Below are 115,343 nucleotides of genomic sequence, written 5' to 3'. Positions count from 1 at the left end.
TTCCCCGGCCTTCACTAACTCTGTCAGCTGGCCATCCAATCGTTCATCCGCTTCTTTTCCTATCCCTGTGAACTTTACAGGTCTGTCAAATACGCCTAGAATCAGGCATTCGTCAATCAAATCTATATTTAAGGAATTTTTTACTGTGAACATTTGCTACCCCTCCATTCTATTACATTCATTATAACGAAATCTTCAAAAATTTTCGAATAATGCCCGCAAAATTAATAATAACAAGGGATATTGTTTAGAATGGGTGACTTTAGAGTAATAGTATAAGAAAGATCATATTTATACTTATACCGGCAGGGAATCGACAGGACTGAATGGAACTAATAATAAGGTCCTTATTCCGAGCAGGATGTATTAACCCATATATGGATTTCATCTTTACTTTTAACTAGAAAGAAGGCTGATACTCTTGGAATTATTACTCAACTTCCCTTTAATCGCAGCATTGATTGCCATTTTCTTTGCTCAATTCATTAAAGTGCCCATCCACTTCATAGCATTTCGAAAAGTGAACTGGTCACTCATTAACTCCACAGGCGGTATGCCAAGCTCCCACTCTGCGGCCGTGTCAGCCCTAACCGTAGCGGTAGGGATCGAAACCGGAATGGATTCCCCTGTATTTGCCGTTGCCGCGATCTTTGCAGTCATCACGATGTTCGATGCGACAGGAGTGAGACGGCAGGCAGGAGAACAGGCAGCCGTCTTGAACCAGCTCGTTACCGACTTCAATACCTTTGTCGAGCAAGCAAAGAACTGGCAGAAAAAAGCAGATAAACAGAAACAGCAACAATTAAAGGAACTGTTGGGCCATAAGCCAATCGAGGTATTTTTCGGAGCCTTGACCGGAGTATTCATTGCACTGGCACTTCACTTTTTCATCTTTCAAGGGTAGGTGTTCAATTTGAAAATAATCTCTCTTTGCCCCAGCAATACGGAACTATGCACATATCTAGGAATTGAAGATCAGCTGATCGCCATCGATGACTACTCAGATTGGCCTGAAACCATACAGCACCTTCCTAAGGTGGGGCCCGACTTATCGATCGATATCGATCATGTAGAATCACTAAAACCCGATTTGGTGCTGGCTTCACTGAGTGTACCGGGCATGGAAAAAAACATCGGGGGGCTAAAAGAACGGAACATCCCCCATATCATCTTCAATCCGCAATCACTTGAGGATATCGCAAAAGACTTACTGACCTTGGGCGAGGCAATCGATCTAAAGGAAAAAGCAGAGGAACAAGCTGCCAAATTCCGTGATGCCATCCTTCAATATAAAAACATCGCCGACAAAATCGAATCAAAGCCGTCCCTATATTGGGAATGGTGGCCTAATCCCATATTCAGCCCCGGAGGAGTTAATTGGTTATCCGAGATCAGCACGCTTGCGGGAGGATATAACCTTTTCGAAGATGTCGACATGGCAAGCATTCAAGTCACTTCCGAAGAGGTCCAAAAAAGGGATCCCGACCATATTTGCTTAGCTTGGGTCGGTGTCCCTTTACGAAAAGTAAACCCGGCGCTTGTCAAGAAACGGAAAGGGTGGACTGATATGAAGGCCGTCCGGAATAACAATATTCACATCATGGAAGAACCTTTATTTTGCCGGCCTTCCCCGCGTTTACTGGATGGGCTGTCCAAATTGGCAAAGACTCTGCACCCTGAAGCCTACAAAAGCATGGCCTGAGGGCGTCCCAAATGAAACAGAAAAGGCTGCCTCAATTAAGGCAGCCTTTCACTTTCCTTTTTGCCCATCATTAAAAAGCAAAAGAAGCTACATTTTCATTCAATGTTTTCTCAGCGATTTTCGGCTTGAATACCTGCTTGATCTTGGTTTCATTCAACTTGCTTAACTGTTCTTCAGATAACTCGCCGTTCCCTTTTTGGACAACATATACTTCAAGGGTTTTCTTTCCCCAGTTCTCGTACACATCTTGTACCGTTTCGTAGTATAGATCCAGGTGATTCCCTTTGATTGCACCGCCCTTGTCTGCAACAACCCCATATCCATAGCCCGGAATCCAAAGGATGGTTCCTAGAGGGAAAACGGCAAGATCGGCGGCAATGGTGGAAAACAGATCCCGTTTCACCTTCACCCCTGAATAAGTGATGCCATAGGATGGGCTTTTCGGGTACTTCCCGGTTGATTCGTACCCTGCTGTATATCCTGTAGCCAAAACTTCATGCTTCGGGTATTTCGAGAGCTCGATTGCCTCCGCTATCGTCGTCGGACCATTGCTCGTGGATGCCGATGCCATCAGCGTTGCCACTTGACCTCCACTATGGATCGCTTTATATTCGAGACCAAGCATTCGATGTCGTCTCATTGCCTCTTCAAAAGGGTGATCTTCAGGCACCGCCCCAAAAACATGATTTACGGTCGATTCGATGGCCAAGATAAATAATATGATAATAGCAACCCTTAAAAATAATGCCTTTACAATCTTCATATGTATCAATTCCACTCCTCTCACAAGGATATTTGTTCCCTTTACGGAGTGAAAGTATTCATAAAGCATGAAAAGAACCAATTTTCCTTACAAAAAAGGCTCTTTTCGTAAAGATTGTTGTTTTTAAAACGAAACTATTTAAGGTTGATTGGAGCGGAAGTGTGAGACTCCTGCGGGAGCAGCGGGACAGGTGAGACCCCACAGGCATTTACGCCGAGGAGGCTCACCGCCCGCCCCGCGGAAAGCGAGCATCTGGAGGGGAAATCAACCACACCGCACTACTTGGTAAATAGCAACAAAGTATGTGAAAACAGCCTACAAAAAAAGAACCGTCCAACATGACGGCCCTTCCCATTATCAAAACATTTGATATCCTTTATTCCTTAGAATCCTTATGACCACACCAGCTAAAACCGCGCCAAGCAGGCCGCTTGATAAAATAATGATGTCTGCCGTATGCAGGGATGTAAGGTTCGTTCCAAGATTAGAAAAAGATATTCCCGGATTTCTAAAATATTCTATTAGCTTTGTTTCATTGACAATGATGATGAAGACGATTGGAAATAAGAAGACCATGATCCACGAAGAACGAAAGAGCATATTCAGCAAAAAACCAATTCCGAAAAACAATATGAAAAATAAGAGTATTGAGATAATTAAAACAGGCAATGGCATGTTATTCTTGACCCTCCTTAAAAGCGACACCTTTAGTTTACTGAAAAAATAATTGCTGCGTCAACGACTTATGCCAAATAATACCGAAGAAAAGATAATTACCCAAATCACATGAATAATTTATATGATGTATATCCAAATTGATCTCCCGGGTTCAACCCGTCAAGCATCGTCTGCATCCTTTCCTTTTTAAAAGCTAAAAGCTGTTCCAATAGTAACGATTGCTTCCCCTCATCCATGAGCAAATCAGGGTCATAAAATTTAGCTTCATATAATTCATCCAATTGAGCGGATACTTCATAACTGAGCGGTTTAAGTAAAAATATCAACATATTATCACTTATATCCCCTTTGATGATTCCGCTTCTCACTCCTACAATGCCTTCGATTTCTGTATGAATACCCGTCTCCTCCAGCACTTCCCTTACGACAGCTTCATCGACGGTTTCATCATTTTTGACAAAACCTGCCGGAAGTGACCATTGCCCTTTCAATCCGCCATACCTTTTGTTCACGACCAGCCACTCACCTTTATCAGATATCACAAGGCCGGACACTGCCAGCCAAACATTTTTGCATCGTTCCATCAAAACCCACATCCCCTACATTCATTATAATTAGATAAGATGAAAGATAACTTCCTTGTTTAAGCTTCGTCACCCCCATTATAATCCACAAAAAAAAATTGCAAACTCCGTTATGACACAATCAACAATGGATGGAATGCCAATGAAAAAGCCATTCAGGGACAATCCCCAAATGGCCATTCTTGATCTATCGAAAAAATTAAAGGACGTTGAATTTACCTTTTTTAGCAACGAGTGAGGCTCCGCCAATCATTAACAATGCTCTGTTATCAACCATTTTCTTCATGAATGATGCAGTCTTACCTGTAACTTTCTTGCCGAATACAACACCAATCGCATTGTCTTCACCGAGTGAACATACCGTTCCTTTGTTTTCGAAAGTGAACGTTTCCAGGTCGCTTTCGTTACGAACCAATTTAGTCAGGTTCTTCGCAATGACCTCACCTTGCTGCATCGCTATTTGTGCAGTAGGTGGATATGGGCGGTTAATTTCCTCGTTGATGATCAAAGCGCAATCCCCTACGATGAAAATATCGTCATGACCCGGTGCCCGCATGTCAAGGTTCACTTTAATACGTCCGCGCATAGCTTCAAAACCGGAAGCCTCTATCACGGAGTTTCCACGTACGCCAGCTGCCCATACAACGGTTCCCGCTTTGATTTCTTCCACTTCATCTTCGCCTTTTGCCACGATGATGCCTTCAGGAGTCGCCCCCTTGATCGGTGTACCGATTTTGAATTCCACACCTTTTTTCTCTAGGTAAGATACTGCATAATCCACCAATTCCGGATCGAAACCAGGGAGGACGGCTGGGGCTGCCTCCACACAGTACATACGGACCTTTTGGAAATCGATGTCGTATTCTTTACAAAGTTCAGGGACACGGTTAGCCAATTCGCCAAGGAATTCGATACCCGTGAATCCTGCTCCTCCAACAACGATCGTCAAGCGGTCTTCATTCTTCTCGACCTCAGTACTGTACGTAGCGAATTGCAATTGGATATGGTCACGGATTTTACGTGCCGTGTTCACGTTAGAAATAGAGAAAGCATATTCTTTCAGCCCTTGGATTCCGAATGTTTCCGATTCAGGTCCAAGACCAATCACTAAGTAATCATAAGAAATTTCGCCGTTTTCAAGGATGACTTTTTTGTTCTCTGTTTTCACTTCCAAAACAGAATCCTGGATGAATTTAACTTTGCTGTTAATGACACTTTTGATTGGATAGCGCACACGATCATGATGAAGCGTTCCAGCGGATGCTTCATGCAGCCATGTTGTTTCATAGTGGTAATCATTTTTGTTAACTAATACGATTTCTGCTTCATTTTGACCTAATGCCTTCTGTAAGCGAGTAACAGTCATCAATCCACCATAACCTGCTCCTAAAACAACGATTGTTGGCTTTTTCAAAAGTATTCTTCCACCTTTACGATATTTTCTTGTGATGCTTTCCATAACTAAAATATATTGTCTATCTTATTAATTTCCATTATAAAAAGCACTCTTATTCATTTGTGACGTATTTCACGTAACACTTCATAAATGTCATAAAAAATTCATAAAAATTTTACCAAATGATGTCTAAGTAAATATTAGTCTTTTTCCTTACCTTTTTCAAGTAACAAACCGAACTTTTTCGGGTTAAGATAAAGTCGAAAAACGTTATTTTTCACCCGGTTGCGAACCATATTTATACGATATGCTTACCATTGGCAAAGGGTAATTTCACCCAACTCCGAAAGCGGATACAGAACATTCATCATGAAACCGCACATATATAGTCAAAACTTTCCCACTTTTCTAACTTTCCCCGTTTTTTAAAAGATCATCTATGTTAAAATAAGAGAATAAATTTCAGCAAACCTAGTAAATCGGAGGGATAACGTTGGAAGTTAATGAAAAAGTTTATGATATTACAATCATTGGCGGTGGCCCAGTTGGATTATTCACTGCATTTTATGGAGGAATGAGACAGGCATCCGTAAAAATCATCGAGAGCCTCCCACAATTAGGCGGACAATTGTCAGCCCTTTATCCTGAGAAATACATCTATGATATCGCTGGTTTCCCCAAAGTGCGCGCTCAGGAGCTAGTGAATAATTTGAAAGAACAAATGGCAAAGTTCGAACAGGATGTTGTCCTGGAGCAAGCCGTTCAAGATGTGGAAAAGCAAGCCGATGGAGTTTTCAAATTAACGACTGATAAAGAGATCCATTACTCCAAAACGATTATCATCACAGCTGGAAATGGGGCTTTCCAACCCCGACGCATCGAAATTGAAGATGCAAAAAAATACGAAAACGGCAACCTTCACTATTTCATCGACGACCTCAACCATTTTGCAGGCAAAAAAGTGGTGGTCTTCGGAGGCGGGGATTCAGCAGTGGACTGGGCCCTAATGCTGGAGCCGATCGCCGAGAAAGTGAGCATCATACACAGAAGAGATAAATTCCGTGCCCACGAACATAGTGTAGAAACACTTAAAAATTCAAAAGTTGAAATAAAGACTCCATACATACCTTCAGAGTTGATTGGTACAGACGGACGTATCCATACAATTGTCATCAAGGATACAAATGGTGAAGATACAGAGACCATGGAGGTAGATGCAGTCATCGTCAATTACGGCTTCGTTTCCTCTCTTGGTCCCATTAAGGAATGGGGACTTGATATCCAGAAGAACAGCATTTTGGTGAATTCCAGAATGGAAACGAATATCCCGGGAATTTATGCAGCAGGTGATATTGCAACATATGATGGCAAAGTAAAATTAATTGCCAGTGGTTTTGGTGAGGCACCCACTGCCGTCAATCATGCCAAACAATATATTGACCCAAAAGCAAAAGTTCAGCCGATGCACAGTTCTTCCATGTTTTAACTATATTAGGCAAAAACCGGCTTTCATGGCCGGTTTTTTTGTTGTCCCCAATTCAATGATTGTGGATAAGTTTTTCCAATCAGTTATCCACAGTGCTTACCCTTGTCATTCTAAGGGTAAAGAGTGGAAGGAGCCATGAAAGGGGAATGCATCCATGAATATTTTAATTGCAGGGGCCAACGGAACGACCGGAAAGCGGATCATTGGGGAATGAATTATCAAAAAAACCGCAAATGACCGTATACGGAATGATCAGGAAAGATGAACGGGCTCAAACGATAAAAGAACTCGGCGGGCATCCAATCCTTGCAGATTTAGAGGGAAATGTGGATAAAGCAGTGGATAACATGGAAGCCATCATTTTTGCCGCCGAATCTGGACCCAAAACAGGGCCGGATAAAACGACAGCTGTGGATAAGAATGGAGCCATTAAACTGGTTGCTGCCAAAAAGAAGGGTTTCGAACGTTTTGTCATGTTAAGCTCTGTCGGTTCTGATCATCCGGAACAAGCCTAAGCAGGAAGGCGCCATTATCTTGAAGTAAAGCATGATGCCGATGAACATTTAAAAGCAAGCGGGCTGACATATACGATTGTCCGGCCGGTTGCTTTGGCAAATGAACAAGCGATCGGAAAAATCTTTGCGGATGAGAAAGTGGATCATACAAATAAGTCCATTCCAAGGGCCGATGTCGCCGCCGTTTTTGCCCAATCTGTCACAGAGGAAAAAACATTCAATAAAACATTCGAGATTTTCAGCGGCACCCTCCCAATCAAGGAGGCCCTGAACAATATTTAAGAGGCAAATAAGCATGAAAAAGGGGCACTTATTAAAGTGCCCCTTTTTTCAATGTATTGGAGTTACTTAGCAGTTCTCCGGCGTACCGGCGTTTTTTGCCGTTTTGAAGGAAGACCCGCAACCGCATGAAGCGATGGCATTTGGGTTTTCGATCGTAAAGCCTCCACCCATCATCGTTTGTTTATAATCAATTACCGTTCCATTCAATATATCTGCATCCTCGGCATTAACAAGGATCTTAATTTCAAACTGTTCCAGCTGGCTATCTTTTTCCCCGGGCTCTTGTTCAAAGCCCATTCCATAGGATAATCCACTGCAGCCTCCGCCTTTAACGGCCACTCTTAAAAAGGAACCCTCTTCACCATTATGTTTCATCATTTCTTTTATCTGAAAAGCGGCAGCTTCCGTTATTTGAACAACTTCACTCACAATAAATCCCTCCTTCTTCTGATATGTGAGATAGAACCATTTCTCTTTATAGTATATACCAAAGAAATTCCCACGCTCAATTTTCCAGCTTGAAAAAATTCATATTCCCCCACCTATTTTACCAACAAAAATTAGTCTATAATAATAGGTATAGGTATAATGAACCAATCTGTTGGACCCGATCCTAAATTACAATAAGGGGGTAATTTCTATCGAAAGTATACATCCTCTATATGACAAAAGCATGGAATGCCTTTTATGCAAACAAAAATCGACCACTAAAAAGGTACGGTCACGTTTTGTAAAAGTTACTAAATATGACACGGACTTTTGTCCCATTCATACTGATTCAGCCGTCAACTCACTTTACTATAATATTTTTGTTTGCCCTCACTGCGGCTTTTCTTATTCCGAGGATTTCTCCCGGTACTTCCCCCCCACTACAATGGAAATCATTTTGGAAAAAGTCAGCTCCCAGTGGGTCCCCCATCATTTTAGCAAGGAAAGATCCATTAAAGACGCGATCAATACATACAAGCTGGCTATTTATTGCGGAGCTTTAAAAAAGGAAAAACATATAATCCTTGCTGGAATCTGTTTACGGATAGCCTGGTTATATAGGATCAACCAAACCAAAGAACAGGAGGAAAGATTTTTGAAGTTCGCCCTAAAGGAATATGAAGCATCCTATTCAAAAGGGGACTTCAGCGGCACCCAGGTATCGGAAGCCAGAATCCTATATCTCGCTGGCGAAATCTCAAGAAGGATAGGGAATGAACAGGCAGCCATCAAGTATTTTTCATTAGTGTTCGAAAGACAAAAAAATGCCCGGGAAGCCTCCATCATCCAGATGGCCAGGGACCGCTTCCAGGAACTTAAACTGACCCAGGAAACAACCAACCCTTTGCTGCAGCATTGATAATAAAAAGGGCTGTTCCTTCCAGGAACAGCCCTTTTATCCGCCATTGATGATTAAAACATTTCAAATTCATCAATGTACTTATATATTTTATCTACCAATTCATCCGTTGTGTCACCAAAAACCACTTCACCGTTTACAAGCGCATATAAGTTACTGGAGCATCTGCCGCAATATCCCAGACAACCATATTCTATGATATCCAAATTCGGATCCCGCTCCAATCTCTCTAGAGCCTCCTGAGCCCCGCTGGCTAGATTGCTTACACAAAATTCAATAATCGGATACATTGTTTCACCTCACAGTTACTAACAAACCATCTTATTACTTTTCCCACTTACAGTCAATATTTACGCATAAAAAATCAGCCGATTTCAAGATATCGGTTGTGATTTCCTTTTATATTCGTTATACTTTTGTCGGGGTACGTAAAAAAAAGAAATTTATCTAATTTTTTATTCTTACTACAAATTGGGGTATATATATTTAATTAAACTTTTAAGGGGACCATTTGGGGGAATCCTATAGTTAAGTGCTAATCAAATTTTTCAAGAGATCAAATAAAGGGGAAAATCATATGAAGAATCTAGTCATACTTGGTGGCGGGTATGGTGGTATGCGCATGTTGCAAAGATTGCTGCCTAATCAGCTTCCTGAAAATGTGAGCATCACGCTTATCGACCGTAATCCTTATCACTGCTTAAAAACGGAATATTATGCTTTAGCAGCAGGTACCATTCCAGATCAACACATCCGTGTTGCATTTCCTGAACATCCTCGCTTGAAGAACGTATACGGAGAAGTACTTTCCATCGATATGGAAAATAAACAGGTCATTATAGAGAATCAAGATCCTGTCGTTTATGATGATTTAGTCATTGGCCTTGGCTGCGAAGATAAATACCACGATATTCCTGGTGCAGACATACACACTTACAGTATCCAAACAATCGATAAATCACGCCGCACATATTCAGCTTTGAATAATTTAGGTGCCGGTGCAACCGTTTCTATCGTTGGCGGCGGACTGAGCGGTGTTGAGCTTGCAAGTGAATTAATTGAAAGCCGTTCAGATTTAAACGTTAAGCTATTTGACCGTGGACCGCATATTCTATCTGCTTTCCCAGAAAGATTAAGTACTTTTGTCGAATCATGGTTCGATAAACATACAATCGAAATTGTCCATCATTCAAATATTACGAAAGTTGAACCAAACCTTCTTTATAATGGCGACGAAGCCGTTCAAAGCGACGTCATCGTATGGACAGCTGGAATTCAGCCAAGTAAGATCATCCGCGAAATGGATATTGAAAAAGACCGTCAAGGAAGAGCCGTTCTGACTCCTCAGCATTTCCTTCCTAATGATGACAGCATCTTTGTAGTCGGCGACTGCGCGAGCCTTCCTCATGCACCTAGTGCTCAATTAGCGGAGTCCCAAGCTGAGCAAATCGTCCAAGTTCTTGTGAAGAAATGGGCAAATGAACCGCTTCCAGAAAGCTTCCCTACAATGAAATTAAAAGGAACATTAGGTTCACTTGGGAAAAAACAAGGTTTTGGTCTAGTTGCAAATCGCCCAATCACCGGCAGAGTGGCACGACTAATGAAATCAGGCATTCTCTGGATGTATAAATACCATAACGGTTGATACCAACCCATTACTGTTACATTTCATAAACTGGCCCAATGAGCTGCATGCAGCTCATTCATGGGTCAGTTTTTCTTATTTCTTCCATTATATATCACACTTGTGCTGAGTACCCATATTTTTCCATAGTTTCCACAACTTTTTTGAGCCGGACATTTCCTTCTGCAATGATTTCACCTTCGATGAGGACCAGTGGATAAAATAAATCTTCCTCGATCATCTTCGCGGCAAAGCTCTTTTGCTTCAACGTTTCTGGGGGGTTATACATATCTATATAGGATATTTTGAACTTCTGTTCAGGAAACTTTCTCGTTAAAGCGGCTTCAAGCCACTCGCAGGTATCTTTTGAAGAGGGGAGATTCACACAACTCGCGCAAATTTGCTCCGCTCCATACACTTCTATCTCAATTTCTTTCATTACCATACTCTTCCTCCTTCATTTTAATATATTTACTTCATCTTGAATACATTTTAGAACCATTCACCTGTTTCCATCTTACCAGAATAATATAGATTATATTTCCGCAAAGTTACAGTTGGATTTTTTATTACCTTCGCATTATAATATGATTAGGAAAGGAGTCGATTGCAATGTCCGACCAACAAACAATGGAAGTCCAAGTTCAAGAGGTTCTAGATAAGCTTCGTCCGTTTCTTCTTCGTGATGGCGGTGACTGTGAACTAGTTGACGTAGAAGATGGAATTGTAAAATTACGATTACTAGGAGCATGCGGAAGCTGTCCAAGTTCGACCATTACGCTAAAAGCTGGGATTGAGCGTGCCCTTCTTGAAGAAGTTCCTGGTGTAGTGGAAGTTGAACAAGTTTTCTAATAGCCCTTTAAAATAACATGCAGCGTATGGATGAAGGATCACTTCTTCTATAAACGTAAGCAGGCCGGAATCTTTTCCGAGCTGTAATAAAAATAAAGCTGACTCGGCTTTTGCCTTATCAAATGAATTGATACGGCTTGACACGGGTCAGCTTTTTTATATGGACGGCAAATGAACATGGCTCACGATTTCAAAAATTTCAATTCCTTTTTTTCCTGTTCTGAAAGGATTGCCGTATAACTTCCATCATTATCGATTTCCAATTCTTTCACAAGGAATTCCGGAAATCTTTCCTTCAATCCACTGAGCAAACCTTCACTTCTTTCTGGAGATGCCAAGCATAAAACAGTTGGTCCTGCTCCGCTTAGTGCCGCACCAAATCCGCCTTCATTCAGGACAACTTCTTCTATAAGCTCTAAATGAGGGACCAACTCCGCTCTATATGGTTGATGGAAACGATCACTTTGCATCATTTCACCAACAAGTTTCCAATCTTTCGATAGTACTCCTGCAAGCATTACATTTGCGGCTGCACTCCCGCTTATCGCATCTTTATAGGAAAGCGAATTCGGAAGGACATTTCTTGAATCCTCAGTTAGCAATTCAAAATTGGGAATGACAGCGATCACCTTGACTCCCTCAATCGGAAACGACACGACATCCGTTTTTTCCTCCGTATGAAGGCCCACAACCAATCCACCATACACAGATGCCCCCGCATTATCGGGATGCCCCTCAAAGAGGGAAGCATGCCTATTCTTCTCCTCATCGGATAAATGAAGCTCACCAACGATGTTCGCCAATTCAATACCCGCCACAATGGCAGAGGCACTGCTTCCAAGACCCCGCGCCAGTGGAATTTCGCTAGAGACGAAAAGCCGGCATGGGGATAGTTCCTTTCCATAGGACGCCGCCGTTTCCTTGGCAATTTGGACGATATAATTACGATCATCCCTTGGAAAAACAGACATTTCCTCTGAAAGCGGGACGACTTCCCAATGATCTGATGAAGATCCGTGTATTTCCAAGTAAAGTCCTAGCGCCAAACCGATGGAATCGAATCCTGGCCCTAAGTTGGCCGTACTTGCTGGTACACGGATCAAAAACATCTCTGATTCTGCACTCATGCCTGTTTCACGCCCTGCAGATGTTCTAAAATGACTTCTTCATCCATTGGCAGCAATGTCGGCTGAATCGTACTTGTATTGACTGCCACATTCGGATCCTTCAATCCATTTCCAGTCAATACAGCAACAATCTTACTTCCTTTTTTGATTTCACCGCTTTTTAATTGTTTATAGATACCTGCAATGGAAGCACATGATGCCGGCTCTGCAAATACCCCTTCTTTTTTAGCAAGGAAATGATAGGCTTCCAGAATTTCCTCGTCTGAGACCTCATCAATTTTGCCTTTGGATTCATTTGCCGCTTCCACAGCAAACTTCCAACTTGCAGGATTTCCAATACGGATGGCAGTTGCAATCGTTTCTGGATTTTCAATAATGCTATCCCGGACAATTGCAGCCGCTCCTTCAGCTTCGAACCCTCTCATTTCAGGAAGGCCCGTTTGTTTCGATTCGTTATATTCTTTAAAGCCTTTCCAGTAAGCAGTTATATTTCCTGCATTCCCGACTGGCAGCGCCAAAATATCCGGTGCGGTGCCGAGAGCATCACAAATTTCGAAAGCCGCTGTCTTCTGCCCTTCAATCCGGTATGGGTTGACCGAATTCACAAGAGTTATCGGTGAGCTCTCACTAAGTGAACGGACGATTTTTAAAGCCTGGTCGAAGTTCCCTTCGATCGAGATGATTTCCGCTCCATACATAACGGCTTGGGCAAGCTTGCCCATGGCGATTTTACCTTCAGGGATGACGACGATACAGCGCAGGTTGGCACGGGCAGCATAAGCTGCTGCTGCCGCTGATGTATTCCCTGTGGAAGCACAGATGATCGTGTCGCTGCCCTCTTCTATCGCTTTGGCAACGGCCATGACCATTCCTCGGTCTTTAAATGACCCCGTTGGATTTGCCCCTTCATATTTTACATGTAAGTCGATTCCCCACTCTTCGGATAATCGATTCAGTCTGATTAATGGTGTATTACCCTCCAAAAGGGTAAGTGCAGGCGTGTTTTCATTAACGGGTAAGAAATCTTTATACGTGCTTATAAGTCCTTGCCAGCTCATTTGATGTCCTCTCCTTCAACTCTGTATGTGCTTTTCACTTCTCTTACCATATTATAATCATGTAATTTCTGTATTATTTGCTCAAATGCAGCCTTTGTCGCAGTATGCGTAACTAATACGATTTCGGAAGATTCCTTTTCATCCAGAGGCAATTGAAGGATTTTATCGAATCCTACCCCATGCTCGGCAAACAAATTCGTGATTTTGGCTAAAACGCCAACTTCATCCTGAACATGTAACCGAATGAAGAATTTAGCGAAAATTTCAGTGGAATCTTTTAATTGTTTCGGAAACTGAGGTGAAACGGCACTGCGGCCATTTACGCCCAGCCTCATATTCTTGATGACCGTCACCATATCCGAAACGACTGCAGTCGCAGTGGGAAGACTGCCAGCCCCCGGTCCGTAGAACATCGTTTCCCCTACGGCTTCCCCATAAACATATACAGCATTATACTCATTATTTACCGATGCTAAAGGATGTGCTTCCGGAAGAAGTGCAGGCTGGACACTTACTTCGACCCTATCCCCTGCCCTTGAAGCAACGCCGATCAATTTCATTGTATAACCAAGCTTCTTGCTATATCTCAAATCCTCTTCGGATATCTCGGTAATGCCCTGTACCTCAACATCATTCAAGCCAATGTTCATTGAAAACCCGAGTGTTGATAGGATTGCCATTTTACGGGCCGCATCCAATCCGCCTACATCGGCTGTCGGATCTGCTTCAGCAAATCCCAGCTCCTGGGCTTCCTTCAATACGTCATCATAAGCTCTGCCTTCCTTGCTCATTTTCGTTAAAATGAAGTTTGTCGTTCCATTGACGATTCCCATCATTTTCGTGATGCGGTCAGAGGATAACCCATCGACAAGACCGCGTAAAATCGGAATTCCACCGGCAACACTTGCTTCATAGAATAAATCACATTGATTCTCGGTGGCCAATTCCAGCAGTTCCGGTCCATATAAAGCCATTAAGTCTTTATTGGCCGTAACGATATGCTTTTTATTTTTTATCGCTTCCATCAGATAACCGCGTGTTTCTTCGATTCCACCCATCACTTCTATTACAACATCAATCTCGGGATTCGAAAGGATATCCTCAGGATTGTCAGTTAACATTCCTTTATCGACCGCGACAAGCCGCTCTTTCGTCATGTCATTCACTAGTATCTTCTTAATGGATATGGAACAGCCCACTTGATGCATGAGCTTGTCCTGATGGCTTTCAATGATTTGTACGACTCCTGATCCGACTGTACCTAACCCCAATAAACCGATCGAGATGGCTTTCATATTTTGGTTCCCCCTTAAAACTGTTTACCTGAAGAAAACATTTGTATTTGTATAGTAGACATTATAAGTTTAATTCATATAATTATCAATAGTTAGAAAAGATGGATGCACGAACTTTTTTCGTCCATCCCTTGAACGAGTAGGAACGGGTAAAGTTAATTTTTTTATGGGAAAACCATTATGGTTTATTACTTAACGCTCTTCAATGAATCATTTGTACCCATTACAATATGTGGCTTTTGCACGGGATCCATCCATTTCAGTAAACTGAGGACATTCTTTTCGGCTGTGGCTGTACATCCCGCCGTCGGCTTTGTACCCCCTCTCCAAATATGGAGAAAGATTGCACTGCCTTTTCCTTTTATGATGGGATTCGTATTATAATTGATGACCGCTCCATACCTATAGAGTTCATGATTCATCCTTTCAAAAGACTTCCATTTAACTGCAGGATTTCCCTTGTAGGTTTTCCACTTGTTATAATCCTTGGATGTCTGATCATCAATCCAGTAGTCATATTTGGTCGTTTTCTTATAACTCATTTTCATTCCGGCCGGCTTCGTTTCGCTTCCAAAGGCCGTACCAAAGGAATAAATTCCTGCCGGGGATTTCCCATCACCCTCTTTTTTGCTCTTCGTGAAACCGTTCTTCCCAATGACACCCTCCATCTTCTTCAATGCCCGGCGCCATTCCCCTTGTTTCTTCTCATAAGTTTGGATCGTGACCTTCGTATCACTCATGGATTTACCTGTCGCCGATACAACTTGGTTAACGCCTTTTCTCGTATCGAATTTCTTCAGAAGAGCTTTTTCATCGGTACTGAAAACCTCTTTTACATCTGCCATATTGATATATGCGGTCTTTTTTGAGTGACAGATCTTATACCAGTTTCCAGTTCTCCCGCTTGCCGATAATTCTTTATTTTTCTTATAAGTTTTTAATGTTTTACTGGCAGCCGACGCCTTTTCTTTCACATCCGCTTCAGACTTCATGACAATCTTGAATTGAGTCGCTTCGCAACTTGTTTTCGTTTCAGCTTTCGCAAGATTCGCCGTTTGGATGATTAAAAGGGCTATAAGGGCGGCCATCATCAATCTTTGCATGATCCCATCCTTCCGTAGTGATCAAATATCTAATTATTCTAAAAAATCTTGTTATCATCATAACATAGTAAGTAAGGATGAATCATATTTCTTTCCCGTTTTTATCTAAATCCAGTCAATTTTAGGCAAATCATATTGCTTGGCAGGGACCTCTGCCAATTCATAAAAATGTTTGAGGAAGGACTCATATTGTTGGGAGGATTTCGTGATCGAAAATATTTTATCCTCCAATTCATTCGACCTTGATTCCGTCGTTTTTGAAAAATACTCTTCCACCGTTTCAAAATAATGAATGGGAAACAGCATCCTCGAATATAACAACCGGGCTGAAAAACTGGAGAAGGGTTCTATGGACTGATATTCGTGAAAGAAATGGCCAATGCCCCGCTGATGGGTATGCACATTTTGAAAATAATGTTCCCTCACCCATTCCGCGACATCCCTGGTTCCGTGGTCGAATACCCAATCGAACGGATTTTTCATCCACTTATTGCTTTTCCAGGTATCATGTAAAAAACGTTCATAACATACCGTTCCGCTATCGACAATTTGCGGGGTATCATCAATTTCCGTGTCGACTAAATATTGAATCGCATTTTCACCCAGGACCATATAATAGGGAAAGGTTTCTATAAATAATTTTTCAAACTGGTTATCAGGATGGGCGTTGAGCTTATCCCGCCAAATCTTTTCTAACTGATCGATCCTTTGTTCCCAGAGTTCTTTCCATTTACCGATCCTTGAACATGTTCGAATCGTTTCATTAATCGTTCTCCCACGCTGATGGAATCTTGCCAGACGTCTTCCTGGGTTGAAGTTTTTCGGACCTTCCAATGCCTGATTGGCAAGAAGGATGAATAATTGTTCATCCGCTTCCGAAACATAACTTCCATGATTGGCAAGGACAAAGGCGGATACATGTCGATCACCTTGTGAAATCAGATGTTGAGACATTTTATACCGTTCCACCAATTCCTCCTGCTCCATATTTTCAATGGGAACGATACTGTACACCATATTTCCTGAACGGAAGCTTGGAAACCTGATATTGGCTTCTTCAAGCTCCACCCGAATACCATAATTATTAAAAATGATTTCTTCTATCATGGAATGGCCCCCTTCATCAAATGGATATAATAGAAATATTGGACATCATATACTTATATATATGTGGAATAACCCGTTTTCTGAATGATTATCGAAACCTTATTAGAAATTCCAATCCAAACATCCTCCATAGGTTTTCAGTTTAATCAAATCAAACTACCTGCATTAGAACTATCCCTTTAAAATATAGAGAAATGGGTGATGAAATGGCTAATATTGAACAATCAATGTCTGAAAAAACGGCTCGAAAATGGCTAATTGAACGAGGAGTGAAATTGGAGGATATCGCTGAGCTTGTCATGTATTTACAATCTAGCTACCATGAAAATCTCCAAATGTCCGATTGCCTTCACAATGTCGAACGGGTCCTTTCAAAACGCGAGGTCCAAAATGCCATCCTTACCGGCATACAGTTGGATATCCTAGCTGAGAAAAAACTGCTTGAGGAGCCTCTGCTGAGCATCATTGAAATAGATGAAGGCCTATATGGGGTCGATGAAATATTGGCTTTTTCAATTGTGAATGTTTATGGATCCATCGGCTTTACCAATTATGGTTTCATCGATAAACAAAAGCCGGGGATCTTAAAATATTTAAACGATAAAAGCACAGGTAAGGTGAACACCTTTTTAGATGATATCGTTGGGGCAATTGCAGCTGCCGCTTCAAGCCGGCTTGCCCATAGAACCGAAAATGCGGAATAGTAAACCAATGAGATTCACGACATGAAAAAACCAGGGCTGCATTCGCAGGCCTGGTTTTTTTCATTCGAAGCGCCATAAGTCAAGGGTGTCCACCACATGCGTAGGCTGCTCCTTATATTGCATCAAGCGTTCTTTTGTCGTTACGCCAGTATGTACAAGCAGTGTATCGATCCCTGCATTAATGCCAGCAAGGATATCCGTATCATAGTTATCTCCAACCATGATTGTCTCTTCTTTAGGCACCCCTAATACTCTTAGGGCTTGTTCCACTATGACGGATTCAGGTTTTCCAATGAAAATCGGCTGTACCTGGGTCGAAACGGAAACAACGGAGGTCAAGGAACCATTCCCAGGCAAAAGGCCTTTCTCGGTAGGAATGGCAATATCACCATTGGTCGAAATGAAAACAGCACCATTTCTTACAGCAAGACAGGCTTTTGACAACTTTTCATAATTGATGCCGCGGTCGATGCCCATAACCAGAAAATCCGGATGCTCTTCCACAAGCTTCATTCCTTTTTCCTTAAGAGCCTCGATGATGCCTTCTTCACCCACCACATAGACCGATGCACCTTTCTTTTGTTCAGCTATGTAATTGGCAGTCGCCATGCTTGTCGTAAAAACCTGGTCATCTTCCGTCGATATGCCGATGCTCCTCAATTTATCCGCTACCTGTGCCGGAGTCCGGGATGAATTATTGGTGACGAATAAATAAGGGATATCCCTTTTCCTTAAGTCATTAATAAACCCTGCCGCTTCCGCAATTTGTTCTGTTCCGCGATACATCGTGCCATCTAAGTCAATTAAATATCCTTTATACGACTTCATTTGAATTCGCCTTCCTAACGCTGCTAGTTTTTAAAAGCTGAAACAGGTCCCAATTCATTTGTTAAATAGTTCCTTACCAAATCGGGGAATTGCTTGAATGCCTCGATATTTTCCGAAAATACGGCATGCAGTTCTTTGTGATCCACTTCAATGAAGTCTTGAACCAGCATTTTCCTTAATGGCAAAACCTTTTTGAATTGTATCGCTTTTTCTTCCGAAATCACTTTCTCATCTTGAAGGATATCGATAATATCTTCGTAACTTCCTGGATCACGCATAATGAAACCATCAATTACCGCATTTCCTACATCCAACACGGAATCGATGGAAGTTTGTATAAGCCTTTCAGCGATAAGTTCCGAAAGGTCTCCATCCCAATTATCATGCCCCTCAAAAAGTCCAAGCTGCTTTTCAAGAAAACCTAATATTTGTTCAATCTTTTGGCGGTCTACAAAGTACATTTTTTCCAGATCCTTTCTGATCTAAGATGATATAGGGAATCATTGGTTGTATGAGCGGCATAGTTAAAACCCTTTACCGAACCAACCTTATTCCTTGATAATACCATAGCTTCTCCCTTACTCTCAATTCCTTCAACCACAACCATTTTACCATCCCATTACTAACAGAAGCGGCAGCTTCCACATTGCCTTCCCGACTGGAGTGCATTTGGCAGACGTACATTCCACGATCCCATTTATATTCTTGCCATTTTCATTTAATCGATGAATGCCATTATTGCTGGAGGTCCCCAACAGGAGCAGCGAAGCTCTTCAGATGGAAGCCCCGAAAAATGTCTGTTCCCCTATTGAAGTCACTTTGTTATGATGGAAATACAAATGTGAAGATACGAAGGGAATGATACTATGGAAGATCGTTTTTATTTATACAATGACGTCGTTGATTCAAAAACCCGGTTCATAAGCTTCATGGGAGAGGAGTCAAGATTCGATCTGGCCATAACGGCAACCGATCGTTTCTATGGAAAGAAGCTTGTTTTAAATATGCAGAGTAACCGCTTCGCGATTATTGGGCCTGATGATTTAGAAGAGGAAGGCTATCTTGAGCATGCCTTTCAATTGTCAGAAGCTGAAGCCGAAGAACTACGTCACTTTTTAATGGAAATCGTCTAAGTGCTGAAGTTTTTTAACTTAAACGGGAAACCTACTGAATGTAAGATCGATTACATGAGGGGGGATTATCTTGGACAAAGAAGAATACCACGATTTTTCCAATGTCGAAAAACAGAGGGATTATTTAATTCCTGAAGAATTTCCCGAAGGACCTTTTGGATCACCCATAGCAAAAGATGCACCAGTTCAGAATAAAAACACCCCGTGGCAGGAAGGGCAACGATATCAAAGTGCCTTTAATTATGAAAATAAATCGTTACACGAGGGTATACCTCGACAATATCCTGGTGCTCATCCGACACATGATGATTCAGAAAAAGATGAACAGCCTCCATATAAAGGATATGGCAACTCTTAACATGGAAGGCCAGAGTGAATTCTGGCCTTTTTATTTCTTTATTTTCTTCACGACGAAATAAGGACAGCCAAAATTGCAGTATTCATATAAATATTCACTAAGTGTGCTTATTTTCGTATCAAAGGTCGCTTTCTGATTGGAATCATCAAAAAATCCACGCAGCCTCAATTGCCCGTAACCCCAATCCCCCACTATATAATCATACTTCGTTAAAATCTCACTGTATCTGGCTTTAAACGCTTCTTCGTTATAGCCTTCCCTTTCATCCTCAATTATTTCATAGGTCATGTTATTGATGTTAATCATTGTTTTCACCTCTCATATATACATTCCTTCTTAAATTATAACTGATTCCCCATCAATTACTAAGCGAAAAATAGAGAAATATGTTCATCCTAAAGTTATGGGGGTGTTATTGATGAAAAAAACAATAATAACGATAGGTTTAAGCTCGATTATTGCACTAACCGGATGTGCTGATAAAGAAGAAGACCAGGGGCTCGGTGCAAAAAACAATGCCGGTAACCCAACAAACGTAAATAATCCAACTCAATATTATGATGAGGATTATCGTAATAATGACAACAAAAGTGATGATTTCGGTTTTACCCGCACCAATAGTGCAACCATTGACGGCCGTAACATTTCCAACAAAGCTGCTTCCATTGACCGTGAACAACTTTCTGATGTCATTTCTAAACTGAGCGTTCAGATTCCAAATGTCAATGATGCCGCCACCCTCGTTACTGATGAGGAAGTTCTTGTCGTTTATGATACCAATAACAAGGATCGGACGGAAACCGCAGACCAAGTTAAACGTACTGCCATGTCCGTCGTGCCTCGCTACTATCATGTCTACGTCAGTGATGATTATCAAAACCTTGCCCAAGATGTCGAGAATTTCGCTACAGTGAAATCCGGCAGCAGGGGGATTGACTATACGATCGAACAAACCATCAAAAGAATGCTGAAGTCGCCTCAAGGATACAAAATGAGTGACGAAGAAAATGAAAACGGGGAAATGGTTAACGATAAAAGAGATCATCATGATAACATCCATCAAAAAATGGATAACCGTTGAATACAAAAGGACCGAATTTTTTCGGTCCTTTATTTCACTCTATTTCAATAATTCTTCACCTTTGTTTTGCTTATGTTTCGCCGCAGCATTAACCTGTTCATCCGCATGGTAGGATGAACGGACAAGCGGACCGGATTCACAATGGCTGAAGCCTTTTTCCAATGCACGTTCCTTCAGTTCAGCAAATTCCTCAGGCGTGTAGTACTTCAGCACCTTTAAATGCTTTTTAGTCGGCTGCAAATACTGGCCGATCGTCATGATATCCACATTATTGGCCCTCAGGTCATCCATGGTCTCGAGGATTTCCTCCCGCGTTTCACCCAGACCTACCATTAAACTGGACTTTGTCGGTATTTCCGGATACAGTTCCTTGGCTCTTCTTAAAAGCTCCAATGAACGTTCGTACTTGGCCTGAGCCCGTACACGATCGGATAAACTTCTGACAGTCTCTATATTATGGTTCAGGATATCCGGTTTAGCATCCATCAAAGTCTTGATATTTTCAAACACCCCGCCCATATCAGACGGTAATACTTCAATTGATGTAAATGGATTTTTCCGACGGATGGCACGGACCGTTTCAGCGAAAACTTCAGCGCCCCCATCCTTTAAATCATCACGGGCAACAGCTGTAATGACGACATGCTTTAAATTCATCAAAACAACGGAATCGGCAACACGCTCCGGTTCAGCCCAGTCCAGTTCATTCGGACGTCCAGTCGTCACAGCACAAAAACGGCAAGCCCTTGTACAGATTTCACCTAGAATCATGAAAGTAGCCGTCCTTCTTACTGCCCAGCATTCGTGAATATTCGGACATTTTGCCTCTTCACAGACAGTATGAAGATTTTTCTCGCGCATCATATTTTTTAAACCAAGGTAATTTTCGTTAGTATTAAGCTTTATTTTCAACCAATCTGGTTTTCGAAGAATTTCTTTATTTGTAGAAGACATGAAAAATGCCACTCCATTCTATAGAAATTAACACACCCTACTTTAACAATAAAAAAGCATTAATACAAGTTATAGTTGGTTTCCCATTATTTATTTTTCATGTTTATTGCCAAATCAGCAAAACTATAAAAGATGGATGGACTGATGTCTTTTAATAACGGAGAATATCATGAAAGGAGCCTGCCCCGTTGAAAAAATTATTCCTTCTTACGATAACTTGTTTGTTTATTTTGGCACCAGGCCAAGGCGCTAATGCTGCGGATGCCCCTGATGCTTATGCAGGGAGAATGGCGCTATATAAAAATATGGAGGCTACCCTCCAAATCCCGTGGTATTACCTTGCTGGAGCTGATCAATATGAGCACAGCCTAAGGGCTGCACGAAGGGATTTAGAGCCGGCAAAGGGTTTAATAGGCATCCACATCGAGCCTTCAAAGTGGAGCGGGGCTCTCAATCCTGACTTAAACGATGTTAACCCGCTCACGATCACATTTTTTGATGGGTTGGGCCAGGATGGCAATGGTGATGGCAAAGCAGATATCACTAATGATACCGATCGATTGTATGCTTTTTCGAAGCATCTCCAATCGTATGGTGCAGATGAAGATAATATCCGGATCGGCTTGTGGGATTATTATAAACGGGATAAAGCCGTCAGCATCATTATCGGCAATGCCGAGATTTATAAGAAATATGGCCGGTTGGATCTACATGAAAAGGCCTTCCCGGTTCCAGTACGGACTCATTATACGTACTTGAATACATGGGGAAGCGCCCGCGGATGGGGCGGAAGGAGAATCCATGAGGGCACTGATATTTTTGCGGATTATAGCCTTCCGGTTCGTTCCACGAGCTACGGAATCATTGAAATGAAAGGCTGGAATAAATTCGGCGGTTGGAGAATTGGGATACGGGATCTAAATAATACCTATCATTACTTTGCCCATTTAAGCGGCTTCGCCAAAGGGTTGAAAGTCGGACAAATCGTCGAGCCCGGACAAGTCATCGGGGGTGTCGGCAGTACAGGTTACGGTCCTCCAGGAACTTCCGGGAAGTTCCCTCCTCATCTTCATTACGGAATGTACAAAGACAACGGAATCACAGAATGGAGCTTCGACCCCTACCCTTATTTAAGATTGTGGGAAAGGAAAGATCTGGCCAAAAAGCAAAAGTGAGCGGCGTGAATTTTACGCTGCTTTTTTTTGATTCGAACATAAACCCCTGAACTTGATGCATAGTTATTAGTAAAGGGGGCTAAAGCGTGTTCCGAAAAAGATTTCGAACGAAGAAATTCCGAAAAAAGGGGCCTCTTCCCACCCGAAAAGTATTTCTCTATTCATTTATCCTGTTCATCATATCAAGCATCATGACTCTTTGGTACGTGGACAAATCAATCGAACCCGTAATCATGAGTGTAGCCGAATATGAAATAAAACGGATTGCAACGGAAACGATTCATGAATCGGTTGATGAGAATATAGCCAAGGTTGATATGAACAAAATCATCACCAACAACAAGGGTGGTGATGACTCCAGTTCTTCCTATAGCTTCAATCCGGTCATATATAGTGAATTGCGGGCTAACATTACGAAGGATATTCAAAAGAAGCTTGGCATCAAACAGGGAAACCCTTTTAAAACAGGTTCAGCCAAAATAAATGATGAACAATATAAAAGTGTTGTCTATTATATACCATTGGGTGTCGTAACCGGGAATAACCTCCTTTCCAATTACGGACCTGAGATCCCAGTGAAAATGTCGGTCATCGGGAATGTTGAATCGGATTTGAGGACAAAACTGACAAACGCAGGCATCAATAATGTCTATTATGAATTGATTGTGGACTTTGATGTCAATATTCAAATCGTCATCCCCTCTTTCACAAAAGAGACCAAGGTGAGTCAGGAAGTGACAGTCGGAAGTCTGCTGATCGAAGGTGATGTTCCAAGTTATTTCAGTAACGGAAACGGTTCGGTTGCACCTGCCATCATGAAGGAAAACAAGGAATGAAAAAACCAGCTTATCCTTGAGGTTAGGCTGGTTCTTGTATATTGAGACATTTCATGATAAGCAAATGCAGGTTTTTATTCCAGTCCACTTCATAGGGCTCTTTAATCTGCTCGCCATCTTCTTCAAGTATCCTTATCATGGGGCGGTCTCCTATCCCTTTATATTGAGCGGATACTACCCCTTTCCTCCCAACATTCAATTCTACGGATAGACCATTGGGATAAATGGCAATGCCCTGCGGAAAGCCTCGATGATCGTATTGTCGAACTTTTTCCCGACCCCGGCATAAAGGACTTCCAATCCCTGATGCGGCAGCATGGCCTTACGGTAAACCCGATTGGAAGTAACGGCATCAAACACATCGGCAACGGCAATGATCTTGCCAAAATAATGGATTTCATCCCCTTTTATCCCACGGGGATATCCAGATCCGTCTAACCTTTCATGATGCTGATAGGCACAATTCGCAACTAAAAGTGAAACGGTATGAACATTTTTGATTAGATGAAATCCGTAATCGGCATGTTTTCGGATTTGTTCAAACTCCTTTTCCGTCAGCTTACCGGGTTTACGGAGGATTTCCAAAGGCACGAGCATTTTGCCGACATCATGTAAAATCGCTCCTAGCCCAAGAATTTCGAGATTCTTATTATTGATATTCAATTCCATCCCGATCGCCAAGGTATATAATGTCACATTGAAAGAATGTGTGAAGATATAGTCATCGTATGTATAAACGTCGGCCAATAAAGTCATTAGCTCTTTATTCCTTTTCAGCTCGCCCATGATGTTCCGTACTATTTGGGTGAACTTCACGTTAGCCTGCTCTATCTTGAATGATCCATCAAGGCTCATTTTGTTTTTCATGTCCAGGAAAGTGGTTTCAATCGTATTAATGGCTTCTCTTCTAAGTTTCCCGGAAACTGGGGGCTTTGGAATAATGTCATCCGTCCTGGAATCCTGAATGTAAACAAAGGGAATATTAAGGGACACCAGTCGATTGATCATTTTCTGCGTTAATGTAAGACCCTCGCACAATAGGACATGATTCCGCTCATTATAGATGTTTTTACCGAGCCTTGCTCCAGGGCTTAGGGACTTTGTAATAGCTAGCCTCATACTTGTACTCCGTTTTCCCATTCAATATTTGTAAATCAAGCCGATTATTTCCTTTATAAGGATTATCGGAAAATATTTTGATAAATGAACCTTTTTGAACAAATTTATTGAAAAAATATCAGCATTTTCTTTGATAAAAAAGTAAGGCCCCCTCTGGTAGAAAGAAAGCCCACCTTTTCAAATCATTTTGATTAATGCCTCTTTACCAATCATTCCTGGATGTATGCCCTTTTCCACAGCCTCCCAGGTAACTGATTCAAGCGGCGCTTCCAATAACTCTTCAATCGATTTGACTCCTGTGGCTCTCCCTGCAAGGATTTTACGATCTCTCAATTTATCGTTCAGCAGTCCAACATCTAACGCACCGCACATTATATACCCTTTTTCGGACGCGACAGCAAGTAAGTTCGTTTTGGGCAGTCGGACAGAAATGGCTAGGAATGTATGATTATCAAGAATTATTGGGATCATGTTAATCAATTGGTTTCGCCCCTTTCTTCCCCATACTTTATGATAAAAAGGGCAAAACCGTGATTTCGCGTCAGGCGTTCGTGTATATTTTTTTCAGCTTCCATAAAAGGATATCCCGTAAGAATTCCGGCAGTAAGTATTCCTTGCGATTGGAGCGCTGGATACTTGGAAAGAAGTGCCCGAACGTGAACATATCAGGTATTGCCAGTTTATAGGACTTATCCGTCTGCAGTTTCTCTCCTTTTATAAGTATTCCTTTTACGATTCCATTCTCCATTTCGTTAAATTCAATTTGATCATAATGCATGGCTCCCATGATTTTTCCACGGAAACCGAAACCTTTCACCTGAATATGAGGCCACTCCTGATTTCTCGATTGCATTAAGATTTCCTTTAATTCATTCCCATTAACTTCAACGACGCAGGGATTGATGGGATGTGGGCAGATTCTGTGAACATCGCCTTTTGTGACAGGTCCCTTCGGAAGCCCTTCGAGCAGAAGACCTGCATTCAAAAAGGAACAATCCGCCTGACTCCACTCCCTTAGGGCCTCCCCAAGGATTTCCGTCAAAGGACTTCTTTTGAACCAATCATTATCCAGTGCCTGCGGTAAGTCCACTTCAACCTGTTTTAGCGTTTCCCCTCCGGCCTGGTATATCTCTTCAATCCATGACCGTTCATTCTCCAATTCCAAAAAGTCATTGGTATCATAAAGAATGGCACTCTTCTGGCTAATTTTCTTTTCCTGATTGACGATCATTTCCACCTGTCCAACAAAGAAACCATATTTCCCTGCACCGCAAAGGAGTGTATCATTGATCAATTTACCTTGGTGGAGGATATGGTGGGTATGCGCGCCAAGTATGATATCAATCTCCGGAAAGTCCTCTGCCATCCTCTCATCATCATGGATGCCCAGGTGGGAAAGGATGATGATTACATCCGCCTCTGTTTTGACCCTTTCGAGCTGTGCCTTTAACTCGACGAATGGTTCTTTTATTTCCCAGCCCATTGCAGAATAAAACTTTTGAAAAAATGCGGTCAAACCTATCATCGCGATTTTGGTCCCTTTTACCGTTGTATGTATCCAATATGGCAGCGCCCATTCAGGCCTTTCATTATCATCGTAATAAATATTGGCTGCCAAGACCTTGAACCTTGCATGATCATATAAGGAGTCCAACGCTTCATGAGGTAAAGTGATCCCTTCATTATTGCCGATGGTCACATATTGGTAGCCCGCTTCATTCAGCAGTTCAATATTTCCTTTACCCAACGTACCTTCTGTATATGGATGCCAGCGGTCTACATGATCTCCTATATCCAGTATGATCGCTTCTTCTCCCGTTTCTTGATGAAGTTGTCTTCTTTCTTTAAGAAACTTATCAATACGAGGCCAATTCTCAAAATGACTATGGAGATCATTGGTGTGATATAAATGAATGATTTCTGACATCATTTCTCCTCCTCGTTTATCCTGTAATACCTTGGTATATAAGACGTAAGCCAATGATTATCAGCACTATTTTCAACATATTTTCCAGCGACGCACTCTTTAGGCGCGTATTTATGAATGCGCCCAATTTAGCACCGAACCACGCACCCGGAATCAAGGCAAAAGCATATGGCCAATTTACATTTCCAAGGGAAATATGCGTAATCGAATTAGTGATGGAAGATAGAAATACCATGAACATCGAAGTCGCTACAGCCATATGCGGAGGGAAAAAGAAAAGAAGCATCATGACAGGAACCATTAAGGCACCGCCGCCAATTCCAAATAACCCGGAGCTGAATCCCACGACAAAAGAAATCAATACAGCTAACAGGGGGTGATAGCCATAGGAAAATGAATGTCCATTTTCTGTTTTATACGTTTTCACTATTTTCCCTTTCCCAGGCTTGAAAAGCATGGGCTTCAAACGATTTTTCACTAATAACACGATAGCCATGAAAACCATGAAAATTCCAAAGTACAATGAAAAAGCTTCGGCGTTAAGGTTTTTATTCACATAGGCCCCCATTATTCCACCAGGTGCACTGCCAATAAAAAAGATTAAGCCGGCCTTATAATCCACCACCTTATGTTTTAAATAAGCTAAAGTGGAAGATAGGCCGGTAAAAATCATGATTACGGTTGAAACACCTACGGCGACCTGTGGAGACAGCTCATCGATAATATTTGTAGATGTACCTAAATATAAAAGGGAAGGCACAATGATTATGCCGCCGCCCAGACCGACAAGTGCGCCGACTGATCCCGCTAATAATCCAATACCCACTAATACTAACCATATCATGAAGAAATCCGCCTTTATCTGTTTGTGAGGATATTACCTCTACTATCTTGTCACATCATTATTAATTATATAATTCCTCTTAAAACAAACCAAGCTGCTTAGGAGCCAGCCCTTCATATTCTATACCAAGCAACTCAATCATTTGTTTGGCATTATCAGCGGCATCCCCGCCTGAGTTATTATTGAACAGGACATATAACTCCTTGGATTCCTTTTCCAATATCCTGATTTTCTCCACCCACTCTGTCAATTCCTGATGATTATATCGATATAAGTACCTGACCTCACGCCAATTATCCCCCGAAGCAGACCTTTGCCAACCATGCAGGTTACGGCCATGAAAGCGTACCAGGGTTTTATCTTTATCGGTAGCATGCAGAACGACAGGAATGGATCCCTCTCCAGCCTGCGGCTCATCGCATACAGTATGGATCCAGCCTTCTTTTTCGATAAAGTCCAGAGTTTGCTGGACTACGTTAGGCCTGTACCAGCTTTGATTCCGGAACTCTATGGCAACTGGGATATCGCCCATTTCAGCTTTGCACCATCGCAGGTAATTCACATTTTCGCGTTTACAATCAAACCATGGCGGAAATTGAAATAAGACCATAGCGAGCTTGCCGGACTTCTGATATGCTTCCAGTGAGTCACAAAACGCCTTGAACATTTCCTTTTTACTTTCAAATGGGATTTCCCCACGCTGATGCCCTGTCATCCCTTGATAGGCTTTAACGACAAACTTGAATGATGCTGGCGTCTCGGTTACCCACTTTTCACTATTTCTCATTGGCTGGACTGCATAGAATGAGGCATCCACCTCCACAACGGGAAAATGGGCCCCGTACTCTTTGAGTTTATCACGTTGGGACACACCGCCATGATATAAACTATCATGATCACCCCAACCGGTCACACCAACATAAATCATCTGCATCATCACTCCTTCGGGACAGGACCATTTCCTGACTTCTTCTTTTATTTTTTACCCTTATTGAGCCATATCTAATCTTTGGTATAAGGGTGCCGAATATCAAAACAAAAAGCCTGCCAGTATAGACCCGGCAGGCTTTTGTATGAATGGTATCTAAATCGCCTTACAGGCAGGCCAGTCGGTCATTATCCGATGGAGCCTTCCATTTCGAACTTGATCAGACGGTTCATTTCGACCGCATATTCCATTGGAAGTTCTTTTGTAAATGGTTCGATGAAGCCCATTACGATCATTTCCGTTGCTTCTTGCTCAGAAATTCCGCGGCTCATCAAGTAGAACAATTGCTCTTCAGATACTTTGGAAACCTTCGCTTCGTGTTCAAGGGAAATGTTATCATTCAAGATTTCATTGTAAGGGATCGTATCAGATGTAGACTGATTATCCATGATTAATGTATCACATTCAATGTTGGAACGAGCTCCATCCGCTTTACGTCCGAAATGAACGATACCACGGTATGTTACTTTACCGCCCTGTTTAGAAATTGATTTTGATACAATAGTTGAAGATGTATTTGGCGCTAGGTGAATCATTTTCGCTCCAGCGTCTTGGTGTTGGCCTTTGCCGGCAATGGCAATCGATAATGTCATACCGCGAGCGCCTTCACCTTTTAAGATGACAGCAGGATATTTCATTGTCAATTTGGAACCGATGTTACCATCAATCCATTCCATTGTTGCGTTAGCGTCACAAACCGCACGTTTCGTAACCAGGTTAAACACGTTGTTTGCCCAGTTTTGGATCGTCGTGTAACGGCAGTAAGCATCTTTCTTGATGACGATTTCAACTACCGCACTATGAAGGGAATTAGTTGTATAAACAGGAGCTGTACAACCTTCTACATAGTGAACGGATGCGCCTTCATCAACAATGATTAGCGTACGTTCGAATTGCCCCATGTTTTCAGAGTTTATCCGGAAATAAGCTTGAAGCGGAGTATCCACTTTAACGCCTTTCGGTACATAGATGAATGATCCACCTGACCAAACTGCCGAGTTCAATGCAGAGAATTTATTGTCAGTAGGCGGGATCGTTTTTCCAAAATGCTCACGGAAGATATCTTCATTTTCACGAAGTGCTGAGTCCGTATCTTTAAACACGATACCCAAGTCTTCCAATTCTTCTTTCATGCTATGGTAAACCACTTCAGATTCATATTGGGCAGATACACCGGCAAGGTATTTTTGTTCGGCTTCAGGAATTCCCAATTTATCAAAAGTCTGTTTGATTTCATCAGGAACTTCATCCCAAGACTTCTCTGATTTCTCTGATGGCTTAACATAGTATGTGATTTCATCAAAGTTCAAGCTCTGCATGTCGCCGCCCCACTGAGGCATTGGCATGTTGTAAAAATGCTCCAATGATTTCAAACGGAAATCAAGCATCCATTGCGGTTCATCCTTCATTCGAGAAATTTCTTCCACGATTTCTTTTGTCAGACCACGCTTTGAACGGAAGATGGAAACATCTTTATCCGCAAAGCCATATTTATAATCGCCGATTTCAGGCATTTTCTTTGCCATAGCTCGTATTCCTCCATTTCAAATGGCTGAATTACAACAGCTCATTTTAATTTAATTATTCCTTCAATCCCTTTTCCATGGCTTTCCAAGCTAGGGTAGCACACTTGATTCGGGCAGGAAATTTAGAAACACCTTGAAGGGCTTCAATATCCCCAAGGTCCATCTCATCGTCGTATTCTTTTCCCTGAATCATTAAGGAAAAAGTCTCCGACATCGCTAGAGCAGTATCAACGTCTTTGCCCTTAATGGCTTGCGTCATCATGGAAGCCGAACTCATGGATATCGAACAACCATCACCATCGAATTTAACATCGCTGACCTTGCCATCTTCAATCTTCATCGTTAAACGAATCCGATCGCCGCAAGTTGGATTATTCATATCGATTGTCATGCTTCCATCTTCTAGCATGCCCTTATTACGCGGTTTCTTATAGTGATCCATAATGACTTGACGGTAAAGTGTATCTAGGTTATCAAAAGACATTACTGAAATACTCCTTCGTTTTAACAAGCCCGGACACAAGCTTATCAATATCTTCTTCCGTGTTATATAGATAGAAACTTGCTCTTGCTGTCGCTGATACGTCAAGCCATTTCATTAATGGCTGTGCGCAATGATGACCGGCACGGACAGCAATTCCATCTGCATCAAGAACGGTAGCGACATCATGTGGATGTACGTCATTAATATTAAAGGTAATTACACCCGCACGCTTTTCTGCATCTTTAGGACCGTAAATGGTCAGCCCTTCAACTGCTGACATTTTCTCCATTGCATAAGCGGCGAGCTTATGTTCATGCCGTTCAATATTATCCAAGCCGATTTCTTCCAAGAAATCAATTGCAGCCCCCATGCCGATGGCGCCGGCAATGATTGGGGTACCGCCTTCGAATTTCCACGGGAGTTCTTTCCATGTAGACTCATACAAACCTACAAAATCAATCATCTCTCCGCCGAATTCGATCGGTTCCATTTTTTCAAGCAAATCTTTCTTGCCATATAATGCGCCGATGCCTGTTGGACCGACCATTTTATGACCTGAGAAAGCAAAGAAATCACAATCCAAATCACGGACATCCACTTTTAGATGCGGCGTGCTTTGTGCCCCGTCGACTACCATTACAGCATTGTGATCATGGGCAATTTTGGCGATTTCCTTCACAGGATTGATAACGCCAAGTACATTCGAAACCTGCATGATGGACACGATTTTCGTTGCTTCCGTAATTGTAGCCCTTACATCGTCAATGGAAATCGTGCCGTCCTCCTGAAGCGGAATATACTTCAATACAGCGCCTTTTTCTTTGGCAAGCTGCTGCCACGGAATGATATTACTGTGATGCTCCATGTAAGAGATGACGATTTCGTCACCCTCTTTAATATTTGCACCACCGTAACTTCTTGCTACAGTATTTAAAGCAGTCGTTGTGCCTCTGGTAAAGATGATTTCTTCTGTAGAAGAAGCATTAATGAATTTACGTACCTTTTCACGTGCACCTTCATACGCATCCGTAGCTTTTGTTCCTAGTGTATGCACCCCGCGGTGAACATTCGAGTTGTATCCGCGGTAATATTGCTCAATCGCTTCAATCACTGCAGCCGGTTTTTGAGAGGTTGCAGCACTATCTAAATAAACTAATGGCTGACCATTGACTTCTTGATCTAATATTGGAAAAAGCTTACGAATTTCGTATGGGTTCATTACTGTACTTTCCTTTCAATGACCGCTACTAATTGTTTTTTGACTCCCTCAATTGGAAGTTCGTTAACAACAGGGGCCAAGAATCCGTGAATGACAAGTCTTTCTGCTTCTTTCTTTGTAATACCACGGCTCATTAAATAATACAGTTGAAGCGGGTCGACACGGCCGACGGAAGCGGCGTGACCAGCCGTTACATCATCTTCATCAATCAGGAGGATCGGGTTGGCGTCTCCGCGTGCTTTCTCACTTAACATCAAAACTCGTGACTCTTGTTCGGCATTGGCCTTTGTAGCACCATACTCTATTTTCCCAATTCCATTAAAGATGGAGGATGCTGCGTCTTTCATGACACCATGCTTAAGGATATAACCCTCAGAGCGTTTGCCATAATGAATGATGGCTGTCGTGAAGTTCTGTTTTTGTTCCCCGCGTCCGACTACAACGGTTTTTGTATCACCGTGAGAGCCATCGCCCATTAGATATGTTGTATTATCCGAAATCGTATTTCCGTCGTTCATCAGGCCAAGCGCCCACTCAATACGCGCGTCACGTCCTGCCACTCCACGGCGGTTAACATATGTCGTGAAACCTTTTGAAAGGGTATCGACCGCACCGTATTCGACTTTGGCATTCGCATTTGCAAACACTTCAGTTACGATGTTGGCAACCCCTTCGTTGGAATCAACGGTTGAGAAATAGTTCTCTACATATGTGACAGAGCTATTATCTTCAGCTACGATCAAGACATGGTTGAAAAGTGTAGTATCTGGATTATCCAATAGGAATACCGATTGAATCGGCTCTTTGATTTCTACATTTTTCGGAACATAAAGGAATGCTCCCCCATTAACCAATGCAGCATGAAGTGCCGTTAAACGATGTTCATCTATTTTAACGCCGTCTTTCATGAAATATTTTTGCACGAGCTCAGCATGGTCACGAGCCGCTGATAAAATATCCGTAAAAATGACGCCTTGCTCTTTCACATTTGCTGACAGATTGATATGTGCCGGCGTATTATTGCGTTGAATGTATAAGTTTTCATTTTCTTCAACGATGGATTTAATTTCTTCCGGAAGCTCCTCTAAAGAGGTAAAAGCTTCACTCTCAACCGTATGAGTTTGGAAAGAAGTAAAATTCCATTTATCGATTTTCGTTTTATCCGGCTTTGGCATCGGGAGCTTTTCTAATTCAGAAAACGCTTGAATCCGAAGCTCGGATAGCCAAGCTGGATCATTATTTTTAGTTGAATAGGAGCTTATATCCTCTTGTTCAAACGGTAATTTCGTTTCTGTAGTCATTGCAAATCCTCCTACTTACGCTTCTTCGCCAACAGTTTCGTCTTCAATGCCCAATTCTTGTTTAATCCAGTCATAACCTTCCGCTTCCAAGCGGGCAGCAAGTTCAGGACCGCCTGATTTCACGACACGACCTTGCATCATTACATGTACAAAATCAGGAGTGATATAATTTAATAGACGTTGGTAGTGAGTGATGATCAAGCATCCAAAGTCTTCTCCGCGCATTTCGTTGATTCCTTTTGAAACGACTTTAAGTGCATCGATATCTAGACCTGAATCAATCTCATCCAAGATTGCAATTTTAGGTTGGATCATCATTAATTGAAGAATCTCGTTGCGCTTTTTCTCTCCGCCTGAGAAACCTTCATTCAAATAGCGTTGCGCCATATCTTCATCCATTTCAAGGAATTCCATTTTTTGGTCCATTTGACGGATGAATTTCATCAATGAAATTTCGTCGCCTTCTTCACGGCGTGCGTTAATGGAAGAACGTAAGAAGTCTGCATTTGTAACACCGCTGATTTCACTTGGATATTGCATAGCTAGGAATAGACCGACACGAGCGCGCTCGTCTACTTCCATTTCCAATACATCTTCACCATCGAATGTGATGCTTCCGCTAGTTACTTCATATTTAGGGTGACCCATGATCGCTGATGATAAAGTGGATTTACCAGTTCCATTTGGTCCCATGATCGCATGGATTTCTCCACCTTTAACTTCAAGGTTTACCCCTTTTAAAATCTCTTTGCCTTCAATTGATACGTGAAGATCTTTAACCGTTAATGTAGAAGCTGACATAATAATACCTCCGTGAACTAATTCCAATTTTATTACCAGAAAGTAAAGATTACTTTCATTAATTTACGTAAAAGCATTCTCACTTTATTCTCATTCCAATTTTATAACAAATCCAATTTGGAATCAACTAAATAGATAGGGGTTTCCACTTCGGCCATATTAAAAACCTGCCCCTATTCTTACAATACTAACAGATATGGCCTGTTTACTGCATATTCATACTTATTTTAGCTTTTGTTAAAATTATCTTATTATTCGGCAAATCCTTGTCCTTATTATTATATGTTCAAAGAATTCGATTGCAAGGTATGAACGTTCCGCTTTAAAAAGAAAAAAATCGGACTGTCAGGTATTATGTAAGTTCATCCAATAAGGAAACCCCTTATTTTATGGACCACTTTCCATTTTACCTCTACAGACCGATCTTTTAAAGAACTCTTTTATATGCTTAGCCGTGAATTTTGCGTTGTAGGTCCTGGACCATTTTGTTGCACTTTACATGTTCCCTATCCCGTTCTTTCTCAACCTCGATACGGAGGTCTAAGTTTCTACTGTACTCACTGTAGCCAATCCCATGTGAAGACTGCATCGCCTTTTCCATTTCGCTTGTTACATTTAAATCCAGAGTATTGATAGTGAACCATCCTTTCAAATTTACGTATCATTTCATTATCTTCATTATCTCTATACCCTTTACTTTTTCTGTTAAACATGAAACGAATTAAATTAGGCCGCAGGCTGTAAACAAACTGGATGATTAATGAGTTTGTCTACAGTTTTTTAGGTTTTTAGGTTTTCAAAATTTGAACGTTACTTTCCACTTCAGGCACTCGGTTTCCGGGGGCGGTCCGCCCTCGGCGCTTTTCCCGCAGGAGTCTCGTACCCTCCGTTCCAATCCACTAAGACTAAACAATCAGATATAATCACTTTCACCTAAGGTTTCCATGATAAAGTGCCTCACTTCTCCATGTTTGGAAGCTGAACGAACAAACCAGCTTGCCTATTCATTTATGCGGCAGCAGACCGTAACGGATTTGTGTTGGGACGATAGTAATACCCGGAAATACTCATGATACTCGTTTTCTTAAGAGCCTTTGGTTGAACAAATGATTAAGAAAGTTGGAAAACCTGAAGCTGTTGACACAGATGCAACTAACAAAACACCAGCTTTACTCTATAAACGTCCTCGAACAAAAGAAAGATTCTTCCGCAACCATGGCTATGTGGAATATGAGCGTTTAGGTTGTTATCTCTGCCCATCGGCACTCAACAACAAATAAAGAGGGCTATCGAGAGTACAAACGCTTTAACTGCTTCAAATCCAATAAAAAATCAAAAAGGTTTCGGAATGAGACCATTCCGAAACCTTTTTCCCTTACAAAACTGTGGCCTGAATTAAATCAGGTCGCCATTCTTGAATTATTTATCCGCCGGTACAACTGCACCTTTGTATTCTTTAAGAATGAAATCTTGGATGTCTTTAGAATGCAATACTTCTACAAGCGCTTTTATCGCTTCTTTATTTTCGTCACCTTTGTTTACGGCAATGACATTCACATATGGTGATTCCGAATCTTCAATCGCAATCGAATCTTCAAGCGGATTCAAACCGGCGTCAATTGCATAGTTGGAATTGATCAAGACTGCATCGCCTTCGCCGCTCTCATAAATTTTAGGAAGCAGGGCCGCTTCATAATCGGCATCGAATTTAAGGTTTTTCTTATTTTCAACGATGTCTTTAGTTGTAGCCGTCGTTTTATCGATGCCTTCTTTCAAAGTGATCAGGCCATTCTTTTCCAAAAGGGATAAAGCGCGTCCATGATCAGCAACAGAGCTGCTCATAATAATTGTTGCGCCTTCCGGAAGTTTATCAATGCTTTTATATTTTTGTGAATATAGAGCAATCGGCTCGATATGGATTCCGCCAGCATTGACGAAATCATATCCATTTTCTTTAATTTGCGACTCTAAGTAAGGAATGTGCTGAAAGTAGTTAGCATCCAATTCCTTATCATTCAACGCCTTATTCGGTAAAACATAGTCCTGGAACGTTTCGATTTCCAATTCGATTCCTTTTTCTTTAAGAAGCGGCTTAGCTTCCTCAAGGATTTCAGCATGCGGAACATTGGATGCCCCTACAACTATTTTCTTCGATTCTTTTTCCGTATTGCTGCCGCTTTTATCCTTTTCACTTCCACAAGCAGCCAAAGCGATGGATAACACTAAAATTAATGCAAATCCTAAAAACTTTTTCATCCTATTCATCTCCCTTTATCTTTTGTCCAATTTAGATGTAATCACATCTCCAATAATTTGAATTATGAAGACGATAATTAGAATAACGATCGTCGCTACAAGCGTAACGTCATTTTGATTTCTTTGATAACCCTCCAAATAGGCTAGATTACCAAGCCCGCCTGCACCGATGACCCCGGCCATTGCGGTATATCCAACCAATGCAATCGATGTTACCGTAATCCCGGAAATAATGGCAGGCATCGACTCTGGAAGCAGGACCTTCCAAATGATCGTGCTCGTTTTTGCCCCCATCGATTTAGCGGCTTCAATTACACCTTTATCGATTTCACGAAGGCCGATTTCAACCATACGCGCATAAAATGGGGCCGCACCGATAATAAGTGCGGGCAGTGCAGCGTTCTGTCCGATCATGGAACCGACAAGCGCTTTAGTGAAAGGAATGAGCAGCACGATCAAAATAAGAAATGGAATGGAACGGAATATATTGACGACAGCACTCATGATCCCGTTGACAGCCCGGTTTTCCCACATATTACCCTTCCCTGTCAGGAAAAGGATCAATCCTAATATTATGCCTATAAAAAAGGTTGCCACTACAGAGACGCTTGTCATGTAAAGCGTTTCCCTCGTAGCTTCAATAATGTCTTCCCAATCAACATTCGGCAATAATTCTTCAAGCATGAGTAATCACCTCCACGCCTACCTGCTGTGCTTTAATGAATTCGATTGCGCGGAGCATTTCATCCTCTTTGCCATCTAAATGGATAAACAATGTTCCATATGAACCGCTTCTTGTTTGGGATATCTTACCTTGAACGATATTGACATCCAACTCGAAGTTACGTACAAGCTTGGTGATCAATGGGCTTTCTGCATGATCGCCTACAAAGGTCAATTGAATCACTTTGCCTGCAGGATAGCGTTCGAGCAAATGGTCCATCGTTTCTTTCGTTTCTTCTGGTTCCGTTACCTGTTGCACGAAACGCTTCGTCATTTGTTCTTTAGGATTCTTGAAAACATCCAGGACAGGTCCCTGTTCAACAACTTGCCCGCTTTCCATCACGGCGACGCGATGGCAGATTTTACGAATCACATGCATTTCATGTGTTATCAAGACGATCGTCAATCCCAGGCGCTGATTGATGTCAACAAGCAATTCCAGTATGGAGTCGGTAGTCTGCGGATCCAAGGCAGAAGTCGCTTCATCACAAAGCAGCACTTTAGGGTCATTTGCCAGAGCCCTGGCAATTCCCACCCTTTGCTTTTGCCCCCCGCTTAATTGTGAAGGATAGGCCTTTTCCCTGCCTTCCAGTCCGACTAACTTGATCAATTCGTTCACACGCTTGGTTCGTTCAGTTTTAGAAACTCCTGCAATTTCCAATGGGAAAGAAATATTTTCCTGAACGGTCCTTGACCATAATAGATTGAAATGTTGGAAAATCATGCTGATTTCTTGACGGGCCTTACGGAGCTGAGCCCCTTTAATTTTTGAAATTTCCTTCTCAGCCACCACAACGGATCCCTCTGTCGGTGTTTCCAATCCATTGAGCATTCTGATCAAAGTACTTTTCCCCGCTCCACTGTAACCGATGATACCGAAAATCTCGCCTTTATTTATTTCAACATTCACATTATTTACAGCCTTGATCGTCTCACTGTTTCCTTTTCCTGTTCGGAAAAGCTTACTGACTTTCGTCAATGTAATCATTAATCCTCACCTCTTTTATCCAATAAAACCTATGAACTTAGTTGATTTCTCTACATTATTAGTCTGTTTCTCATATCATGCAAAGGTTTTCCCCATAAAAATAGAAAAAACCTTTCTGCATGAGCAGAAAGGCAGGTGAAGAAACAGGCCTTCCTCTCATCTTCCAAAGTGATTAAACTTTGTGTGAATTGGCACCTTTCCAAGGAAATCTCCTTGTCGGTTGCCGGGTTTCATCGGGCACATCCCTCCACCTCTCTTGATAAGAGCTAATATATAGAATATTTGTACAACATTAAGTTCTTTAGTATGGTGAAATTTTATCATAGATAAAAAAGGAGCGCAATGTATATTATTTCTAGTACAACAATGAACAGGAACTTTGCTTAAACCGTCTTGGAAGTCAAGGAGACGATATTCGTCGCCTTTTCAATTGCCTGCTCCAAATCTTCTATTAAATCCTCTACATTTTCAATCCCAATGGATAAACGGACTTGGTCGGCACGCACACCCGCTTTTGCAAGACCTGCCTCATTCAATTGTTGATGGGTCGTACTGGCTGGGTGGATGATCAAGCTCTTCGCATCCCCTACATTCGCCACATGGGACCATAATTCCACCGAATTGATAAGTTTTGCCCCAGCTTCGCGATTACCTTGTATCCCAAATGTGACGACAGATCCAGCTCCCTTTGGCAAATATTTATCCGCAAGGGCTTTATCGGGATGATCCTCATCACCGGGATGTGAAACCCAAGTCACGGCAGGATGGTTTTTTAAATATTTAATGACAGACTTGGTGTTTGATAGATGCTCTTTCATCCTAACATGGAGCGTTTCAAGTCCAAGCGTAAACTGGAATGCACTTTGGGCACTTAGCGCAGGGCCCAAATCACGGAGTAACTGGACTCGGGCTTTCGTTATGAATGCGGCAGGTCCAACTGCCTCGGCGTATACCAGATTGTCGTAACTTGGGTCAGGCTCCGTGAAGCCAGGGTAGTTTGGCGAGTTCCAATCGAATTCCCCTCCATCCACGATGACACCGCCTAGCGTCGTTCCATTTCCAAGAAGCCATTTTGTAGCGGAATGGATGACGATATCCGCTCCAAAATCAATTGGTCTGCAAAGATACGGTGTCGCGAAGGTATTATCAATGATTAAAGGTATGCCGGCTTCATGGGCGATTTCCGCTACCGCTTCAATATCAAGCACCCTCAAACTTGGATTTCCGATCGTTTCAGCAAAAATGGCTTTAGTTCTTGGCGTAATCGCCCTTTTGAAATTTTCAGGGTCATCTGGAGAAACGAATTTCACTTTTATCCCATATTTAGGAAGAGTATTTTCAAAAAGGTTATACGTACCGCCATATAAGGTAGAGGCTGAAACAATCTCATCCCCTGAAGCGGCAATATTCAGGATTGAAAGTGAGATGGCCGCCATCCCGCTTGCCGTTGCCAATCCGCCGATACCGCCTTCCAGTAAGGCCATTCTTTCCTCAAAAACGCTGACCGTGGGATTATGAAGCCGTGTATATATATATCCATTCTCCTTTAGGCCAAATAAATTCGCTGCATGGTCGGTGTCTTTGAACAAGTATGCATTGCTTTGGTAGATAGGAACTGCACGGGCACCTGTTTCATCAGCTTGCAGACCGCCATGAACACTCAATGTTTCGAAACGCAACTTTTTCCCTGACATATTAATTCTCCTCTTTTTTATGGATTTAATTGGAATTTTATGAAATCTGGCCTTTTATAAACAAAAAAACCACTTCAATAAGAAGAGGTTTCAAGAACACACCTCATCTACCAGAGCCAACACTCTGCTGGAATTAGCACCGTATATAAAATTTATACCGGTTGCCGGGCTTCGTCGGGCCAGTCCCTCCGCCACTCTTGATAAGAACTATTAAATTCTGCCGTTACTTTACTTAATTCAAAATATAGCATTTTAGAATAAATCAGTCAATGAATTGTTAGAATATTCTTTGTTTATTTTCAACTTGCATTCAAATGTACGCAACAAAGAAACCAACCACGGATCTGATTGGTTTCCTAGCTGATTTCCTTAAGCAATCCGTACAAATAAGGAACGGATTGAAAGGCATATATTTTTTTGTGCAGCTGTCCTTCTTTGAAAAGCAATAAGCAAGGAACACTTTCGATTTCATATGATTCGGCAATTGCTTGGACATAGTTCATATTCATTTTGCCTGCCTTCAATTCCGGGAAAAGCTCCAAGGCTATCGTCAGCATCTTGGATGCCACCTGACAGGTGCCGCATAAAGGCGTATATAAATATAAGCAAAAGGTTTCCCCACTTTCAACAGCAAGCTTACACTCTTCTTCTTTCCATTCCTGCATCAATTAGTCGTTCACCCTTTGACTTAAAAATTTCATTTTCACATTCATATTGGCAGATAGGAGCACAGTTGCGATATGATGTTCGGGTGAGCTTTCCACTTCTTTGTACATTTTATTGATATACAGGTGGTTCGCTTCCGGCATTTCCCTTCGGAACTGCTTCCGCAGCTTTTCTCCTGATTCATCTGCGTCAAAAAGGAGATAAACATCACGGTCCATCAATTCTTCCACTAATTCATCCAGCTTAGTTAATGATATGGTCCCATTCGTACATCTTATTTCCACATCTTCATTTAAAACGGAGGCAACTTTTCTTCTATCGGAACTGCCTTCTACTATGATCACTTTTTCGAATTCGCCCCACTCCATGTCATCACTCCATCTCACGAATTATGTGCGCAACTCACCCACTGTACAAAATGAAAAAGAGAGCAGGCCTTTTCAGTCCCCCCTCTCCTTCTTATTAACCGTTGATTAAACTCTCATACTCTTCAGCGCTCATCAAGTTTTCAATATCACTGCCATTAGATGGTTCAAGCACGACCATCCATGCCTTTTCATAAGGAGACTCATTTACATATTCAGGGTTGTCACTTAAATCTTCGTTTACTTCAACAACCTTGCCACTGATAGGTGCATAAAGCTCAGAAACGGTCTTAACGGATTCAACACTTCCAAATGGTTCGTTCGCTTTCAATTCATCGCCGATTTCCGGAAGCTCAACGAATACGATGTCCCCAAGCTCGGACTGTGCGAATGCCGTAATTCCAATGCGCACTGTTCCATCTTCCGTTTTGACCCATTCATGTTCTTTAGTGTAACGAAGTTCTTTTGGTGTTGTCATAATTAACCCTCCATATGTACATCTTATTTTATCTATTACATTATAAGGTAGATTGTTTGTTTAAGTAAGGAATTAACCAAATATTTTGTGAAATTTCAGTTCCAAACCTGTTCGAATTGCTCTTCTTTGAAACCTACCGTCACTTTGGTGCCATCCGTAACAATCGGCCTTTTCAGAAGCATGCCATCTGTGGACAATATATCAAGCATCTCTGCTTCAGAAGCTTCTTTCAGCTTATCCTTTAAGCCCAGCTCCCGATATTTTTGACCGCTAGTATTGAAAAACTTCTTCAACTCCAAATTGCTGTTTTTATATAGCTGTTCTATTTCAGTTCGCGAAGGGGGATTATCCGCTATATGGATCGCTTCATATTGCAGTTCATGATTATCCAGCCACTTCTTCGCATTACGGCATGTACCGCATTTTGGGTACCAATATAATGTTAAGCCCATCATTTCACCACCTATCAATAGAATACCCGTTTTTACCACGCAATACAACGAAATGTCTTTTGAATTTCCAATCCGATTTCATCAATTGAAATAAAGGGAATGCCATTGCGGGCATTCCCTTTACGGATTCTGGCTCATTGCTTAAAGAGCATACTTTTCCGCTTCGATTACCTTGACGGAAGCTTCGCGTTTTTTCGCAATGACATTGATCGGAGTGTGTCTAGTCAGCTTGCGGAGCGAGGAAAGCATGATGCGAAGAGTATCCCCTGTTTCCACCGCAATTAACGTTTCCTTTGCATGCTGTTCTATTTCATTGAAAGCTTCCTGAACGAAGATTTCAGTGTAAAGCACTTTTTGTTTGTTCTTCTCCAGACCTGTAGTTGCAATTGCCTTTTCCGTACGCAATACTACGGATTCAGCTGCATAGGCAAGGGATGCGATATCAGCAATGTTGGAGAGGATTTCTTGTTCTTGATCAAGACTTTTTCCGTATTTCTGTGCCGCAAGCCCAGCTGCCAAAATACCGATTTTCTTAGCGTTCCTAACAAGCATTTTTTCTTGTGCCAGTGGCTCATCGCCAGGTTCTTCCGGCATCATCATCATTAATTCCTCTTGCAGGCCTTGAGCTTTTTGAAGTAGCGGCAACTCCCCTTTAAGCGCTTTCTTCAAGAAAGTTCCCGGGACAAGCAATCTATTGATTTCATTCGTACCTTCAAAGATCCGGTTAATACGGGAGTCGCGATATGCTTTTTCAATTTCATACTCCTGCATGAAACCATAACCGCCATGAAGCTGTACGCCTTCGTCCGTAACGTAATCCAATACTTCGGAAGCAAAGAATTTATTCAATGAACATTCAATCGCATATTCAGCGATTGCAGCCGCCATTGATTTCCCATCTTTCACTTGCTCATCCGTCAATTTGCTTTGTCTTTGATCATAAAGGCCAACGGTACGATATACAGAGCTTTCTGCTGCATAAATCTTAGCTGCCATTGTTGCAAGTTTTTCTTTCGTCAAGTTAAAATCGGAAATTTTCGTTTTGAATTGTTGACGTTGATTCGTATAAGCAGCTGTAATCTCAAGGGCGCGTTTGGATCCGCCAACAGCACCGACGCCTAATTTATAGCGGCCGATATTCAAGATATTGAAAGCGATGACATGCCCTTTTCCGGCTACACCCAAAAGGTTTTCGACTGGTACATGAACATCTTCGAGGATTAAAGTACGTGTGGATGAGCTTTTGATCCCCATTTTCTTCTCTTCAGCCCCAGTTGATACGCCTTTATAATCACGCTCAACAATGAAAGCTGAGAATTGTTCACCGTCGATTTTCGCGTATACACAGAATACATCTGCAAAACCTGCATTTGTAATCCATTGTTTTTCACCATTTAAAATATAGTGCGTTCCTTCTGCATTCAGTTTCGCTGTCGTTTTTGCTCCCAATGCATCTGAACCTGAGCTTGGTTCCGTTAAGGCATACGCAGCAATCTTCTCACCCGTTGCAAGTAACGGAAGGTATTTTTTCTTTTGGTCTTCATTCCCGAATAATACGATCGGCAAAGATCCGATACCTACATGTGCACCATGCGTAATTCCGAAGCCGCCTGCAAGTGCCATTTTTTCCGTAATCAATGCCGAACTGATTTTATCAAGGCCCAATCCGCTATATTCCTCAGGAACATCAGCACCAAGTAAACCGATTTCACCTGCATGCTTCAGTAATTTAACGGAACGGTCAAACTCATGGTTTTCTAAATGTTCAACCTGCGGCAGAATTTCATTCACTACGAATTCCTCGGAAGTTTTGGCGATCATTTTATGCTCATCAGAATAATCTTCCGGAGTAAACACTTGATCATACGTAATATCTTCTATTAAAAAGGCTCCGCCTTTAATGAGGTTATCTGTAGTTTGATTGGACATGTTATTTCCTCCTATGTGTTTAAGATAGTAAACCCGCCGGAAGCATGTCAGCTTCCGGAAGGGGTGGGATTACGCCATTAATTCAAATACTCCGGCAGCACCCATTCCGCCGCCGATACACATTGTCACGACTCCGAACTGTTGGTTTCTGCGCTTCATTTCATGAAGCAGGCTTAATGTCAATTTTGCTCCCGAACATCCTAGTGGATGGCCTAAGGCGATGGCTCCGCCATTTACATTGACAATCTCTTCATTCAATCCGAGCTCACGAATGATTTGGATGGATTGGGAGGCAAAGGCTTCATTCAATTCAAATAAACCAATATCTGATAACTCAAGACCTGCTAGCTTCAAAGCTTTAGGTATGGCTGCAATCGGCCCGATGCCCATAATTTCAGGCGGTACTCCAGCTACAGCAAAGGAACGGAACTTACCCATCGGTTTCATCCCTAATGAAGAAGCCTTTTCCCCGTCCATGACCATGACCGCGGCTGCACCATCACTCGTCTGTGATGAATTCCCTGCTGTTACGGATCCTGTAACGGAGAATGCAGGTCTTAGTTTTCTTAGCACTTCGGCAGTCGTGCCTGGACGAACGCCCTCATCCTGTGTAAAAGTAAATGATTTTTCCTTTAACTTAAGATCTGGTCCCACTGAACGAAGGGTTACGTCAACCGGTACGATCTCATCGGAAAACTTTCCTTCTGCAATGGCCTTAGCCGCCTTTTGATGACTTCTAACAGAAAATGCATCTTGATCGTCACGGGAAATGCCGTATTTTTTTGCAACGGCTTCAGCAGTGTGACCCATACCCATATAATATTCCGGTGCAGTTTCCGCAAGTCTCGCGTTCGGACGTGTTACATGGCCCATCATTGGCAAAAGGCTCATGGATTCCGCCCCGCCTGCAATGACTGTATCACTTTGGCCGAGCATGATCCTTTCCGCTCCATATGCGATACTTTGCAGCCCGCTTGAACAGTAACGATTAATCGTTATGGCCGGTACTGTATAAGGCAACCCTGCCAATGCTCCAATGTTACGAGCCATGTTCAATCCTTGCTCCGCTTCAGGCATTGCACAACCGATAATCAGGTCATCTATTGTGCCTTCATAATTCCCGGCACGCTTTAACGTTTCCTTTACGACAAGAGCCCCTAAATCATCAGGACGTACACTAGCAAGAGAACCTTTTTTCGCTCTTCCTACCGGAGTCCTAGCTCCAGCTACTATTACCGCTTCTTTCATGAGGATCCCCCTTACTCATTTTTAAGCTATCGATCTATTGATCTCGTTTTGGCCATATCTTCATCTATTCATCAATTACGGAGTGGTTTACCTTTAACGAGCATGTGCTGCATCCTTGCCTGGGATTTCGGAGTCGAAATCAGTTTTAGGAATGCCTGTTTTTCTAGGTTCAAGATATACTGTTCATCTACTTCCGTGCCAAATGGGAGTTTTCCTCCTGCCAGGACGTATGCAAGCTCTTTGGCTATGACAAGGTCATGTTCTGATAAGAATCCTGAAAGGCGCATGGATTCCGCCCCTAATAGAAGTGCGGCATATCCAGTTTCACCTACGACAGGGATCTTTGTGCGGGCTGGAGCGGTATAGCCTTGTTCATGCATGGAAAGTACCGCCTGTTTCGCATCATATAGCTGATGATCCGCATTCACGCTTATTCCATCAGCTGAATTGAGGAAATTATTCCCTCTCGCTTCCTCGGCGGAGGTCGAAACTTTTGCCATGGCGACCGTTTCAAATACTTGGTTGGCCACTTTTTGTAAGTCGAAATCTACACCCTTCGGCATATTCCTCAACGTCTTCACATAAAGTTCCTTAGTCCCGCCCCCGCCTGGGATCAAACCTACACCAGGTTCCACTAGTCCCATATACGTTTCAGTCGTTGCCTGGATGCGCGCTGCCGGAAGGGACACTTCAGCCCCCCCGCCAAGTGTCATATTAAACGGGGCAACCACTACAGGAACTGCACTGTACTTAATTTTAAGCATCGCCTGTTGGAATTGGCTGATGACCATATCGAGTTCAAAAATATTGTCATCCTGCGCTTCCATCAGCATCATTGCAATATTAGCGCCGACACAGAAATTCTTTCCTTGGTTTCCGATGACCAGTCCTTTAAAATTCGCTTCCGCTTCGTCGACCGCCGCATTGATCATTTGAATGATATCCAGACCGATTGCATTATTCGGTGAAGTGAATTCAAGCAGAGCCACTCCATCGCCGATATCAATCAAGCTTGCACCACTGTTTTTCTTGATTACGCCTTTTTGCTTCTTGATCGCTTTAAGATTGATCACTTTAGGATTTTCGACAAGTTCTTTATATTCACCATTATCATAATAGTGAACCATGCCATTTTCTTCTTTATAGAAAGACGTGATGCCTTTAGCTAGCATATCCTTCACCCATTGCGGAACAGTGATGCCTTCCGCTTCCATTCGGGCTACCGATTTTTCTACACCTATCGCATCCCAGGTTTCAAAAGGTCCTGTGGACCATCCGAAGCCCCATTTCATCGCTTGATCGATCGCCACGATGTCGTCCGCGATGTCTCCAAGCAACTGGGCAGAATACACTAACGCCGGATTCAGGACATTCCAAAGTAATTGGCCGGCACGGTCTTCGCTATAAACAAGCGCTTTCATTTTATTTTCCAAGCCCTTGGCCTGTTTAGCCATTTCGATGGATGGCGTTTTTAATCGTTTTCGTGCAGCATATTCAAGGGTTTCGGGATCCAGTTCAAGGATTTCCTTGCCTTTTTTCAAGAAGAATCCTTGGCCTGACTTGCTTCCAAGCCACCCATTCTTAAGCATCTCATTCATGAACTCAGGTATCTTGAAAACCTCTTTTTCTTCTCCATCCACCTGGTCATAAACGTTTCTGGCAACATGGGCAAAGGTATCCAATCCAACTACATCAAGTGTCCGGAATGTCGCGCTAGTTGCCCTTCCAATCAACGGACCTGTAACCGAATCGACCTCACCGACACTGTATCCGCCTTTTTGCATTTCCCGCAGAGTGACCAATAAACCATAAGTTCCAATGCGGTTTGCGATGAAGTTAGGGGTATCCTTGGCTTCGACAACACCTTTTCCAAGTACATCTTCGCCGAAGCGTTTCATATATTCGAGCACTTCTGTTGAAGTTGCCTTAGTAGGAATGATTTCCAACAATTTAAGATAACGCGGCGGATTGAAGAAATGAGTTCCCAGGAAGTGCTTTTGAAAGTCCTCCGAACGGCCTTCTGCCATAGCTTCGATTGAAATTCCGGATGTATTCGATGAAACGATGCTTCCCGGTTTACGATGCTGATCAACCTGGGCGAACACACTTTGCTTAACCTCAAGCTTCTCAACGACCACTTCGATGATCCAATCGACATCCTTTAAACGACTTATATCATCTTCCAGGTTTCCTGCCTCGATCAACGCAATGTTTCCCTTAGCCGAAAGCGGAGCTGGTTTCTGTTTTAAAAGTTTCGTAATCGCAGTTTGGCTGATACGGTTACGCACTTGTTTATTCTCTAATGTCAGTCCCTTTTTCTTTTCATCCTCAGTGAGTTCACGAGGTACAATATCCAATAATAAAGTCGGAATGCCGATGTTAGCAAGGTGTGCAGCAATCCCTGATCCCATAACTCCTGACCCTAGAACAGCAGCCTTTCGTATTTGTCGAACCAAGTTTATATCCCCCTTACACATTTTATTGAATGAATGCTCATTCATTTTTAATTCAAAAAAATTTTGAATATTTTTTCTTATTACTAATATAGAATATATTTGGAAATTCCGCAATGATTAAACAGGAAAAAAATTTTTTTCTCCGCGTTCTTTCGGTTATTTATCCTCCGTTCAGTAAAAAATAACCGGGCAGGAGGTGACTTATATAATGAAGCGTAAAGATAATCCTTCTAAAGCAGCCGTAAGCGCAGCAAGCGTCAAAGGCAATGCCGGTCCTGGCGCCGAACGTCAACATGGAATCAATAAAGTGAACAGCCAGAACAATCAGTTCAAAAGATAATCCTTCTTAATCTGAGCAGCCGTCCCTTTTCCGGGGCGGCTCTCGCTTCCTATTTCTTGAATAGGCCTTTTAAAACGAAAGCAATATTGGCCGGCCTCTCCGCAAGGCGGCGCATGAAATATCCATACCAATCCGTACCATAAGGAACATATACCCTTACCTTATATCCTTCTTTAGCAAGTTCAAACTGCTTTTCAGTACGGATGCCGTATAACATTTGAAATTCAAACGAATCCCGCGGAATGCCCTGATCTTTGACCAATTCCCTCGTATAATCAATGATTTTATCATCATGTGTGGCAACGGCTGTGTAATTTCCATTTTGCATATGCATCTTGATGATTTTCTTGAAATTCTCATCCACATCTTTTTTTTCGGGAAAAGCCACTTCCCTTGGTTCTTTATAAGCCCCTTTAACAAGTCTTAGATTTGGATGGTATGCATCCAGCTCCTCAATATCCCTCTCAGTCCGATACAGATAAGCTTGGATGACAGTCCCCAATTCATTATATTCAGGCTTAAGGTTTTTGAATACATCCAAAGTCGGCTGACAGCGCGGAAAATCTTCCATATCAAGCGTCACGAAAACACGATGGGCTTTAGCTTCATCCAAGATCCTCCGCATGTTATTCATTACGACTTGTTCGGACACATCCAAGCCCATCGAGGTCAGCTTCAGGGATAACTGTGAATCCAGTTCATTAGTGCCAATCATCCGGATAGCTTCGATGCACTCATCGGCCATCTTCCCTGCTTCTTGTTCATCTTCAATGAATTCACCTAAATAATCAATGGTGACAGCAAGCCCTTTCCGGTTAAGATCAGCAATCACATCACATACCATATCCAAAGATTCTCCTGCCACGAAACGAGATGCACCAAACCGCAGCCCGTATTTTTTCGCTGCCTTTGTCATAGCTTTATTCTTTGATAAAAAAAGGAATAGATTTTTCAGGATTCTTTCCATCTGCATTCCCCTCCAAATCATTTTGGAAAATAGATGCACAAGATTATTTTACCATTTAATTCATTTTTCAGATATTTAGAAGCAAGAATAAAAAAATTTCATGAAGGGAAAATTAAGCTCGTTTAAAAGAACACTTAAGGAGGTAGAATGATGGAACAGCAAAATTCGTTTAATAGCCAACAGCAGCCGACCGGCTTTATGAAACAGCCGCCGGAAATGGTTTCGGTGAAAGATAGCTTATACTTAACCGATATGCTTGCATGGAATCTGAATGCGGTTAAAAAAGCACATTTTTTTGCCACACAATGTAAGGACCCGCAAATCATTGATGCGTTAAATCGGTGCGGACTGATGCATCAACGCCATTACGATACCATTTTGAAACACTTGAACCCAAACCAAAATCAGGGTCAACAACAATATCAATAAAGGAGGGTTCTTGATGCCCAATGAAAACAAAGTCCAAAATCCTGAATCTCCCGTGGCAAAGACACCGCAAATGAATGACCGGGATTTTATAAATGATATGCTTTCAACTGAAAAGTACTTTTGTAACTCCCTTTCCGTTGCCCTGCATGAAATGAGTAACCAAGCACTATTCCAAGACATTTTCTCCATTTCCAAAGAAAATCAGGAGATGCAGCGTGAACTCTATAACCTTATGTTCGAAAAAGGCTGGTATAGTTTAGAAAAGGCGCAAGCAACTAGCTTAGGCCAATCGTATCAACAATTTTCCGGTTATAAAAATCAATTCCCATCTGGAACGAACATTCAATAAGCAAACATTCAGGGGGGGATTCCACTCCTTTTGTTTTTTTGCTACAAATAAAGCCGGCCCATCGGGGGCCGGCTTTTATTTAGATATCCGTTGAAAACATATACTTCTTATAGTGATACCGAATGCTGAATATTAATCCCATGGCCATCATGTTCCCCATTAGCGAGCTTCCTCCATAACTGACAAATGGAAGCGGAATCCCCGTTATCGGCAAAAGGCCTACAGTCATGCCGATATTTTGAAAAACGTGGAACGTCAACATGCTGATAACGCCAACACAGATATATGTATAGAAGTTATTTTTCGTGTCCATTCCTGTTTTTGTTATATGGTAAATCAATAGGAAAAACAAGGAGATAATGATGCTTGATCCGATGAAGCCGAATTCTTCACCGATGATGCTGAAAATGAAATCCGAATGACTCTCAGGCAAATACACTTCCCTTGAACCGATTCCCTTGCCTGTGGTCTGGCCGGAGCCGATGGCCAGTAACGATTTGGTTAAGTGATACCCTTCGGAGCTGGCATAATTATATGGATCCAGCCAAGAATAAATACGGCCGAATTGATAGGATTTCACCCCTAGGTATTTTTCCAGGATTTCCGGCTTCCAAAGTACAAAGTACAGGACCGCTGAAGCGACTACAATTCCTCCCGAAACGATCGGCAGCAGGATCTTCCATGATACCCCTGATATGAAAATCATTCCGAGCATGATTGACATGATGACAAGCGAGGTGCCCAAATCCGGCTGTTGCATGATTAACAATAAAGGGGCACCAGTCACAAGACCGATTTTAATCAGCAGCCAGATATCCGTTTGAATCGTTTTCAGCGTGTTTTTGAGATGATGGTTTGAGATGACATTCGCCAAAGCCAGGATCAGGAAAACCTTCATGAATTCCGATGGCTGAATCGAACCGATTCCCGGAATGATGAACCAACTTTTCGCACCATTCCGGACAGGAACGATGCTATCCGGCATAATGATCAGCAAAAAAAGCAAAAATAATCCGAAGCCATAGGCGTACCAAGAAATTTTTTTCAACTGATCCGAATCAAGGGTGATGAACCCTAATACGATTCCGATTCCTACTATATACCAAAAAATTTGTTTTATTAAGAAGTTTTCAGCGTACTGTCCAGTCGTTTGGGCACTATAGATTGCCAGGCAACTTCCAACGCATAATAACAGCAATATTGTAACCAAAGAAAAATCTATTCGTGACGAAAATTTATTTTGTTCTTCCATACTTAACTCTCCCTTAAAAAGGCTCCTGCGATACATCTATAAATACACTTATTCATTATACTTTAAACAAATAAAATCACAACTATATAGAAGGATAGTTTACAGGCTTCATGGAATCATTTCCATGAAGCCTGTAGGCGGGGGAGCTATGCATGTGATTCCTTTGATTTTCTCCGTTTCAGCAATAGGCTGACCAATCCATGGCTTGGGGAGAAGAGAAAGGCCAATCCGAATAATATGGCGGCCGAACCCACCATGCAGCCTGATATCGAGGCATCCAAAATGGTGGCTGAATAGTAGCCGATGATGGAACTTAGCACCCCGACCCCGATACTGACCAATATCATGAGGCTTAAACGGTCTGACAGCAGATATGCCGTTGCCGCAGGTATGATGAGCATTCCAACCACTAAAATGGAACCTACACTATCAAAAGAAGCTACAGTCGTCAGTGAAATGAGGCTCATCAATAAGTAATGAAAGAACAGTACAGGAATTCCCATTGCAGCCGCAAGTGATGGATCAAAAGATACGAGTTTAAACTGTTTGAAGAAAAGGAAGATCAGTATAAGGTTCAGGATAAAACAACTGCCGACTATCCAAACAGCTTTTGGTCCAGCTTCGATTCCCGCGATTGTCATCGTGTTCCATGGAGTATAGGCTATTTCGCCATAAAGGACATGCTCCAGGTCAAAATCTATTTGTTGCGTGTACAAGCTCACGAGCACGATCCCCGTTGCAAAAAGGGAGGTGAATACAATCCCGATAGCTGCGTCGGATTGAACGCCAGACGATTGGAAAAGCTGGATCAAGAATACGGTAAGCAAGCCGAGCACAGCCGCCCCGATCAGCATTGGAACCGAATCACGGGTTCCGGTCATTAAAAATGCCAATACGATTCCCGGCAAAACGGAATGGCTGATTGCATCCCCAATCAACGTCATTTTCCTGACTATCAAAAAACACCCTAATACACTGCAAGAACCCGCCACTAATGCTCCGACTAAGATAATCCAAAAATCATTCATGATGAGTGGCTCCCTTTCCTTCTATCCTGTTCGAGAGAATATTTCTTTTTCGTCGATACCCTTCTCCATACAGATGAAAGCACTCCGCGTTTAGGTGCAAAAAGCATGGAAAAGAAAAACCATACCGTCGCGGATAAGACAATTAACGGTCCTGTTGGCAAATCATTGACCGATGTACTGATCAACGTTCCAGACACGCCGCTCAACATTCCGAATATGCCAGACAGGATGACCATGATATGCAGGCGCTCCGTCCAATACCTCGCAGATACCGCAGGCGTGATCAGTAAAGATGCCATCAATACGACTCCTACAGCCTGGATGCCGATCACTACAGCTGCCACGATCAGCATCATGATGAAATAATCCAGAAAAACAACCGGCAATCCCATCCCCTTAGCAAACCCAGGGTCAAAGGACAGTAATTTGAATTCTTTAAAAAATACGGTACAAGTGAAAATGAGAATAAAGGAAACCGTCATCATCATATATACATCGGACATCACCATTGACGCCGTCTGCCCGAATAAAAAGGTATCCAACCCACTCTGGTTTCCATACTCGCTCTGCTGGATTTGCGTAAGCATGACAATTCCAAAGCCAAAGAAAGAAGATAAGACGATTCCCAAGGCCGCATCCTGCTTGATCTTACTGTATCTCGTAAGCACACTGATCAAGAAGACAGCCACTAAGCCAGCCAGGGCAGCACCTACCAGAAAGTAGGAAGTCGATTTCACCCCAGTTAACATAAAGGCGACACAGATACCGGGTAACGCTGCATGTGCGAGCGTGTCGCCAAGCAAAGATTGCTTTCTGAGGTAGGCAAAGCTGCCGATGACCCCGCTGCTTAATCCGAGGAACATCGTGCCGAGCAATATCCACCTTGTATTTGGATCAGTGATAATGTCCATTATGTTCATCGTGTACACCTCATTTTAATAAAAGGCCGGACTTTGTGTCTGATAGTATCGCTAAGCGGCCTCCATATGTTGCCTGTAAGTATTCGGGAATGAACACTTCCTCTGTCGGACCTATTTTCATCACCTTCTTATTCAATAACATCGTCCAGTCGAAATATTCCTTCACGGTGGATAGGTCATGGTGCACAACCAGAACGGTTTTGCCTTTTTCCTTCAATTCCATCAGCAATTGTATGATCGCTTTCTCTGTTGCGGCATCCACCCCTACGAACGGTTCATCCATAAAATAAATATCCGCTTCCTGTGCCAATGCACGGGCCAGGAATATCCGTTGCTGCTGTCCACCTGATAGCTGGCTGATCTGGCGGTTAGCGTATTCAGCCATCCCCACCTTTTCCAGGCACTCCATCCCCTTCTGCCTTTCGGACTTCCCTGGTCGCCTCAGCCATCCGAGATGACCATATCTGCCCATCATCACGACATCAAGTGCGTTGGTCGGAAAATCCCAATCCACCGACTCCCGCTGTGGGACATAGCCGATACTCTTCCTCATCGTTTTATAAGTAGAGCCCTTTATTGTGATTTGCCCCGATATTTTTGGGATCAATTCGAGTATTCCCTTTATCAAAGTGGACTTCCCTGCTCCATTTGGGCCTATGATACCGATTAAATTCCCTTCCGGCACCTCAAATGAGACATCTTCGACAACCGGTTTCTTATGATAAGCAATCGTTAAATTCTCGACCTTCAAAGCTGCTTGATTCATAGTTTCCCCCCCTTATTTCAAAGCATGGACGATGGTGTCGGTATTATGACGGACCATTCCGATATATGTTCCTTCTTCCGTCCCTCTTTCACCCATGGCATCCGAGAACAATTCACCGCCGATTTCCACTTTGTGGCCCTGCTTACCTGCTCCTTGGATGACAGCCTCGATAGCCTTCCTCGGTACACTTGACTCAATGAAAATCGCTTTTATTTTGTTCTCCACAAGATAATTCCGCATATCCGTCACATCTTTTGATCCATATTCCGATAATGTATTGATCCCTTGGAGCCCTCTTACGTCCAGGCCATATGACTGCCCGTAGTATCCAAAAGCATCATGTGCTGTAACGAGCACCCGCTGGTCTTCTGGCACTTTATTAATTTCCTCCTGGACATATTTATCAAGTTCCTCCAATTGCAGAACATACTCCTCATAATTTTCACGATACTCTGCTTCATTGTCCGGGTCCTTGGCAATCAATTCTTTCTTAACTGCCTCCGCCGCAACGATCCAAAGCTTTACATCAAACCATACGTGGGGATCATGCTCCGTTGCACTCACTTTTCTAAGTTGGTTCTCCTTAAAGTCTTCCGTTACGGCAATCGTCGGTTTATCCTTGCTCATCATTTCAAATATATCCGCCATTTTCCCTTCAAGATGCAATCCGTTATAAAAAATCATATCAGCCGAATCCAGTGTCTTCACATCACCCTGCGTCGCTTTATATAGATGGGGGTCGACTCCCGGTCCCATTAAACTTGTGACCTCGACATTTTTACCGCCGATATTCTCAACCAAATCCCCAATCATTCCCGTTGTTGTAACGACATTCAGCTTGCCATTATCCCTTTCGGCCGTATCATTGCCGCACCCCGTTAAAATCAGCAATGCAGCAAGCACGCCTCCAATAGATTTTAGAAAACCCATCCATATTCCCTCCCTTTTTCATCTTTCTAAAATAGTTTGCCATGCGCAAAACTAAGTGTAAATTTTTTTACATTGTCGTAAATGCTAAAAAGTTTCCTCTACACAACTTATTTTATACTATACACAAATATACAAAAAAAGTGCAACTATTTTTAAACATTTCAAAAAGGCGGATGACTAATACACACAGCAAAAACTGTCAGGAAGCTCCACTAGGGAGCTCCCTGACAGTCAATCATTCCGAATGATGAAGTTATATTTATATTGTGGAGTTTTTATGGTGAATATAAACCTAGGGGAGCTATTTAGGGACGACGTGAAATTCACGAGTAAACGCGGTTTCCACGCATAATGCCGCGGAATTCGGGCTTTGACACTTATTTTTCCTGTTTCAAGGAAATTGCCAAGTACGCAAATCCCAATTCGATTCCGCAAAGCACAAACAGGGTGATTAAAGTTTGGAACATCATGATTTCCTCCTCCTCTAAGACTTAAACAAATCTTAAAGGATGAAACCAATACCAGAACAAGACCTTATTTGAAGAAATCTTCAGCAGCCCCACACTGTTCCCTTGCCCTGAAATGGGTTTCATACTGTACAATATAAAAAAAGAAAAAACGGTGATACCATGACAAATATTAAAGAAATAGCTCAATGTGCTGGTGTATCTGTCTCAACAGTGTCTCGTGTATTGAATGATCATCCATATGTAAGCCCCGATAAAAGAAAGAGCGTCTTAGAAGCGATCGATCGTTTGAATTATACGAGAAACATCAACGCCATTCATCTTTCAAAAGGCAAAACCAATCTTATCGGCATTATCATCCCCTTCAACAATCACCCATATTACGGGGCAATCGTTAACGGAATCACTAAACAGGCAAATGCAATTGGCTGTCATATCGTCATCTTTCAAACAAATTATGATAGAGAGAAAGAGATCCAGGCTTTTAATATGCTGCAAATGAAGCAGCTCGATGGCATTATCGTTTGTTCAAGGATTTCGGAAATGAAAATCCTCTTGGATTATCAAAAATACGGACCGATTATTTTATGTGAAGATACAGCCCAAGCTGAATTCTCATCCATCAGCATTGATCATTATGCCGCTTTTTCCTGTGCCCTTGAGTACGTGATTGCTAAAGGATATAAGAAAATCGGATACAGCCTCGGCCGTAAAAAGAGCAGAAATAGTTCCCATCGTACAAAGGCCTTTAACGATATCATGAGTAAACATCAACTGATAAACAATAAAGAATGGCTATTTGAAGGCAGTTATCATATCAAAGACGGTGAACAATTGTTTCAGGAATGGAATTCGATGATGGATAAACCTGATGCCATCATCATCACGAATGATGACACGGCGGCGGGCTTCATTCTTACCGCTAAGAAATCGGGTATAAGGGTACCGGAAGATGTGGCCATTCTCGGCTTCAATAATGATAGCCTTGGCGAAATACTCGACATCACGACCATCTCCTTACCGCTGGAATGGATTGGGAAAATGGCAGTGGACCTATTTGAGAATCCTGAAGAGGTCAAACATGTAAAACTGGACTACGCACTAATAAAAAGGAAAACCGTTTAGTCAAGAGGATGCTTTATTTTAGTACTTGAATTCTTCCTTACTGCCATCACTCATAACTAGGAAAAAATAACCACGTAAAATAATCATTGCGATATCCCAGAAGTTATTTTATAATTTTGATATAGTAAAGTTTACTCAATTACTAGCAATCTATTAGCGATTGCATGAATTTCATGAGTATAATCGTCCGACGTCACCCACAAGCTGACGCCAACGATTTTAGAAAATTGAATACTTCCTCATTTACCGATGAGTTAGAGGCTGCAGCTTATAAAAGTAAAACGGACGAGATTCTGGAAAATTAAAGACTCCGTTTGAAAGGATAAGTTGCCGAAGTTAGGGTATATTCCATGTATATTCTTGCTGGCGGTGTAACCGAATAGGAACACCACTGTCACGTTTTTTCACAAAGCGTGGGGAGCTATCTTCGGAAGGATAAACGGGTTTATTATAAACAGCCGTCGATCTTTTTCGACTGCTGTTTTTTATTTTTCGTTCCCTTCCAATAAAAAGGAGTGTAACATCAATTGTCAAATTCACAATCAGCATCAAGCCCTACTGAACTGAAAAGGAGCCTGAAAGCGCGTCATTTAATGATGATTTCATTAGGTGGAACGATTGGAACAGGTTTATTTTTAGCAAGTGGCGGTGCCATTCATTCAGCCGGTCCCGGCGGTGCCTTGGTGGCATACGCGATCATCGGCATCATGGTTTATTACTTAATGACAAGTCTTGCAGAAATGGCAGCGTTCATGCCAGTGGCCGGTTCGTTCCGTGTCTATGCATCCAAATTCGTCGATCCGTCTTTCGGTTTTGCGATTGGTTGGAACTACTGGTATAACTGGGCAATCACCATTGCCGCTGAATTGGCAGCCGTTGTCTTAATTATGAAGTTCTGGTTCCCTGATAGCCCTTCAATTATCTGGAGTGCCATTGCGTTAATCACTATGTTTCTTATCAATTACATGTCAGTTAAAGGTTTCGGGGAAACAGAATTCTGGTTTGCCATGATCAAGGTCGTGACAGTCGTCATTTTCTTGATCACGGGTGTTCTGATCATTCTCGGAATCATGGGTGGGAAAGACCCAATTGGTTTTTCCAATTTCACAATGGGCGAAGGTCCCTTTAACGGAGGGTTCTTCACGATTCTAGGTGTATTCATGGCTGCCGGCTTTTCATTCCAAGGTACGGAATTGCTTGGAGTGACCGCTGGTGAAAGTGAGGATCCAGAAAAAAATATCCCAAAAGCGATCAGATCCGTTTTCTGGCGTATCATCTTATTCTATATCTTAGCCATTTTTGTAATTGGCATGATCATTCCGTTTACCGATTCACGTTTATTGAGTGAAGATGTTGCCGTAAGTCCATTCACGCTTGTATTTGAACGGGCCGGCCTTGCATTTGCCGCATCCATCATGAACGCGATCATTTTATCATCCGTACTCTCTGCCGGTAACTCTGGCATGTACGCTTCAACCCGTATGCTATGGGACTTGGCACGTGATGGGAAAGCACCGAAGTTCTTAGGTAAGTTAGATAAAAGAGGAGTACCCGTGAATGCACTTATCGTGACTTCTTTAGTTGGCTGCGTTGCATTCTTAGCTTCGTTTTTCGGTGATGGCGTCGTTTATATCTGGTTATTGAACGCTTCAGGCATGGCAGGATTCGTCACCTGGGTAGGGATTGCAATTGCCCATTATCGGTTCCGCAAAGCTTACGCTGCTCAAGGCCTTGATATGAATGCTTTACCATTCCGGGCAAAAGGCTTCCCATTCGGGCCTATATTCGCACTTGTCCTTTGTATTATCATTATCATCGGACAAGGCTATCAAGCTTTCAGCAGCGATGGGATCGATTGGAATTCAATGTTCGTTTCCTACATTGGCTTGATCCTATTTTTCGTCCTATGGTTCGGCTATAAAATTAAACATAAAACGAAAATCATTCCGCTAGAGGAATGTGACCTTAAATCAAAATAATACGCAAAGGACCTGTTCTTCCCTAAATGGAGAAGGACAGGTCCTTTTTTCATTTCAAATGATAAACACGGCATTCATATGGTTGCAGGGGTTTGCTGGAGATTCCTTCTTCCTCCTGATCATAATTGCCGATCAGCTTTGTGGCAGCATATGCATGCAGCTCTTCAGGCAAAGTATAGGGAGCCTGCTCTTCTTTAAAGTTACATAGCACCAACAGCTTTTCTTCTTCCAACGATCTCGTGTAGGCAAATATTCGTTCATCATCCGGCAACAGCAGTTCAAAACGGCCATAAACGACGATTTCATGTTCCTTGCGTAATTGGATAAGCTTTTTATAAAAATGAAAAATGGAATTCGAATCATTGTAGGCCTTTTCTGCATTAATCTCGGGAAAATTGGGATTAACCTTAATCCAAGGAGTCCCTTTCGTGAATCCGGCGTTCCGGGAGTCATTCCACTGAATCGGTGTCCTCGCATTATCCCGGCTGCGGGCGTGGATGGCTGACATCATCCGCTCTTTTGACCAGCCATGAGAATTGACGAGTTCGTCATAAGAATTCAATGTTTCGATATCCCGGTATTCATCGATGCCCTCAAATGCAACATTGGTCATGCCAAGCTCTTCCCCTTGATATATATAAGGTGTACCTTGAAGCATATGAAGACAAGCGGCAAGCATCTTTGCGCTTTCAATACGATACTTTCCATCATTACCAAACCTTGAGACAACCCGGGGCTGATCATGGTTGTTCCAGTATAAACTGTTCCAGCCATCCCCCTCCAAACCAGTCTGCCACTTGGAGAGAATTCGCTTTAAATCGGTTAGCTTCCATTTATCGTTACTCCATTTCCCTTCTGGTCCCTTCCCCAAATCCATATGTTCGAATTGAAAGACCATATGTAGCTCACCACGACCTTTACCTGTGAACAATTGTGCTTCCTCCGGTGTGACGCCTGGCATCTCCCCAACCGTAATCACGTCATGTCCAGAAAGTGCCCGTTGATTGATTTCCTGCAAAAACTCATGTATGCGCGGGCCATTCAGGAAAAAGGGGCTTCCATCACCATACTGCTTCTCATGATGAACGGCTCCATCTGAATAGCTTTGATCTTTTGAAAGGAAGTTGATGACATCCATCCGGAAGCCATCGACACCCTTATCCAGCCACCAAGTCATAATGCTGTAGATTTCTTCACGGAGCTTAGGGTTCTCCCAGTTTAAATCCGGTTGTTTCCTGCTGAATAAATGTAAATAATATTCATCGGTTCCTTCATCATATTGCCATGCTGAACCTTTAAAAATGGACTCCCAATTATTTGGCTCTTTCCCATTCCTGCCAGGTTTCCAAATATAATAATCACGTTTCGGATTATCTCTTGAGGATCGGGATTCCTCGAACCACGGATGTTCATCTGAAGAATGGTTGACCACGAGGTCCATCATGATTTTCATTCCACGCTCATGAACTGCCTTCAACAACCTATCGAAATCAGACATGGTCCCGAATTCAGTCATGATTGATTTATAATCACTGATATCGTACCCATTGTCATCATTGGGAGATTGATAAACTGGGGATAGCCATATCACGTTCACACCCAACTCTTGTAAATAATCGAGCTTCATCAAGATCCCGTTTATATCCCCTATCCCATCGCCATCACTATCCATAAAACTCCTTGGATACACTTGATACACGACTGCCTCTTTCCACCATGCTTTGTCCATGCTTTTCCCCCTCTTTAGCGCATTGACACAATCATTACACCAATACCCTATTATAAAGGGGGAAACTCCAGAATATTCTATTTTTATTCAGCTATTCCCGTTTGAATCATTTCAATATCCAGATCGACCTCGATTGGAATATCGGGATATGCCTCCTCCCAATGTTTTTGGTCGAAATTTCTTGTTTTACTTTTAGCATGATCACCGAGTGCAATCGGATCTATATTGTTCTCCTGAAACATGGTTACCATCTCATTTAATTTTTTACCAATGACATGCTCGGCCCTGGCCTCTATTTTATTCAGGTCGACCGCTTTGCCCAAGTCATAGCCCTGGACCTCTAGCAGACTCGCTTTTAATTTCACATCAATCCTGACCTTGGGGTCTTGATTGGCATTCGAAATATGATAATGGACACGTGACTCCACGTTATTGATATCGGTAAAGTCATTTTCCTTCCACTTAATCTCATAACTCCCAAGCTTAAAGTTTTCACTAAGGACTTTATATAAAAAGCCGTCTTCATAAGGGATATATTTACCTATATAACGATCCTTTTTAAACAAAGCGATCCCCCTTACCCGTATTTGGTCTCCTGCAGTTTCCAATAAGGGCAAGACCGGATCGATTCCTTTACCATGGCACGCATATAAATACCTGTGAAGATCCACATCAGGCAAATTGGTCCTTATATTCTGTTCGATCAGCTCTTTCACTTGAACCCCTGGAGTTTTAATCAACTTTGGCTCCATTTTAACTACATCCTCCGCTTTGCCATGAACGACCGCTAAATACAAATCCCTTCCCACCATTGGGTCACGCCTATATGTATCGACATAATCATTCAACCCATTACTTGCCAATCCTTCACCATATAGAATGACTGTCAGTCTCCCGCCGACAATCGGGTATGGTGTTTTTGCATTTTCTTGCTGGCGGGCCGCCTTTATATCATGGGAGTTCGCTTCATATACTTCTTTACCCAGATCTGCTTCCTCCCCAGGCTGAGGAACGCTGACAACGACCGTACCTTTGATTTTTTTGCCTTCGGCATCATCATAACCTACGACTTCAGCAATTAATATATCTTCTAATATTTGCTTTTCCACGCCGCACGCCGCCACCAAAAAGCTCGCTAATGTTATCAAGAGAAGTTTGATTTTCATGATTTATGCCCCCTAACTTTATAGACGATCGACTGCCATATGAATAAGAGAGGAAGATATAAATAAACGATATAAAAACCAATTTGCGAACTGATCGTGTTAAACTTATCGATTCTATAGCGGTTATCCAAAAAAATGCAGGAAACTAAGATGGTAATCAGAATGAGAACCACCATCTTTTTCTGTCTGAATCCGAATACTCTTTTCGCTGTCCTGCTTGCTGCCCAAACCCCTATGCAAACATTCGGCAGCACCATGAACAGCCAAACGGAAATCCCTATGTATTCGAACCTTTCAATGAATGGAAGGTCTACAATTTTCCATAACGTCAAAGTTGCCCAAATTACATCTTTCAGCTGATCTTGATGATAGTAGGCCAACGAAACAATTATGGATACTAAATATATCACCATAGTAAACAACGCCCCTAAGTGGGCCCATTTTTGAGATTTTTCACGATTTTTAATGAAAGGATAATAAATGAGGAGTAATTCAAAACCAAGGTAATTCAGGGTCATTTTCTTACAGGCCTTCATGATGTCCAAAAAGGAATGATCAAGAAACGGACCCAAATTTTCAAAGTGGGCATACTTCAATGGAAAATAATTCAAAAGGAATAATGGCGATCCGATAATAAGCCCGATTATGCAAAAACCGGTAATGACCCTGAAACCTCCCTCCACAAAGTTATACACAAGAATAAGAATGATGGTTATTAGCATCAGGACATTGACACCAGGGAACATCCAAACCTGAATGACTTCTAAATAAGTCCTGATAAGAATGATGGAAATCATTATAAAGTAGAGGATGAATAAAATATTGAAAGCATTTCCGACCCATTTGCCAAACAAATCCTTATGGATGGCAACCAAATCAAGTGTCTGGGGGCCCCTGCCTAAAAGCTTGAAACACATCCAAAGCAGAACATTTATGATCAACCCTGATATCAGGACCGCTATCCATGCGTCTTGGCCAGCCTCTTTCGCTATGATCCGTTCAAACCCCAATATCCCTACTCCTATCTGCATGCCTGGCATGAGGAAAAAAACAAAAAATGGAGATATTAGTTTAGTTTCATTTGGTTTGACTTCCATGCCATCTCACCGCTTTCTACACCTTATTCATCAATATCATTATGGGAGTTTCGCATTTTTGCCTCCTTCCTTATCCTTAGTGAATTTTCCGTCCGCAGAAATTGCGGGCGTTTTTTCTGCTTTGAAAAAGGGAGGCGAATCAGACTATCTTTAAAGTCATGAATTCTTAACGGGTAAAGCGGGTCTAAATAAGGACTGCCAAGCGAAGTCAATTTCAATAAATGACTTAATATGAATGCACTGCATAAAGCTATTCCAAACAGCCCGTATAACTGGGCTGCAATTAGAAAAGGAAAGCGGATAAGGCGAATCGTATTGCTGATTTGGTAAATCGGCACTGTAAATGAAGCCAAGGCAGCCAAAGCGACAAGCATCAGCAAGACATTACTGACAAATCCCGCTTCCACAGCGGCTGTACCGATGACTATACCGCCGACAATGCCGATGGTAGAGCCAACCTTAGCAGGCAGCCTGACCGCCGCTTCCCTCAGCAATTCGATCGTCCCTTCCAGCACAATCGCTTCCAAGATTGGCGGAAAAGGAATCACTCCCCTGGATGATATTAAGATTGGCAGCAAATCCGTTGGAATCACTTGATAATGATAGGTTAAAACGGCCACATACAGAGGGGAAGACAAAACGGAAAACAGCACGGCGAAAAGCCGAATCAAACGGAATGAAGTACCGAGATTCCAAATTTGAAAATAATCTTCAAATGATGAGAAGAATGAGATGATGGTATTGGGACCAACCAATGCATGAGGAGATCCATCCAGCATGATGCCTATTTTCCCTTCCGATAATACACTGGCCAGATGATCAGGCCGCTCCGTATCAATCAGTTGCGGAAACATCGAATTCCGATTATCCGTGATCATCTGGCTTACAAACGATATATCGACGATCGTATCATATTCTATATCTTCTATTCTCTGTATGACTGTCTTAATGATCTGTTGATTTACCACCCCATCTATGTAGAGTACCGCTATCCTTGTTTGCGAGATGCTCCCGACCCTAAATTCCTTGGACTGCAAATCAGGGGTGGGCAACCGGTTGCGAATCAGATTCAAATTCGAATCAAGCGATTCAACAAAGGCCTCCTTGGACCCAACGACAGTATACTCCGACTCGGGTGTGGAAATTTGCCTTTTCACACTGTGAACACATGGAATGAGCAAACACATTTCATCATCTTGCTTGTATTGAATCATGATCGATCCTGCCAAAACCAACCTTTGAATGTCTTTTAGATCAGCCGTCAATTTCATATCTTCCATCGGAATATCGCCTTTTAGTTGCTTAAGGACCTTCTTTGGTTGATTCGACATGACTGCCAATACTTGTTCATGGAGCTGTTGTGCACTAACCAGTGAATTGAAGTAGGAGATGATATAGCCATCGTCATTCGGGAATTGGAAGGTAAGAAAATCATTAGATGCTTTAAACTTTTTAAGGAGTTCCTTAAAATCCTTGGAAGTAACCTGGAAGGATACTGGATCCATTTCCCTCCTGCCCTTAAATAACCTCACCATCCCACCCCCATTACAAAATTTTTAGTTCATTCGATTATTGTAACCACCCTATTTAAAGTTAGTCATGATCCACAGATATCTTTAAAATAGGAAAAGACCTATCCGGAATCCACCGGATAAGTCTTTACATCTTAATTCTTTGATGATTACCTATTACCTCGGACTTGGAAAAATCCGTGTTACAAGTTCACGGAACTCTTCAGCAAATCCTTCAACGGGTTTTCCATTCTCGATATCATTCGCATACCCTTCCATTCTTTGAACAAAGTCCGGATTTGCCGACACATAAACTTGGTCTACAGATGGATCGGCTTCCCTTACTGTATCAGCAACCCTTTCTTTAAGGTCATTCGAGATATCCTTTTCCCCGCCGTCTTTTAATACTGCCCCTACATAGGCATTATTTTCAGTCACGATGACATTTGCATTATTAACTTCCTTCAAGGTTTCAACTCGATTTGAGATATCCTCGGAGACCCTCATACCGTTTATGCCATTATCATTATTAACATTATTAACATTTTGCCTTGTGTCGTTTACATTCATCGGATTATCTAAATTATCCTGATGAGTACGATTCAGGCCAAGATTTTCATTGGCACCTTCGTTATCATTAGTTGCACAACCTGTAATCACTAAAACCATCATCAAACTTGATACTATCGCTTTATAGTTCATATTCTTCACTCCTCAAAAATCATTTAACATTACTATTTGCGAGGAGTGGGTAGATTATTCAGAAGAAGTGACCTTCAAGCCGATAATTCCAACCAAAATAAAACCGACGAATACCAATCGCATCGCATCCTTAGGCTCGTTAAATACGATGATGCCTACCAGAATGTTACTGCACTAGTAATTTAGTGAATCTGAAATTCTTTTTCCTTCAATTTTTAAAATGGCCCAGGCTGTTTCTTTTCCCTTAACAAAGCTCTTTGAAACATTATTGTGAAACAAGATTATTCGGGTGGTGACAGTGGCACTCTATTTATAAAGCTTTACCTGAAGAACCAAATAAGCGTATTTTACCAATAACCGTTTCTTTCACCGCTTCACGACCAAGACTTACATATTTGCTAGCATCGTATACTTCAGGATCTTGATTTAATATGTCTCTAACAGTTTTTGTAAACGCAAGATGATTATCTGCATTCACATTAATTTTTGCAGTTCCTAACGAAATAGATTTTTTTATTTGTTCAGTAGGAAGGCCTGAAGCACCGTGTAAAACTAAGGGTATACCAATTGTTTGACTAATCTCTTTCATTTCTTCAAAACCTAGTTTTGGTTCTCCTTTGTAAGGGCCATGAACAGATCCAAGTGCTGGAGCTAAAAGGTCAATACCAGTGAGTTTAACTAACATCTCACAATCCTTTGGATCTGCATAGATAGAACCTTCTGAGATTACATCATCTTCTTTCCCACCTTACTTCCTACCTCAGCTTCAACCGATACTCCACGTTCATGAGCGTATTCAACTACCTGCTCGGTTAACTTCACATTTTCTGCAAATGTTAAACGGGATGCGTCTATCATAACCGAAGTAAACCCAGCATCAATGTATTTTTATTTGACATAACATGCAGAACAACTAATAACCAGACTTAATATCATGGAAATAACTACTAAAAAAACCATTCTTACTACTATACCTTGTTTCTATTCATTCTTAATTCAGCTTAGCTAAAATTTCTCTAATAAAAGCTGGCTCATCATTCGGAGTCCTTGAAGTAATTATGTTTTGACTTACGACAACTTCTTCATCAAGGTATTTTGCTCCACTATTTATTACGTCATCACGAATACCTTTATAACATGTAATTTCTTTACCGTTAAGGATATCCGCACTTATCATGACTTGTGGGCCGTGACAGATTCCAGCTATCACTTTCGATTTATTATGCAGACCCTTAACGAAATCAACTGTATCCTGATTAACTCTTAAATCTTCTGGTGCACTGCCACCAGGTATTATAACAGCATCAAAGTCATTTGCGTCAGCTTCACCAGCTGCTAATTCAGTTTGATAAGAGACTGTATTTTTCTTCCCTTTGTATACAACACCTCTTGCATTACCGATAATTACAGTTTCATGACCCGCTTTCTTAATTTCTTCATAAGGGTTTTTCATTTCGGAATCCTCGAAATCTGATGCTAGTAGAAAAGCTACTTTTGCCATTTTTATAACCTCCAAGAGATAAAATTCCAAAAAAAGAAAGCCTCTACCCTATATATATTAGTAGAAGCTTTATATGAACCTTTAGACTGAACTCTCTTTTTATAATTAAACTTCCCCGCTAACATTCGTTAGATGCAGGAAAAATTCATAAGCCTCATTATCTGAGTATCCTTCATGCACGACTTTAGCAACAGCTTGAATCATTTCTTCTGGATATGCCGATTGGAAAATATTCCTACCCATATCAACTCCTGCAGCGCCACCTTGAATGGAGTTATATGCTAAAGCTAGTGCATCTTTCTCATGAATTTTTTTACCGCCAGCAACTACTAGTGGTACTGGACAAGCTGCAGCTACTTTTTCAAAATCATCACAATAATATGTTTTAACAATTTGAACTCCAAATTCAGCTAGCATTCTTGTAGCCAATAAGAAAAATTGAGGAGTCCGTTCCATGTCCTTTCCAACAGCTACAACACCCATTGTAGGAATAGAATATTTTGAACCTAGGTTAATCGCTTTATTTAATTCTTCGATTGTTTCTTTTTGTCCATCAGCACCAATAAAAGTTTGAATAGCTATTGCGCTTGCATTCATCTTAATTGCATCATCTATATCTACAACCATGGATTCGTGACTTAAATCATCTTGCAAAATGCTCGAACCTGATGATGCTCTTAAAGCAATTGATTTATTAAATGTCGGTGGTACACTACTTCTGATTGCACCTCTAGTTCCCATCAGACAATCAGCATAATTTGCTAACTTAGGAATTAGAATATCTAATCTTTCTAGCCCAGATGTTGGTCCCATGAAGTAACCATGATCAAATGCTAGCATTACTGTTTTCCCAGTTACTGGGTTGAAAATTCTTGATAATCTATCCTTCATTCCCCAATCATAATTAGCAGCACCCTTTACATGAAAATTACCATTATTAGCAAATTCTATCTCACTCGAAAAGTCTTTCGCCGCTTTGTTTCCTATATTATCCGCCATTCTGATCTCCCTTTCTTTACTATACTCTAATAATAATTATTAAAAATCGTAGTCGTTTGTATTTTCTTTCGTGAATACTATTCTTTCAGGCAATATGATGATACCAGAGTCTTCTGCTTCGTAATCATAGCCTTGAACTGTGTTAGGCTCTACTTTTACTTCTCCAAGCTCAGGGACATCAATAGTACCTCCAACTTTTAATTCATTTCCTTGTGCTAAATGATACGCAATATAAACGGCAAGTGCACCTTGATCTTTAACATCCCATAAACCATGATTTTCAATTATTTCATTTTCAATATATTGTCTCATTGAATTAGGAGAAGCAAATCCAGTAATAACCACATCTTCCTTGTTTAAACCTTTATTTTGTGCTGCCTGTGCCATAGCAGGAAGAGCAGTTGAATCAGGACAGATGATTACATCAATATCAGGATAGGTATCTAAGATACTTTCTCCCTTTTGTAGAGATACCTGTTCGTTTCCTTCCCCGAATTGCTTTGTTACAATTTCCCAATTTGGATATTTTTCAGCAATATACTTTTCAGCATAATCAACCCATGAATTTTGGTCTGGAACAGTTGGACTTGAGTAGAACCAAGCAACTTGTTGTGGCTCATCAGGATTTTCAAGTTGTTCTGCAGCCATGTCAACAAGCATAGCACCCAAAATGTCAGGTGTTCCTTGATTTATATAGGCTGATCTATATTTTGGATCAACATCTGAATCCCAAGTGACAACTTTAATTCCAGCATCTAATGCTTTTTGTAATGCTTGATTTAATCCATCTGAAGAAACAGACGAAATAGCTATTGCATCAGCACCACTATTAACTGCACTATTAATAATTTGCACTTGATTTGCAACTGTTCCTTCAGGGGCACCATCATACTTAACATTAAAACCAATTTTTTCAGCCATTTCCTGTGCACCGTCATTCCCAGATTCAAAGAAAGCATTCCCTGTCATTTTTGGGATGAAGACTACTTCAATATCGCTCGCATCTTTTTCTCCCTTTTCTCCATCAGTACTGCTTCCAGCATCCTCGCTATTACAAGCTGCTAATAACATTGCTGAAATTGCCAGACCAGTGAATACTTTGAAAAATTTTGATTTACGCATTCAGATTACCTCCTCTATCTTTCTTAAAATTCAGTAACCTTCTAACATTCAACTTAAATTTTTGACCTCCCATAAATGCTACTGAAATAATCAAGAGCATCCCTGTTGCTAGTCCTATATATTGTGTTTGGACCCCTCCCATTTGCAATCCTAGTTTTAAGAAACCAATGATTATGCTTGCAAGTGCAGTCCCGACAACACCCCCTTTACCACCTGTTATTAATGTTCCCCCTAATACAACAGCAGTTAAGATTGGCATTAAATATTCAGTGCCAAAATCTGCTCTAGAACTACCCAAATATGAAGTTAAAATAATCCCTGCTATGCCTGCACTTAGCCCTGATAATATATATGTACTAGTAATTATTTTCCTCGTATTGATTCCAGAGTACTCTGCAGAATTTTGGTTAATTCCAGTTAAATAAATGTATCTTCCATATCGCGTCCAATGAAGTAGCACGTAAGCAATTAACAGCATGACAACAAAAATGATAACCGAATGCGGGACGACCCATAATTTACCATTCGTTAGGTTGATAAACCTTTGTGAAAATCCGGAAATCCCTTCATAAGTACTTGCTCCAGACATTCCAACCAAAACTAAAGCAATACCGCTATATAAAAGCATCCCTCCAAGCGTTATGACCATCGCTTGAACCCTTGCATAAGCAATTAGAACGCCATTCAGTAAACCACATAATCCACCAGCTAATACTGCAAGAAGAGCTGCACCCCACATATTCATTCCGTAAACTTGAGACAGAATACCCGTTACCACAGATGTTAATCCGATAATGGATCCACCAGATATATCGATACCTCCAGTAATGATGACAAAAGTAACGAAGAAGGCAATGATTGCGATCCCTACAAAATCGTTAAAGCTATTTAATAGAATTTTCATATTCCAAAATCTCGGGTTAATCAGACCAAAGATCATGATTTCTGCAAGTAAAGTAGTCAATAAGACTAAGTTCCATTTGGGTATTTTTTTTAACATCCTAATCTCACACCTCCTCCTTGTAGTTTAGAATCCTTGCATTTAATCTAACCTTTCTTGTTCTATTGTTAGCTCGGCGTGCAATTAGGACATCAGCAACAACAATGATAATTAATAAGGAACCTGAAATAGCGGAATTCCAGAATGCAGGGACCTTCAAGAATACTAAAGCAGAGTTGATGGAACTCATGATAATCGCTCCAATTGATGCCCCTATAACGGACCCAATACCTCCGCTTAAGGATACTCCCCCAAGAACTGCTGCAGCGATTACAATCATTTCGATCCCCAATCCAGCAGTAGTTGAAATAAAGCCAATTTGGCTGGCAAATATTAGCCCAGCAATGGAAGCTGAAACACCGGAAATGACAAAAGCAATAACTTTGTATCGATTAACAGGTATTCCAATTAATACGGCACCATCCTCATTATCACCAATCGCAGCGAAGTACCTTCCTTTTTTACTATTAGATAAGTAAAAGTGAGCGAGAATAACTGCTAAAATGATAATGATCGTCAATACATTTATTCCGAACACATTCATCTGTGAAATGTGTTTGAAGTTGCCTGGAAGATTCTCAACCCACTTTCCATTTGTAAAAATCACGTGGGTTACCCTGACAATTTCAAGCATACCAAGGGTCATAATAAATGAAGAGATTTTTAATTTAGTCACTCCTAATCCATTGATTAATCCAATAACAGCACCTATTGTGATCGCTATTATTACAGCCAGGAAAATACCCCCACCATCTCTAAGAACAACTCCACTAACTGAAGCACTTAGACCTAATACTGCACCGATAGAGATATCGATTTCGCCAGTCAATAAAACAAATGTCATCCCTACTGCAAGCACGATATAAAGCAAACTATTCTTTGCCGCATTGTGTATGTTTCCTGAAGAAATAAAATCAGAGTTAACTAAACCTACAATCGCAAACAGCAAAACTAAGAATACTAGCGTTCTAAATTCTCGATGCTTTGTCATACTTTTGACTTTAGACATGTCTTTCACTTCCTTCTATAAGTGCCAAAAGCCGCGCTCATCACATTAGTTGCATTTATCTCATCAAATCCTAAACAAACATTACAGGTTCCCCGATAAATGGCATATATTCGGTCACTAATTCTTTCAATTTCCTCCAAATCTGATGAAATGAGTAATATGGAGTATCCCTGTTCTTTTAATTGAGTAATGATGGAATAAATATCACTTCTGGCAGCTGCGTCAATTCCTCTTGTTGGTTCATCCATGATGATGATTTGTGGATTTGTTGATAAAATTCTTGCTATAACAACCTTTTGCTGATTTCCTCCAGATAAGGATTTAACCTCTTCATCCTGGCTGCTGATTTTAATACTCAATTTGTTAACATACTCATCCGTAATATCTTTTTCAAATTTTTTATCAATGAAAAATCGGCGTTTTTTTATTACTTGTGCTGTAACATTACTACTTATAGAACTTATAGAAAAAATCCCGTTCAAAAATCTGTCTTCAGGTATATAAGCTAAACCGTTTTCAATTGTTTCACTAGCAGATAAATCTGTGATATCTTTTCCATTCAAGTAGATTTTTCCGCTTTGGACTTTATTCATTCCATAAATGGCCTCTGCAATCTCTGTTCTTCCAGCTCCAACAAGACCAGCTAGACCCACTACTTCTCCCTTATATACATCAAAGCTAATATCTTTGAAGCCGTCCCCACCTAATTTTTGTACCTTAAGAATGGGTTCTTCCTTACTTCGATCCAGAAATTCCTTTTTAAATGTTTCGTTTCCACACCGTTCGCTATCCAAAGGTAATAATCCCTTGATTAACATTTCCTTTGTAAAATCATTTATCTTTCCTTTAAGAGTCACTTTTCCATCTCGCAATATAACAGCATGTGTTGAAATTCGAAAAACTTCATCTAATCTATGAGTTATATAAAATATTCCTACACCAGAGGATTTTAATTGTTCGATTAACTTAAACAAAGACTCCGTTTCAGCAAACGTTAATGAAGAAGTTGGTTCATCCAATATGAGAACCTTCGCATCTCTTAGGAGTCCCTTAATAATCTCCACTTGCTGCTGCTCTGCTATTGATAAGGAAATGGCAAATCTATTTAAATCTAGATTCCAACCTAATTGTTCAATTAACCTTCTTGCTTGCTCTCTTACTTCAACTTTATTCTTACTAAATCCAATCGTTAGATTTTGCTCGACAGTCATATTTGGAAATAGCAACGGTTCTTGTGGAACCAAATAAATTCCTTTACTATGGGCGATCGAAGGATTAAAATGAACGACCTTTTCCCCATTAATTTCTATACTTCCTTCATCCGCTTTATAAACTCCAGTAAGGATCTTCATCAACGTACTCTTTCCAGCTCCATTACCACCTATAATCGAAATCACTTCTGACTCGCTGATTTCTAGAGAAACACCCTTTAACACTTTATTTTGATTAAATGACTTCTGGATATTTTCAAATTTCACTAGCTGTCTTAATACTTCCATAAAAGACCCTCCATACTTTCTCAAAATATGTCTATGTATGTAGTTTAAACAACTCTGGTTTGTAACCGCTTTCTCAAGGATACTTCAGTATAATTTAATACATTTTATTAAGTAAGCATCACTTTATTCACATTTTAACTATTTTGATCATTCAGGAAATACGATTAATTTTTTTAGTGATAATAAATTTCAAAACTGAATATTCATAAAAACGGCTTAAAATATACGTTTATTCTTATTCTCCCGCTATGACAAAATCGTTAACAATTTATATTTATCTTGTTATTATTTTTAATTTTTTCAAAACAAATATTTATAGATGAATATTTTGTTTAAATCCAAATAATGATAAAAGAGTGATGAAAAATGACATATGAGAATGACTTAATCGTAAAAATTGCTTGGCAGTATTATATTGAAGGATTGACTCAAAATGAAATCTCTAAATCTCTAAACCTATCTAGAACGAAGGTGATTAAATACCTCGAAAAAGCCAAAACAAACAATGTTATACAATTCAAAATTAACTTAGAAGAATTGGATAATCTGACGATCCAAAATAAGATTAAAGAAAAATACAATTTGAAGGATATTTATATTGTCCCAACCTCCCATGACAATACAGTTGACAGTCTTACAATTGCTGCTGCCCAATACATTGAAGATCGAATTACAAGCGACACAATGATAAGTATAGGTTACGGAGAAGCAGTATCGAAAACCCTGGGACACTTACAAATATCAACTAAATATAAAATTACTTTTGTATCTTTGTCTGGCGGCGTAAAGTTCTACATGCCCACAGCAATAGATACAAGATCCGATTACTATACGAATCCAAATTATAATCACTACATTGTTCCCACTCCCCTACTCGTATCTTCAAAAGATATTGCAGATCATTTGCTAGAGGAAAAACCGGTAAAAAAAATATTAGAAATGATTCCTTATTCGAATATTACTGTAATAGGAATTGGTGCTCTTAATGATCGTGCGACTTTAGTTAAAGAAGGATACCTAAATGCGAATGATTTTGAAATTTTAAAAACAAAGGGCGCTGTTGGCGATTTACTAAGCCAGTTTTACGACATAAATGGTCATGTTCTAGATTTAGATTTTCATAAAAAGCTGATTAGTACTGAAATTGATGCATTAAAATCACTTAATCATGTTGTGGCAGTTGCAGGAGGCCTTGATAAAAAGGATGCAATAATAGGTGCACTTAAGGGGGGATACATAGATGTACTAATTACTGATGAATTGGTAGCTCAAAGTTTGGTTTAGGGAGAACTTAAATGATTCAGTAAATCATTGAAAGGAAGGTAATTATGGAAAAATACCTAATGGCTATAGATGCTGGAACCGGCAGTGTTAGAGTAATCTTATTTAATACATTAGGCCAGGAATTGTGTGTCGCTCAATCTGAATGGACGCATAAAGAGGATAAGAGATATCCAGGATCAATGGATTTTGATATTAATCAAAATATCAAAATCATTACTGAACTAATAAAGGAAACCATTACAAAAAGCAAAGTAGCTCCAAAAGATATTATCTCTATATCAACCACAAGTATGAGAGAAGCGATTGTCTTATATGACGAAGAAGGAAAAGAATTATGGGCTTGTGCAAACGTAGATTCGCGGTCAAATGATGAAGTTTATAATCTTTATAGCATAAGCGATTCAATAGAATTTGATCTTTATAAGGTATCAGGTCAAACATTTTCCCTAGGAGCTATTCCAAGGATCCTTTGGATAAAAAATAATCTGCCTGAGACTTATAAAAAAATGAAGTATGTCACCATGCTCAATGACTGGATTACCTATCGTTTATCGGATGTCATTTCAGTAGAACCTTCAAACGGCTGTACAACCGGGCTATTTGATATTAAAGAAAGAGTTTGGGACTCTGAATTAGCCAACAAAGTAAATCTTAGGGAGGACATTTTTCCAATTGTTCATGAAAGTGGAACAGTTATTGGAAATGTCACCAAAAAAATGGCAACGCTTACAGGTTTAAGTCCAGAAACTTTAGTTGTTGCGGGTGGTGGAGATGCCCAGTTAGGATGCATTGGTGTTGGAGTTGTCAACGAAGGAGGTGCAGCCGTTTTTGGGGGGAGTTTTTGGCAATACGAATATACCACGAATCATGTTGAAATCGATGACGAATGTAGAGTAAGAATTAATTGCCATGCTGTACCCGATACTTGGCAGTATGAAGCAATTGCATTCTTCCCCGGTTTAGTAATGAGATGGTATAGAGATTGTTTCTGTGAGCTTGAAAGGTATCTTCAAAATGAAACAGGAGAAAGTATTTATTCACAAATGGAAAAACGAGCACGTAACATACCAGCTGGCAGCTACGGTATGCTATGTACATTTTCCAATATAATGAACTATAAGTCTTGGAAACATGCAGCCCCAAGCTTTATCAATTACAAACTGGACTCAGAGAAATTTAATAAAGCAAGCTTTTACAGATCTATTATGGAAAATGCCGCCTTTGTAACAAAAGGAAATATTGAATTGGTTAATGAAATAACAAATACATCTCCTGAGTCCATTATTTTTGCCGGTGGTGCATCAAAAAGCGATTTATGGTGTCAAATTGTTTCCGATGTACTTAACAAACCATTAAGAGTCCCAGTAGTTAGAGAATCAACTGCTCTTGGTGCTGCTATTTGTGCCGGAGTAGGTGCCAAAGTTTATGACGATTTCCATGATGCGATTTTAAAAGTAATTAAATTCGAAAAAACGTATTATCCAAATCACGAGAATAACGTAGTTTATGAAGATCTATATAAAAAGTGGAAAGATATTTACAAAAAACAACTAGAATTAGCAGACAACGATTTAACAGAACATATGTGGATAGCACCTGGATTAAAATAAAGGCTGTTTCGCATACTTTGTTAAATGATATTTACACGATGATCAAGGGTTGATTTCCGTTGCAGGTACTCGCTTTCCGCGGGCGGTCTCAGGAGCCTCCTCAGTGCTTTGCACTTTCGGGGTTCCTCAACACGCTTCTCCTACAGGAGTCTCACATATCCGTTACAATCAACATCAGCTCGAATTTGTTACTTGCAAAAACAACAAACTCTACGAAAAGAGCCAAAATAAATGATATGGAGTGATTACAATGACAATTGTTAACGAGAATGAAAGAGAATATAGATTTGGAGATAGCGGTCCAAAATATCTTTTAAAAGGACCAAGAATGAATTTTGGAATTGTTGTTTTAAAGCCCGGACAAGATTTCCCTGCCCATTATCATAATATCATGGAAGAAAACTTCTTTATCCTCGAAGGAGAATTAGAAATACATATTGAAAATGAAGTTTTCACATGTAAAAAGGGAGATTTTATCCATGTTGAACCAAAAAAAGTTCATTATTTAATAAATAAAGGGAATACGGACTTTAAAGCTGCCTTTATGCTTTCTCCTTACCAAGAAAAAGATAAAGTTGAAGTAGATTATAAACCAACTGTTTAACTTTTTGAAGTGGTCAAATGTGCGGGGAAAATGATCTTTCGAAGTCCATCATCACTACTTATGTATAAATGAATAAGGTTATAAAGAATAACTGACACTTAAGTGATTGCTCGTTTCAAGAGAACGTGGCGAAAGATTAATTTCCTCTTTTTTTCAAATGTCTAAACTAACACAAATATTGGTTTGGCTATTTTTTTCATAATTTCAAGAATATTCTGTCGGGCTTCTTTTTTGTATTTTCCATGTCCTCTTTTAACCATGCGGCTTGAGCTTTCATGGAGTCACTGCCAAATTCGGGATTCAACATAGCGAAGTGTATATCCCCATAGTCGAACGAATATACCCATTCCCTCTCGCCTTCAGGGCCAATTTCGGGATTCTCAAAAAATGATTTAAAATGATTTTCCCCTTCGCCATACACATCATGATTTCCAAGAACCCTATGCATTGCGTGTTTGCAGACAATCCTTCGATGGCATCTAAGAACATTTCCCATTGTTCCATTTTAGTGCCATCATCGACAATATCCCCTGAATGAAGCAGGAATCTTGCTTTAGGATATTTGTTACTGATTGTTCAAAAATAGTTCCATATAATTCATTTCCTGCTTGATCTGCAGCTTGAGAATCGGTTGTGAAAAGGAACGTAAACGGTTTGCTATTCCTAGGGTCTGTTGTGAATGTATAGGCTTCAGACCAACCGGCTGAACCTTCCTACACGGTAAGTATAGGATGTATTCGGGGTTAATCCTTCCATGATGGCTTCATGAATTCTCATTTCACCTGCCCCAAGAGCCCCTATTCCGGTCCAAATTGCATACGCTGTTCCCATTGGCAGGGTTTTTATCGCCGAGGACAAAAAATAAAAACTAATAACCATGCCAGCGATCGTTATGACAGAAGGTAATAATTTCGTAAAACCCTCGGTATACTTTAAACTTGTCGCCCATACCACTTCAAATAATCCTGCAATCACCAAATGAATCCAAGCCATCTTTTCCCCTCCAATTACAGAAGCCCGGGAGGTCATAAATCATAACCTCCCGGGCTTTTTTCCCTCCGTGTACGCAGATTCCTGCGCGTTTCTCTTGGACCATTCCGGTAACGTTCAACCGAGGAACCCTAGAAACATATTATTTCCATACTATATCATGTTCATTTCAGGATCGGTCAAACAGTTATGCATCGCTTCTGTTTCTATGCTTCCACTTGTCACCTTTTATTGTAAACCAAATATTTTTAAAGGGTTCAGGTATTTCTTTAGCCGCCTCAACCGTATATTGTACGGCCTCTTTTTTATACTGAACATCATCAGTGATTTCTTGCTGTGTCATGGCGAGTTGGTCCGTTTCCGATTTAATCTGGTCCGTTTTTGCCTGGAGGCGTGTAACGGTTTCAGTCACATTTTCAATTGTCGGTTTGGAATCCTTAAATGTTTTAAAAGCAAAAAACGCTAAATAAATAATCGATCCGATAAAGAGGGCAAGACTAATATATACAATGACCACCTAGATTCCTCCTTTTATTTTACCTTTACTATACCCGTAATAATTGAGCAGAAAACGAATCCCCATGTATTTTCTTTTATGCCTGGTCATATTATTGAAAGTAAAAGGAGGAATGAAAATGAATCAAATGCCTCTGCTTAAAGCCTGTATTAAAGCTGGAATCCACTTCATTAGACATATGACCATACAGCAGGCTGCCACTATTGCAGGAATCATTTTTTTAATCATTCATCCAGAAGTTTTCAGCCCCCTTTGGCTTACATTGGCAACATCCGTCTTGATTCTGCTCCTGCTTTGAAGATCGTTATTGACCTCCCGCACACTGGCTGAGTAATATGGATTTCTTCGCTGACATCCCCATCCAGATCAGGAAAACACCAAAGATATGCAACATCAAACTGCCATGGAGACCCTACCATTAATTTTGCTAGGACTGCTCCTATGCAGGTATTTCAACCTCTTCATAACGAAGATCTATAAAGTTTAATCAATCGATTGATTAAAACGGAATTTGATTTGAACCCCCTTGTGACACTGAACTTCCCTCCCCCTTCAGATATTGATTACACTACATTTACCATTTTATCAAACGGAAAACTATTAGAAAATTGCAAAATTTGTGTATAATTAGGCTATATTCATTAACTCTTAAGGAGGAATCATAGTCATGGATAATCTTATTCAACAGTTCAGGAATTTGCCCACCACGGCGATTTCAGATGCAATGGAAGGTTTGAGTAATCTGGATTCGGCAATAAAACCCTTAAAGGAAGAATTTCGTATGGCCGGACGAGCTTTGACCGTACAGATTCCCGTCGGTGATAATTCAGCCGTGTTAAAAGCAATCGGCGAAGCCAAGCCTGGGGATATAATAGTCGTTGACAGCAAGGGGGATACATACCGGGCTATAGCAGGAGACTTTGTTGTCGGCATGATGCAGACCATGGAAATTGGCGGCCTCGTAGTCGATGGGGTCATTCGCGATCTTGAAGCCATTAAAGAATTGAATTTTCCTGTGTTCAGCAAAGGGACTACTGTTGCCGCTAGCGGCAAGGCAGGTGTAGGCGAAACCAATGTGCCCATTTCCTGTGGAGGTGTCACCGTATTTCCAGGGGACATCATCATAGGGGACATGGATGGAGTCGTGGCCGTGCCGCAAGCCAAGGGTGAAGAAATCCTGGTCAAAGCAAAAGATAAAATCCTGAAAGACGAACAACGTGCTGAAAAATATGCAGGGAAGCCTGATGAAATCAGAAAGTATATTGCCATGATGACCAATAAAGGATGACACATATAAAAAACAGGCAGGAAGCGATGGCTTCCTGCCTGTACTTTCATTAGCCTTATTTATCGTTCTTATCTTCCTCAGAACCTTCTTCATCATATGTGTAATCATAATCAGCAGGATCAATCGGTTTAAAGCCATTTGGAGTATAGAAACGGAGTAAGTCGCCGTTCACTACTTGGTCGGATAAATTGAGCATCGTTTCAGCTCTCGTTTTATAATTGAGGATGTCATCATTTTCCTCGACCAATTCTCCTGTTTTAGTATCGTAGTATTTCCCTTTAATGGAAGTGACATCCGGTGTTACAAAATCACCATTCCTGAAAGGTACCACTTCATTATGATCTTTTGACAATAAATCGGAACCGAATTGTACATAATCTTTAGATTCAATTCCTAACAGATGCAATAAAGTCGGGAGAAGGTCAATCTGTCCTCCGTATTGGTGCATTTCCCCGCCTTCAACACCTGGAACATGAATCAATAATGGTACACGTTGCAATTGGGCATTCTCAAATGCGCCAACATCCTTGCCAAGAACTTTTGACATGGCTTCTTTATGGTTTTCGGAAATACCATAGTGATCACCATACATAACGATTACCGAGTTATCATATAGACCGGATTCCTTCAGATAATCGAAAAACTCTTTAAGCGCCTCATCGGCATAGCGTGCAGTTTGGAAGTAACTATCAACGGAAGCATCGCCTGTCGTATGCTTACCGATTGTTGCTTTTTCCTGGTCCATTGAATATGGGAAATGATGGGATACCGTTATGAATTTTGTATAGAAAGGCTGTTTAAGCGTTTCTAACATCGGAATCGATTCCTTAAAGAAAGGCTTATCCATCAACCCATAACTTAGTACTTCCTCTTTATTTTCCATATTATAATGGTTTGCATCGAAGAACTGATTAAAACCAAGAGACTTATACATATTATCCCGGTTCCAGAAAGATTTGTAATTACCATGGAACACAGCAGATGTGTATCCTTGTTGTCCTAAAATAGCTGGTGCTGCTTGATACGTATTTTGGGAACGGTTTGTGAATGCTGCCCCCTGTGGTAAACCGAACAGGGAATTTTCAAGCATGAATTCGGCATCCGCTGTTTTACCTTGGCCTACTTGATGGAAGAAATTATCAAAGTGCATGAAATCTGACTTATCTGCTGCAAGTGAGTTCAAAAATGGAGTTACTTCTTCCCCATTCAACTTATAATCGATAAGGAAATTCTGCATCGATTCCAAATGCAGGTAAATGACATTCTTGCCTTTGGCTGCACCAAAATACTTAGGATTCGGTTCAGCGCTTGTTGCCTTCGTATAGTTGACGACTTCGGCGATATCCGTGCTGTTTGCAGTCGCACGCTGAGCGTATGTTTTAGTATTCTGAACGGCATCATAAACCGTATAGTTGAACATGCCCAAGTATTTGACGATATAGTTCCGGTCGAATGTTCTTGATAATAATTGCGGGCGATCCTTTTCAGCAAGTCCCAAATTGATGGCGAAAATTGCTAATCCCGCAAGGTAGACCATTCCAACTGTACGGCGTTTGACTTTGAAGTCTTCCACTTTAAAGTCTTTGAATCTGTACAACACGATCAAAAGAACCGTATCAAGGAAATAAAATACATCATGGCCTTTAAATAATTCTAAAATACTCGGTCCCAAATCCCCGGCATTTTGCACTTGCGTCAAGGTTGGCAATGTAATGAAATCGGTAAATGACCGGTAGTATACAATATTGAAGAATAACCATAAGGACATCAATAGGTTCAACCTGATGATCCATTTAAACGATTTTTTGCCTCTAGCCAATAGTGCCAAGGCAAAGAATAAAATGGCTGAACTAATCGGATTTATGAACAGTAAGAACTGTTGCAGGCCATTTTCAAGACCTAAGTTAAATTCAATTCGATATCCAATATAAGTTTTTATCCAAAACAAGACTACCGCAATAAAGAAAAAGCCTAGTATGTTATCTGCAAATAAATGCCGGCTTTTTTTAAGAAAATTATTCATGCTTTCACCTCTATTAATCTAGTGGTTTATTTATATAAATTTTTACAAACTTACAAAAGACGGAAAATCGGAAACCTTATAATAGCATTCTTTCACTTGGATAGTCAAGATTGTGAAAAACCACCTTTTGTCACATCCATAACTCTTATATCCAGAACACTTCTTTAGCTTATGAACAAGCCTTCGAAAAAATAACAGAGTTTCGCCCGTCTCGAATGTTCAGCGCACCTATAACAAATATATAGGAACTCCATGTCTTATTCCAATAAATATTACCGTAATTTTTGGGTGTGACTGCAGATGACAGTCACTAAATATTTTCACGTCCTTCAGGCTTTTACCATTATAAACGACTCTTTATAAAAAAACCAGTGCATTACAAAATATGTAAAAATATAAATCTTCAATTATTGAAAGCTATGGATATATCCAGGATTTTTTTCCCGATAATTCGACAGTTGAAAATGGATTGCCGGTTACATGGATGCTTTTCTCAACCGACTTCGAAACCCCGTATCAGTAAAAGTTTTACCCGTTCATTATTACGTCCTGCCGCACTTGAATTCCATAAAATAACAAATGGATTACGCGTAGTATCGACATCATTCCCCTCCGGCTTTTTTGATCAGCTTTTTTCAAATAATTTTTCCTGAAAATTAATGAACCCCGAATTCTTCCCTACAATTTGAAGTGAAGATCATATTATTTTTATCATCCATAAAAGATTCAATTTACCAAATTTAACATAAATTACGATTTCAAAATCCCTCCTGGAACCGGAAAGGATGAAAAAGACTTTATAATAGGAAGAAACTGAATTTTTTCATTTTGGCTGAAGAGCCATATTTCTACGATTGCAGCCTATATAAGCCATAGCAGCGGCAACAGGTGGAATATAGATCTTGTCCTTTCCCATTCCCTTAATTGGATTGTGGGCGCCTTATTATAAGCTTACCTGTGTTTTGCAGGAGTTCTTCCGTCCCCTTTGTTAGTATATTTGTTTCATCCAGCTTTATTATAAAAATAAAAAAATCCTGCCACTCGATCGAGGACAGGATTTTCATTAATCATATTTATATTACTTAATGCCTTCTGATACTTCTTTAACCATAGCGTCAACAGATTCTAAACCGCCGCCTGATAAGTACCAGTAGTTAGGGTCTAGATAAATGATGTTACCTTCTTTAAATGCCTTTGTATTTTTTACAATGTCATTTTCAATCGTTTCTTTCGCTGCAGCTCCATCACCAGCAACCGCATCTCTATCTACAACGAATAGGTAGTCAGGATTTTTTTCAGCAATGTATTCGAAAGAAATACTTTGACCATGTGTCGATACTTCCAATTTATCATCTGCTGCAGGTACTCCGAAAACATCATGGATGATTCCAAATCTTGAATCTGGTCCGTAAGCACTTACTTTTCCGCCGCTGGCAAGAACGATTAAACCAGTTTTATCAGTTGGAGCTTTTTCTTTCAAAGCATTAATGTTTTCTTCTACACTTGCCAATTCTTTAGCTGCTTCGTCTTTTTTATCGAAGATTTTACCCAAAAGTGTTACGTTTTCTTCAAAGGATTCCATATACTTTGTTGTATCTACACCCACAAAAACAGTAGGGGCAATTTTGCTTAATTCTTTATATGCCTCAGATTGACGGCCAGAAATAAGGATTAAGTCAGGAGCAATTTCGTTGATTTTTTCGAAGTCAGGCTCTTTTAATCCACCGGCATTTTCAGTTGTACCTTCATATTTAGAAAGGTATTCTGGAAGACCATCATGTGGAACAGCTGCTACTTCGACACCCAATTTATCAAGAGTATCGAGAGTACCCATATCGAATACAACGACTTTTTCAGGGTTTGTTTTCACTTTCGTTTCGCCTAGTTGGTGCTTAACCGTAATTTCTTCGCTTTTAGCACTTTCTTTTTTCGCGCTTGATTCTTCTTTTTCCTTATCTGATCCACAAGCTACAGCCACTACAGCCAGCATTGCAACCAAAAGCAGTAAGGATAATTTCTTAATCATTATGGTCACCTCGAAAAAATTTTTTTATTTAAAATTACATATTGAATCCTCACCATCACAGAGTTCATCTCAACACTTTCCCTGCCAGATGAACAGGAGGCGGCTAAAGTCTTGGGCGCCCGCCAACTCTTAACTGCCTAAGAGCGTAGTAGGTGATTCCTGGACGGTTACGAATACTGAAGTAATTTAAAACCAAATGGAATTGTCTTATGTGAAGTACACACAGATCTTATTGTCATTGATACTTTGGATTTCAATATCCATATCATAAATTTCTTTTAATACATTGGAATTGATGACTTGTTCGGTAGGACCATTATGAACAACCTTGCCATCCTTCAATGCGACAATATAGTCGGAATAACAGGAAGCAAAATTAATGTCATGAATGACGATAATGACCGTTTTCCCCAATTCATCAGCCAATCTCCTCAATACCTTCATGATTTGGACGGAATGCTTCATATCAAGATTGTTCAGGGGTTCATCAAGAAGTACATACTCCGTGTTTTGGGCAATAACCATGGCAATGAAGGCCCGCTGTTGCTGGCCGCCGCTAAGCTGGTCAAGAAACTTATCTTGCATATCAGCAAGTTCCATATATTCAATCGCTTCATCGACGTATTTCCAATCCTCTTTAGTCAGCTTTCCTTGTGAATAAGGAAAACGGCCAAAGGCGACGAGTTCACGAATCGTTAAACGGATATTGATGTGGTTAGCCTGCTTTAAGATGGCAATCTTTTTCGCAAGTTCATTGCTATTGAATTTCCCCATATCCTTACCCTCGATCAGGACTTCTCCTGAATCCCGGGTAATGAGACGGCTGATCATCGAAAGGACGGTACTTTTCCCCGCTCCATTGGGACCGATGAAGGATGTGATTTTCCCTTTCATTATTTCAATGGAAACATCCTCGACAACCGTTTTATTATTATATTTTTTGAATAAATTTTTCACTTCTACCATGATTTATTCTCCTTTAATAGAAGATAGATGAAATAGACACCGCCGACAAAGTTGATGATGACACTTAAGGTCGTGGAGAACGTAAAGATCCTCTCTACAATGAATTGGCCGCCGACCAAGGCAATCACACTGATCAGCATTGCACCCGGGATGATATGTTTATGCTGATAGGACTTAATGAATTGATAAGCCACATTTGCAACAAGCAATCCGAGGAACGTGATCGGACCGATCAGGGCAGTCGAAATGGAGATTAAAACCGTCACGACGATTAAAACCCGCTTCGTGACAAAATCATAATCCACACCCAAGTTTATGGCTTGGTCCCTCCCAAGGGACATGACATCCAAATACTTCAAAAATCTCATGAAATATATCATTGCTGCTATCATGAGGATAATAGCTAACGTTAACAGGTCCGTATTGACATTATTGAAGCTGGCGAACATTTTATTTTGAATGATTTGAAATTCATTCGGGTCAATCAATACCTGCATGAATGAAGACATGCTGCCGAATAAGGTTCCGAAGATGATACCGATCAGCAATAGGAAGTAAATATTGCGGTTTTCCTTGAACATGAACTTGAACAGCAGGCTTGCAAAAATAAGCATGGCCGCAAGTGTAATCAGGAAATTGAGATTTTTATTCATGATCATGATATGCGTTGAACCGAAGATGAAGATCACTCCCGTTTGGATCAGCATATACATGGAGTCCAACCCTAAAATGCTTGGTGTCAGGATTTTATTATTCGTGACCGTCTGGAAAATCACTGTTGAAAAAGCTATTGCACAACCAACCACGATGATGGCGATGATTTTTATAACCCTTCTCGGCAGTGCATAATCCCAATTCGGGCCAAGGTCCCAAAAGATATAACCTGCCGTTAAAGCTGCTGCAACAACAGCCAATATAATGATCCTACTTTTATTATTCATATGCCTTTCTCCTCATTATCAAATAGATAAATACGGCGCTTCCTATCACACCAACCACGAGTCCGATCGGGATTTCAAATGGATATATGAGGATCCTGCCCAGAATATCGCAGATCAATAGGAATACTGCCCCTAGCAATGCTGTATGAGAAAGACTCTTTTTCAAATTGTCACCAAGGTAAAGGGATACAATATTTGGTACGATCAATCCTATGAAAGGAATCGTTCCCACCGTTAACAAAACGACAGTGGAGGATAATGCCACGATGATCAATCCAAAATTGACTATAAGCTTATAATTGAGTCCTAGATTGATAGCAAACTCCTCACCCATCCCTGCCACAGTGAATTTATTGGCAAAGAAGTATGCGAGAATGACCAGAGGGATACTTACATATATAAGTTCGTACCTTCCCGACATGATCATCGAGAAATCACCATTCATCCATGTGTTGAGGCTTTGAATCAAATCATATTTATAGGCAAAGAAAGTCGAGATGGATCCTACGATATTACCAAACATCAAACCAACCAATGGAATGAAAATCGTATCCTTATATTTCACTTGATCAAGAATTTTCATGAACAAGAACGTACCTGCCAAAGCGAATATGAAAGCGAATGCCATTTTCTCAATAAGTGCTGCCGATGGAAAAATGATAATGGCAAGAAGAAGTCCCAGCCTTGCAGAGTCCATGGTACCGGCAGTCGTCGGGGATACAAATTTATTGCGGCTCAATTGCTGCATGATCAGCCCGCTTATACTCATCACAATACCGGCAATGACTATGGTCACCATTCTGGGGAAACGGCTTTGCAGCATGATTTGCACTTTATCATCACTTAGATTCAATAAATCCAGGGGGGTAATATCTTTTACACCAATGAATAATGACGTAAATGATAAAACAATCAACGCCATGACTAAATATCTTATCTTCATCTACATTTCCTACTCTTCCTATCTCACTTTAATACAGCGAAAATATTTTTAATTAAGTATATTTTAATAAAGACTATCGCAAAGTCATCTATTGAAATGGGACTCATGAGTTTGCAATAGTTACAAGGTTCTTCCATTCATGATAATGAGATTCATTATCATCCATTCTTATTCTATCATTTCTTGGACATGTGTCAATATACAAGGGAATTGCTTTGATATTCTCCCGATAGTCAAATTGTAATGAATTTGGATGAACCAATCATGCATTTCGTTACAGGAAGTGATAAAATCAAAATAACAAATATTTACTCTTCCAATGAAAGAAGCGATATGATGAAAAATTTGTTATCCAAAGTGTTCTCAAAAAAGGCGAAAATCCAGATTGAATTTTGCCAAAATAATCTTGACCGCTTCCTTAATGAACAAACAGTTGCCGATTATGGTAAGTTCTTAGCGAATCCAAGGATTCAATATAAGGAATATGAATGTTTGAGTGAGTGTACGCTTTGTAAGAAAACCCCCTATGCGAGAGTGAACGGCCAGATGATGAGTGGCGAAGATTCACAGGATCTTTTAAATAAGTTACATGATGAATTGAAATGATACGGGCCAAGCAAATTGCTTGATCCGTATCATTTTGACTTTCCACCTGTAATTATACAGAATACAGGTCATGAACATCTATTAAAAGGAATGGCGGATTGAGCTAGTCGTTACTTCCTGTTTTTCAATATTTCATACGTTTTCACTGTATAAATGGCTTAAAATATGAGAATTCATGAAAAAGATAGACAGGAGGACTTTCATGAAAAAAATCATTCCTGCCATCGTATCAGTCGTAACACTAGCATTGGATTGCTTGGCGATTCAATGCAATAAATAACATTATTTAATTGTCACTTTGGTAATTTCACTTTTCAATATTGCTTATTTACAGAAAAAACACGCATTTCAGCGTGTTTAAGTATTCTTATCCTTTTCTTTACATTCCAAAACGGCGATTACAAACACCCCAAAGCTAATCTTCAAAGATTATTCTTTCTTTTTTTATTGGCTCTTTTCGTAAAGATTGTTGTTTTTAAAACGAAACTATTTAAGGTTGATTGGAGCGGAAGTGTGAGACTCCTGCGGGAGCAGCGGGACAGGTGAGAACCCACAGGCGTTTACGCCGAGGAGGCTCACCGCCCGCCCCGCGGAAAGCGAGCATCTGGAAGGGAAATCAACCACACCGCACTACTTGGTAAATAGCAACAAAGTATGTGAAAACAGCCTTTTTATTTTAATAATTGTTGAGGAATTTCTAATTTACCAATATCATGAAGAGCTCCTAAAATAAAAAGAAATTCTTGATTTTCAATTCCCAAATAACGTCCGAAACCTCATAAATCATTCCCCATCCTAAATGAATGGCAAGTTGTCATTTTACAGTGTTTATATAAATTACATATTAATGCTTGTGTAGTTTCTATCATTTCCCTACTCTCCTTATTAATATTCTAAATATGAAGTAGATGGACCTCATAACCTAGTTGTGAATAATTGAATGTTATTTAATAAATGTTATTAAGTAATGCATCAATTCTATTTATCACTTTTTACGAATACCTCTTCGATATCCAGGCAATATATCTTTTTTGAAACCAAATAAATTAAACTTGGGACATATCTATTTGCAGAAGAAGTAAAATAGAACTAATCCAAAAATCCAACTGTTTATGGGATAGCACTAACAAGACCTCAAAAAAATATCTACATATACAGTAGAGAAGTTTTGGTTAAGTTTCTGCTATTCTGATTTAATACTTAAATGCAATATACTCCAACATAGTTAAAACCTCTAAAAAAATAGATAAGATACAGGGGTATTTGGAAATAAGACTACTTACATTGCTATTATAAACAAGAAAATACCTACAGTATTTCTTTATTGAAGCTTACAACTTCATATTATATATATTTTGAAAGATAGTTTACTGTCCTAAATCAATTGTCCTCTTATGTACTTTTGTCCGATTAGTCTTATGCTAATTGAAAAAGGTGTTTCACCCCACCCCCTTCAGCTGTAACTACTACAAATCTTTCTGGCTGTTCCTAAGCAAACAAGTATGATCTCAAAACTTTTGTTTTATAGCCCTGTTCAACATTCTGGATAAGGTATCGAATTACCCTTTTCAAAAAACGAGGCTATTTACATGTATTCACAATACGAATGGCATTTTCATAGAGAAAACTCAAAAACAACTTCAACAAATTCCCGTTTACAAAAACAGCCCAATATATTTATTTAGAATAGAGTATATGCCGTTTATCGAGACTTTGAGCCTTTTTGATTATTTTATGCCAAACCCCTTTTCATAACTTCCAATAGTGTTTCCTCCTCTTGAAATATAACTTTTTTGAAACAATAATTTCATTCTTCTCATTGATCATATTAAGTTTCATTTTAATAAATCAATTATGCTTCTTAATCCCTCTTTACAAAAGTAATTATCCTTCTAGCGTTAAATTTACATCATCCGACAAATTACAACAGTCTTTAGTCATTCCAATTACATGTTTATAGCATTGAGTTTCTTACATGAACCCTCACAACCCATTTTTGAAATTAGGTCTAACGATTTATTTTATAGAATGTAATTAACACATGACATACCTTTTATATTACAAACTACTCATTTCTCTCATTTCTTTATTGAACATAAATGGACTGCAGGGAGGGAAAAGCAACGGGAAAAAAGAGGAATTCTCAGTAGAATTTGTAACAGCGTTTAATCGGCGCACTGGATTTTTCATCCAAATTCAAGGCGTGGTCATGAGCATCATATATTAAAAATTAAAAAGGGGAAATACAAAATGAGTTTCAAAAAAGTTTTAATTAAAGGATTAATGCCCTCAGCAGCATTACTGTTATTCGCGACACCTACATTCGCAGCAATCGATCCCAATGCAGTGACAGGAAGTACAGATGGCCTTGGAGCAACTTCTCATGGTCATATTACGATAACACCAGGAGATGGCACTACAGGACCAACTGATCCAATTTTCCCAAGTGAACCAGGTGGTGAAACAGGTAACGAAGGTTCATTAACGATTGATAATGTTTCACCTTTAGAATTTGATACCCACCAATTGGCGAGTGGTGCCGTAGAATATACAACTACATCCATAGATCCTAACGTACAAGTAACGGATAAGCGTGGTACAGGTGTAGGTTGGGCTTTGCAAGTTGCAACATCACCATTTACGGATCAAACAGATGGCACTAAAATTTTGAAAGGTGCAATTGTAACATTACCAATCGGGACTACCGAGACAAATCCTGGAAACGTTTCTCCTGCACCTGAACTAAGGGAAGTACAATTAGGTACGGATAGTGGAACAACTAATCCCCAAATCCTTATGAAAGCTGATGTGAACACAGGATTAGGGACTTGGGTAGATAAACTTGATCCAAGCAGCATTAAAATTTCTGTTCCATCAGGAAACTTAGCAGGAGATTATGTATCGACTTTAACTTGGAGTCTAGTGGACGCTCCACAATAATAAATAAACGAAATAGGAGATTAGAAAAATGAAAGTATTTAGTTTATCAGCAGTAGGCGGCATTATTTTGGCCGGAACACTTCTTTCAACAAGTTCAATAGAGGCGGCTGTCGTAAATAACGCAACTTCTAATAATCATATTGGCTTTATTGCAGATGAGGGGCCAACTAATCCATTAGATCCTACAAATCCGGACAATCCTAATCCACCAAGTCCAATTGATCCTGAAGATCCAGGAAATGTGGGTACTGGAAATACTGGGGCTTTAACTCTGGACCATGCCTCAAATATCCAATTTGGAACACAAAAAATCATGAGTGGAAACACGACTTATAATGCTAAAAATAAAGATCCCTTTGTACAAGTTTCAGATAAACGTGGAACGGGCGAAGGATGGTCTTTGACAGCAAAGGCTTCAGAATTTAAAAGCGATACTGGAGAAGTCTTAACAGGAGCTATTTTATCATTCAAAAATGGACAAGTAAAATCACAAACCAGTAATGTTTCCACACCACCGACTGCTAATGATGTTGTATTTGATAATACAGATTCAAAAGTATTCATGTTAGCTGAAGTAGATGCGGGTCGAGGAACATGGCTTGATGTTTTTTCAGGTACCGAAGGCGATAATAGTAACGTAAAATTAAATGTTTTGGCGGGATCGGCTGATGCTCAAAACTACACAGCTACTATGACATGGGAATTATCTGACGCACCGAAATAAATTCAAATTAAAAAACTTGGCTTAATTAATTATTTTAGCCAAGTTTTTTTTGAAAAATGACATCATGTAATTAGAGATGTGAGGGATAGAAAAAATGAAAAATATGTTATCTATTATGGTTTTAATATTATCGATTGGATTAGGAATTGTTTCGAATAATGAAGTGGCCTTTGCCGGTACTATGGAGTATTCAGTCAAAGCCAATATTCCCAAAAACCAAATTAATGAAAAGCTCACCTATTTTGATTTGAAGATGGCTCCAGGTTCAAAACAAACGATATCTTTATCCGTTAAAAACACTTCTAGTGAAGAAAAAAAGATAATGATCGAACCCAATACAGCTATTACCAATCAAAATGGAGTGATTGACTATAGCAAATCCGGACAAAAAAAAGACAGCTCATTAAAGTATGCTTTTTCTGACCTGATATCTCCAAGGCAAGAAATTGTAATAAAAGGAAACGAAACAAAAAAAGTGCCCTTTACTATTCAAATGCCCAAAGAGTCATTTGATGGAATTATTTTGGGTGGATTCTATGTTCACGAAATAAATAAAGAGGACAAAAAGAAAGAAAATAATAAAGTTCAAATCAAAAATGAATTTTCATATGTAATTGGCGTGAAATTAACGGGAACGGATGAAGTTGTTAAGCCGAAACTAAAGTTAAATAAAGTTCAAGCAGGGTTGATGAACTATCGTACGGTTGTTACTGCGAATTTGCAAAATACCGAAGCTGTCATAATAAATAACTTGGATGTATATGCGCGTATTACGAAGGAAGGAAAAAAAGAGAAGCTCCACTCAACGAAGAAAAGTAAGTTATCCATGGCACCGAATTCTAATTTTGATTTTCCTATTACCTGGGATAATCAAAAGTTGGAACCAGGTAAATATCATTTATATTTAACAATTACAGACGGTAATCAAACCTGGAAATTTGATAAAATGTTTGAAATTAAAGGCGCAGATGCAAAAGCGATAAATAAAGCAGCAGTTGAAGTTGAAAAAGATTATACATTCCTTTTCATTGGACTTGCTGTGTTTATTTTAACATTGATCATCATTATCATTATTTTACTGAAAAAGAAAAAAAGAGGGGAAGACAATGGAGAAGAATAACAGGAAATTTCCTCGTGTTACCCTTTCCTTGATGTTAATAATGGGGTTAATTCTGCCAAGTTCCGGCTGGTTGGCCCCTGTGCATGTTAAAGCTGCGAATGAAAACAATCCACCATCTAAAATTGATTTGACTGGTATATTCATTGCTCCCACTACCGGTGGTTCAAATAGTTCCGTTATAGGAGGTAATATCGTTCAAATAACCCCTAATACTCCGAATCAAAAGGGTGGTATCTGGTCGACTGAAGCTAATAAAATGGACTTAACAAAAGATTTTAATGCGTCAATGTATATCTATTTCGGGAATCAAGGAGCTAACGCAGCAGATGGTATGGCCTTTGTTATGCATAATGACTCAAGAGGCACAAATGCCTTATCTCCTCACAGTGGTTCAGGTCTTGGAGTTTATGCTGGGCAGAAACATGGGTCATCCAAAACGGATGGCATTCAAAAAAGCTTTGCTGTTGAGTTTGATACCTATATTAACAATAATCGATTCGATGGTTATTTTGATACAAATACAACCAAAGGGACCCATGTTGCTTGGAGCTACCCAGGATTAGCTGAAACTTATATCGATTACTTCACACTTTTTGAGTATAGAAGAACGATGAAACACAATAACATTGATGGTCCATCTAGTAGTGTTCAATATCCTGGCAATTTATCAAATGATACCTGGCGTAAATTCACCATTAATTGGAATGCAACTACATCAACACTTACGTATCAATTAGAAGGTTTAGATCCTGTTTCTGTCCCAATAAATATACAAAATATCTTTGGTGGAGATCAAGTCTATTGGGGCTTTACTGGTTCAACAGGATCTAGATATCAGAATAATCGTGTTGCATTTGACGAAGTACCGGGGCTAGTAAATGCAGAAGTGAAAGAAACAATAACAAGAAAGGATGGTACTGTTGTTGACGGTGGTGCTCTGGCTAAAACGGGTGAGGAATTAACCTATACGATAAATGCGAAGTATCTTTCCGGCAAACAAGATTGGACCAATATTATAGTGAAGACTGTTTTAAATGATCATGTTTCCTATGTTCCTGGCTCAATGACAATATCAGCAGGAGACGGCTCAAGAGAATTGGATGATAGTTTTTGGACGGGACAATCTTTAGCAGCTAGTATTCCTAATATGAATACTAATAGGAACGATGTGACCATTTCCTTTAAAGCGAAAGTTAATCAAGTAAAGGTAAATACGCAAGTTACTGAGTCAGTTAAATTTGAGGGGAGTAACTATATAACGAATACGAAGCCAGTAGATTATGTCATTCAAGCTAACAATGCACCTGAAGTGACCATAAATGAAGAAGGTCCTATTCATTTAGCTGTTGGTGAAGATTATCAAGCAAAAGGAACTTGGATGGATTCTGATGATTCCACAAATACCTTATCTTATGACTTAGATGGCGAGTTACTGAAATCCGAAGTACTAGACAATGGAGGTTCTACTGAACCGGTAGATTGGAGCTATCCTATAACGTCAGATCAGTTAAAATTAGGAGAAAATAACTTTCATGTCATAGCAAGAGATAATGGAGGAGCTTATTCAGATGCTACAATAAAAATCATTGTTGAAAGTCCCCCAGCCATTTCGTTAACGGATGCTAATCGGGAAATTCCCGTTGATTTTGGCACTGAGTATACAATTAGTGGCAGTTGGAACGATCTTGATAGTAATCTAGTCGATTTATATTATGCAGTGGATAGTAATACTCCTGTAAAATTTGCTTCTAATGTTTCAAATTCAACTAACAAAGGTGAAGACATTGACTATCAACACAGTATTCCGGCAGATCAATTGTCTTTAGGCATGCATCAAGTTACAGTCTATGTTGTAGATGATACGGGTCGAAAGTCAAATATTGAAGTAGTGACCGTCAATGTCACGGGAAAATTAAGTTTCATGAGTGTAACTGAAAATGTTAGTTTTGAAAATATGCAAATACCAAATCAACCGACCTATTCAAAAAGAAATAATGATTGGGACATCCTTGTGAAGGATACCCGTGGAGTGGGAAGTTCATGGCGTCTCACAGCAACATTAACGGATGAATTCTCTGATAGTCAAGGGCATTTTTTGAGAGATGCATTAAAGTTTGTTAATGAGGATGGAATTGAAACAACAATGGCCCTTGGAGTTGAGACGAATGTTTATGAAATGATTACACAAGATGAACAAAACGTGTCCATTAACTGGGAATCAGATAAAGGTATACTGTTAAAAATTGATCCTTTTGTTTATATAGGCGATTATACCGGGAAAATTAATTGGCATCTAATTGATGCTCCATAAATATATAAATGAAAAGGTTTCATCAATTACTATCTTAGGACAATTCGCAGGTAGAAATCCTGAGTTTAAACACTTGCTTCATTTCATTGTTACGAATAGGTTTAATAAACGATTTAATAATATAGAAAATTAGATTGTTAGGAGAAGCTGACCAAATGACTACCACAATTGCTATTATAGACGATCATCAACTTTTCCGAGAAGGGGTTAAACGAATCCTTGAACTTGAAAAATCTTTTCAAGTTATTGCCGAAGGTGTAGATGGTAACGAAGTAGCTTCTATTGAAAAAGCATATAAGCCAGACGTTTTCATAATCGATATCAGTATGCCACAAATGAATGGAATCGAAGCAACACGCAGGCTAATCGAAAATAACCCCAATGCAAAAGTAATGATCTTATCCATAAGTGAAGATGAAAATTATGTAACCGAAGCACTTCAAAGCGGTGCAATAGGTTATCTGCTTAAAGAGATGAGCGCAAGTGAACTTATAGATGCTGTGCATTTTGTTGCGGAGGGTGGTTCTTATTTACATTCAAAGGTAATCAACAATATACTAAATGAATATCGAAAATTAGCTGGAAAACACTTAAGAGAAGATGAAGCTTTTGAGCAATCTCTAAAGCTTTGTCGCCCTCTCCACCTGTTAACAAATCGCGAATGTGAAGTCCTCCAATTGCTTACAGATGGAAAAAACAATTCCCAGATCGGTGAAGTACTTTTCATCAGTGAAAAGACAGTAAGAAGTCATGTCTGCAGAATACTCCAAAAAATAAAAGTAAATGACCGCACTCAAGCAGTTATCCATGCGATTAAAAATAACTGGGTCAAAATTTAATAATAGATCAGGACTTTTAAATACGAAAGTTAATGGTTGAAAGAAAGTAACAATCACCTGCCTACCCTTTAACAGGTCACAAAAAAGATAAAATCCGTTTTACGCACTTACTTTATGTAAGTGCTTTTTGGTTCATATTCAGTCATAATCACAATCTTCTTAAAAGTTGGGGATTATTCATACTTAAAGTTATTAATGAGAAAGAAAAATACTTTAAAGCGAGACAATAATTTCCGATTCTAAGGATAATATCTCAAGAAAGAAAAGGTGCTATTAAAAAACGGGACTTAGTTACTCTCAATAATAGAATCGATGTAAATATTCTAAGTTAAGAATGGAAATAAAGTGAGAATTCTTTTGTAGTCTTAGGTTTAGGTTTAGGATAGAATATAACCGATTACGAGATAGGTGATAATATGAATCGATTTTATAAACGTTATTCAGACTTGATTTTTCATTTACTTAATAATAACAAATGGATTAGTATAGCTGAATTATCCGATAAAACAGAATATTCAAGAAGTACTATTTGGCGTGATTTAGAAATCCTGGAGTCTATTTTCCCTGACGGATGGATATTAAAAAAAAATGAAAACCTTGGAGTTCGTCTAATTAAACCTGAAAATGGTACATTAGAAAGTTTATTAACACAAATAAGAGAAAAGAATTCCTATTTACACACATTAAAGTTAATTCTTTTGAACGATGGTGTTGATATTCCCCAGATATCCCAAGCGGTTTATATTAGTCGTTCCACTGCATACCGTCACCTTGAAAAATTACAAGAAGTTGTTAATGAGGCAGGTGTTACATTAACTGCAAGCCCCTTTAAAGTCATGGGGGATGAAAAAAAGATTAGAAGATTTATCATGCAATATTTGGACTTTATGTCAGTTGGAACTAATACCATTAAAGATGATTCAATCGATACGATAAAATTTCAAACAGATTTATTACAGCTGTTTTCAAAATATTCAATGTCTTGCAGAACAGGTGCCTTACAGCGATTAACAATGATTTTATCTATATCAAACTTTCGTGTCTCCATGGGGCATTATATCTCATTTCCTAAAAATCTTTTAAATAATTACGAGGGTAGTAAATATTTTGAGCTCTCGAAAGAATTGGTAAACTATATGGCCAAATGCCCATCAAGAGATATTCAACTGCAAGAAATCCTCTTCTTTGCTATTTATATCATGAGTGAGGAACGACCATTAAATAGATCAAAATACATTAATTATATTAAAAAAAGAATGAGGAGTAAAAAAGGTTTTCCGTTGGATATATTTTTAAAATGTCTTTCTAAATATGTTGGTTTTAATCTATCACAAGATGATATTTTTTTATTTCATTTATCCCAAACATTCAAAAGGATACAAGTTGAAACTGAATTTGAAACGGAAAGTTCAGGAAATTCAATGTTGCAGTTCCTTCCATATTTTGAAACAAATCCAATTTTTCAAGTAATTGAGGAAATGGCAATTGAAAGTTTTTCTTCAGTGCCTTTAACGATTAAGAAACTTGATGTTTTAGAGATATTTTCACTTCTGCAGTCTGTCGTTCTTCGAAAATGGAATCAACATAAAATACAGGTTGCGTTAATGTGTAGAACTTATAACGAAAAAGATTATATTAGGGAAGTTTTAAAATATCACTACGGTAATAAAGTGGCTATCTCAACATTGGATCCATCCAGTATTGATTTGCTCTTCAAATATGAGGAGTTTGATTTGCTCATTTCTACCGATGTTGGTGATCATACAAATATGCTAATTGAGCATATCCCTACCATTCAAGTATCGTGCTTTCCCACTCCTTCAGAATTAATAAATATTAAAAATTTTATAGAACAGCATTTTTATGGAAATTTAGGTATAGAACCGGAAATGATCTATCCATTTGGTATTAATGATCGTCCTTGTTAATGAACATGAGAACTAGAAGAAGATCAGTATATTTGGTAGCAATACCAACCCGAATTCCTCGCATAGTTCGGGTTGGGTGATTTAAAACATACCCTCTTTGATCAAACCCTACAACTTTCCAAAATGAACCCTACTGATATCGGACACTTAGGCCGTGATCTATGCCTGTTCCATTTATTCACTACTTCTTTCGGAGATGTCTTGTTCTCGAAATATTGCCAAAATAATTCTGGGTTTGATGCCTTTAAAGGCGCATTCCTTTCTGACCAAAAAGCGGGGATACCCCTCTTTCATTTCATCTCCAATAATATCCTTCCATATGAAAGAATACTATATTAAAAGGCATATACGTATCAGTGTATCTAAAATGCGAAATCATGATGAAAAGTAACAAAATACGGCACAATTTATATTTAACTGTACATTATCAACAAGAGCTAGGCTTAGGTGAATTCATTTTTCTGTACCTTTGAGGAAGTACTACCATGTCAATAAAACCTTAAAGGATAAGAATAGCCTAAAGGCTATAATTCTAATAAAAAGGATAACATTTAAAGAACCCAGTCTATAAAACTATGATGACTACCCTAGAATTGCATCTCAAAATCTAATTCAAAGCATACACACTGCTCTCATGATTAAACAGCATCCTTTTAGGAGGTACAATTTGCTGCTCTTCCTCAAAAAATGGAACGATTTTATTAAGGACAATACGGGCTGCCTGAGCGAACCATTTCTTATTTTGCTTATTAAGAAGCTCCGCATAACCAACCACAAAAATCCAGCTTTCATTGCCAAAGCGTTTTCAGTTCCCCCCCTCCTTTTCATGTGGGACGATGCGCCTGACATGATTTCTTGAATGCAACGACAAGTTTTGAATATACATATAAACGGAAATGTGTTTTTAGAGGAGGAAAGTCATTGAACCAACATGTACAATTGGAAATCAATCGCCTTGTTCATCGCTTGAAACAAGACCAATCCGCTGATGGTTCGTGGAATTATCCCTTTGACACCGGGATAACGACAGATGCCTATATGATCATATTATTGAAAATTTTAGATATGGAAGATACTCCACTTATAGAGGCTTTGGTAAAAAGAATCGAAAGCAAGCAGACTGAAAACGGGTCATGGAAACTTTTCCAAGACGAGAAGGACGGCAATGTTACGGTTACGATCGAGGCTTACTATGGCCTTCTTTTTAGCGGACTCCGCAATAAGAATCATCCCCATATGAGGAAAGCCAAACAATTCATTCTTTCCAAGGGTGGCATCAAACAGGCCAAACTGTTAACGAAAATGATGCTTACTGTCACCGGACAATATCAATGGCCGCGCCTATTCCCCATTCCTCTCGAAGTGGTCTTACTGCCCCCGACCTTTTTCGTCAGCATTTATGATCTTTCCGTATATGGGAGGGTCAACATGATTCCATTGCTATTGCTTGGCCATAAAAGGTTTCAGATCAAGACCCCGGACACGCCAAGTTTAAAAGATTTATTTCAAACAAGGGAGGACAGTTCCGAAGAGCAAGTGTGGGAAGAGTACCGTACCGAAGAATATCGTTCTTTCTTCTCCAAACTTCAAACAGGCGTCAAAACCTTGATTGGTTATCCGGATTATTTGCATTCCTTGGCCTTGGATTCAACGAAAAGGTTCATGCTCGACAGGCTGGAACCAGACGGGACACTGTACAATTATTTCGGCTCTACCTTTTTCATGATCTTTGCCCTCCTTTCAATTGGATATTCGAAAAGGGATCCAGTGATTCTTAAAGCCATTGCCGGTCTGAAGGGGATGGCCTGTTCCATTGAGGGACACACACATATCCAATTCACGACGCCCCATGTTTGGAATACCTCATTAATAAGCTACGCCCTTCAAGAAGCGGGCATCCCTTTCAATGACCCAACCGTCAAGGCTGCCAATCAGTACTTACTGTCACGTCAGCATTATATGTATGGAGACTGGCTGATCCATAATCCTGACACAATTCCTGGCGGCTGGGGGTTCTCGGATTTAAATACCATGAATCCGGATGTCGATGATACGACCGCCTCACTGCGGGCGCTGGCTAAGCAATTGCAAGCAAAACCGGATAATCGGGACAGCTGGCAGCGCGGTGTCTCCTTCACGATTTCCATGCAAAATGATGATGGCGGATTTCCAGCCTTCGAACGGAATAACGACCATAAATGGCTGCACCTTCTTCCTATAGAGGGTTCAAAATATCTCCTGACTGACCCTTCTACTGCTGATCTGACAGGAAGAACGCTGGAATTTCTGGGGAACTATACAAATATGAAGAAGCCGGAAGAAGTCAGTAAAAGAGCGGTGAATTGGCTATTGGAAGACCAGAAGCGTGATGGCTCCTGGTATGGGCGCTGGGGCATCTGTTATCTATATGGCACATGGGCTGCACTGACCGGCATGAAGGCAGCAGGGCATGCCACTGGACATCCATCCATCCAAAAAGCCTTAACTTGGTTGAAGAAAATTCAAAATGAAGATGGCGGCTGGGGTGAATCTTGTTACAGTGATATCAAGCAACGATATATCCCCCTCGGAGAAAGTACACTGACACATACAGCTTGGGCTGTGGATGCTTTGATAACGGCATCCGAAAAGCCGACAGCCCAAATCGAAAAAGGCATTGCCTATCTCATCCGTGCAGGTCAACAAGAAAGCTGGACCAATGATTATCCTGCAGGCCAGGGAATGGCAGATTTTTTGTATATCCATTATCATGGCTATCGCTATATTTATCCCCTTTTAGCATTGAGTCATTACAATAAAAAATTCCTGAAGGCTTAATCGCCAGTATTTTTTATCATATAAAGGTGAATATGTGGATTACCTGTGGAAAAGTAGTGAATAACACCGAAAAGTTATCCACAATCCGAGGTTATCCACATTCATGTATCCGTAAAAGTGCTAAATACAAGAAATTCCCCGTTATATTGGTTGATTAATTCATTTCGGATATGTAAGAATGACTTGTTTTATACAGGCTTTGTGGATAGTTTGGGGATGATCACTATTATGTGAAAACTTTATCCAGTTTATCACTATAGAATTCTATGGCCTTAGCATAAGATTGTATTTCTCGATCGTTAGAGGTTTCGGCAATTATCTTCAATAGAGATTCCATTGCAAGATCATGTTGGCCCAAATTATAAAATGCCATGGCCCTGAATACTAATAAAGCCTTATCCTCAGGAAACTTCGCCAGCCCAGATTCCAATGTCTTTCTTGATTTTTCATATTCCCCTATGGTGCGATATGTGCTCCCCAACCCTAGGTAGGCCCCTTTTTCATCCTCCTCCGGCAAACCTAATATGAGTGCCGCTTCATAATAGGGCACCGCCTTTACCTCAAGTCCAAGAATATCCAAACTCCAGGCACACTGATACTGTATGACTGCATCGCCGGGATTTTGCTTTGCAAGATCCATCAATAATCGAGTGGATTTTTCGAATTCTTTCTTTCCCCTTAATGATAGTGCCAATTCCAAATTTCCCATTGCATTTCCCCCATTGAATAAGATTCCTTTTGCCCCTATTCGCGATTCCTCTTTTTAATTCCTTCTTAATCATTTATATCTTTAAGCAACATCTCCAAACACTACTGCTGGCAGGAACTAATATGCTGTTACTGGAGGTGGTTTGATGGGTGGAATTTCAATTAGTTTATGCATGATTGTAAAGGATGAATGTGAGGAATCTTCACTTCCCAACTGTCTTGGGAATTAAAAAAGGATCTGCCACTTGGCAAATCCTTTCATATACTTCAGTTCAAAATCATTCATATATCACAGATTACTATCGATATGACATATTGATTAATCATCCAACTGGTTTTTCAATACTTTTCCCGTGGTGGCATCCACCACTACATCATATTCCTTTTGTCCTTGTTTTATTTCCAGCTCGTACACAAGGGTGCCATTCTCTGAATCCAGCTCCACATCCGTCACTTGACCATCCACCGCTTTCAAGGCAATTTTTTCAGCTTGATCACTGCTTACTTTTGCAGTTTCCACAGCTTGTTGTGTGCTCATATCCTCATCGTCACCGTCTTCCATCTCCTGAGAAAGAATCTCCCCTTTTTCAGCATCAACGTCAACGTCTTGATAGCCTTCTTTCGTTTTTACGGTCATTTCATAAGTCATCGGCTGGTCCCAATCCTTTTCAAATTGAATAACTTCCCCGCCTAGTTTTTCTGAAATCATTTTGACAGCCTCATCTTCGGATAGGTTACCCTTATTGACTGCATATACCGCCGTTCCAGCAGCACCGCCGAAAAGCAATACGGAAGCTATGGATACTGTCATGATTACCTTTTTCCTTTGAATGATACCTTCTTTAATCGTACTCCACTGTTTTTTCATGAATGAATTCCTCCTTTAAGTTGTTACCTTAATAATAAGCACCCTTCATGAAATGAACATGAGCGTTAGATTAGAATTTGATGAGAAAGAGTAAGAGTCGCCAACGTTCCCTCACCCACTTCGCTTTGAATCTCCAATTTACCGTTGAATGACTCGACAAGCGTTCGGGCGATGGATAGCCCGAGTCCATTGCCTCCCGTTTTCCTAGCCCTCGATGCATCGACGCGATAAAAACGGTCAAATACATGTGGGAGATGTTCTGGTGATATCCCTGCGCCATGATCTTTCACACCGATGAGAATCTCATCGCCTTGCCGCTTTATCATGATTTGTATACTTGATTCACTGTATTTCATTGCATTGTCCAATAGGATGACGATCACCTGTTCAAGCTTACTGGAAATGGTCATTGCATATATTTCCTTAAACTCTGATTCTATCGTTATTTCACGATTTCCCGTCCTTCTGAATGTTTGGGCAATCCCTTCACAAAACGAAATGAGTTCTATTTTCCCTTCCACATCTTCTGAAGGTTCCATTTGGGAAGCTGCCTGCAAAAGATGTTCCGTCAGCTTTTTCATCCGGACGGCTTCATGATGGATTGCCTCCACTGCCTCTTCCTGAATCGCCTCATCCTTCATTCCCCAGCGTTTCAATAGGGAGGAATAGCTTTCGATGACCGTAATCGGTGTTTTCAATTCATGTGAAGCATCTGAAAGGAATTGCTGCTGTTGGTTATAATTCCGCTCCAGCCTTTCCATCATCCTGTTGAATGCCGCTCCCATCACCTGCAGCTCGTCCTTTGATTGATCCGATAGCGGTATCCGTTTGAATTCCCCGCTTTTCTCAATATCCTTCATCGTTCCGCTCATGATCGATATCGGTTTGAGGATCAGGTTGGACAGCCACTTACCGGCAAGAATGGATAACAGAATGACAAAAAGGGATGCACCGCCCAAAACGAGGGCAAGCGTCGATAAATTATCAAGGAGGGTATCCTGAGGCTGTGTGACCTCGATCATCCCTAGCTTCTTCCCTTCATCAGGATAAGGATAACGGTAGGTCAATACATATTCACCGTCAGCTTTGGCAAAATCATATCCTTTCTCGTTAATGGCTTTAAACGCAAGCCCCTTAAGGTCCTCTTCATCCGTAAATGATTTTACCAGCCTTCCATCAGTGTCGAATATCCGCACCATTCCATCGTCCGGGATATACGGCTCCATTAAATCGGAATCACCGGAAATCAAATCTTTCGTCACGATATTTTCTTCGATTAATGAAGCTTGATCTTCAAGCAGGTCCCGTTCCCTCTCTAACGATATCCAAAGGAAGGCGATTAAAACGATGATACTCAACAATATAAGCATGACGCTTAAAAAAAGACTGGAATACCATTGGATTTTCGTCCGAATCTTCATGCTGGCTCCTTCAAGCTGTAACCTACACCGCGGTAAGTATGGATGAGCTGCAGCTCAAAGGGATAATCTATCTTTTTGCGCAAATAACGGATATACACATCAACCACATTCGTATCACCTGCAAAGTCATAACCCCATACATGTGTCAGGATTTGCTCCCTTGATAGTACTTGATTTTTATTTTGCAAAAGATAAACCAGCAAATCGAACTCGCGGGAAGTCAGCTCAATCCTTTTGCCTTGCCTGTGAATGTCCCTAGTACCAAGGTTCAACTTCAGATCATGGATCTTTAGTTCATCCACTTCCCCTTCTGATTGGCTCTCCCGTACATTGGTACGGAAACAAGCACGGATCCGTGCCAGCAGCTCTTCAATTTCAAACGGTTTCGTTACATAATCGTTCGCACCATGGTCCAGGCCATTCACCTTGTCTGGCACAGCATCTCTAGCGGTCAGAAGGATGACCGGTGTCGATACATTCTTTTTCCGATAACGCCTAAGTACTTCTATGCCATTCAACTCGGGCAGCATCACATCCAATAAGATTAAATCCCACTCTTCGGCTTCTGCCCTTTCCAGACCTGTCTTTCCGGTAAAAGCCGATTCAGTCTGATAACCCTCATGATTAAGTTCCAGCTGGAGAACCCTCGCAATTTTTTCTTCATCTTCTATTATTAAAATTCTTTTATTCATGATCATCACCACCTACCCCTTAGTGTACTGAAGAAATATGAAAATATCATGAGAAATTGACCCCTCCGTTTAAAAATCCCAAGAAATAATGAATTAAATTTCTGTGCTTTTAAAAGGTCAAAAAAAAACGGATGTGTAAAGTTCATGCCGGACTCATACAGAGATGCCCTTTATCTAAATAATGGTTAACCATAATAAAAAGACTATGGAATATTTCCATAGTCACAGTTTGTCGACAAAATGGGGGTTGGAACGTTCTCACCCCGAATAACTGGCTTGCCGGGACCATACTGCCGCTTGCTTTAATGCGGCTTGGCAGACAGTCGGCGAAAAGGGAGCGGATTTTTGATAACAGCCAGAACGTTGATTTCCTCTCCAGGCACTCGCTTTCCGCGGGCGGTCCGGGAGCCTCCTCGGCGCTCTTTGCGCCTGCTGGTTCTCCCTTGGACACGCTTTTTCCGCAGGAGTCTCATACCTTCCGTTCCAATCAACTGGATTGTTTTTTTAAAAAACTGTAGGCTGGCTCATCCCTAACTTTGATTAAGAAATGGTTACACTTTGGGTTTTTCATTGTTTAATGAAACCTCATTTGATGAAGAAATTTGTGACACTCATGCCGGTCCAATATTTTTTATAATGATCCAGTTCATTCACCGTTCCAATGCTGGCCAATGAATTCATCGCGTCCCGATTTCGCACGGTCCGCTTTATAATCATCTTTGTTTTTTTTATGATAGCCTTGATGATATTCTTCGGCAGGATAAAAGGTTTGGGCCGGAAGGATTTCCGTTACGATCGGTTTCTGGAACTTCCCGCTGGCTGCCACCTTTTCTTTCGCTTCAAGGGCCAGTTTCTCTTGAGCTTCATCATGATAGAAGATGGCCGTCCGATATTGGCTTCCTCTGTCATGGAATTGACCGCCATCGTCGGTTGGATCGATTTGTTGCCAATATAGTTCCAGCAATCTTTCATAAGGAAATAACTGAGGATCGAAAGTGATTTCAACGACTTCATAATGCCCCGTAGTTCCCGTCTTCACTCCCTCGTAAGTCGGGTTTTCAACATGTCCTCCCGTATAACCGGATACGATTCCCCCAATCCCCGGTTGTTCTTCAAATGGTGTCACCATGCACCAGAAACAGCCTCCAGCAAATGTAGCCTTTTGCATAATGGTCATCCCCTTCCTACTATGTAATAAAAATTAATATACCATATTACAATCGTGACGCTGTGCTTTTTTGATTTGCGAAGCGGCCAGGATTTACATTTTGATCAATCCTTTGACCAGCCCTTTTCCTTGAATCTTACAATCGCTTCAACGCGGTTGCTTACATCCAATTTATCAAGGATGACTGATATATAATTACGGACCGTTCCATTGGACAGGTAAAGCTGGCTTGCGATTTCCTTTGTGGTCTTACCATCTGCGATCAATTTGAGCACTTGGCACTCTCGTTCAGTCAAAGGGTTTTCTTCTTCGAAAGCCATATCCACCAGCTCAGGAGCATAAATGCGCCGCCCATCCATGATGACACGGATCGAGTTCGCCAGTTCCTCACTGGGGCTATCCTTCAGAAGATATCCGCCTACCTCGGCCTTTCTTGCTCTTTCAAAATACCCAGGACGTGCAAAGGTGGTCAAAATGATGACTTTGCATTGGTGGCCCTGATCCTTGATCTCCTCCGCTACATCGAGCCCGGTTTTAACTGGCATTTCAATATCGGTTATGCAGATATCCGGCTTTAATTGATTGACGAGATTCATTGCTTCTTCCCCATTGCTCGCTTTTCCTACAACTTCCATGTCACTTTCCAAATCAAGGATGGAACCTAGCGCGCCAAGCAGCATCCGTTGATCTTCGGCAATTACGATTCGAATCAAGTTAATCCCACCTATCCATTATTTTTTATAGCATTCGGAACCCTTATATAAAGTGTCGTTCCATCTGTTGATTTAATATCCAGGCTGCCATTAACGAATTCGAGCCTTTCTTTCATACCTTGAAGCCCATTGCCTTTAATATACTCTGATCTATGCGAAAGACCCACTCCATTATCCTGTACGGTGATCGTCACTCCTGTTTGTAATTCTTCGATGACGATATTACAGCAGTCGGCACCGCTATGTTTGACGATATTGGTCACGGCTTCCTTCAAGCACATGCTCAAAACCGTTTCAACAAGCAATGGGGTATCTTGCAATTCCGTGGTGCCTTCCAATTTGAATTCTATCTCTGCCGCTTTCAATATTTGCTTGACCCGGATGATTTCATCGCTTAGCTTGGCCCCACGCATTTCCGACACCATTTCACGTACTTCCTTGAGTGCCGTCCTCGCCGTTTGACGGATATCCTTGATTTCCTTCTTGGCCATCTCCGGATTCAAATCGATCAATTTCCCTGTAAGGTCACTTTTCAAGCCAATCAAAGACAGCTTTTGGCCAAGTGTATCATGTAAGTCACGGGCAATCCGCTGACGTTCTTCCATTTTACCAAGTTCTGATATTCTTTTATGAGCGTCCTCCAATTGTTCTTCCAGCATGCCCCGTTTGTTCCGATTATACGTGTTGAAAGGAAGAAGGATCACGCCTACCACACAAATGAGCATAAAGGGAAATTGAGAAAAGAAGGTAGGGTCTTTCATGATGAAGCCAATATTGACAGACACGATGGTAGCCAATAGCTGGATCGAATATAAGACGAAAAAGCCAACCTTATTTTGAACATTCCCAATAAAGAATGCTAAAAAAAGTGAAAAGTAAATGTAGCTGAAAAATATGGTCATCGATATGGATATGATTATTTGTATCGCCGTCCATACGTATACGGGCCATCCCTTCGAAACGAATGAGAGACCATATGATATGAAAAACAAAATGATCATGACGATTCCAAAGACTATCTCCAACATCGAAGAGGATTTGAAGATGAAATAAAAAGGAAGGATACAAAAAATGATCCAGACATAAGGGCTCAGCCCTGTGTTTTTCGGAAAGATATGATACCAACTTTGCATGGCGCCGCCTCTATTTCTTTTTATCCTAGTATATACTAAGGAGTTTCATCAAAAAACCATCCAATGGGAATTGACTGTTTTTTTGGTGAACCTTTTATTTTTTTGAAGACTTGTACATTCATTTTTTATTTGTTTTTGAACTTGGAATAAGATGATGTTCGTGGTGAGAACCAGTCGTTCGATCAAACACATTAAAAAAGATCCGCCACTTGGCGAACCCATTATGTCTTGATGGCATAAACCCGTTCAGGACGTCCTACTGTGCCATATGTTAAATCGGCATCAATTTTTTCCTCTGACATCAAGTGCTCCAGATACCGCCTTGCCGTTGTCCTGCTCACCCCGATTTCCTTCGCCACTATTTCTGCAGTTAACCCCGGGGAGGATTTCCCCAACACAACCATCACCTTCTCCAAAGTCATCCGATCGATTCCTTTTGGCAGTGAAGTTTGTTCCCTCTCTTTTTCTTTCATTTCCTTTCGCAAAAGCTTATCCACCTGTTGCTGCGTTACGGGGAAATTGCCCTTTTCCAATTCAGACAGTTTAATGTGATACTCTTGATATCGGCGTAAGGACTGCTTGAAACGTTCAAATGCTACAGGCTTGATTATATAATCAAATATGCCGATCTTGATGGCTTCCTGGACTTTTTCGATTTCTTTAGCCGCCGTTATCATGATGACATCCATTTGTTTGCTTTGCTGCTTGATTTCTTTCAGGATATCGAGCCCATTCATATCCGGAAAATACATATCGAGCAGCAATAGATCCGGCTGAATGATTTCAATGAAGCTTTTAGCCTCGTCATAGCTTGACGCGATTCCGATCGTTTGAAATCCCTCAAGCTTTTCGATGAATAGCTTTTGTATCTCGGCAATCCGCAGGTCATCTTCGACGATCAGAACTTCTATATCGCGATTGGCCATCATTTAATCCCCCTCTGTTTTTTGGTATAGCTACGGTAAAGATCGTATATTCCCCTTCTTTCGTCGTAAAAGTGATATACCCCCCTAATCCATCAATTGCTTCCTGAACAAGGCTCAAGCCTATACCTGAATTGGTTTGATGGCTTTTCGTCGTAAAACCGTTCCGGAAAATCAGTTCGGTAACATCTGAGTTCATCCCTTTTCCATTATCTTCAACCTCTATGATCAACTCTTTACCCAAGTCCGTGACGAACAACGATACCCTTTTTTCCTCCCTCTCGTTTTCCCGTACAGCTTCGAAGGCATTATTGATGAGATTGCCGATGATCGTCACTAATAAATCCCGATCTATTTCGGACGGAATATCTTTAAAGCTGCTTTCTCTATCGATGGTAAAGTCAATTTTCAGCTCGCTTGCTAAACTTACCTTCCCTAAGATGAACCCGGCAATAACCGGATCAGGTACTTCCTTCATCAGAAAGTGAATGAAGCCTTGGGTGACATCGACTTCCTTCGATATGAACTCCATTGCTTCTTTATATGAACCGAGTTGAATCAAGCCTAGCAGTGTATAAAGCCGATTGGAATATTCATGCGTCTGGGCCCTCAGTCCTTCTGCATACGCCTTTACATGTGACAGTTCTTGAAGGAGATTGGATAGTTCCGATTTATTTCTCAAACTTGCAACTGCACCGATGATTTCACCCTGTCGATTCAAGATGGGGATCCGGCTTGCCAAAAAAACTTCACCGTCAATCATGAATTCCTGGTCATATTCGGCCCGCGCCGTGCTTACTACATCAAGCAAATGTGTATGCGTTATGACTTCTTCGATTTTTTGCCCGCGAAGTTTGACATCTTTAGGGATATGAAGGATTTTATGCGCCGTTTCATTGACGACCGTGATTTTCCCATGAACATCAATGGCAATGATGCCTTCATGAATGGATTCCAAAATGGCCTGCTTCTCTTGAAACATCCAGGCGATCTCTTTCGGCTCCAGACCCAATATCGCTTTTTTTATATTGAATGAAATGAAAAAGGCTACCAACAAACCGCCGATTAATATAAAAGAGATGATCAAGACGATTTTTCTTTGTATACTGGACACTTCTTTTTCAATATCATCCTGTAGGTAGCCAACTGAGACGACACCAATGACCTTTTCATTGGCGATTATCGGGGATTTCCCCCTTATGGAAGGTCCCAATGTGCCAGTGGACTCCGTGATGATGGATTTCCCATCCCAAACCTCGGCGTTATCTCCCCCAACCATTTTCTTTCCGATCAAGCCGGGATCTGGATGGGACAGCCGTGTTTCGTTCTCATCACCTATTACTATGAATTCCGCATCGATCTGCCTGCGAATTCTTTCCGCGATGGGCTGGATGATTACAGAAGGATTATCCGTTCGAAAAGCTTGTTTAATTTCAGGCAGCAAAGAAATGGTCTGGGCAACCGACAATGCTTTTTCCCCTGTTTCCTGCTTCAGATTATTTTCCAGGATATTTATGAAAATAACTTCAAAGATTCCACCCATTAAGATGATTAACGTACAAATGCCGAGCATCAACTTGGTGTGTAAACGCATTCAATCACCTCTACTTACATCATATAAAAAATAACCCCTTTAAAAAAGGGGTTATTTCACAACATTCAGAAAATATCGATTAACCTTCAATATTGATGACAACATCCTTCCCTCTCTTCTTAAGTAAAACCGGAATGAGCAGCCATAATGCCGTTACGATCAGGAATGTCAGCGAAAGAGGCCGAGTGAAAAACAAACTGTAATCCCCATCGGATATCGTCAGTGCCCTGCGCATATTGTTTTCTATCATCGGTCCTAAAACCAGTCCTAATACCAACGGGGCGATTGGATAATCATTTTTACTTAAGAAATATCCCAAGATCCCGCATCCTAGTAATAGCAATAAATCATAAGTCGATACTTGTACCGCATAAACACCAAAAATCGAAATCGCGATAATGATCGGAATCAAATACTTCTTTGGCGTTTCAATGATTTTCGCAAAAACCTTAACGAGTGGGAGATTAAGGATCAGGAGCATCAGATTCCCGATGAACATACTGGCGATAAGTCCCCAAGCCACCTGGGGATGGTCCTCGAATAATAATGGACCTGGCTGAACATTGTACATCATGAGCGCACCCATTAAAATCGCCGTTGTACCGGAACCTGGAATTCCCAGCGTCAATAGTGGTATCATCGCTCCGCCAGAAGCCGCGTTATTGGCCGTTTCAGGACCGGCCACACCAGCGATCGCCCCTGTACCGAATCTCCCAGGTTTTTTTGAAATCCGTTTTTCCATAAGGTATGAGAAGAAAGAAGCAAGAGTGGCCCCTGCACCCGGCAGGATTCCTACAAAGAAACCTAAGAGCGACCCCCTCGCAATCGGCCCCGCGGATTCCTTGAATTCTTCTTTGGAAGGAATCAAATTATTGATTTTTGCAATTTCCCCATCATCCTCGTCCTTTTCCAAGATTGTCTTGAATACTTCTCCAAGGGCGAACAGACCAACGGCGATCGTCAGGAATTCGACCCCTTGATACAGCCAAGGAATGTCGAATGTAAATCGGGCGATCCCGGATACATTATCGATGCCTATCGTCCCGATCAACAAACCGCAAACCGTCATGATCAGTGCCTTGGTTACGGATTTTCCCGCGAGGCCGCTGACTGCAGCCAACCCTAGAAGCATGAGCGAAAAATACTCCGCCGGACCGAACTTGATGGCAATCGTCGATAATGGCTGAGCCAAGGCAATCATGGCGATAAGGGTGACTATCCCTCCGACGAAGGAACCGATTGCCGAAATGGATAAAGCACTCCCGGCTCTTCCCTTCTTCGCCATTTGGTAGCCATCCAATGTGGTGACGACTGAAGAAGATTCCCCAGGTGTATTCAATAGGATCGAAGTTGTCGACCCTCCATACATCGCTCCATAATAAACACCTGCAAGTAAAATGATGGCGCTTGTGGCCGCTTGCTCTGGAGGAAGCCCACCTGTAATCGAAGCGGTTACCGGAATTAAAAGAGCCACACCGCTCATCGGCCCGATCCCCGGCAAAACACCGACAGCCGTACCGATCAATACTCCGACAAATGCAAAAAGTATGTTATACCAAGTTAGTGCCGTTTCAAATCCATGCATTAAATAATCAAAAGTGCCCACTTCACATCCCCCTTCCTTTTATGAAAACCAGATTGGCCAACCCGGCAGTGTTCCCTTTAGTACATTCACGAATAAATAATAAATGATCCCGGAAAACCCTGCGGAAATGATGAGCGATTTCACCCACTTATTTCGTTCCATCGTTTGAAAGCAAACAAATAAAAACAAAAAGGTCGTAATGACATATCCTATCGTTTCCAATGTCAAAATATAAATCAAGGTGGAGAGCAGAATGATGATAAAGGATTTATATTGCAGCTTTTCCTTATGTGATTCCTGCCCCTTGCCCCGAAATGCCTCATAGAACAGGCGAACACTTAAAAGAGAAAGAACGAGCCCCAATACAAAAGGGAAAATGTCCGGTCCTACCGAACTTCCATAAGAAGAAGTGGCCAGTTTCCTGCTTCCTATCATGAACAGCACTCCGACAGCCAGAAAGGCTACAGAAGCAAAGCGATCAAATTTAACATCCATCATAATCCCTCCATTTCAGAAAATAAGAAGAAGGTGAATGCACCTCCTTCTTCTCTTTATTTTTCCATGCCCAAAGCTTCTAACAATTGCTGCACCTGTTTCTCCTGTTCTTCTAAAAACTTGCTGAATTCTTCACTATTTTTATATTCTTGTTCCCATCCTTGCACTTCCACTTCCTTTTTCCATTCAGAAGTTTCAACTAGCTTCTCAATGGTTCCGTCCCAAAAGGTTTTCGCTTCACCAGACATATTCTTGGGTCCAAAAACGCCTCTCCAAATCGTGAATTCAGCATCAACACCCTGTTCCTTTGCCGTCGGTATGTCCTTTAGATCTCCACCTAAACGTTCATTCGAGGTAACGGCCAACACTCTAATCTTTCCTGCTTTTAAAAATTCCCTGACACTGGATGCATCCGTTCCGATCACATCCGCATTTCCGCCAAGCAATGCCGTAATCGCTTCCCCGCCGCCGTCGTACGAGACGTATTTAAGTTCAGTTGGATTCAGGCCATATTCATAGGCTGGAAGAATGGAAATCAAATGATCCATGGATCCCGGAGCCGATCCCCCTGCAAAGGTCAACTTACGCGGGTCTTTCTTTACCGCTTCGAGCACTGATTTCAAATCCTTGAATTCAGAATCCGCCTTTACCACTATCGCCCCATAATCCTTTGTCAGCTGCGCCAAAGGAGTTGTATTTTTATATCCATAAGGACTGTTGCCTTCTTTTTTAAGGTTATTGATGATGACAGGCGGTGAATTCACGAACAGCATATCATTGTTATCCGCTTGCTGTGTTGCATAATCCGCCATGAAGACAGCGCCCCCGCCACCGGGTTTGTTTTCGACGGTCAATGGCTGGTTCACCAGTTTTGTCTCACCCAAAACCTTTGTAAATGAACGGGCGGTTAAATCCCATCCTCCGCCTGCGCCCGATGGAGCAACGATTGTTATCGCTTTTTTCGGATAACCTGTATCTTCTTTCTTTTCTCCTGATGTACCCGAACTGCTGCATGCACCTAAACTTAAAGCTAACGAACCTGCCAATAGTACCGCTGAAATCTTTTTACAAGAAAACATAGTAATAATCCCCCTTTTGAAAGCGTTTTCTTAATTCTACAAAAATATCTTCGTTTTCACTGATTGCCCAACTAAAATGCATAAATTCCAAAACCTCCATATTGTCCATAAAGTTTTTCTCGAAGGAAAAGGGGGAAAAGACTGCTCCTTCAGAGCAGTCCCAGTTTGTAGACAAAAGGGGTTCTATCTAAATTAAACAAAGTGATTGGAACGGAAGGTGCGAGACTCCTGCGGGAAATGCGTGTCCAAGGGAGACCCCGCAGGCGTAAAGAACGCCGAGAAGGCTCCCGGACCGCCCACGGAAAGCGAGTGCCCTACGTTCCAATCACGGTTCGATTTTACAAACACTTTAAACTGTAGACAAACTTGATTTTCATCGAGTTTGTCTACAGTCAGAGACTGCACTTTTAAGTAGCCCTGCTAGAATAGTATTTTTGATAGATACACGACCATCGTTACCGTTATGCTGCTGAATAAAGTCGACATCAAGACTGCCTGTGCTGCATACTCCGGATGGTTGTCATATTCCAAAGCGAATAATGCGCTGTTTCTTGATGTGGGAAATGAGCTTGCGATAAATAACCCTTGAGCGACAGTCCCTTCCAAGCCCAAGATGAGGATGATCAGGAAGGCGATGGATGGTGAGAGTATTAATCGCCCCACCAAGCTTAGGATAAGCGGAAGCGGGAAATGCGTCATTTTCAAATAGGCACTCTGTGCACCCAATGTAATCAGGGCGATGGCTATGAAGGCACTCGCGATATTATCAATCGGGGTCCATAAGAACAGAGGGATTTCGAAAGAAGCTGCCTGTAATATTAAACCGAGCAATAAAGCATAAATGACGGGGTTCTTCAAGAACTCGCGAATGGCACCCTTTGCACTTTTTGTATGGACGGAAACGGAATTCATCAATCCATAGGTATAGGTCAGCAGGTTTTGAAAAATGATCACGATGACTTGGATCGACAGGCCAAGAGGATTTCCATTAAAAACCATCTGACTGACCGGTAACCCGAAATTGGCCGAGTTATTCAGGACTACACTATTTTTAAACGTGGCCGAAAGGCTTTGATCAAACCTGGCTAGTTTAGCAATCACTGTACTAACGATGATGAGGCTTACTGCTTGAAGAGCAAGGAAGCTGAATATCTGAACGATCATCCCCCCGCCCATTTTGCTTTGATAGATATTGACAAAACTAATGGCGGGCATGAGCAGGAAGTGATTCAATTTAGACAGTGTATTCATATCCAGCTTGAATTTACGATGAAGGATGGCCCCCGCCCCTATAAGGAAAAAAACCGGTACAATGACATTCAATACGATCAGAAACAGGACACTCACTTGACTTCCTCTCCATTCCTTAGGCAAATTCCTGATGATTTACATCTCCCATCTATCATAATGCCGTAATAACCATAATTAAAATACCAATAAATTATCGTTATCCATTCGAAAAAGGAATGACAAAAAAAAGCACAGAGGTTTCTGCGCTTCCAGTTAAATATCCCTCATGAAATCGACGCCTTTGACAAATTTGACAAACTCCTTGACCAGCTTTAATTCCAGCGACTTTTCATGATATAACATCCACGTATTCCTGATAAGGGGATTACCTTGCTTATCCTTAATGTCCATTTGTCGGAGATTTTGGTCTTTCTCCAATAAAACACTGGGGAGGATGCCATATCCCAGGCCATTCCTGACCATTTCCTTGCATGTATCACCTTTGTCCACTTCCATCCCCACCAAAGGAGGTCCAGAAAAATTGTCTCTCCACCAGTTATCGATCATTGTTTTCAAAAGAGCATCTGTCCCATAATCGATCCTCGGCAGGAAAGGCAGGTTTTGGACTTCGATTTCTTCCTTGGAAGCAATACAAATCGTTTCCTCAAAAAGATGATGCCTTGATCCTGACCATTGATAGTCCCCCCGAACAATCCCGACATGCACTTCTTCGTTATAAATGAGGTTCAGCACTTCTTTACTCCATCCAGTTGTCACATGGAAATCCACTTTAGGAAATCGCTCACGAAATAATTTCAGCAGGCCTGGCAATTTATGCAGCGTAATATAGTTGGAAACACCCAGCCGTAATGTTCCACTGATTTCCTGACCCATATTGAATGCTGTCTCTTTTATCTGCCGGAGCCTGATCAGCATCTCATCTGCACAGATGGCCAAATATTCCCCTTGAGGGGTGAACTGCACTCCCCTTGTTCCCCGCTCCACAATCTTTAGATTGAATTCCTTCTCTATTTGTTGAATCCGTTTCGTTAAAGAAGGTTGTGAGATATATAAACTTTGCGCCGTTTTAGTAATATTCTTGTGTTCATGCAACACCTTTAAGATATGCCAATCCCTTTCGTTCATACCCCTTCCCCCGATACGCATTCCCTTGAATGTTTTATAAAAACTGTACCATAAATGGCATGTTAGATATATCCTTTTACAAATACAAAAAAAGCCCAGGCCAAACCGGCAGGACTTTCCGATAAGCATCTTTCTAGCGGAGGACGCTCAGTCATTCAATTGAATTCTTTCAGGGCATGTGTAGATATTCAGTGAATCATTGCGAATGAACCCGACCGTCGTGATTCCCAATCCTTCAGCCAACTCCAAGGCCAATTCAGTTGGAGCGGATTTCGAGAGTATCAGTTCACAGCCGATTTTCGCCACCTTCAAGAGAATTTCCGATGATATCCGGCCGCTGAACACGATAGCCTTCCCTTTTATCGAAATACCATTTTTCAAGCAATGGCCGTATATTTTGTCCAAGGCATTATGCCGTCCGATGTCCATCCTGCTTAAGACGAGGCCATCGACATCACATAAAGCGGCATTGTGGACTCCGCCCGTGTTCTGGAAGGTGACGGCAGAATTTTGTAAATCCTTCATCAAGCGGAAACAGTCATCAGGAGTCAGTTTCACCGAAACATGATCCATTTTCTTGGCAGTCAATGCATCATTTACAAAGACGAAACCTTGTCTGCTCATTCCGCAGCAAGATGTAATATACCGCTTATTTTGAAAGTCCTGGAAGTAGGGATTCACTTTATCCGTCTTCACATGAACAAAGCCTTCTTTTTCCTGGACCCAGATTTCTTTTATCTCATCATATTTTTTGATGATTCCTTCCGAAGCCAAATAACCAATCACCATATCCTCGATGTATTCAGGTGTACAAACCATCGTGACGAATTCTCGGCCATTTATTTTGACAGTAACGGGATGCTCCGTTACGATCGCATCTTCCGTCCGCTCGATGTTACCTTTGGTTATCCGGATGATGTCCCTCTTGATTTCAATCGCTTTCATGTTCCCACTCCTTTTAATATCCAGGAGCCAATTGACCAATATGTAAGGAACATGGTCAATGCCCGTTGAGTTTGTCCGCTATATTCTTATCAAATACGAATACGGAAATCGCTATGTTTTCTTTGATTTTGATGTCTGAAAACAAATGGAGCAGTTTAGCTCCAACCAGTTCTTCCATTCCATCAGGAGGACTCTCCGAATATACATCCTGAACCATTTTGGTTCGTGCAGAATGGACCATATCCCGTCCTTCCTCTGATCTTGATATGAACATTTCCGTAGGAGTCAAATTCCCATATAACGTGGAAACGGCCATATTTTCCACGAAAACCGTGTGTATGCGTTCCGGTCCTTTACCGAATAGTTCCTTGCGAAGCTTACGAATCATATCATTGAATTCATGGATAACTTTAGACACCGTTGCGTCACTCCAATTCAAGAAAATTAAGTTCTCAATTTTCTTATCATAAATCAACGCGAAGAAAAACGAAAGGGATTTGGGAATGATAACCTCTTTCCAGGATTGTTTCTTTTAATAATTAAAGGTATAATATCATTGATGAAAGTTGGGAGCATAATAGTGTACTGTTGTGTCCTATCTTTTTTAACATTATCCATTATGGTATGGATTGGTATATTGGCAAGCTTTGCTATTAAACTATTCCACCATGACCTACATTTCCGTTCAGAGCCGGAGGTGTAATCATGGTGGTTTTTTTGCGTCTTTTTGGCTATAAAAGGGGGAAATATAATGATCGATTCAAACATCACCATCAAAATCAACGGGAAGGATTATACCGCTAATGAAGGAGCTACAATACTGGAGGTCATCAACCAAAATGAGATAGCTCATCCACAGATTTGTTATGTTCCTGAGGTGGACCCGATCCAAACATGCGACACATGCATCGTCGAAGTTAATGGGAAACTCGTCCGGTCATGTTCGACAAAAGCAGTGAGCGGCATGGATATAGCCTTGGACTCAAGGAAGGCCAAAGAAGCCCAAACCGAGGCCATGGACCGGATCCTGGAAAACCATTCTTTATACTGCACTGTATGTGATAATAATAACGGAAATTGCAAACTGCATAACACAGCAGAATTAATGGAAATTGAACACCAAAAATATCCTTACACACCGAAAGTGGAATTGGGTGCCGTCGATATGTCCCATCCATTTTACCGCTATGATGCCAATCAATGCATCGCCTGCGGGCAATGTGTCGAAGTCTGCCAAAACCTTCAGGTCAACGAGACGCTGTCCATCGACTGGGAAGCAGAACGGCCTCGGGTAATCTGGGATGAAGGAACGGAAATCAATAACTCATCTTGTGTAGGCTGCGGACAGTGTGTAACCATTTGTCCATGTAATGCATTAATGGAAAAATCGATGCTTGGCGAGGCTGGTTTCATGTCAGGTTTGAAAAACGATATGCTTGAGCCAATGATCGACCTTGTCAAAGAAGTGGAACCTGGATACAGCGGGATTTTTGCCATTTCGGAGATTGAAGCGGCAATGCGTGAGACACGGACGAAGAAGACAAAAACGGTCTGTACGTTCTGTGGGGTAGGATGCACATTCGAAGTCTGGACAAAAGGCCGTAAAATCCTTAAAATCCAACCTACTCATGAAGCACCCGTCAATGCGATTTCCACATGTGTCAAAGGGAAATTCGGTTGGGACTTCGTAAACTCTGAAAAACGTTTGACAAAGCCCCTGATTCGGAAAAATGGAAGATTCGTTGAATCAAGCTGGGATGAAGCACTTGATTTGGTTGCATCTAGACTGGGTTCGATCAAACAGCAATACGGCGGAAATTCAGTAG

General features: G+C 40.8%; 113 protein-coding genes, 2 pseudogenes and 4 riboswitches (2 of these 119 cut by a window edge). Of the genes and pseudogenes, 33 read left to right on the top strand and 82 right to left on the bottom strand.

Annotated elements, in window-relative coordinates:
- Positions 1-153: the start of a leucyl aminopeptidase gene (locus ACIQ0C_RS12615; protein WP_403060303.1), read on the bottom strand. It extends 1,353 nt beyond the left edge of the window; 153 of the gene's 1,506 nt are visible here — the first part of the coding sequence; the start codon lies at positions 151-153; its stop codon lies off the left edge, out of view.
- A gap of 268 nt (positions 154-421) precedes the next feature.
- Here ACIQ0C_RS12615 and ACIQ0C_RS12610 point away from each other — a divergent pair, with 268 nt between their 5' ends.
- Together ACIQ0C_RS12610 and ACIQ0C_RS12605 are read left to right on the top strand one after the other, a co-directional pair.
- Positions 422-904 (top strand): divergent PAP2 family protein, encoded by a 483-nt coding sequence (locus tag ACIQ0C_RS12610; RefSeq protein ID WP_402836117.1) that lies wholly within the window; start codon positions 422-424, stop codon positions 902-904.
- Positions 905-913: 9 nt separating this feature from the next.
- A complete protein-coding gene (locus ACIQ0C_RS12605) occupies positions 914-1,702 on the top strand; it encodes a cobalamin-binding protein (RefSeq protein ID WP_403060301.1) in 789 nt (262 codons plus the stop codon).
- A gap of 70 nt (positions 1,703-1,772) precedes the next feature.
- Here ACIQ0C_RS12605 and ACIQ0C_RS12600 read toward each other — a convergent pair whose 3' ends face one another.
- The 4 genes from ACIQ0C_RS12600 to ACIQ0C_RS12585 form a co-directional block, all read right to left on the bottom strand.
- Positions 1,773-2,465, bottom strand: coding sequence for a 3D domain-containing protein (locus tag ACIQ0C_RS12600; RefSeq protein ID WP_403060298.1), 693 nt, complete (start codon positions 2,463-2,465; stop codon positions 1,773-1,775).
- A gap of 357 nt (positions 2,466-2,822) precedes the next feature.
- A complete protein-coding gene (locus ACIQ0C_RS12595) occupies positions 2,823-3,140 on the bottom strand; it encodes a YuiB family protein (RefSeq protein WP_034310217.1) in 318 nt (105 codons plus the stop codon).
- Positions 3,141-3,247: 107 nt separating this feature from the next.
- Positions 3,248-3,727 carry an NUDIX domain-containing protein gene (locus tag ACIQ0C_RS12590; protein ID WP_403060528.1) on the bottom strand — a complete coding sequence of 160 codons (480 nt, stop codon included), beginning with the start codon at positions 3,725-3,727 and terminating at the stop codon, positions 3,248-3,250.
- A 199-nt stretch (positions 3,728-3,926) separates the two neighbouring features.
- Positions 3,927-5,141 (bottom strand): NAD(P)/FAD-dependent oxidoreductase, encoded by a 1,215-nt coding sequence (locus ACIQ0C_RS12585; protein ID WP_034310214.1) that lies wholly within the window; start codon positions 5,139-5,141, stop codon positions 3,927-3,929.
- 475 nt (positions 5,142-5,616) lie between these two features.
- Between ACIQ0C_RS12585 and ACIQ0C_RS12580 the strand changes: the two genes are divergently transcribed.
- Entirely contained in the window at positions 5,617-6,609 is a 993-nt protein-coding gene (locus ACIQ0C_RS12580) for an NAD(P)/FAD-dependent oxidoreductase (RefSeq protein ID WP_402836108.1), read from the top strand.
- Positions 6,610-6,842: 233 nt separating this feature from the next.
- Positions 6,843-7,406 (top strand): annotated as a pseudogene (locus ACIQ0C_RS12575) (SDR family oxidoreductase).
- Between the two features lie 66 nt (positions 7,407-7,472).
- On the opposite strand, the gene ACIQ0C_RS12570 reads toward ACIQ0C_RS12575, so the two are convergent.
- On the bottom strand, positions 7,473-7,835 hold the full coding sequence (locus ACIQ0C_RS12570) for a HesB/IscA family protein (protein WP_063574759.1): 363 nt from the start codon (positions 7,833-7,835) through the stop codon (positions 7,473-7,475).
- 172 nt (positions 7,836-8,007) lie between these two features.
- On the opposite strand from ACIQ0C_RS12570, the gene ACIQ0C_RS12565 reads away from it, so the two are divergent.
- Entirely contained in the window at positions 8,008-8,754 is a 747-nt protein-coding gene (locus ACIQ0C_RS12565) for a DUF2225 domain-containing protein (RefSeq protein WP_403060295.1), read from the top strand.
- 53 nt (positions 8,755-8,807) lie between these two features.
- Here ACIQ0C_RS12565 and ACIQ0C_RS12560 read toward each other — a convergent pair whose 3' ends face one another.
- A complete protein-coding gene (locus ACIQ0C_RS12560) occupies positions 8,808-9,044 on the bottom strand; it encodes a YuzB family protein (RefSeq protein WP_063234046.1) in 237 nt (78 codons plus the stop codon).
- A 287-nt stretch (positions 9,045-9,331) separates the two neighbouring features.
- Between ACIQ0C_RS12560 and ACIQ0C_RS12555 the strand changes: the two genes are divergently transcribed.
- The gene (locus ACIQ0C_RS12555; RefSeq protein WP_403060292.1) at positions 9,332-10,399 is read left to right on the top strand and encodes an NAD(P)/FAD-dependent oxidoreductase; all 1,068 of its coding nucleotides are present in this window, start codon (positions 9,332-9,334) and stop codon (positions 10,397-10,399) included.
- A 94-nt stretch (positions 10,400-10,493) separates the two neighbouring features.
- On the opposite strand, the gene ACIQ0C_RS12550 is transcribed toward ACIQ0C_RS12555, so the two are convergent.
- On the bottom strand, positions 10,494-10,823 hold the full coding sequence (locus ACIQ0C_RS12550; RefSeq protein WP_403060289.1) for a YuzD family protein: 330 nt from the start codon (positions 10,821-10,823) through the stop codon (positions 10,494-10,496).
- A 167-nt stretch (positions 10,824-10,990) separates the two neighbouring features.
- Here ACIQ0C_RS12550 and ACIQ0C_RS12545 point away from each other — a divergent pair, with 167 nt between their 5' ends.
- Complete coding sequence (locus ACIQ0C_RS12545; RefSeq protein WP_076368151.1) at positions 10,991-11,230, top strand: NifU family protein; 240 nt, start codon at positions 10,991-10,993, stop codon at positions 11,228-11,230.
- A gap of 182 nt (positions 11,231-11,412) precedes the next feature.
- On the opposite strand, the gene thrB is transcribed toward ACIQ0C_RS12545, so the two are convergent.
- The 5 genes from thrB to yutH all read right to left on the bottom strand — a co-directional run bounded on the left by thrB (position 11,413) and on the right by yutH (position 16,920).
- The gene (gene thrB / locus ACIQ0C_RS12540; protein ID WP_402836098.1) at positions 11,413-12,357 is read right to left on the bottom strand and encodes a homoserine kinase; all 945 of its coding nucleotides are present in this window, start codon (positions 12,355-12,357) and stop codon (positions 11,413-11,415) included.
- Positions 12,354-13,415 carry a threonine synthase gene (thrC, locus tag ACIQ0C_RS12535; protein ID WP_403060286.1) on the bottom strand — a complete coding sequence of 354 codons (1,062 nt, stop codon included), beginning with the start codon at positions 13,413-13,415 and terminating at the stop codon, positions 12,354-12,356. The genes thrB and thrC overlap by 4 nt, the downstream gene beginning before the upstream one ends.
- On the bottom strand, positions 13,412-14,710 hold the full coding sequence (locus ACIQ0C_RS12530) for a homoserine dehydrogenase (protein WP_402836095.1): 1,299 nt from the start codon (positions 14,708-14,710) through the stop codon (positions 13,412-13,414). Before ACIQ0C_RS12530 ends, thrC begins: the two co-directional genes overlap by 4 nt.
- A gap of 188 nt (positions 14,711-14,898) precedes the next feature.
- Positions 14,899-15,813 carry a L,D-transpeptidase family protein gene (locus ACIQ0C_RS12525; protein ID WP_403060283.1) on the bottom strand — a complete coding sequence of 305 codons (915 nt, stop codon included), beginning with the start codon at positions 15,811-15,813 and terminating at the stop codon, positions 14,899-14,901.
- A 105-nt stretch (positions 15,814-15,918) separates the two neighbouring features.
- Complete coding sequence (yutH, locus tag ACIQ0C_RS12520; protein ID WP_403060280.1) at positions 15,919-16,920, bottom strand: spore coat putative kinase YutH; 1,002 nt, start codon at positions 16,918-16,920, stop codon at positions 15,919-15,921.
- 206 nt (positions 16,921-17,126) lie between these two features.
- On the opposite strand from yutH, the gene ACIQ0C_RS12515 reads away from it, so the two are divergent.
- The gene (locus ACIQ0C_RS12515) at positions 17,127-17,624 is read left to right on the top strand and encodes a phosphatidylglycerophosphatase A family protein (RefSeq protein ID WP_251029116.1); all 498 of its coding nucleotides are present in this window, start codon (positions 17,127-17,129) and stop codon (positions 17,622-17,624) included.
- A 60-nt stretch (positions 17,625-17,684) separates the two neighbouring features.
- Here the strand turns inward: ACIQ0C_RS12515 and ACIQ0C_RS12510 are convergent, their stop codons facing one another.
- Both ACIQ0C_RS12510 and ACIQ0C_RS12505 read right to left on the bottom strand, forming a co-directional pair.
- On the bottom strand, positions 17,685-18,452 hold the full coding sequence (locus tag ACIQ0C_RS12510; protein ID WP_403060276.1) for a TIGR01457 family HAD-type hydrolase: 768 nt from the start codon (positions 18,450-18,452) through the stop codon (positions 17,685-17,687).
- Between the two features lie 23 nt (positions 18,453-18,475).
- Positions 18,476-18,913, bottom strand: a complete 438-nt coding sequence (locus tag ACIQ0C_RS12505) for a DUF86 domain-containing protein (RefSeq protein ID WP_402836088.1) — start codon at positions 18,911-18,913, stop codon at positions 18,476-18,478.
- Between the two features lie 405 nt (positions 18,914-19,318).
- On the opposite strand from ACIQ0C_RS12505, the gene ACIQ0C_RS12500 reads away from it, so the two are divergent.
- Positions 19,319-19,585, top strand: a complete 267-nt coding sequence (locus tag ACIQ0C_RS12500; RefSeq protein WP_034310182.1) for a DUF3055 domain-containing protein — start codon at positions 19,319-19,321, stop codon at positions 19,583-19,585.
- 70 nt (positions 19,586-19,655) lie between these two features.
- Entirely contained in the window at positions 19,656-19,943 is a 288-nt protein-coding gene (locus ACIQ0C_RS12495; RefSeq protein WP_402836085.1) for a cytosolic protein, read from the top strand.
- Positions 19,944-19,973: 30 nt separating this feature from the next.
- Here the strand turns inward: ACIQ0C_RS12495 and ACIQ0C_RS12490 are convergent, their stop codons facing one another.
- Positions 19,974-20,249: a YutD family protein gene (locus ACIQ0C_RS12490; RefSeq protein WP_034310177.1), complete on the bottom strand. Its 276-nt coding sequence runs from the start codon at positions 20,247-20,249 to the stop codon at positions 19,974-19,976.
- Positions 20,250-20,361: 112 nt separating this feature from the next.
- On the opposite strand from ACIQ0C_RS12490, the gene ACIQ0C_RS12485 reads away from it, so the two are divergent.
- On the top strand, positions 20,362-21,024 hold the full coding sequence (locus ACIQ0C_RS12485; RefSeq protein ID WP_402836083.1) for a YhcN/YlaJ family sporulation lipoprotein: 663 nt from the start codon (positions 20,362-20,364) through the stop codon (positions 21,022-21,024).
- Positions 21,025-21,063: 39 nt separating this feature from the next.
- On the opposite strand, the gene lipA is transcribed toward ACIQ0C_RS12485, so the two are convergent.
- A complete protein-coding gene (lipA, locus tag ACIQ0C_RS12480; protein WP_063234033.1) occupies positions 21,064-21,978 on the bottom strand; it encodes a lipoyl synthase in 915 nt (304 codons plus the stop codon).
- 188 nt (positions 21,979-22,166) lie between these two features.
- On the opposite strand from lipA, the gene ACIQ0C_RS12475 reads away from it, so the two are divergent.
- Positions 22,167-23,153 (top strand): M23 family metallopeptidase, encoded by a 987-nt coding sequence (locus tag ACIQ0C_RS12475; protein ID WP_402836081.1) that lies wholly within the window; start codon positions 22,167-22,169, stop codon positions 23,151-23,153.
- Between the two features lie 86 nt (positions 23,154-23,239).
- Positions 23,240-23,989 (top strand): sporulation protein YunB, encoded by a 750-nt coding sequence (yunB, locus tag ACIQ0C_RS12470; protein ID WP_402836079.1) that lies wholly within the window; start codon positions 23,240-23,242, stop codon positions 23,987-23,989.
- 201 nt (positions 23,990-24,190) lie between these two features.
- Here the strand turns inward: yunB and ACIQ0C_RS12465 are convergent, their stop codons facing one another.
- The 11 genes from ACIQ0C_RS12465 to ACIQ0C_RS27260 all read right to left on the bottom strand — a co-directional run bounded on the left by ACIQ0C_RS12465 (position 24,191) and on the right by ACIQ0C_RS27260 (position 34,787).
- Positions 24,191-25,108: an HD-GYP domain-containing protein gene (locus tag ACIQ0C_RS12465; RefSeq protein WP_403060273.1), complete on the bottom strand. Its 918-nt coding sequence runs from the start codon at positions 25,106-25,108 to the stop codon at positions 24,191-24,193.
- A 177-nt stretch (positions 25,109-25,285) separates the two neighbouring features.
- Positions 25,286-25,588, bottom strand: coding sequence for a YunC family protein (locus ACIQ0C_RS12460; protein WP_034310161.1), 303 nt, complete (start codon positions 25,586-25,588; stop codon positions 25,286-25,288).
- Between the two features lie 61 nt (positions 25,589-25,649).
- A complete protein-coding gene (locus ACIQ0C_RS12455) occupies positions 25,650-27,035 on the bottom strand; it encodes a bifunctional metallophosphatase/5'-nucleotidase (protein ID WP_403060270.1) in 1,386 nt (461 codons plus the stop codon).
- Positions 27,036-27,051: 16 nt separating this feature from the next.
- Entirely contained in the window at positions 27,052-27,879 is an 828-nt protein-coding gene (locus ACIQ0C_RS12450; protein ID WP_402836071.1) for a sulfite exporter TauE/SafE family protein, read from the bottom strand.
- A gap of 79 nt (positions 27,880-27,958) precedes the next feature.
- The gene (locus ACIQ0C_RS12445; protein ID WP_403060267.1) at positions 27,959-28,807 is read right to left on the bottom strand and encodes a DUF72 domain-containing protein; all 849 of its coding nucleotides are present in this window, start codon (positions 28,805-28,807) and stop codon (positions 27,959-27,961) included.
- Positions 28,808-28,995: 188 nt separating this feature from the next.
- Positions 28,996-30,393: a Fe-S cluster assembly protein SufB gene (sufB, locus tag ACIQ0C_RS12440; RefSeq protein WP_379168059.1), complete on the bottom strand. Its 1,398-nt coding sequence runs from the start codon at positions 30,391-30,393 to the stop codon at positions 28,996-28,998.
- A 55-nt stretch (positions 30,394-30,448) separates the two neighbouring features.
- Complete coding sequence (sufU, locus tag ACIQ0C_RS12435) at positions 30,449-30,877, bottom strand: Fe-S cluster assembly sulfur transfer protein SufU (RefSeq protein ID WP_034310148.1); 429 nt, start codon at positions 30,875-30,877, stop codon at positions 30,449-30,451.
- Positions 30,867-32,096, bottom strand: a complete 1,230-nt coding sequence (locus ACIQ0C_RS12430; RefSeq protein ID WP_402836068.1) for a cysteine desulfurase — start codon at positions 32,094-32,096, stop codon at positions 30,867-30,869. The genes sufU and ACIQ0C_RS12430 overlap by 11 nt, the downstream gene beginning before the upstream one ends.
- Positions 32,096-33,397, bottom strand: coding sequence for a Fe-S cluster assembly protein SufD (gene sufD, locus ACIQ0C_RS12425; protein WP_403060263.1), 1,302 nt, complete (start codon positions 33,395-33,397; stop codon positions 32,096-32,098). The genes ACIQ0C_RS12430 and sufD overlap by 1 nt, the downstream gene beginning before the upstream one ends.
- A 15-nt stretch (positions 33,398-33,412) precedes the next feature.
- On the bottom strand, positions 33,413-34,198 hold the full coding sequence (sufC, locus tag ACIQ0C_RS12420) for a Fe-S cluster assembly ATPase SufC (RefSeq protein WP_034310141.1): 786 nt from the start codon (positions 34,196-34,198) through the stop codon (positions 33,413-33,415).
- 448 nt (positions 34,199-34,646) lie between these two features.
- Positions 34,647-34,787: a YuzK family famiily protein gene (locus ACIQ0C_RS27260; RefSeq protein WP_472673127.1), complete on the bottom strand. Its 141-nt coding sequence runs from the start codon at positions 34,785-34,787 to the stop codon at positions 34,647-34,649.
- Positions 34,788-35,304: 517 nt separating this feature from the next.
- Here ACIQ0C_RS27260 and ACIQ0C_RS12415 point away from each other — a divergent pair.
- Positions 35,305-35,478, top strand: coding sequence for a hypothetical protein (locus ACIQ0C_RS12415; protein WP_403060260.1), 174 nt, complete (start codon positions 35,305-35,307; stop codon positions 35,476-35,478).
- Positions 35,479-35,617: 139 nt separating this feature from the next.
- On the opposite strand, the gene ACIQ0C_RS12410 is transcribed toward ACIQ0C_RS12415, so the two are convergent.
- The 11 genes from ACIQ0C_RS12410 to ACIQ0C_RS12360 form a co-directional block, all read right to left on the bottom strand.
- Entirely contained in the window at positions 35,618-36,454 is an 837-nt protein-coding gene (locus ACIQ0C_RS12410; protein ID WP_403060257.1) for a MetQ/NlpA family ABC transporter substrate-binding protein, read from the bottom strand.
- Between the two features lie 15 nt (positions 36,455-36,469).
- Positions 36,470-37,138 (bottom strand): methionine ABC transporter permease, encoded by a 669-nt coding sequence (locus ACIQ0C_RS12405; protein ID WP_403060254.1) that lies wholly within the window; start codon positions 37,136-37,138, stop codon positions 36,470-36,472.
- Entirely contained in the window at positions 37,131-38,165 is a 1,035-nt protein-coding gene (locus tag ACIQ0C_RS12400) for a methionine ABC transporter ATP-binding protein (RefSeq protein WP_252278957.1), read from the bottom strand. The genes ACIQ0C_RS12405 and ACIQ0C_RS12400 overlap by 8 nt, the downstream gene beginning before the upstream one ends.
- Positions 38,166-38,318: 153 nt before the next feature.
- Positions 38,319-38,431: riboswitch (SAM riboswitch) on the bottom strand.
- Between the two features lie 117 nt (positions 38,432-38,548).
- The gene (locus ACIQ0C_RS12395) at positions 38,549-39,859 is read right to left on the bottom strand and encodes an O-acetylhomoserine aminocarboxypropyltransferase/cysteine synthase family protein (protein ID WP_403060251.1); all 1,311 of its coding nucleotides are present in this window, start codon (positions 39,857-39,859) and stop codon (positions 38,549-38,551) included.
- A 100-nt stretch (positions 39,860-39,959) separates the two neighbouring features.
- Positions 39,960-40,066: riboswitch (SAM riboswitch) on the bottom strand.
- A 149-nt stretch (positions 40,067-40,215) separates the two neighbouring features.
- Positions 40,216-40,524 (bottom strand): thioredoxin family protein, encoded by a 309-nt coding sequence (locus ACIQ0C_RS12390; RefSeq protein ID WP_402836352.1) that lies wholly within the window; start codon positions 40,522-40,524, stop codon positions 40,216-40,218.
- Positions 40,525-40,527: 3 nt separating this feature from the next.
- Positions 40,528-40,893: a toprim domain-containing protein gene (locus tag ACIQ0C_RS12385; protein ID WP_403060248.1), complete on the bottom strand. Its 366-nt coding sequence runs from the start codon at positions 40,891-40,893 to the stop codon at positions 40,528-40,530.
- Between the two features lie 94 nt (positions 40,894-40,987).
- Positions 40,988-41,368 carry a glycine cleavage system protein GcvH gene (gene gcvH / locus ACIQ0C_RS12380; protein WP_402836056.1) on the bottom strand — a complete coding sequence of 127 codons (381 nt, stop codon included), beginning with the start codon at positions 41,366-41,368 and terminating at the stop codon, positions 40,988-40,990.
- 95 nt (positions 41,369-41,463) lie between these two features.
- Positions 41,464-41,820, bottom strand: a complete 357-nt coding sequence (locus tag ACIQ0C_RS12375) for an arsenate reductase family protein (protein WP_034310119.1) — start codon at positions 41,818-41,820, stop codon at positions 41,464-41,466.
- A gap of 141 nt (positions 41,821-41,961) precedes the next feature.
- Positions 41,962-43,749, bottom strand: coding sequence for an acyl-CoA dehydrogenase family protein (locus ACIQ0C_RS12370; protein ID WP_403060245.1), 1,788 nt, complete (start codon positions 43,747-43,749; stop codon positions 41,962-41,964).
- Positions 43,750-43,818: 69 nt separating this feature from the next.
- Positions 43,819-44,997, bottom strand: coding sequence for an acetyl-CoA C-acetyltransferase (locus tag ACIQ0C_RS12365; protein ID WP_402836052.1), 1,179 nt, complete (start codon positions 44,995-44,997; stop codon positions 43,819-43,821).
- Positions 44,998-45,068: 71 nt separating this feature from the next.
- The gene (locus ACIQ0C_RS12360) at positions 45,069-47,453 is read right to left on the bottom strand and encodes a 3-hydroxyacyl-CoA dehydrogenase/enoyl-CoA hydratase family protein (protein WP_403060242.1); all 2,385 of its coding nucleotides are present in this window, start codon (positions 47,451-47,453) and stop codon (positions 45,069-45,071) included.
- 205 nt (positions 47,454-47,658) lie between these two features.
- Here ACIQ0C_RS12360 and ACIQ0C_RS12355 point away from each other — a divergent pair, with 205 nt between their 5' ends.
- Positions 47,659-47,793 (top strand): YuzL family protein, encoded by a 135-nt coding sequence (locus ACIQ0C_RS12355; RefSeq protein WP_072273724.1) that lies wholly within the window; start codon positions 47,659-47,661, stop codon positions 47,791-47,793.
- A 49-nt stretch (positions 47,794-47,842) separates the two neighbouring features.
- Here the strand turns inward: ACIQ0C_RS12355 and ACIQ0C_RS12350 are convergent, their stop codons facing one another.
- Positions 47,843-48,760: a proline dehydrogenase family protein gene (locus tag ACIQ0C_RS12350; protein WP_403060239.1), complete on the bottom strand. Its 918-nt coding sequence runs from the start codon at positions 48,758-48,760 to the stop codon at positions 47,843-47,845.
- Between the two features lie 147 nt (positions 48,761-48,907).
- Between ACIQ0C_RS12350 and ACIQ0C_RS12345 the strand changes: the two genes are divergently transcribed.
- Positions 48,908-49,189: a hypothetical protein gene (locus ACIQ0C_RS12345; protein WP_402836046.1), complete on the top strand. Its 282-nt coding sequence runs from the start codon at positions 48,908-48,910 to the stop codon at positions 49,187-49,189.
- A 13-nt stretch (positions 49,190-49,202) separates the two neighbouring features.
- Positions 49,203-49,538, top strand: a complete 336-nt coding sequence (locus ACIQ0C_RS12340; RefSeq protein WP_241592696.1) for a spore coat protein — start codon at positions 49,203-49,205, stop codon at positions 49,536-49,538.
- 79 nt (positions 49,539-49,617) lie between these two features.
- Here ACIQ0C_RS12340 and ACIQ0C_RS12335 read toward each other — a convergent pair whose 3' ends face one another.
- The 5 genes from ACIQ0C_RS12335 to ACIQ0C_RS12315 all read right to left on the bottom strand — a co-directional run bounded on the left by ACIQ0C_RS12335 (position 49,618) and on the right by ACIQ0C_RS12315 (position 54,434).
- Positions 49,618-50,790: an FtsW/RodA/SpoVE family cell cycle protein gene (locus ACIQ0C_RS12335; RefSeq protein WP_402836043.1), complete on the bottom strand. Its 1,173-nt coding sequence runs from the start codon at positions 50,788-50,790 to the stop codon at positions 49,618-49,620.
- Positions 50,791-50,936: 146 nt separating this feature from the next.
- On the bottom strand, positions 50,937-51,818 hold the full coding sequence (locus ACIQ0C_RS12330) for a metal ABC transporter permease (RefSeq protein WP_403060237.1): 882 nt from the start codon (positions 51,816-51,818) through the stop codon (positions 50,937-50,939).
- A complete protein-coding gene (locus ACIQ0C_RS12325) occupies positions 51,815-52,738 on the bottom strand; it encodes a metal ABC transporter permease (protein WP_402836039.1) in 924 nt (307 codons plus the stop codon). The genes ACIQ0C_RS12330 and ACIQ0C_RS12325 overlap by 4 nt, the downstream gene beginning before the upstream one ends.
- Before the next feature lie 10 nt (positions 52,739-52,748).
- Positions 52,749-53,504 (bottom strand): metal ABC transporter ATP-binding protein, encoded by a 756-nt coding sequence (locus ACIQ0C_RS12320; protein WP_402836037.1) that lies wholly within the window; start codon positions 53,502-53,504, stop codon positions 52,749-52,751.
- A 12-nt stretch (positions 53,505-53,516) separates the two neighbouring features.
- Positions 53,517-54,434, bottom strand: a complete 918-nt coding sequence (locus ACIQ0C_RS12315; RefSeq protein ID WP_403060234.1) for a metal ABC transporter solute-binding protein, Zn/Mn family — start codon at positions 54,432-54,434, stop codon at positions 53,517-53,519.
- A gap of 629 nt (positions 54,435-55,063) precedes the next feature.
- Here ACIQ0C_RS12315 and ACIQ0C_RS12310 point away from each other — a divergent pair.
- Positions 55,064-56,026 (top strand): LacI family DNA-binding transcriptional regulator, encoded by a 963-nt coding sequence (locus ACIQ0C_RS12310; RefSeq protein WP_403060231.1) that lies wholly within the window; start codon positions 55,064-55,066, stop codon positions 56,024-56,026.
- A gap of 247 nt (positions 56,027-56,273) precedes the next feature.
- Positions 56,274-56,458, top strand: a riboswitch (Lysine riboswitch).
- A gap of 95 nt (positions 56,459-56,553) precedes the next feature.
- Positions 56,554-58,005 carry an amino acid permease gene (locus tag ACIQ0C_RS12305; RefSeq protein WP_403060229.1) on the top strand — a complete coding sequence of 484 codons (1,452 nt, stop codon included), beginning with the start codon at positions 56,554-56,556 and terminating at the stop codon, positions 58,003-58,005.
- A gap of 49 nt (positions 58,006-58,054) precedes the next feature.
- Here the strand turns inward: ACIQ0C_RS12305 and ACIQ0C_RS12300 are convergent, their stop codons facing one another.
- The 12 genes and pseudogenes from ACIQ0C_RS12300 to ACIQ0C_RS12245 all read right to left on the bottom strand — a co-directional run bounded on the left by ACIQ0C_RS12300 (position 58,055) and on the right by ACIQ0C_RS12245 (position 71,340).
- Positions 58,055-59,734 (bottom strand): glycoside hydrolase family 13 protein, encoded by a 1,680-nt coding sequence (locus tag ACIQ0C_RS12300; RefSeq protein ID WP_403060226.1) that lies wholly within the window; start codon positions 59,732-59,734, stop codon positions 58,055-58,057.
- 83 nt (positions 59,735-59,817) lie between these two features.
- Positions 59,818-60,900: a Ger(x)C family spore germination protein gene (locus tag ACIQ0C_RS12295; RefSeq protein WP_403060223.1), complete on the bottom strand. Its 1,083-nt coding sequence runs from the start codon at positions 60,898-60,900 to the stop codon at positions 59,818-59,820.
- Entirely contained in the window at positions 60,897-61,997 is a 1,101-nt protein-coding gene (locus ACIQ0C_RS12290) for a GerAB/ArcD/ProY family transporter (protein WP_403060220.1), read from the bottom strand. Before ACIQ0C_RS12290 ends, ACIQ0C_RS12295 begins: the two co-directional genes overlap by 4 nt.
- A gap of 23 nt (positions 61,998-62,020) precedes the next feature.
- Positions 62,021-63,502, bottom strand: a complete 1,482-nt coding sequence (locus ACIQ0C_RS12285) for a spore germination protein (RefSeq protein WP_403060217.1) — start codon at positions 63,500-63,502, stop codon at positions 62,021-62,023.
- A 183-nt stretch (positions 63,503-63,685) separates the two neighbouring features.
- Positions 63,686-64,210: a YhcN/YlaJ family sporulation lipoprotein gene (locus tag ACIQ0C_RS12280; RefSeq protein ID WP_403060214.1), complete on the bottom strand. Its 525-nt coding sequence runs from the start codon at positions 64,208-64,210 to the stop codon at positions 63,686-63,688.
- 310 nt (positions 64,211-64,520) lie between these two features.
- Positions 64,521-65,092, bottom strand: a pseudogene (locus ACIQ0C_RS12275) (ketose-bisphosphate aldolase); the annotation flags it as partial.
- Positions 65,093-65,201: 109 nt separating this feature from the next.
- The gene (locus tag ACIQ0C_RS12270; protein ID WP_403060211.1) at positions 65,202-65,711 is read right to left on the bottom strand and encodes a type 1 glutamine amidotransferase domain-containing protein; all 510 of its coding nucleotides are present in this window, start codon (positions 65,709-65,711) and stop codon (positions 65,202-65,204) included.
- Between the two features lie 105 nt (positions 65,712-65,816).
- Entirely contained in the window at positions 65,817-66,710 is an 894-nt protein-coding gene (gene lsrF, locus ACIQ0C_RS12265; protein ID WP_403060208.1) for a 3-hydroxy-5-phosphonooxypentane-2,4-dione thiolase, read from the bottom strand.
- A 39-nt stretch (positions 66,711-66,749) separates the two neighbouring features.
- The gene (gene lsrB / locus ACIQ0C_RS12260; RefSeq protein WP_403060205.1) at positions 66,750-67,832 is read right to left on the bottom strand and encodes an autoinducer 2 ABC transporter substrate-binding protein LsrB; all 1,083 of its coding nucleotides are present in this window, start codon (positions 67,830-67,832) and stop codon (positions 66,750-66,752) included.
- On the bottom strand, positions 67,825-68,832 hold the full coding sequence (locus ACIQ0C_RS12255; protein WP_403060202.1) for an ABC transporter permease: 1,008 nt from the start codon (positions 68,830-68,832) through the stop codon (positions 67,825-67,827). Before ACIQ0C_RS12255 ends, lsrB begins: the two co-directional genes overlap by 8 nt.
- A gap of 7 nt (positions 68,833-68,839) precedes the next feature.
- Positions 68,840-69,841 (bottom strand): ABC transporter permease, encoded by a 1,002-nt coding sequence (locus ACIQ0C_RS12250; RefSeq protein ID WP_403060199.1) that lies wholly within the window; start codon positions 69,839-69,841, stop codon positions 68,840-68,842.
- A gap of 5 nt (positions 69,842-69,846) precedes the next feature.
- Positions 69,847-71,340: a sugar ABC transporter ATP-binding protein gene (locus ACIQ0C_RS12245; protein WP_403060196.1), complete on the bottom strand. Its 1,494-nt coding sequence runs from the start codon at positions 71,338-71,340 to the stop codon at positions 69,847-69,849.
- 366 nt (positions 71,341-71,706) lie between these two features.
- On the opposite strand from ACIQ0C_RS12245, the gene ACIQ0C_RS12240 reads away from it, so the two are divergent.
- The 3 genes from ACIQ0C_RS12240 (at position 71,707) to ACIQ0C_RS12230 (ending at position 74,838) form a co-directional block, all read left to right on the top strand.
- On the top strand, positions 71,707-72,624 hold the full coding sequence (locus ACIQ0C_RS12240) for a sugar-binding transcriptional regulator (protein WP_403060193.1): 918 nt from the start codon (positions 71,707-71,709) through the stop codon (positions 72,622-72,624).
- A gap of 44 nt (positions 72,625-72,668) precedes the next feature.
- On the top strand, positions 72,669-74,234 hold the full coding sequence (gene lsrK / locus ACIQ0C_RS12235; protein ID WP_403060190.1) for an autoinducer-2 kinase: 1,566 nt from the start codon (positions 72,669-72,671) through the stop codon (positions 74,232-74,234).
- Between the two features lie 250 nt (positions 74,235-74,484).
- A complete protein-coding gene (locus ACIQ0C_RS12230; protein ID WP_403060187.1) occupies positions 74,485-74,838 on the top strand; it encodes a cupin domain-containing protein in 354 nt (117 codons plus the stop codon).
- A 196-nt stretch (positions 74,839-75,034) separates the two neighbouring features.
- On the opposite strand, the gene ACIQ0C_RS12225 is transcribed toward ACIQ0C_RS12230, so the two are convergent.
- From ACIQ0C_RS12225 to ACIQ0C_RS12215, 3 genes are all read right to left on the bottom strand, one after another.
- Positions 75,035-75,334, bottom strand: coding sequence for a metallophosphoesterase family protein (locus ACIQ0C_RS12225; protein WP_403060184.1), 300 nt, complete (start codon positions 75,332-75,334; stop codon positions 75,035-75,037).
- Positions 75,335-75,528: 194 nt separating this feature from the next.
- Complete coding sequence (locus ACIQ0C_RS12220) at positions 75,529-75,831, bottom strand: SMR family transporter (protein WP_403060181.1); 303 nt, start codon at positions 75,829-75,831, stop codon at positions 75,529-75,531.
- A gap of 44 nt (positions 75,832-75,875) precedes the next feature.
- A riboswitch (guanidine-I (ykkC/yxkD leader) is annotated at positions 75,876-75,974 on the bottom strand.
- A gap of 41 nt (positions 75,975-76,015) precedes the next feature.
- Positions 76,016-76,345: a DUF948 domain-containing protein gene (locus tag ACIQ0C_RS12215; protein ID WP_402836018.1), complete on the bottom strand. Its 330-nt coding sequence runs from the start codon at positions 76,343-76,345 to the stop codon at positions 76,016-76,018.
- 118 nt (positions 76,346-76,463) lie between these two features.
- Here ACIQ0C_RS12215 and ACIQ0C_RS12210 point away from each other — a divergent pair, with 118 nt between their 5' ends.
- Together ACIQ0C_RS12210 and ACIQ0C_RS12205 are read left to right on the top strand one after the other, a co-directional pair.
- Positions 76,464-76,643: a hypothetical protein gene (locus ACIQ0C_RS12210; RefSeq protein ID WP_403060178.1), complete on the top strand. Its 180-nt coding sequence runs from the start codon at positions 76,464-76,466 to the stop codon at positions 76,641-76,643.
- A 369-nt stretch (positions 76,644-77,012) separates the two neighbouring features.
- Positions 77,013-77,633 carry an RraA family protein gene (locus ACIQ0C_RS12205; protein WP_403060175.1) on the top strand — a complete coding sequence of 207 codons (621 nt, stop codon included), beginning with the start codon at positions 77,013-77,015 and terminating at the stop codon, positions 77,631-77,633.
- Positions 77,634-77,688: 55 nt separating this feature from the next.
- Here the strand turns inward: ACIQ0C_RS12205 and ltaS are convergent, their stop codons facing one another.
- From ltaS to ACIQ0C_RS12180, 5 genes are all read right to left on the bottom strand, one after another.
- Positions 77,689-79,656, bottom strand: coding sequence for a lipoteichoic acid synthase (gene ltaS, locus ACIQ0C_RS12200; RefSeq protein WP_403060172.1), 1,968 nt, complete (start codon positions 79,654-79,656; stop codon positions 77,689-77,691).
- 1,078 nt (positions 79,657-80,734) lie between these two features.
- Positions 80,735-81,679: a siderophore ABC transporter substrate-binding protein gene (locus ACIQ0C_RS12195; RefSeq protein WP_483878362.1), complete on the bottom strand. Its 945-nt coding sequence runs from the start codon at positions 81,677-81,679 to the stop codon at positions 80,735-80,737.
- Between the two features lie 210 nt (positions 81,680-81,889).
- The gene (locus tag ACIQ0C_RS12190; protein WP_034310071.1) at positions 81,890-82,648 is read right to left on the bottom strand and encodes an iron ABC transporter ATP-binding protein; all 759 of its coding nucleotides are present in this window, start codon (positions 82,646-82,648) and stop codon (positions 81,890-81,892) included.
- Positions 82,642-83,589 carry an iron chelate uptake ABC transporter family permease subunit gene (locus ACIQ0C_RS12185; protein WP_403060166.1) on the bottom strand — a complete coding sequence of 316 codons (948 nt, stop codon included), beginning with the start codon at positions 83,587-83,589 and terminating at the stop codon, positions 82,642-82,644. The genes ACIQ0C_RS12190 and ACIQ0C_RS12185 overlap by 7 nt, the downstream gene beginning before the upstream one ends.
- A complete protein-coding gene (locus ACIQ0C_RS12180) occupies positions 83,582-84,532 on the bottom strand; it encodes an ABC transporter permease (RefSeq protein ID WP_241593205.1) in 951 nt (316 codons plus the stop codon). Before ACIQ0C_RS12180 ends, ACIQ0C_RS12185 begins: the two co-directional genes overlap by 8 nt.
- Positions 84,533-84,796: 264 nt before the next feature.
- On the opposite strand from ACIQ0C_RS12180, the gene ACIQ0C_RS12175 reads away from it, so the two are divergent.
- The 7 genes from ACIQ0C_RS12175 to ACIQ0C_RS12145 all read left to right on the top strand — a co-directional run bounded on the left by ACIQ0C_RS12175 (position 84,797) and on the right by ACIQ0C_RS12145 (position 95,000).
- Positions 84,797-85,138, top strand: a complete 342-nt coding sequence (locus ACIQ0C_RS12175; RefSeq protein ID WP_403060162.1) for a DUF1450 domain-containing protein — start codon at positions 84,797-84,799, stop codon at positions 85,136-85,138.
- 2,250 nt (positions 85,139-87,388) lie between these two features.
- Positions 87,389-88,078, top strand: a complete 690-nt coding sequence (locus ACIQ0C_RS12170; RefSeq protein ID WP_403060159.1) for a WxL domain-containing protein — start codon at positions 87,389-87,391, stop codon at positions 88,076-88,078.
- A gap of 28 nt (positions 88,079-88,106) precedes the next feature.
- On the top strand, positions 88,107-88,802 hold the full coding sequence (locus tag ACIQ0C_RS12165) for a WxL domain-containing protein (protein WP_403060156.1): 696 nt from the start codon (positions 88,107-88,109) through the stop codon (positions 88,800-88,802).
- Positions 88,803-88,896: 94 nt separating this feature from the next.
- Positions 88,897-89,922: a WxLIP family cell surface protein gene (locus ACIQ0C_RS12160; RefSeq protein WP_403060153.1), complete on the top strand. Its 1,026-nt coding sequence runs from the start codon at positions 88,897-88,899 to the stop codon at positions 89,920-89,922.
- The gene (locus ACIQ0C_RS12155) at positions 89,909-92,233 is read left to right on the top strand and encodes an L-type lectin-domain containing protein (protein ID WP_403060150.1); all 2,325 of its coding nucleotides are present in this window, start codon (positions 89,909-89,911) and stop codon (positions 92,231-92,233) included. The genes ACIQ0C_RS12160 and ACIQ0C_RS12155 overlap by 14 nt, the downstream gene beginning before the upstream one ends.
- 155 nt (positions 92,234-92,388) lie before the next feature.
- Positions 92,389-93,072: a response regulator transcription factor gene (locus tag ACIQ0C_RS12150; protein WP_403060147.1), complete on the top strand. Its 684-nt coding sequence runs from the start codon at positions 92,389-92,391 to the stop codon at positions 93,070-93,072.
- Between the two features lie 416 nt (positions 93,073-93,488).
- The gene (locus ACIQ0C_RS12145) at positions 93,489-95,000 is read left to right on the top strand and encodes an AcpB/EbpR/MafR family transcriptional regulator (protein ID WP_403060144.1); all 1,512 of its coding nucleotides are present in this window, start codon (positions 93,489-93,491) and stop codon (positions 94,998-95,000) included.
- A 607-nt stretch (positions 95,001-95,607) separates the two neighbouring features.
- Here the strand turns inward: ACIQ0C_RS12145 and ACIQ0C_RS12140 are convergent.
- A complete protein-coding gene (locus tag ACIQ0C_RS12140; RefSeq protein ID WP_402835991.1) occupies positions 95,608-95,775 on the bottom strand; it encodes a hypothetical protein in 168 nt (55 codons plus the stop codon).
- A 146-nt stretch (positions 95,776-95,921) separates the two neighbouring features.
- Between ACIQ0C_RS12140 and shc the strand changes: the two genes are divergently transcribed.
- A complete protein-coding gene (gene shc, locus ACIQ0C_RS12135; RefSeq protein WP_403060141.1) occupies positions 95,922-97,817 on the top strand; it encodes a squalene--hopene cyclase in 1,896 nt (631 codons plus the stop codon).
- A gap of 226 nt (positions 97,818-98,043) precedes the next feature.
- Here the strand turns inward: shc and ACIQ0C_RS12130 are convergent, their stop codons facing one another.
- The 16 genes from ACIQ0C_RS12130 to ACIQ0C_RS12055 form a co-directional block, all read right to left on the bottom strand.
- Positions 98,044-98,526, bottom strand: a complete 483-nt coding sequence (locus ACIQ0C_RS12130) for a tetratricopeptide repeat protein (RefSeq protein WP_403060138.1) — start codon at positions 98,524-98,526, stop codon at positions 98,044-98,046.
- Between the two features lie 318 nt (positions 98,527-98,844).
- Complete coding sequence (locus tag ACIQ0C_RS12125) at positions 98,845-99,393, bottom strand: PepSY domain-containing protein (RefSeq protein ID WP_403060135.1); 549 nt, start codon at positions 99,391-99,393, stop codon at positions 98,845-98,847.
- A 65-nt stretch (positions 99,394-99,458) separates the two neighbouring features.
- Positions 99,459-100,814 carry a sensor histidine kinase gene (locus tag ACIQ0C_RS12120; RefSeq protein ID WP_403060132.1) on the bottom strand — a complete coding sequence of 452 codons (1,356 nt, stop codon included), beginning with the start codon at positions 100,812-100,814 and terminating at the stop codon, positions 99,459-99,461.
- On the bottom strand, positions 100,811-101,506 hold the full coding sequence (locus ACIQ0C_RS12115; protein WP_403060129.1) for a response regulator transcription factor: 696 nt from the start codon (positions 101,504-101,506) through the stop codon (positions 100,811-100,813). Before ACIQ0C_RS12115 ends, ACIQ0C_RS12120 begins: the two co-directional genes overlap by 4 nt.
- A 646-nt stretch (positions 101,507-102,152) precedes the next feature.
- Positions 102,153-102,674, bottom strand: coding sequence for a peptide-methionine (S)-S-oxide reductase MsrA (gene msrA, locus ACIQ0C_RS12110; RefSeq protein WP_403060126.1), 522 nt, complete (start codon positions 102,672-102,674; stop codon positions 102,153-102,155).
- A 104-nt stretch (positions 102,675-102,778) separates the two neighbouring features.
- Positions 102,779-103,387: a response regulator gene (locus tag ACIQ0C_RS12105; RefSeq protein WP_402835979.1), complete on the bottom strand. Its 609-nt coding sequence runs from the start codon at positions 103,385-103,387 to the stop codon at positions 102,779-102,781.
- 11 nt (positions 103,388-103,398) lie between these two features.
- The gene (locus tag ACIQ0C_RS12100; protein ID WP_402835977.1) at positions 103,399-104,520 is read right to left on the bottom strand and encodes a sensor histidine kinase; all 1,122 of its coding nucleotides are present in this window, start codon (positions 104,518-104,520) and stop codon (positions 103,399-103,401) included.
- Positions 104,521-104,741: 221 nt separating this feature from the next.
- A complete protein-coding gene (locus ACIQ0C_RS12095; protein WP_402835975.1) occupies positions 104,742-105,449 on the bottom strand; it encodes a response regulator in 708 nt (235 codons plus the stop codon).
- Entirely contained in the window at positions 105,406-107,037 is a 1,632-nt protein-coding gene (locus ACIQ0C_RS12090) for an ATP-binding protein (protein WP_403060123.1), read from the bottom strand. Before ACIQ0C_RS12090 ends, ACIQ0C_RS12095 begins: the two co-directional genes overlap by 44 nt.
- Before the next feature lie 79 nt (positions 107,038-107,116).
- Entirely contained in the window at positions 107,117-108,643 is a 1,527-nt protein-coding gene (locus tag ACIQ0C_RS12085; RefSeq protein ID WP_402835971.1) for a tripartite tricarboxylate transporter permease, read from the bottom strand.
- Positions 108,644-108,661: 18 nt separating this feature from the next.
- Positions 108,662-109,117: a tripartite tricarboxylate transporter TctB family protein gene (locus ACIQ0C_RS12080; protein ID WP_403060525.1), complete on the bottom strand. Its 456-nt coding sequence runs from the start codon at positions 109,115-109,117 to the stop codon at positions 108,662-108,664.
- 56 nt (positions 109,118-109,173) lie between these two features.
- Positions 109,174-110,196, bottom strand: coding sequence for a tripartite tricarboxylate transporter substrate binding protein (locus ACIQ0C_RS12075; RefSeq protein WP_403060120.1), 1,023 nt, complete (start codon positions 110,194-110,196; stop codon positions 109,174-109,176).
- A 420-nt stretch (positions 110,197-110,616) separates the two neighbouring features.
- On the bottom strand, positions 110,617-111,543 hold the full coding sequence (locus tag ACIQ0C_RS12070; protein ID WP_402835967.1) for an AEC family transporter: 927 nt from the start codon (positions 111,541-111,543) through the stop codon (positions 110,617-110,619).
- A gap of 156 nt (positions 111,544-111,699) precedes the next feature.
- On the bottom strand, positions 111,700-112,572 hold the full coding sequence (locus ACIQ0C_RS12065; RefSeq protein ID WP_403060117.1) for a LysR family transcriptional regulator: 873 nt from the start codon (positions 112,570-112,572) through the stop codon (positions 111,700-111,702).
- A gap of 147 nt (positions 112,573-112,719) precedes the next feature.
- Positions 112,720-113,517, bottom strand: a complete 798-nt coding sequence (fdhD, locus tag ACIQ0C_RS12060; RefSeq protein ID WP_403060114.1) for a formate dehydrogenase accessory sulfurtransferase FdhD — start codon at positions 113,515-113,517, stop codon at positions 112,720-112,722.
- 55 nt (positions 113,518-113,572) lie between these two features.
- A complete protein-coding gene (locus ACIQ0C_RS12055; RefSeq protein WP_095390832.1) occupies positions 113,573-113,935 on the bottom strand; it encodes a Na-translocating system protein MpsC family protein in 363 nt (120 codons plus the stop codon).
- A 333-nt stretch (positions 113,936-114,268) separates the two neighbouring features.
- Between ACIQ0C_RS12055 and fdhF the strand changes: the two genes are divergently transcribed.
- On the top strand, positions 114,269-115,343 hold the start of the coding sequence (fdhF, locus tag ACIQ0C_RS12050) for a formate dehydrogenase subunit alpha (RefSeq protein ID WP_403060111.1). The gene runs 1,865 nt beyond the window's last position; 1,075 of the gene's 2,940 nt are visible here — the first part of the coding sequence; its start codon is at positions 114,269-114,271; the stop codon falls past the right edge of the window.

The sequence above is a fragment of the Peribacillus sp. NPDC096448 genome (genome assembly GCF_044762675.1).
Lineage (GTDB): Bacteria > Bacillota > Bacilli > Bacillales > DSM-1321 > Peribacillus > Peribacillus frigoritolerans_B.
Note: the sequence above shows the minus strand (reverse complement) of the source record. Positions and strands in the feature narration are given on the sequence as shown.

Excerpts from the sequence above, each read along its gene's own strand:
- ACIQ0C_RS12180 (WP_241593205.1), bottom strand. The coding sequence starts at position 84,532 with ATGAAGATAAGATATTTAGTCATGGCGTTGATTGTTTTATCATTTACG.
- ACIQ0C_RS12315 (WP_403060234.1), bottom strand. The coding sequence starts at position 54,434 with ATGGGTTTTCTAAAATCTATTGGAGGCGTGCTTGCTGCATTGCTGATT.
- ACIQ0C_RS12190 (WP_034310071.1), bottom strand. The coding sequence starts at position 82,648 with ATGGTAGAAGTGAAAAATTTATTCAAAAAATATAATAATAAAACGGTT.
- ACIQ0C_RS12295 (WP_403060223.1), bottom strand. The coding sequence starts at position 60,900 with ATGAAAATCAAACTTCTCTTGATAACATTAGCGAGCTTTTTGGTGGCG.
- ACIQ0C_RS12530 (WP_402836095.1), bottom strand. The coding sequence starts at position 14,710 with ATGAAAGCCATCTCGATCGGTTTATTGGGGTTAGGTACAGTCGGATCA.
- ACIQ0C_RS12170 (WP_403060159.1), top strand. The coding sequence starts at position 87,389 with ATGAGTTTCAAAAAAGTTTTAATTAAAGGATTAATGCCCTCAGCAGCA.
- ACIQ0C_RS12395 (WP_403060251.1), bottom strand. The coding sequence starts at position 39,859 with ATGTCAGGGAAAAAGTTGCGTTTCGAAACATTGAGTGTTCATGGCGGT.
- ACIQ0C_RS12330 (WP_403060237.1), bottom strand. The coding sequence starts at position 51,818 with ATGAATGATTTTTGGATTATCTTAGTCGGAGCATTAGTGGCGGGTTCT.
- ACIQ0C_RS12490 (WP_034310177.1), bottom strand. The coding sequence starts at position 20,249 with ATGATTAACATCAATAACATGACCTATGAAATAATTGAGGATGAAAGG.
- ACIQ0C_RS12210 (WP_403060178.1), top strand. The coding sequence starts at position 76,464 with ATGAATCAAATGCCTCTGCTTAAAGCCTGTATTAAAGCTGGAATCCAC.
- ACIQ0C_RS12390 (WP_402836352.1), bottom strand. The coding sequence starts at position 40,524 with ATGCAGGAATGGAAAGAAGAAGAGTGTAAGCTTGCTGTTGAAAGTGGG.
- ACIQ0C_RS12100 (WP_402835977.1), bottom strand. The coding sequence starts at position 104,520 with ATGCAAAGTTGGTATCATATCTTTCCGAAAAACACAGGGCTGAGCCCT.
- ACIQ0C_RS12445 (WP_403060267.1), bottom strand. The coding sequence starts at position 28,807 with ATGATTTATGTTGGTGTGACCGGTTGGGGTGATCATGATAGTTTATAT.
- ACIQ0C_RS12415 (WP_403060260.1), top strand. The coding sequence starts at position 35,305 with ATGATTAAGAAAGTTGGAAAACCTGAAGCTGTTGACACAGATGCAACT.
- ACIQ0C_RS12130 (WP_403060138.1), bottom strand. The coding sequence starts at position 98,526 with ATGGGAAATTTGGAATTGGCACTATCATTAAGGGGAAAGAAAGAATTC.
- ACIQ0C_RS12270 (WP_403060211.1), bottom strand. The coding sequence starts at position 65,711 with ATGGCAAAAGTAGCTTTTCTACTAGCATCAGATTTCGAGGATTCCGAA.
- gcvH (WP_402836056.1), bottom strand. The coding sequence starts at position 41,368 with ATGACAACACCAAAAGAACTTCGTTACACTAAAGAACATGAATGGGTC.
- ACIQ0C_RS12155 (WP_403060150.1), top strand. The coding sequence starts at position 89,909 with ATGGAGAAGAATAACAGGAAATTTCCTCGTGTTACCCTTTCCTTGATG.
- ACIQ0C_RS12365 (WP_402836052.1), bottom strand. The coding sequence starts at position 44,997 with ATGAAAGAAGCGGTAATAGTAGCTGGAGCTAGGACTCCGGTAGGAAGA.
- ACIQ0C_RS12550 (WP_403060289.1), bottom strand. The coding sequence starts at position 10,823 with ATGGTAATGAAAGAAATTGAGATAGAAGTGTATGGAGCGGAGCAAATT.
- ACIQ0C_RS12115 (WP_403060129.1), bottom strand. The coding sequence starts at position 101,506 with ATGAATAAAAGAATTTTAATAATAGAAGATGAAGAAAAAATTGCGAGG.
- ACIQ0C_RS12225 (WP_403060184.1), bottom strand. The coding sequence starts at position 75,334 with ATGGGAAATGTTCTTAGATGCCATCGAAGGATTGTCTGCAAACACGCA.
- ACIQ0C_RS12280 (WP_403060214.1), bottom strand. The coding sequence starts at position 64,210 with ATGAACTATAAAGCGATAGTATCAAGTTTGATGATGGTTTTAGTGATT.
- ACIQ0C_RS27260 (WP_472673127.1), bottom strand. The coding sequence starts at position 34,787 with ATGCAGTCTTCACATGGGATTGGCTACAGTGAGTACAGTAGAAACTTA.
- yutH (WP_403060280.1), bottom strand. The coding sequence starts at position 16,920 with ATGATAGAAGAAATCATTTTTAATAATTATGGTATTCGGGTGGAGCTT.
- fdhD (WP_403060114.1), bottom strand. The coding sequence starts at position 113,517 with ATGAAAGCGATTGAAATCAAGAGGGACATCATCCGGATAACCAAAGGT.
- ACIQ0C_RS12525 (WP_403060283.1), bottom strand. The coding sequence starts at position 15,813 with ATGCAAAGATTGATGATGGCCGCCCTTATAGCCCTTTTAATCATCCAA.
- ACIQ0C_RS12340 (WP_241592696.1), top strand. The coding sequence starts at position 49,203 with ATGCCCAATGAAAACAAAGTCCAAAATCCTGAATCTCCCGTGGCAAAG.
- ACIQ0C_RS12230 (WP_403060187.1), top strand. The coding sequence starts at position 74,485 with ATGACAATTGTTAACGAGAATGAAAGAGAATATAGATTTGGAGATAGC.
- ACIQ0C_RS12325 (WP_402836039.1), bottom strand. The coding sequence starts at position 52,738 with ATGAACATAATGGACATTATCACTGATCCAAATACAAGGTGGATATTG.
- ACIQ0C_RS12285 (WP_403060217.1), bottom strand. The coding sequence starts at position 63,502 with ATGGATCCAGTATCCTTCCAGGTTACTTCCAAGGATTTTAAGGAACTC.
- ACIQ0C_RS12600 (WP_403060298.1), bottom strand. The coding sequence starts at position 2,465 with ATGAAGATTGTAAAGGCATTATTTTTAAGGGTTGCTATTATCATATTA.
- sufD (WP_403060263.1), bottom strand. The coding sequence starts at position 33,397 with ATGACTACAGAAACGAAATTACCGTTTGAACAAGAGGATATAAGCTCC.
- lsrB (WP_403060205.1), bottom strand. The coding sequence starts at position 67,832 with ATGCGTAAATCAAAATTTTTCAAAGTATTCACTGGTCTGGCAATTTCA.
- sufB (WP_379168059.1), bottom strand. The coding sequence starts at position 30,393 with ATGGCAAAGAAAATGCCTGAAATCGGCGATTATAAATATGGCTTTGCG.
- ACIQ0C_RS12320 (WP_402836037.1), bottom strand. The coding sequence starts at position 53,504 with ATGAATCAAGCAGCTTTGAAGGTCGAGAATTTAACGATTGCTTATCAT.
- ACIQ0C_RS12450 (WP_402836071.1), bottom strand. The coding sequence starts at position 27,879 with ATGATATGGTTAGTATTAGTGGGTATTGGATTATTAGCGGGATCAGTC.
- ACIQ0C_RS12335 (WP_402836043.1), bottom strand. The coding sequence starts at position 50,790 with ATGGAAGAACAAAATAAATTTTCGTCACGAATAGATTTTTCTTTGGTT.
- ACIQ0C_RS12545 (WP_076368151.1), top strand. The coding sequence starts at position 10,991 with ATGTCCGACCAACAAACAATGGAAGTCCAAGTTCAAGAGGTTCTAGAT.
- ACIQ0C_RS12165 (WP_403060156.1), top strand. The coding sequence starts at position 88,107 with ATGAAAGTATTTAGTTTATCAGCAGTAGGCGGCATTATTTTGGCCGGA.
- ACIQ0C_RS12090 (WP_403060123.1), bottom strand. The coding sequence starts at position 107,037 with ATGCGTTTACACACCAAGTTGATGCTCGGCATTTGTACGTTAATCATC.
- ACIQ0C_RS12120 (WP_403060132.1), bottom strand. The coding sequence starts at position 100,814 with ATGAAGATTCGGACGAAAATCCAATGGTATTCCAGTCTTTTTTTAAGC.
- ACIQ0C_RS12485 (WP_402836083.1), top strand. The coding sequence starts at position 20,362 with ATGAAAAAAACAATAATAACGATAGGTTTAAGCTCGATTATTGCACTA.
- ACIQ0C_RS12245 (WP_403060196.1), bottom strand. The coding sequence starts at position 71,340 with ATGGAAGTATTAAGACAGCTAGTGAAATTTGAAAATATCCAGAAGTCA.
- ACIQ0C_RS12065 (WP_403060117.1), bottom strand. The coding sequence starts at position 112,572 with ATGAACGAAAGGGATTGGCATATCTTAAAGGTGTTGCATGAACACAAG.
- ACIQ0C_RS12290 (WP_403060220.1), bottom strand. The coding sequence starts at position 61,997 with ATGGAAGTCAAACCAAATGAAACTAAACTAATATCTCCATTTTTTGTT.
- ACIQ0C_RS12095 (WP_402835975.1), bottom strand. The coding sequence starts at position 105,449 with ATGATGGCCAATCGCGATATAGAAGTTCTGATCGTCGAAGATGACCTG.
- ACIQ0C_RS12410 (WP_403060257.1), bottom strand. The coding sequence starts at position 36,454 with ATGAAAAAGTTTTTAGGATTTGCATTAATTTTAGTGTTATCCATCGCT.
- ACIQ0C_RS12300 (WP_403060226.1), bottom strand. The coding sequence starts at position 59,734 with ATGGACAAAGCATGGTGGAAAGAGGCAGTCGTGTATCAAGTGTATCCA.
- ACIQ0C_RS12385 (WP_403060248.1), bottom strand. The coding sequence starts at position 40,893 with ATGGAGTGGGGCGAATTCGAAAAAGTGATCATAGTAGAAGGCAGTTCC.
- ACIQ0C_RS12510 (WP_403060276.1), bottom strand. The coding sequence starts at position 18,452 with ATGAAGTCGTATAAAGGATATTTAATTGACTTAGATGGCACGATGTAT.
- ACIQ0C_RS12345 (WP_402836046.1), top strand. The coding sequence starts at position 48,908 with ATGATGGAACAGCAAAATTCGTTTAATAGCCAACAGCAGCCGACCGGC.
- ltaS (WP_403060172.1), bottom strand. The coding sequence starts at position 79,656 with ATGAATAATTTTCTTAAAAAAAGCCGGCATTTATTTGCAGATAACATA.
- thrB (WP_402836098.1), bottom strand. The coding sequence starts at position 12,357 with ATGAGTGCAGAATCAGAGATGTTTTTGATCCGTGTACCAGCAAGTACG.
- ACIQ0C_RS12075 (WP_403060120.1), bottom strand. The coding sequence starts at position 110,196 with ATGTTTTCTTGTAAAAAGATTTCAGCGGTACTATTGGCAGGTTCGTTA.
- ACIQ0C_RS12185 (WP_403060166.1), bottom strand. The coding sequence starts at position 83,589 with ATGAATAATAAAAGTAGGATCATTATATTGGCTGTTGTTGCAGCAGCT.
- ACIQ0C_RS12430 (WP_402836068.1), bottom strand. The coding sequence starts at position 32,096 with ATGAACCCATACGAAATTCGTAAGCTTTTTCCAATATTAGATCAAGAA.
- ACIQ0C_RS12220 (WP_403060181.1), bottom strand. The coding sequence starts at position 75,831 with ATGGCTTGGATTCATTTGGTGATTGCAGGATTATTTGAAGTGGTATGG.
- ACIQ0C_RS12350 (WP_403060239.1), bottom strand. The coding sequence starts at position 48,760 with ATGGAAAGAATCCTGAAAAATCTATTCCTTTTTTTATCAAAGAATAAA.
- ACIQ0C_RS12515 (WP_251029116.1), top strand. The coding sequence starts at position 17,127 with ATGGCTAATATTGAACAATCAATGTCTGAAAAAACGGCTCGAAAATGG.
- ACIQ0C_RS12560 (WP_063234046.1), bottom strand. The coding sequence starts at position 9,044 with ATGTATCCGATTATTGAATTTTGTGTAAGCAATCTAGCCAGCGGGGCT.
- ACIQ0C_RS12370 (WP_403060245.1), bottom strand. The coding sequence starts at position 43,749 with ATGTCCAATCAAACTACAGATAACCTCATTAAAGGCGGAGCCTTTTTA.
- ACIQ0C_RS12555 (WP_403060292.1), top strand. The coding sequence starts at position 9,332 with ATGAAGAATCTAGTCATACTTGGTGGCGGGTATGGTGGTATGCGCATG.
- thrC (WP_403060286.1), bottom strand. The coding sequence starts at position 13,415 with ATGAGCTGGCAAGGACTTATAAGCACGTATAAAGATTTCTTACCCGTT.
- sufU (WP_034310148.1), bottom strand. The coding sequence starts at position 30,877 with ATGTCTTTTGATAACCTAGATACACTTTACCGTCAAGTCATTATGGAT.
- sufC (WP_034310141.1), bottom strand. The coding sequence starts at position 34,198 with ATGTCAGCTTCTACATTAACGGTTAAAGATCTTCACGTATCAATTGAA.
- ACIQ0C_RS12595 (WP_034310217.1), bottom strand. The coding sequence starts at position 3,140 with ATGCCATTGCCTGTTTTAATTATCTCAATACTCTTATTTTTCATATTG.
- ACIQ0C_RS12465 (WP_403060273.1), bottom strand. The coding sequence starts at position 25,108 with ATGAGGCTAGCTATTACAAAGTCCCTAAGCCCTGGAGCAAGGCTCGGT.
- ACIQ0C_RS12590 (WP_403060528.1), bottom strand. The coding sequence starts at position 3,727 with ATGGAACGATGCAAAAATGTTTGGCTGGCAGTGTCCGGCCTTGTGATA.
- ACIQ0C_RS12500 (WP_034310182.1), top strand. The coding sequence starts at position 19,319 with ATGGAAGATCGTTTTTATTTATACAATGACGTCGTTGATTCAAAAACC.
- ACIQ0C_RS12145 (WP_403060144.1), top strand. The coding sequence starts at position 93,489 with ATGAATCGATTTTATAAACGTTATTCAGACTTGATTTTTCATTTACTT.
- ACIQ0C_RS12150 (WP_403060147.1), top strand. The coding sequence starts at position 92,389 with ATGACTACCACAATTGCTATTATAGACGATCATCAACTTTTCCGAGAA.
- ACIQ0C_RS12125 (WP_403060135.1), bottom strand. The coding sequence starts at position 99,393 with ATGAAAAAACAGTGGAGTACGATTAAAGAAGGTATCATTCAAAGGAAA.
- ACIQ0C_RS12455 (WP_403060270.1), bottom strand. The coding sequence starts at position 27,035 with ATGTCAGAAATCATTCATTTATATCACACCAATGATCTCCATAGTCAT.
- lsrK (WP_403060190.1), top strand. The coding sequence starts at position 72,669 with ATGGAAAAATACCTAATGGCTATAGATGCTGGAACCGGCAGTGTTAGA.
- ACIQ0C_RS12375 (WP_034310119.1), bottom strand. The coding sequence starts at position 41,820 with ATGGGCTTAACATTATATTGGTACCCAAAATGCGGTACATGCCGTAAT.
- msrA (WP_403060126.1), bottom strand. The coding sequence starts at position 102,674 with ATGCAAAAGGCTACATTTGCTGGAGGCTGTTTCTGGTGCATGGTGACA.
- ACIQ0C_RS12080 (WP_403060525.1), bottom strand. The coding sequence starts at position 109,117 with ATGGATGTTAAATTTGATCGCTTTGCTTCTGTAGCCTTTCTGGCTGTC.
- ACIQ0C_RS12505 (WP_402836088.1), bottom strand. The coding sequence starts at position 18,913 with ATGTACTTTGTAGACCGCCAAAAGATTGAACAAATATTAGGTTTTCTT.
- ACIQ0C_RS12405 (WP_403060254.1), bottom strand. The coding sequence starts at position 37,138 with ATGCTTGAAGAATTATTGCCGAATGTTGATTGGGAAGACATTATTGAA.
- ACIQ0C_RS12310 (WP_403060231.1), top strand. The coding sequence starts at position 55,064 with ATGACAAATATTAAAGAAATAGCTCAATGTGCTGGTGTATCTGTCTCA.
- ACIQ0C_RS12205 (WP_403060175.1), top strand. The coding sequence starts at position 77,013 with ATGGATAATCTTATTCAACAGTTCAGGAATTTGCCCACCACGGCGATT.
- lipA (WP_063234033.1), bottom strand. The coding sequence starts at position 21,978 with ATGTCTTCTACAAATAAAGAAATTCTTCGAAAACCAGATTGGTTGAAA.
- lsrF (WP_403060208.1), bottom strand. The coding sequence starts at position 66,710 with ATGGCGGATAATATAGGAAACAAAGCGGCGAAAGACTTTTCGAGTGAG.
- ACIQ0C_RS12160 (WP_403060153.1), top strand. The coding sequence starts at position 88,897 with ATGAAAAATATGTTATCTATTATGGTTTTAATATTATCGATTGGATTA.
- ACIQ0C_RS12175 (WP_403060162.1), top strand. The coding sequence starts at position 84,797 with ATGCATTTCGTTACAGGAAGTGATAAAATCAAAATAACAAATATTTAC.
- ACIQ0C_RS12250 (WP_403060199.1), bottom strand. The coding sequence starts at position 69,841 with ATGTCTAAAGTCAAAAGTATGACAAAGCATCGAGAATTTAGAACGCTA.
- ACIQ0C_RS12240 (WP_403060193.1), top strand. The coding sequence starts at position 71,707 with ATGACATATGAGAATGACTTAATCGTAAAAATTGCTTGGCAGTATTAT.
- ACIQ0C_RS12400 (WP_252278957.1), bottom strand. The coding sequence starts at position 38,165 with ATGATTACATTGACGAAAGTCAGTAAGCTTTTCCGAACAGGAAAAGGA.
- ACIQ0C_RS12255 (WP_403060202.1), bottom strand. The coding sequence starts at position 68,832 with ATGTTAAAAAAAATACCCAAATGGAACTTAGTCTTATTGACTACTTTA.